Source organism: Mycobacterium sp. UM_CSW (genome assembly GCF_000455205.1).
Classification (GTDB): Bacteria; Actinomycetota; Actinomycetes; order Mycobacteriales; family Mycobacteriaceae; genus Mycobacterium.
On record NZ_AUWQ01000011.1, the window covers coordinates 1 to 115,343 of the forward strand.

101 protein-coding genes, 1 tRNA gene and 2 pseudogenes (1 of these 104 running past the window's edge) are annotated in these 115,343 nt (G+C 68.4%); 42 read left to right on the top strand and 62 right to left on the bottom strand.

Going from position 1 to position 115,343, the window contains the following annotated elements:
- The 11 genes from N415_RS33180 to N415_RS04330 form a co-directional block, all read right to left on the bottom strand.
- The coding region (locus N415_RS33180) for a PE family protein (protein WP_152531238.1) at positions 1-923 on the bottom strand (923 nt) is incomplete at its 3' end.
- A 608-nt stretch (positions 924-1,531) separates the two neighbouring features.
- Positions 1,532-2,947 carry a PE family protein gene (locus N415_RS04285; protein ID WP_068177520.1) on the bottom strand — a complete coding sequence of 472 codons (1,416 nt, stop codon included), beginning with the start codon at positions 2,945-2,947 and terminating at the stop codon, positions 1,532-1,534.
- 288 nt (positions 2,948-3,235) lie between these two features.
- Complete coding sequence (locus N415_RS33185; protein WP_068177713.1) at positions 3,236-4,267, bottom strand: PE family protein; 1,032 nt, start codon at positions 4,265-4,267, stop codon at positions 3,236-3,238.
- Between the two features lie 355 nt (positions 4,268-4,622).
- Complete coding sequence (locus tag N415_RS04295) at positions 4,623-6,149, bottom strand: PE family protein (RefSeq protein ID WP_081665069.1); 1,527 nt, start codon at positions 6,147-6,149, stop codon at positions 4,623-4,625.
- 345 nt (positions 6,150-6,494) lie between these two features.
- Positions 6,495-8,045: a PE family protein gene (locus tag N415_RS33190; RefSeq protein ID WP_068177522.1), complete on the bottom strand. Its 1,551-nt coding sequence runs from the start codon at positions 8,043-8,045 to the stop codon at positions 6,495-6,497.
- Positions 8,046-8,325: 280 nt separating this feature from the next.
- Positions 8,326-9,717 carry a PE family protein gene (locus tag N415_RS04305; protein ID WP_068177523.1) on the bottom strand — a complete coding sequence of 464 codons (1,392 nt, stop codon included), beginning with the start codon at positions 9,715-9,717 and terminating at the stop codon, positions 8,326-8,328.
- A 137-nt stretch (positions 9,718-9,854) separates the two neighbouring features.
- Positions 9,855-12,341, bottom strand: coding sequence for a phenylalanine--tRNA ligase subunit beta (pheT, locus tag N415_RS04310; RefSeq protein WP_068177525.1), 2,487 nt, complete (start codon positions 12,339-12,341; stop codon positions 9,855-9,857).
- Entirely contained in the window at positions 12,341-13,384 is a 1,044-nt protein-coding gene (pheS, locus tag N415_RS04315; RefSeq protein ID WP_068177527.1) for a phenylalanine--tRNA ligase subunit alpha, read from the bottom strand. The genes pheT and pheS overlap by 1 nt, the downstream gene beginning before the upstream one ends.
- A 124-nt stretch (positions 13,385-13,508) precedes the next feature.
- Positions 13,509-14,315, bottom strand: coding sequence for a rhomboid-like protein (locus tag N415_RS04320; RefSeq protein WP_068177715.1), 807 nt, complete (start codon positions 14,313-14,315; stop codon positions 13,509-13,511).
- An 18-nt stretch (positions 14,316-14,333) separates the two neighbouring features.
- Complete coding sequence (locus N415_RS04325; protein WP_239645448.1) at positions 14,334-15,185, bottom strand: adenylate/guanylate cyclase domain-containing protein; 852 nt, start codon at positions 15,183-15,185, stop codon at positions 14,334-14,336.
- Positions 15,186-15,375: 190 nt separating this feature from the next.
- Positions 15,376-16,278 carry a PE family protein gene (locus N415_RS04330; protein ID WP_068177529.1) on the bottom strand — a complete coding sequence of 301 codons (903 nt, stop codon included), beginning with the start codon at positions 16,276-16,278 and terminating at the stop codon, positions 15,376-15,378.
- 244 nt (positions 16,279-16,522) lie between these two features.
- Between N415_RS04330 and N415_RS04335 the strand changes: the two genes are divergently transcribed.
- The gene (locus N415_RS04335) at positions 16,523-17,581 is read left to right on the top strand and encodes an oxygenase MpaB family protein (protein WP_068177531.1); all 1,059 of its coding nucleotides are present in this window, start codon (positions 16,523-16,525) and stop codon (positions 17,579-17,581) included.
- Positions 17,582-17,594: 13 nt separating this feature from the next.
- On the opposite strand, the gene N415_RS04340 is transcribed toward N415_RS04335, so the two are convergent.
- The 5 genes from N415_RS04340 to infC all read right to left on the bottom strand — a co-directional run bounded on the left by N415_RS04340 (position 17,595) and on the right by infC (position 20,581).
- Positions 17,595-18,284 (bottom strand): PE family protein, encoded by a 690-nt coding sequence (locus tag N415_RS04340; RefSeq protein ID WP_239645445.1) that lies wholly within the window; start codon positions 18,282-18,284, stop codon positions 17,595-17,597.
- Positions 18,285-18,455: 171 nt separating this feature from the next.
- A complete protein-coding gene (locus N415_RS04345) occupies positions 18,456-19,241 on the bottom strand; it encodes an RNA methyltransferase (protein ID WP_068177539.1) in 786 nt (261 codons plus the stop codon).
- Between the two features lie 9 nt (positions 19,242-19,250).
- Complete coding sequence (rplT, locus tag N415_RS04350; protein WP_068111278.1) at positions 19,251-19,646, bottom strand: 50S ribosomal protein L20; 396 nt, start codon at positions 19,644-19,646, stop codon at positions 19,251-19,253.
- 58 nt (positions 19,647-19,704) lie between these two features.
- A complete protein-coding gene (gene rpmI / locus N415_RS04355) occupies positions 19,705-19,899 on the bottom strand; it encodes a 50S ribosomal protein L35 (protein WP_067012098.1) in 195 nt (64 codons plus the stop codon).
- A gap of 73 nt (positions 19,900-19,972) precedes the next feature.
- Positions 19,973-20,581 (bottom strand): translation initiation factor IF-3, encoded by a 609-nt coding sequence (infC, locus tag N415_RS04360; protein WP_081665070.1) that lies wholly within the window; start codon positions 20,579-20,581, stop codon positions 19,973-19,975.
- Between the two features lie 405 nt (positions 20,582-20,986).
- On the opposite strand from infC, the gene lysX reads away from it, so the two are divergent.
- Positions 20,987-24,322, top strand: a complete 3,336-nt coding sequence (lysX, locus tag N415_RS04365; protein WP_161630271.1) for a bifunctional lysylphosphatidylglycerol synthetase/lysine--tRNA ligase LysX — start codon at positions 20,987-20,989, stop codon at positions 24,320-24,322.
- An 80-nt stretch (positions 24,323-24,402) separates the two neighbouring features.
- Positions 24,403-25,875: an alpha/beta hydrolase-fold protein gene (locus tag N415_RS04370; RefSeq protein ID WP_193376402.1), complete on the top strand. Its 1,473-nt coding sequence runs from the start codon at positions 24,403-24,405 to the stop codon at positions 25,873-25,875.
- On the opposite strand, the gene N415_RS04375 is transcribed toward N415_RS04370, so the two are convergent.
- Positions 25,856-26,560, bottom strand: a complete 705-nt coding sequence (locus N415_RS04375; RefSeq protein WP_068177540.1) for a dienelactone hydrolase family protein — start codon at positions 26,558-26,560, stop codon at positions 25,856-25,858. The two genes, N415_RS04370 and N415_RS04375, sit on opposite strands and share 20 nt — an antisense overlap.
- Positions 26,561-26,689: 129 nt before the next feature.
- Between N415_RS04375 and N415_RS04380 the strand changes: the two genes are divergently transcribed.
- Positions 26,690-27,355 (top strand): TetR/AcrR family transcriptional regulator, encoded by a 666-nt coding sequence (locus N415_RS04380; RefSeq protein WP_068177541.1) that lies wholly within the window; start codon positions 26,690-26,692, stop codon positions 27,353-27,355.
- Positions 27,356-27,416: 61 nt separating this feature from the next.
- The gene (locus N415_RS04385) at positions 27,417-29,546 is read left to right on the top strand and encodes an Rv1355c family protein (protein ID WP_068177542.1); all 2,130 of its coding nucleotides are present in this window, start codon (positions 27,417-27,419) and stop codon (positions 29,544-29,546) included.
- 5 nt (positions 29,547-29,551) lie between these two features.
- Here the strand turns inward: N415_RS04385 and N415_RS04390 are convergent, their stop codons facing one another.
- Entirely contained in the window at positions 29,552-30,379 is an 828-nt protein-coding gene (locus tag N415_RS04390; protein WP_239645446.1) for a class I SAM-dependent methyltransferase, read from the bottom strand.
- A 250-nt stretch (positions 30,380-30,629) separates the two neighbouring features.
- On the opposite strand from N415_RS04390, the gene N415_RS04395 reads away from it, so the two are divergent.
- Both N415_RS04395 and N415_RS04400 read left to right on the top strand, forming a co-directional pair.
- Entirely contained in the window at positions 30,630-32,000 is a 1,371-nt protein-coding gene (locus N415_RS04395) for a cytochrome P450 (protein ID WP_068177544.1), read from the top strand.
- Between the two features lie 514 nt (positions 32,001-32,514).
- Positions 32,515-34,422: a bifunctional diguanylate cyclase/phosphodiesterase gene (locus N415_RS04400; RefSeq protein WP_068177546.1), complete on the top strand. Its 1,908-nt coding sequence runs from the start codon at positions 32,515-32,517 to the stop codon at positions 34,420-34,422.
- Positions 34,423-34,429: 7 nt separating this feature from the next.
- Here the strand turns inward: N415_RS04400 and N415_RS04405 are convergent, their stop codons facing one another.
- Together N415_RS04405 and N415_RS04410 are read right to left on the bottom strand one after the other, a co-directional pair.
- Complete coding sequence (locus N415_RS04405; protein ID WP_068177548.1) at positions 34,430-35,029, bottom strand: class I SAM-dependent methyltransferase; 600 nt, start codon at positions 35,027-35,029, stop codon at positions 34,430-34,432.
- Between the two features lie 221 nt (positions 35,030-35,250).
- Entirely contained in the window at positions 35,251-35,967 is a 717-nt protein-coding gene (locus N415_RS04410; RefSeq protein ID WP_068177552.1) for a hypothetical protein, read from the bottom strand.
- Positions 35,968-36,580: 613 nt separating this feature from the next.
- On the opposite strand from N415_RS04410, the gene N415_RS04415 reads away from it, so the two are divergent.
- From N415_RS04415 to N415_RS04425, 3 genes are read left to right on the top strand one after another with little or no spacing between them, the layout of a single operon-like run.
- Complete coding sequence (locus N415_RS04415) at positions 36,581-37,009, top strand: DUF6653 family protein (protein WP_239645447.1); 429 nt, start codon at positions 36,581-36,583, stop codon at positions 37,007-37,009.
- 9 nt (positions 37,010-37,018) lie between these two features.
- A complete protein-coding gene (locus N415_RS04420) occupies positions 37,019-37,258 on the top strand; it encodes a hypothetical protein (protein ID WP_068177553.1) in 240 nt (79 codons plus the stop codon).
- Position 37,259: 1 nt separating this feature from the next.
- Positions 37,260-38,450, top strand: a complete 1,191-nt coding sequence (locus N415_RS04425) for a winged helix DNA-binding domain-containing protein (RefSeq protein WP_068177554.1) — start codon at positions 37,260-37,262, stop codon at positions 38,448-38,450.
- Between the two features lie 61 nt (positions 38,451-38,511).
- On the opposite strand, the gene uvrA is transcribed toward N415_RS04425, so the two are convergent.
- Positions 38,512-41,424 carry an excinuclease ABC subunit UvrA gene (gene uvrA / locus N415_RS04430; protein WP_068128833.1) on the bottom strand — a complete coding sequence of 971 codons (2,913 nt, stop codon included), beginning with the start codon at positions 41,422-41,424 and terminating at the stop codon, positions 38,512-38,514.
- A gap of 119 nt (positions 41,425-41,543) precedes the next feature.
- On the opposite strand from uvrA, the gene N415_RS04435 reads away from it, so the two are divergent.
- Positions 41,544-42,230 carry an MBL fold metallo-hydrolase gene (locus N415_RS04435; RefSeq protein ID WP_068177556.1) on the top strand — a complete coding sequence of 229 codons (687 nt, stop codon included), beginning with the start codon at positions 41,544-41,546 and terminating at the stop codon, positions 42,228-42,230.
- A 120-nt stretch (positions 42,231-42,350) separates the two neighbouring features.
- Here the strand turns inward: N415_RS04435 and N415_RS04440 are convergent, their stop codons facing one another.
- Entirely contained in the window at positions 42,351-42,791 is a 441-nt protein-coding gene (locus N415_RS04440; RefSeq protein ID WP_068177558.1) for a universal stress protein, read from the bottom strand.
- Positions 42,792-43,098: 307 nt separating this feature from the next.
- Between N415_RS04440 and N415_RS04445 the strand changes: the two genes are divergently transcribed.
- The gene (locus N415_RS04445; protein WP_068177567.1) at positions 43,099-44,682 is read left to right on the top strand and encodes a hypothetical protein; all 1,584 of its coding nucleotides are present in this window, start codon (positions 43,099-43,101) and stop codon (positions 44,680-44,682) included.
- Positions 44,683-44,721: 39 nt separating this feature from the next.
- Positions 44,722-45,441, top strand: a complete 720-nt coding sequence (locus tag N415_RS04450; protein WP_068177568.1) for an MgtC/SapB family protein — start codon at positions 44,722-44,724, stop codon at positions 45,439-45,441.
- 2 nt (positions 45,442-45,443) lie between these two features.
- Here N415_RS04450 and N415_RS04455 read toward each other — a convergent pair whose 3' ends face one another.
- From N415_RS04455 to N415_RS04465, 3 genes are all read right to left on the bottom strand, one after another.
- Positions 45,444-46,844, bottom strand: coding sequence for an MFS transporter (locus tag N415_RS04455; protein ID WP_068177569.1), 1,401 nt, complete (start codon positions 46,842-46,844; stop codon positions 45,444-45,446).
- Entirely contained in the window at positions 46,841-49,009 is a 2,169-nt protein-coding gene (gene uvrB / locus N415_RS04460) for an excinuclease ABC subunit UvrB (RefSeq protein WP_068177570.1), read from the bottom strand. Before uvrB ends, N415_RS04455 begins: the two co-directional genes overlap by 4 nt.
- Positions 49,010-49,211: 202 nt before the next feature.
- A complete protein-coding gene (locus tag N415_RS04465; RefSeq protein WP_068177572.1) occupies positions 49,212-51,254 on the bottom strand; it encodes a serine/threonine-protein kinase in 2,043 nt (680 codons plus the stop codon).
- A 176-nt stretch (positions 51,255-51,430) separates the two neighbouring features.
- Between N415_RS04465 and N415_RS04470 the strand changes: the two genes are divergently transcribed.
- A complete protein-coding gene (locus N415_RS04470; RefSeq protein WP_081665062.1) occupies positions 51,431-54,106 on the top strand; it encodes an ATP-binding cassette domain-containing protein in 2,676 nt (891 codons plus the stop codon).
- Positions 54,107-54,118: 12 nt separating this feature from the next.
- On the opposite strand, the gene N415_RS04475 is transcribed toward N415_RS04470, so the two are convergent.
- Positions 54,119-54,865, bottom strand: coding sequence for an SDR family oxidoreductase (locus N415_RS04475; RefSeq protein ID WP_068177573.1), 747 nt, complete (start codon positions 54,863-54,865; stop codon positions 54,119-54,121).
- Positions 54,866-55,006: 141 nt separating this feature from the next.
- Between N415_RS04475 and N415_RS04480 the strand changes: the two genes are divergently transcribed.
- The 6 genes from N415_RS04480 to N415_RS04505 are packed head-to-tail and all read left to right on the top strand — an operon-like array spanning position 55,007 to position 59,001.
- Positions 55,007-55,447 carry a DUF402 domain-containing protein gene (locus N415_RS04480; protein ID WP_068177574.1) on the top strand — a complete coding sequence of 147 codons (441 nt, stop codon included), beginning with the start codon at positions 55,007-55,009 and terminating at the stop codon, positions 55,445-55,447.
- A 37-nt stretch (positions 55,448-55,484) separates the two neighbouring features.
- Entirely contained in the window at positions 55,485-55,922 is a 438-nt protein-coding gene (locus N415_RS04485) for a hypothetical protein (RefSeq protein ID WP_081665074.1), read from the top strand.
- Positions 55,919-56,917, top strand: coding sequence for a non-homologous end-joining DNA ligase (ligD, locus tag N415_RS04490; RefSeq protein WP_068177579.1), 999 nt, complete (start codon positions 55,919-55,921; stop codon positions 56,915-56,917). The genes N415_RS04485 and ligD (N415_RS04490) overlap by 4 nt, the downstream gene beginning before the upstream one ends.
- On the top strand, positions 56,914-57,801 hold the full coding sequence (gene ligD / locus N415_RS04495) for a non-homologous end-joining DNA ligase (RefSeq protein ID WP_081665063.1): 888 nt from the start codon (positions 56,914-56,916) through the stop codon (positions 57,799-57,801). The genes ligD (N415_RS04490) and ligD (N415_RS04495) overlap by 4 nt, the downstream gene beginning before the upstream one ends.
- Positions 57,794-58,573, top strand: a complete 780-nt coding sequence (locus tag N415_RS04500) for a DNA-formamidopyrimidine glycosylase family protein (RefSeq protein ID WP_068177581.1) — start codon at positions 57,794-57,796, stop codon at positions 58,571-58,573. The genes ligD (N415_RS04495) and N415_RS04500 overlap by 8 nt, the downstream gene beginning before the upstream one ends.
- 11 nt (positions 58,574-58,584) lie before the next feature.
- A complete protein-coding gene (locus tag N415_RS04505; protein WP_068128808.1) occupies positions 58,585-59,001 on the top strand; it encodes a hypothetical protein in 417 nt (138 codons plus the stop codon).
- A 151-nt stretch (positions 59,002-59,152) separates the two neighbouring features.
- Here N415_RS04505 and coaE read toward each other — a convergent pair whose 3' ends face one another.
- The 4 genes from coaE to N415_RS04525 all read right to left on the bottom strand — a co-directional run bounded on the left by coaE (position 59,153) and on the right by N415_RS04525 (position 65,087).
- Positions 59,153-60,367, bottom strand: coding sequence for a dephospho-CoA kinase (gene coaE / locus N415_RS04510; RefSeq protein WP_068177583.1), 1,215 nt, complete (start codon positions 60,365-60,367; stop codon positions 59,153-59,155).
- 12 nt (positions 60,368-60,379) lie between these two features.
- On the bottom strand, positions 60,380-61,825 hold the full coding sequence (rpsA, locus tag N415_RS04515; protein ID WP_068107161.1) for a 30S ribosomal protein S1: 1,446 nt from the start codon (positions 61,823-61,825) through the stop codon (positions 60,380-60,382).
- Positions 61,826-62,028: 203 nt separating this feature from the next.
- The gene (gene polA, locus N415_RS04520; RefSeq protein WP_068177585.1) at positions 62,029-64,788 is read right to left on the bottom strand and encodes a DNA polymerase I; all 2,760 of its coding nucleotides are present in this window, start codon (positions 64,786-64,788) and stop codon (positions 62,029-62,031) included.
- An 11-nt stretch (positions 64,789-64,799) separates the two neighbouring features.
- Complete coding sequence (locus N415_RS04525; protein WP_068177587.1) at positions 64,800-65,087, bottom strand: antibiotic biosynthesis monooxygenase; 288 nt, start codon at positions 65,085-65,087, stop codon at positions 64,800-64,802.
- Positions 65,088-65,218: 131 nt separating this feature from the next.
- Between N415_RS04525 and N415_RS04530 the strand changes: the two genes are divergently transcribed.
- Positions 65,219-65,662, top strand: coding sequence for a Zn-ribbon domain-containing OB-fold protein (locus N415_RS04530; protein WP_068177589.1), 444 nt, complete (start codon positions 65,219-65,221; stop codon positions 65,660-65,662).
- Positions 65,659-66,858, top strand: coding sequence for a lipid-transfer protein (locus N415_RS04535; protein WP_068177743.1), 1,200 nt, complete (start codon positions 65,659-65,661; stop codon positions 66,856-66,858). The genes N415_RS04530 and N415_RS04535 overlap by 4 nt, the downstream gene beginning before the upstream one ends.
- Before the next feature lie 193 nt (positions 66,859-67,051).
- On the opposite strand, the gene N415_RS04540 is transcribed toward N415_RS04535, so the two are convergent.
- Positions 67,052-67,681: an ANTAR domain-containing response regulator gene (locus tag N415_RS04540; protein WP_161630272.1), complete on the bottom strand. Its 630-nt coding sequence runs from the start codon at positions 67,679-67,681 to the stop codon at positions 67,052-67,054.
- A gap of 94 nt (positions 67,682-67,775) precedes the next feature.
- Here N415_RS04540 and N415_RS04545 point away from each other — a divergent pair.
- From N415_RS04545 to cydC, 8 genes and pseudogenes are all read left to right on the top strand, one after another.
- Positions 67,776-67,849, top strand: a tRNA-Leu gene (locus N415_RS04545).
- A 10-nt stretch (positions 67,850-67,859) separates the two neighbouring features.
- On the top strand, positions 67,860-68,372 hold the full coding sequence (locus N415_RS04550) for a DUF488 domain-containing protein (RefSeq protein ID WP_068177592.1): 513 nt from the start codon (positions 67,860-67,862) through the stop codon (positions 68,370-68,372).
- A gap of 25 nt (positions 68,373-68,397) precedes the next feature.
- Positions 68,398-69,726, top strand: coding sequence for an adenylate/guanylate cyclase domain-containing protein (locus N415_RS04555; RefSeq protein WP_068177593.1), 1,329 nt, complete (start codon positions 68,398-68,400; stop codon positions 69,724-69,726).
- 30 nt (positions 69,727-69,756) lie between these two features.
- Positions 69,757-70,368 carry an HdeD family acid-resistance protein gene (locus tag N415_RS04560; RefSeq protein ID WP_152531240.1) on the top strand — a complete coding sequence of 204 codons (612 nt, stop codon included), beginning with the start codon at positions 69,757-69,759 and terminating at the stop codon, positions 70,366-70,368.
- 43 nt (positions 70,369-70,411) lie between these two features.
- Complete coding sequence (locus N415_RS04565) at positions 70,412-71,878, top strand: cytochrome ubiquinol oxidase subunit I (protein WP_068177598.1); 1,467 nt, start codon at positions 70,412-70,414, stop codon at positions 71,876-71,878.
- Positions 71,879-71,889: 11 nt separating this feature from the next.
- Positions 71,890-72,930 (top strand): cytochrome d ubiquinol oxidase subunit II, encoded by a 1,041-nt coding sequence (gene cydB, locus N415_RS04570; protein ID WP_068177600.1) that lies wholly within the window; start codon positions 71,890-71,892, stop codon positions 72,928-72,930.
- A 56-nt stretch (positions 72,931-72,986) separates the two neighbouring features.
- The gene (gene cydD / locus N415_RS04575) at positions 72,987-74,600 is read left to right on the top strand and encodes a thiol reductant ABC exporter subunit CydD (RefSeq protein ID WP_068177601.1); all 1,614 of its coding nucleotides are present in this window, start codon (positions 72,987-72,989) and stop codon (positions 74,598-74,600) included.
- Positions 74,587-76,334: pseudogene (cydC, locus tag N415_RS04580) on the top strand (thiol reductant ABC exporter subunit CydC). Before cydD ends, cydC begins: the two are co-directional and overlap by 14 nt.
- Here cydC and N415_RS32520 read toward each other — a convergent pair.
- From N415_RS32520 to N415_RS04635, 11 genes and pseudogenes are all read right to left on the bottom strand, one after another.
- Positions 76,301-77,242 (bottom strand): annotated as a pseudogene (locus tag N415_RS32520) (phosphatidylglycerol lysyltransferase domain-containing protein); the annotation flags it as partial. The pseudogenes cydC and N415_RS32520 sit on opposite strands and share 34 nt — an antisense overlap.
- 512 nt (positions 77,243-77,754) lie before the next feature.
- Positions 77,755-78,636: an acyl-CoA thioesterase II gene (locus N415_RS04590; RefSeq protein ID WP_152531241.1), complete on the bottom strand. Its 882-nt coding sequence runs from the start codon at positions 78,634-78,636 to the stop codon at positions 77,755-77,757.
- An 11-nt stretch (positions 78,637-78,647) separates the two neighbouring features.
- Positions 78,648-80,066 (bottom strand): pyruvate kinase, encoded by a 1,419-nt coding sequence (pyk, locus tag N415_RS04595; protein ID WP_068177610.1) that lies wholly within the window; start codon positions 80,064-80,066, stop codon positions 78,648-78,650.
- Between the two features lie 63 nt (positions 80,067-80,129).
- Positions 80,130-80,558 carry a DUF2752 domain-containing protein gene (locus N415_RS04600; protein WP_152531242.1) on the bottom strand — a complete coding sequence of 143 codons (429 nt, stop codon included), beginning with the start codon at positions 80,556-80,558 and terminating at the stop codon, positions 80,130-80,132.
- Complete coding sequence (locus tag N415_RS04605) at positions 80,548-80,949, bottom strand: TM2 domain-containing protein (protein ID WP_068177612.1); 402 nt, start codon at positions 80,947-80,949, stop codon at positions 80,548-80,550. Before N415_RS04605 ends, N415_RS04600 begins: the two co-directional genes overlap by 11 nt.
- A gap of 49 nt (positions 80,950-80,998) precedes the next feature.
- The gene (gene lgt / locus N415_RS04610) at positions 80,999-82,849 is read right to left on the bottom strand and encodes a prolipoprotein diacylglyceryl transferase (RefSeq protein WP_068177613.1); all 1,851 of its coding nucleotides are present in this window, start codon (positions 82,847-82,849) and stop codon (positions 80,999-81,001) included.
- Positions 82,846-83,661 (bottom strand): tryptophan synthase subunit alpha, encoded by an 816-nt coding sequence (gene trpA, locus N415_RS04615; protein WP_068177615.1) that lies wholly within the window; start codon positions 83,659-83,661, stop codon positions 82,846-82,848. Before trpA ends, lgt begins: the two co-directional genes overlap by 4 nt.
- Positions 83,658-84,923 (bottom strand): tryptophan synthase subunit beta, encoded by a 1,266-nt coding sequence (trpB, locus tag N415_RS04620; RefSeq protein ID WP_193376403.1) that lies wholly within the window; start codon positions 84,921-84,923, stop codon positions 83,658-83,660. The genes trpA and trpB overlap by 4 nt, the downstream gene beginning before the upstream one ends.
- Positions 84,924-84,956: 33 nt before the next feature.
- Positions 84,957-85,775: an indole-3-glycerol phosphate synthase TrpC gene (gene trpC, locus N415_RS04625; RefSeq protein WP_068103923.1), complete on the bottom strand. Its 819-nt coding sequence runs from the start codon at positions 85,773-85,775 to the stop codon at positions 84,957-84,959.
- A 99-nt stretch (positions 85,776-85,874) separates the two neighbouring features.
- Complete coding sequence (locus N415_RS04630; RefSeq protein WP_068177623.1) at positions 85,875-86,534, bottom strand: TIGR02234 family membrane protein; 660 nt, start codon at positions 86,532-86,534, stop codon at positions 85,875-85,877.
- Positions 86,527-88,065: an anthranilate synthase component I gene (locus N415_RS04635; protein WP_068177625.1), complete on the bottom strand. Its 1,539-nt coding sequence runs from the start codon at positions 88,063-88,065 to the stop codon at positions 86,527-86,529. The genes N415_RS04630 and N415_RS04635 overlap by 8 nt, the downstream gene beginning before the upstream one ends.
- 112 nt (positions 88,066-88,177) lie before the next feature.
- On the opposite strand from N415_RS04635, the gene N415_RS04640 reads away from it, so the two are divergent.
- Positions 88,178-88,642 (top strand): peroxiredoxin, encoded by a 465-nt coding sequence (locus N415_RS04640; RefSeq protein WP_068177757.1) that lies wholly within the window; start codon positions 88,178-88,180, stop codon positions 88,640-88,642.
- A gap of 82 nt (positions 88,643-88,724) precedes the next feature.
- Here N415_RS04640 and N415_RS04645 read toward each other — a convergent pair whose 3' ends face one another.
- From N415_RS04645 to N415_RS04655, 3 genes are all read right to left on the bottom strand, one after another.
- Positions 88,725-89,828, bottom strand: coding sequence for an ionic transporter y4hA (locus N415_RS04645; protein WP_068177632.1), 1,104 nt, complete (start codon positions 89,826-89,828; stop codon positions 88,725-88,727).
- A 64-nt stretch (positions 89,829-89,892) separates the two neighbouring features.
- On the bottom strand, positions 89,893-90,717 hold the full coding sequence (locus tag N415_RS04650) for an SAM-dependent methyltransferase (RefSeq protein WP_068177633.1): 825 nt from the start codon (positions 90,715-90,717) through the stop codon (positions 89,893-89,895).
- A gap of 7 nt (positions 90,718-90,724) precedes the next feature.
- On the bottom strand, positions 90,725-91,579 hold the full coding sequence (locus N415_RS04655; RefSeq protein WP_068177758.1) for a helix-turn-helix domain-containing protein: 855 nt from the start codon (positions 91,577-91,579) through the stop codon (positions 90,725-90,727).
- Positions 91,580-91,638: 59 nt separating this feature from the next.
- Here N415_RS04655 and N415_RS04660 point away from each other — a divergent pair, with 59 nt between their 5' ends.
- Entirely contained in the window at positions 91,639-93,165 is a 1,527-nt protein-coding gene (locus N415_RS04660; protein ID WP_068177634.1) for a serine/threonine-protein kinase, read from the top strand.
- Here N415_RS04660 and hisI read toward each other — a convergent pair.
- From hisI to N415_RS30440, 9 genes are all read right to left on the bottom strand, one after another.
- Positions 93,162-93,509, bottom strand: a complete 348-nt coding sequence (gene hisI, locus N415_RS04665; RefSeq protein WP_068177641.1) for a phosphoribosyl-AMP cyclohydrolase — start codon at positions 93,507-93,509, stop codon at positions 93,162-93,164. The two genes, N415_RS04660 and hisI, sit on opposite strands and share 4 nt — an antisense overlap.
- Positions 93,506-94,291, bottom strand: a complete 786-nt coding sequence (gene hisF / locus N415_RS04670) for an imidazole glycerol phosphate synthase subunit HisF (RefSeq protein WP_068177643.1) — start codon at positions 94,289-94,291, stop codon at positions 93,506-93,508. The genes hisI and hisF overlap by 4 nt, the downstream gene beginning before the upstream one ends.
- A gap of 1 nt (position 94,292) precedes the next feature.
- Complete coding sequence (locus N415_RS04675) at positions 94,293-95,105, bottom strand: inositol monophosphatase (protein ID WP_068177646.1); 813 nt, start codon at positions 95,103-95,105, stop codon at positions 94,293-94,295.
- Between the two features lie 4 nt (positions 95,106-95,109).
- Positions 95,110-95,841: a bifunctional 1-(5-phosphoribosyl)-5-((5-phosphoribosylamino)methylideneamino)imidazole-4-carboxamide isomerase/phosphoribosylanthranilate isomerase PriA gene (gene priA / locus N415_RS04680; protein ID WP_068177656.1), complete on the bottom strand. Its 732-nt coding sequence runs from the start codon at positions 95,839-95,841 to the stop codon at positions 95,110-95,112.
- A gap of 82 nt (positions 95,842-95,923) precedes the next feature.
- Complete coding sequence (gene hisH / locus N415_RS04685) at positions 95,924-96,541, bottom strand: imidazole glycerol phosphate synthase subunit HisH (RefSeq protein ID WP_068177658.1); 618 nt, start codon at positions 96,539-96,541, stop codon at positions 95,924-95,926.
- Positions 96,538-97,155: an imidazoleglycerol-phosphate dehydratase HisB gene (gene hisB / locus N415_RS04690; RefSeq protein ID WP_068177661.1), complete on the bottom strand. Its 618-nt coding sequence runs from the start codon at positions 97,153-97,155 to the stop codon at positions 96,538-96,540. Before hisB ends, hisH begins: the two co-directional genes overlap by 4 nt.
- The gene (locus N415_RS04695; RefSeq protein ID WP_068177663.1) at positions 97,152-98,288 is read right to left on the bottom strand and encodes a histidinol-phosphate transaminase; all 1,137 of its coding nucleotides are present in this window, start codon (positions 98,286-98,288) and stop codon (positions 97,152-97,154) included. Before N415_RS04695 ends, hisB begins: the two co-directional genes overlap by 4 nt.
- The gene (hisD, locus tag N415_RS04700; RefSeq protein WP_068177665.1) at positions 98,285-99,643 is read right to left on the bottom strand and encodes a histidinol dehydrogenase; all 1,359 of its coding nucleotides are present in this window, start codon (positions 99,641-99,643) and stop codon (positions 98,285-98,287) included. Before hisD ends, N415_RS04695 begins: the two co-directional genes overlap by 4 nt.
- 59 nt (positions 99,644-99,702) lie before the next feature.
- A complete protein-coding gene (locus N415_RS30440; protein ID WP_152531243.1) occupies positions 99,703-100,317 on the bottom strand; it encodes a carboxymuconolactone decarboxylase family protein in 615 nt (204 codons plus the stop codon).
- Between the two features lie 259 nt (positions 100,318-100,576).
- Here N415_RS30440 and N415_RS04710 point away from each other — a divergent pair, with 259 nt between their 5' ends.
- Positions 100,577-100,990 (top strand): nitroreductase family deazaflavin-dependent oxidoreductase, encoded by a 414-nt coding sequence (locus N415_RS04710; RefSeq protein ID WP_068177666.1) that lies wholly within the window; start codon positions 100,577-100,579, stop codon positions 100,988-100,990.
- A 114-nt stretch (positions 100,991-101,104) separates the two neighbouring features.
- Here N415_RS04710 and N415_RS04715 read toward each other — a convergent pair whose 3' ends face one another.
- On the bottom strand, positions 101,105-102,133 hold the full coding sequence (locus N415_RS04715; RefSeq protein ID WP_068177668.1) for an alcohol dehydrogenase catalytic domain-containing protein: 1,029 nt from the start codon (positions 102,131-102,133) through the stop codon (positions 101,105-101,107).
- Positions 102,134-102,173: 40 nt separating this feature from the next.
- On the opposite strand from N415_RS04715, the gene N415_RS04720 reads away from it, so the two are divergent.
- Positions 102,174-102,740: a TetR/AcrR family transcriptional regulator gene (locus N415_RS04720; protein WP_068177670.1), complete on the top strand. Its 567-nt coding sequence runs from the start codon at positions 102,174-102,176 to the stop codon at positions 102,738-102,740.
- Here N415_RS04720 and N415_RS04725 read toward each other — a convergent pair.
- Entirely contained in the window at positions 102,726-103,139 is a 414-nt protein-coding gene (locus tag N415_RS04725; RefSeq protein ID WP_068177764.1) for an SRPBCC family protein, read from the bottom strand. The two genes, N415_RS04720 and N415_RS04725, sit on opposite strands and share 15 nt — an antisense overlap.
- A gap of 91 nt (positions 103,140-103,230) precedes the next feature.
- On the opposite strand from N415_RS04725, the gene N415_RS04730 reads away from it, so the two are divergent.
- Both N415_RS04730 and N415_RS04735 read left to right on the top strand, forming a co-directional pair.
- Entirely contained in the window at positions 103,231-104,025 is a 795-nt protein-coding gene (locus N415_RS04730) for a helix-turn-helix transcriptional regulator (RefSeq protein ID WP_068177765.1), read from the top strand.
- Positions 104,026-104,329: 304 nt separating this feature from the next.
- The gene (locus N415_RS04735; protein ID WP_068177672.1) at positions 104,330-104,758 is read left to right on the top strand and encodes a hypothetical protein; all 429 of its coding nucleotides are present in this window, start codon (positions 104,330-104,332) and stop codon (positions 104,756-104,758) included.
- A gap of 20 nt (positions 104,759-104,778) precedes the next feature.
- Here N415_RS04735 and nadC read toward each other — a convergent pair whose 3' ends face one another.
- Genes nadC through nadA form a run of 3 tightly spaced genes read right to left on the bottom strand, consistent with a single transcriptional unit; the run spans position 104,779 to position 108,238 of the window.
- Positions 104,779-105,633, bottom strand: a complete 855-nt coding sequence (gene nadC, locus N415_RS04740) for a carboxylating nicotinate-nucleotide diphosphorylase (RefSeq protein ID WP_161630275.1) — start codon at positions 105,631-105,633, stop codon at positions 104,779-104,781.
- A gap of 2 nt (positions 105,634-105,635) precedes the next feature.
- Positions 105,636-107,210 (bottom strand): L-aspartate oxidase, encoded by a 1,575-nt coding sequence (locus N415_RS04745; RefSeq protein ID WP_068177684.1) that lies wholly within the window; start codon positions 107,208-107,210, stop codon positions 105,636-105,638.
- A complete protein-coding gene (gene nadA, locus N415_RS04750) occupies positions 107,207-108,238 on the bottom strand; it encodes a quinolinate synthase NadA (protein ID WP_152531245.1) in 1,032 nt (343 codons plus the stop codon). Before nadA ends, N415_RS04745 begins: the two co-directional genes overlap by 4 nt.
- Positions 108,239-108,302: 64 nt before the next feature.
- Between nadA and N415_RS04755 the strand changes: the two genes are divergently transcribed.
- Together N415_RS04755 and N415_RS04760 are read left to right on the top strand one after the other, a co-directional pair.
- On the top strand, positions 108,303-109,010 hold the full coding sequence (locus N415_RS04755) for an NUDIX domain-containing protein (RefSeq protein WP_068177688.1): 708 nt from the start codon (positions 108,303-108,305) through the stop codon (positions 109,008-109,010).
- A gap of 156 nt (positions 109,011-109,166) precedes the next feature.
- A complete protein-coding gene (locus N415_RS04760) occupies positions 109,167-110,507 on the top strand; it encodes a lipase family protein (RefSeq protein ID WP_068177689.1) in 1,341 nt (446 codons plus the stop codon).
- 144 nt (positions 110,508-110,651) lie between these two features.
- Here N415_RS04760 and N415_RS04765 read toward each other — a convergent pair whose 3' ends face one another.
- The 3 genes from N415_RS04765 to bioB are packed head-to-tail and all read right to left on the bottom strand — an operon-like array spanning position 110,652 to position 112,589.
- Positions 110,652-111,311, bottom strand: a complete 660-nt coding sequence (locus tag N415_RS04765; RefSeq protein WP_068177690.1) for a DUF2567 domain-containing protein — start codon at positions 111,309-111,311, stop codon at positions 110,652-110,654.
- Complete coding sequence (locus tag N415_RS04770; protein WP_068177691.1) at positions 111,308-111,535, bottom strand: hypothetical protein; 228 nt, start codon at positions 111,533-111,535, stop codon at positions 111,308-111,310. The genes N415_RS04765 and N415_RS04770 overlap by 4 nt, the downstream gene beginning before the upstream one ends.
- A 13-nt stretch (positions 111,536-111,548) precedes the next feature.
- The gene (gene bioB, locus N415_RS04775; protein ID WP_068103885.1) at positions 111,549-112,589 is read right to left on the bottom strand and encodes a biotin synthase BioB; all 1,041 of its coding nucleotides are present in this window, start codon (positions 112,587-112,589) and stop codon (positions 111,549-111,551) included.
- A gap of 141 nt (positions 112,590-112,730) precedes the next feature.
- Between bioB and N415_RS04780 the strand changes: the two genes are divergently transcribed.
- The 4 genes from N415_RS04780 to N415_RS04795 all read left to right on the top strand — a co-directional run.
- Positions 112,731-112,922: a hypothetical protein gene (locus N415_RS04780; protein ID WP_068177692.1), complete on the top strand. Its 192-nt coding sequence runs from the start codon at positions 112,731-112,733 to the stop codon at positions 112,920-112,922.
- Positions 112,923-113,000: 78 nt separating this feature from the next.
- Positions 113,001-114,839: a hypothetical protein gene (locus tag N415_RS04785; RefSeq protein ID WP_068177693.1), complete on the top strand. Its 1,839-nt coding sequence runs from the start codon at positions 113,001-113,003 to the stop codon at positions 114,837-114,839.
- Positions 114,840-114,843: 4 nt separating this feature from the next.
- A complete protein-coding gene (locus N415_RS04790; protein ID WP_068177694.1) occupies positions 114,844-115,206 on the top strand; it encodes a hypothetical protein in 363 nt (120 codons plus the stop codon).
- Positions 115,203-115,343: the start of a hypothetical protein gene (locus N415_RS04795; RefSeq protein WP_068177696.1), read on the top strand. 1,224 nt of this gene lie beyond the right edge of the window; 141 of the gene's 1,365 nt are visible here — the first part of the coding sequence; its start codon is at positions 115,203-115,205; the stop codon falls past the right edge of the window. Before N415_RS04790 ends, N415_RS04795 begins: the two co-directional genes overlap by 4 nt.

Consider the following 115,343-nt stretch of genomic DNA (forward strand, 5'->3'; position numbering starts at 1 on the left):
CCCGGCAACGACAGGTTGATCGGCGGCAGCGTCAACGCCCCGGACAACACCGCATTCAACGCCGCGTTGATGTCCGCACCCAGGTTCGGGATCGTCAGCGCGGGCAGACCCGGCAGCGACGCAAAGAAGTTCGCCGCCAGCGTCTCACCGGTCTGAAGCGCCCCGTTGAGACTCGCCCCGAGGTTGCCGGCCAAATTGCCCAGTCCGTTAATTCCAGCGGCGAGGTTGGCGGCCAAGCCATTTAGGCTGCCACCCAGGCTGGCCGACAAGGCCGCGTTGAGGTCAAGAGCGAAGTTGGCGTTCAGCAGCGCTTGAAGCGCGGCGTTGGCCTGAGCAATGAGCGGACCACCCATGGCCGACAGGGCCGCGCCCGCATTTTCAAGGGCGACCCCGGCCTGGACGATGGCGTTGCCGGTTTGGACCAGCCCGTTGCCGAGACCCGACAGGAACAGGCCACCGGTCTGGAAAGCGATTCCGCTGAGCCCGGCGCCGAGGAGCGTTTCGATGGTGCCGCCAAGCGAGGCTCCCAGGCTGCTGGTCAAGCCGGCCGACAGTGACCCGCTAATCGCGGCACCCAAACCGGATATCGCGCCGCCGATCTCGGCGGCCAGGTTCCCGCCGCCCGAGAGCACCGCGGCGCTGTTGGCGACCTCCGCTGCCGCATACGCGGCCGCCCCCCCGCCCAACGTGTTGACGAACGCGTTGTGGAACGCCGCCGCCTGGGCGCTCAGCGCTTGGTACTCCTGCCCGAAGTTGCCGAAAAGCGCGGCGATGGCGGCCGATACCTCGTCGCCCGCCGCTGGCGCCAAGCTGGTGGTCGGGGCGACTATCGCCTGGGTGACCTCATCCAGGGACGCGCGAATACCCGCAAGATCTTGGGCTGCCACCTCGACGAGATCGGGAACTGCAACGACGAAAGACATGTTCATCTCCCCACGCGAATGAACGACATATACGTTTGTAAGCCCGAATTATCGAGGCAAGGCGAGCGTAATGGTGTGCCACACAAGCACATTCGAAAATGATTGTTTTCAACCGAGTCTGGCGCGCGTATTTACGATTCGGCGCGACCCGAATGCCCCCGTTGTTTGGTCCGAACGAGACTCAGCATACCGTAGGCGCGGCGGTCGCGATACTTAAGGTACAAAGCCCTTGCTATTGAACAAATTTCAGTCCGTTGGGCCTCCCTCGTCGTTGCATTTGGGCTGCAGGTGACCACGTTTGGCATGTGGCGAATAAGGAGGTTTCCGGACTGTGCGTGTTTTAAACATCGCAACGTAATTTTATCCATTATTGGTATTCGCGTACCGGAAACAAGTGAATGACAAGCTGTTTCCGCAACCGCTCGTCGCGACGACTGGCTGAACGCAGGCACGCGAATTATCCGTTCGAGCGGTTAGGACCCGCGAGAGCCCCAGCAGGGGTAAGCCGGGCTGCCGCATGTCACGGTAGACCAAATTGGTATCCGCGTACCGAAAAGTCAGGATTGACAAGGACTTTCCGTCGACGCCCGTCCTGGGACCCACCCGAACTAGAAGGTTGGGAGAGTTATTGAGATCAGCGGCGGAGGCGACGCGGGCGCGCCGACAGCCTGGGCGAGCTGTTGCGGCAGGTAATTCACCAGGAAGGGCAGCAACCCGCTGAAGGGTGTGCTGCCGGCCCCGATGCTGACGTCGATCGGAGGCAGAACAGAGTTGTCGAGAAGCGTGACCGTCGCCGTCACCGGGTAGTAGCCGGGCGCATGAAGTATTCCGTCGAGCGGGAAGTCGGCGACCACGGTGACGTTGGCGATGCTCCCGATGGCGGGCCCAGTGAGACTGGATAGGTTGAGCGCGTAAGGATATGTCGCCTGCCCGTTGAGGAAGCCGTTGACGATGAAGGCGGGTGCATCGACGAGTGCCGCGAATGCCGCGGGGGCGTTGCCGGTCTGCACGGCCGTCGCGAACGTTCCCGCGCTGTAGGCGGCCGCATCGATCGTGGCGGCGGGCGGGCCCATCAGGCTGGCCGCGAACACCAACGGCAGCCCGACGGCGTTGTCCAGTGTCACGTCGGTGGGGATCGTGAGCGACTGCACCACCAGTGATGACGTGACGCCGGTATTGGTCAGCGTCCCAACGACATTGGCGACGTTCTGGGCGATATGACCGGGTATGGCCGCCACGGGCTGGAAGTCGCCGGTCTGCAGTGCTGTCGCAATAGTCTGGCCGTAGCTCATCTGGTTGGCGACGACCTGACGCAGGAACGGAAATGGATCGGCCAACCAACCACCCACCAGGCTCTGCAGGTTGTTCGCCGTGTTGTAGACGAGCGCTTCGTATGGTCCCGCGATGCCGGTGAAGTAGGGGCCGGAGCTAGCTTGGATGTTGATCAGCCCGGGAAGTACCGAATTGGCTACGCCGGTAAGGGGATTCGCCAGGCCAGCCAGCGTCGTCGGCAACCCGGGAAGCGCGCTCGTCAGCAGGGTGCCCAGGTTGTTTCCAAGCGAGCCCAGGTTTCCCAGGGGGCCCAAGACGCCCCCGAGCGAGCCCAAACCGTCAAGAAGCGAGCCGCTCGGGGACCCGCTCCCGAGGATCCCACCAAGCAGCCCGGCTGCGCTGACGGCCTGGGCAGCGCCGGCCCCTACCTCGGCGGGCCTGGTGACCACGTTCGCCACAGCCTGTTCGGCGTTGGCGAGCTCGGCTCCGGCATAGGCGCCCGCGCTCTTGGTCAACAATCTGACGAACTCGGCATGAAACGCCTGGGACTGGGCGCTGAGCGCTTGAAATTCCTGCCCGACCTTGGCGAACATCGCGGAGACGACGGCCGATGTCTCGTCCGCCGCGGCGGGCACTATCGCCGTCGTGGGGCCCGCAACGAGTCCCGTCACTTCGACCAACGAGGCCCGAATACCCGCCAAATCCTCTGCCGCCGCCTCAACTGCCTCCGGCGCCGCGATTACAAACGACATGTCCTGCCACCTCGATTCACCGGCAGCGACTACCCGGTGAACGCCGAAGTAAACACGAGTTGAATAGCAAGTTTTGATTTGCTCGGGGAAACCGAGGATTGATTCGAATCTCTCGGTCGGCTCAGGCGGGTGACCGCTGGAGCGCGGCGTCAACGCAACTCGGAATGTCCGAAACTATCCCCGCGACAACATAATCCGGGAACCGAGCTTCGATCTTGGGGTGGCGATCTTGACGACGACGAGCACGCCACGCGCGAAGCGCTCTACAGGCGCCAGCAGGCGCGTCAATTAACCGCCGAAGGAGGACGCAAGCAGTTGGGGCGTGTAGTCCAGGAGGGCGGGAACGATTCCGCCGACGGGCGGGCCGCTGACGCTGATCGAAGTCCCGAGGAGCGATGCCGTCGTCGTAAACGGTTGCACGGGCACGAGGAGCCCGGAGAACGGAACGTCGGCCGTCAGGCCAGGCGCCAGCATTACAGGTAGCGTCTGCTCGCCGTTGAGGAAAGCGTTGGCGATGTTGGCGGGGGCGTCGACGAACGCGGTGAACGCCGCCAGTGGGTTGCCCGTGCCAACGGCCTCGAGAAACGCTGCGCCGCTTAGTGATGCCGCGAGGCCGGCGTTGACCGGCGCGCCCAATGCGTCAAAAGCCAGCAACTCCGGGAGTCCCAGGCCGACGGCAAACGATGGCGGATTAACGGACGTCACGGTCAGCGAGGCGGGAACGATCAGGTCGCGGAAAAGGTTGGCGGAGCCCAGCGCGAACTGCCCGCCCGTGCCCAGGACGGGCAGCGGGTTGCCGGTCTGCAACGCCCCGAGGATCAGCTGCGGGTTGGTGTAGGTGCTCATCGCCTTGAACACGGCGGGCGCAGTGACCGTGGTCCAGGTGTTGCCAATGCCCTGCAGGTTGGCAGCCGTGTTCGCGGCAAGGGTTTCGTACGGGCCCGCGATTCCGAGCGCGTCGCTGGTCGCCGCGGCCGCACCTCCTCCGATCAGCCCCTGCGCCGGAGCGTTCACTGCGCTCGCCAGGGCCTGCTCCGCATTCGCCGCTTCCGTGCTGAGGTAAGCCTCCGCGCCGGCGTTCATCAGGTTGACGAACTGGGCGTGAAACGCCTGAGCTTGCGCGTTGATGGCTTGGTACTCCTGGCCGATGCTGTCGAACAGCGCCGCGACTGCGCCCGACACCTCATCCTGGGCCGCAGCCACCACCCCGGTCGTCGGGCCGGCGGCGGCGGCGCTCGCCTCGATGAGCGCTGATCGGATTCCGGCCAGGTTCTGGGCCGCCGCCTGCACCAATTCCGGCTGCGCAATGACAAACGACATCGCCGTCTCCCATCGGCTCATCAGGAGGATCACCGGATGGTGACCAAGATGAACATGAGGTTAAAGGGACCACTGTGCGAGCGGAGGAAATTGCGCATTTTCGTGGCACCTGTGGCATCACGATTTCGCCACGAAGCGCCCACCCGCGCCGAGCGGCGCCTATCCAGCGGGGGTGATCGCCAGGGCGAGTTGCTGGGGCGCGTAGACCAGCAGTCCGGTCCCCCATCGCTTCATCCGACGGTCGCCCGAGGGCCATCGAGATGAACGTGGGCTTAGTCGCGCCCCAGTCACCACGCCGAGAAGCGGCGGTTTTAGTGCGGCTATACCGCCGAAAGGCCGGCTCGCGACGGCGACGTCAGGGGGTGATGACCGCCGCGAGTTGCGACCCGAAGCTCAGCAGGCCCGGGATGAGGCCACCGATTTGAGTGCCCGGAAGCGGGCCACCACCCCCGCCAAGCTGAATGGGGCTGAGCGGAGTGAGGAGCCCACCCAAGGGAACCTCGGCCACCGAGTTGAGGGTCAAGAGCGGCTGGCCGGCAACCGTCACCGTGACGGGCAGCGTCGGCAGGCTGATGAACGTTTGGCCATTCAGGAAGCCGTTCGCAACGGCGCCCGGGGTACCGATCAGCGCGGCCGCCGCCCCCAACGGGTCGCCCGTCTGCACCGCCGTGACGAACGCGAGCGCACTGGAATTCAGCGCGCTCAAGGCGTTGGCCGGCGCGCCGATCGCGTCCAGGAGGAACTGCAAGGGCAAGCCGAAGGTGATGCCGAGGTCCGCGGGATTGAACGTCGCCCCGAAGTTGGTGAGCGTCTCGACCACGTTGGCGAAGTTCTGCGCCATCTGCGCGGGGATGGACCCCGGGGGGAACAGGTTGGCGACGTTCTGCGCCATCTGTCCGGGGATGGCGAGGATCGGTGCGAGGTCTCCCAGCGGTCCGAGCGGTGTGACCGGAAGGAGCGTCGCGGTGGGCGACCCGAGCTGGCCGATGTCGAAACTGAGGGGCTGGAAACCGGGCAGCACAACGTTTTCCAAGCCCTGCGCGACGGCGGTCACCGCGCCCTGGATGTCGCCGCCGGCGAGGGCCTGACCTGCCGCCTGGAAGCTGGCAGGCAAGCCGTTCAGCCCGGTGACGAGGTCGGTGCCGGCATTCTGCAGCCCCGTGACGACGGTCTGGGCGTAGCCGATCTGGTTGGTGACCAATTGCTGCAGCAGCGCACCGGGGTTCAGCGTCGACAGGCCCTGGATGCCGGTCTGGACGGCCGCCGGCAAGCTGGCCAGCTCGGCGGGCAGGTTTTGGATACCGGTCACGATCGACGAACCGATCGTTTGCGCGTAGCCGATCTGGTTGTTGGCGAGCTGGTGCAGGAACGGGAACGGGTTGGCGGTGAAGGTGCTTCCGATCGCCTGCAGGTTGGTGACCGTGTTCGAGACCAGCGCCTGGTACGGCGCGGCCACGGCAGCGCCGAACGAGTTGAGGCCGGTGATCGCCGCGGAGGCGCCACCCGTGGGGAGCGAACCCAGACCGATGGGCGAGCTGGCGATCGCGTTCGAAATCGCTTGCGCGCCAGACTGAATCTCGCCACCGACGACCTGGGCGGCGTTGGCGGCCTCTGCACTCGCGTAGGCGCCCGCCCCCGCGTTCATCAAGGAGACGAACTGCTGATGAAAGGCCTGCGCCTGGGCGGTCAGCGCCTGAAATTCCTGGCCGAAGTTGCCGAACATCGATGCGATCGCGACCGATACCTCGTCCTGAGCGGCCGTGGCGATCCCGGTAGTGCGACCGGCCGCCGACGCCGCGGCCTCCGCAAGCGACGAACGAATACCGGCGAGATCCTGGGCCGCGCTCTGCACCAGGTCCGGCGTTGCGATCACAAACGACATCTCCACCCTCTCCTCGGGCACTAGCAGGATGACCGGTGGTCATCCGATATTCAGTACGAGACCAACGAGGACCCCGCGCCGGCGCGGCGCGAAACCCACGTGAGTCATTCGCTGCCGGTTACCGGCCGGGAACTTACCCGGCAGTAACCCTTGACAGACACGAGCCTAATAAGCCCCCGGCCGCAACGAAAAAGACAATTTGCGTTTTCACAGCTTTCGCTACGGTTTGCGATGTTTTCGGGGTGACGCACCAAATCCGCAGCTCGAGAGGCCCGTCGGACGCGACGAAGGGCGGGACGCCGGCCAACTCCGACGCCCCGCCCCTCAACAAATGGTGACGGCCGATCAGGTAGCGGCGATGTCCGCCGCCAGCTGGGCGGGGAAGCTAAGCAGCCCGGGAATCAGCCCACCGATCGGGGTTCCCCCTGTGAGTTCGAGCTGCAACGGGAATCCATCCAGATCAACCAAGACCTCGGGGGTAGTGAGCGGAGCGAGAATCCCGCCGAGAGTCAAGTAGGTCGTTGAGGGGAGGGAAAGGCCGAGCAGCGAGACGGTCGCCGGGGGCAACGTCACGACAGTGGTGCCGTTGAGGAAGGCGTTGGCGACGACGGCCGGGGCGTCCAGGAAGGTGGCGGCGAACGCCGACGCGTTCCCGGCCTGCGCCGCGCCGACCAGCGCCGCGCCGGTCGAGTTGAGCGCGCTGAGCGCATTCGCTGGCCCGCCGATCCCGTCCAAGATCAGCTGCAGCGGGATCCCAAAGCTCAGCTCGGCCGTGTTCGAGATGGTCAGCGTCGTCCCCAGGTTGGTGAATGCGCTGATCAGATTCGTCGCGTGCTGCGCAATTTGCGCCGGAACGCTTCCGGCGGGGAACAGATTGGCGACGTTCTGCGCCATCTGTCCGGGAATGGCCACGATGGGCGCCAAGTCCCCCAACGGACCTATCGGCACGATATCGGTAACGAGCGTCGATCCATCCGACCCAACCTGAACGCCGTTGAAGCCCGGGAGGAAGGCGTTGATGAGGGCTTGGTTGATGGCGCCGTATGCGCCACCGTTGTCCCCGGCGAGGAGATCCTGGGCGGCCGTCTGGAAGCCCCCCGGCAGGGCTTGGATTCCGGTGACGAGATCATGGGCGGCGCTTTGCAGACCCGTGACGACGGTCTGCGCGTAGCCGATCTGGTTGCTGATCAGCTGCTGTAGCACTGCACCCGGATTGACCGTCGAAAGGCCTTGCAGCGCAGTCTGAATCGTCGCCGGCAAGTTCGCCAACGTGGCGGGCAGGTTTTGAATTCCGGTCGCGATCGTCTGGCCGTAGAAGATCTGGTTATTGACGAGTTGGTGCAGGAAAGGGAACGGATTGCTCACCACCGTGTTGCCGATGGCCTGCAGGTTGGTGACGGTATTCGAGACCAGCGCCTGGTAGGGCGCGGCCACCGTGGCGCCGAACGATCCGATTCCGCTCATCAGCGCGGACGCCCCGCCCGTCGGGAGCGAACCCAAACCAATCGGCGAGCTGGCGATCGCGTTCGAAATCGCTTGCGCGCCAGACTGAATCTCCCCGGCGACCCCACCGAGGCCCTGCTCGATCCCGCCGCCCAGCACCGTCTGCGCGGCGTTCGCGGCCTCGGTGCTGGCGTAGGCACCCGCGCCGGCATTCATCAATGACACGAACTGCTGATGAAAGGCGTGCGCCTGCGCGCTGACCGCCTGGAATTGCTCGCCGAAGTTGCCGAACATCGATGCGATCGCAAGCGAAACCTCGTCCTGGGCCGCGGTCACGATCCCGGTCGTGGGAGCCGCCGCGGTCGCTGCCGCCTCGACCAGGGACGAACGGATACCCGCCAAATCGGTGGCCGCGCTCTGGACCAAATCCGGCGTTGCGATCACAAATGACATATCCACCCTCTCCTCGGCCACTGGACGATGACCAGTGGTCACCCACATGGACACAGCCGAATAAGGCCTCGCGCACGGACGTGCGCGAGGCCCCCCTCGACTGTTCTTGCTGTCGCTTACCGAGCAGTAAACTTACCCACGGGTAAGCAAGACAGACGTGAGTCTAATAAGGCGTCGCCTTTTGTCAATACGCGCGCACGGATTTCCCGAAAATGGTTACGCTTGCGAACCGTTTCGGACGCGGTGCGCCCAAACACCGCAGCTCAGGGTAGCCGCGCGGTTATCCGAGCGGCGGTGCGCCGATCGCCTGCGCGAGGGTTTCGGGAAGGAAGACCAGCAGGCCTGGGAGGATCCCCCCGAAGGCTGTGCCGCTCAGCGTGATGGATCCCGGCCCCAGCGCCGGGATGCTGAGCGAGGCGAACTGCAGGGGCGTGAGGACCCCGCCGACCGGGATCGCGGTGATCGTCTCGATACCGCCGGGACCGCCGAGCAGGGAAGGCAGCGGCAGTGCTGCCTGGCCGTTGAGGAAGCCGTTGGCGATGACGGCGGGGGCATCGATCACTGCGGCGACCGCCCCCAGCCCGTCGCCGGTTTGCACCGCGCCGATGAACGCGCTCGCACTCGATCCGACCGCCTGCAGCGTGGTGATCGGCGGGCCCAGCGCGTCAAGCGCGAGCACCACCGGCAACCCGATGTGCAGGTTTCCGGTGTTGAGATCCAGCGTCTGGGACACATCCGTCAGCGTCGTGAACAGATTGGTCGCGTGCTGCGCCACCGTTGCCGGAATCGTCCCGGCCGGAAGCAGATTCGTGAAGTTCTGCGCCATCTGCGCGGGGATGCCAAGGACGGGTAGCAGGTCCCCCAACGCGCCGCCGGGCACGATATCAAGGAGCCCGGTGACGGGGTCCATGGTGACGTTGAGGTCGGTGAAGACGGGGGCCAAAAAGGCGCCGCCGACTTGCAGCAGCCCTCCGGTGACGTCACCGGACATGATGGTTTGAAGACCGGTCTGCAGGTTCACCGGCAGCGCGGTCAAACCGGCCACGAAATCGTTGCCGGCGTTCTGCAGCGAGGTGGCGATCAACTGGGCGTAGCCGATTTGTTGGTTGACGAGCTGCTGCGCGAGGGACACCGGGTTGATCGCCGAGAGCGCCGAGATGTTCGCCGGCAGATTGGCCAGCTCGGCGGGCAGGTTCGCCACCGCGCTCTGGAATCCCGTCGCGACGGTCTGGCCATACCCGAGTTGGTTGCTGAGGAACTGGTTCAGGAGCGGCGCGGGGTTCACGCTGACGGCGCTGCCGAGGCTTTGCAGGTTGTTCGCCGTGTTCGCGACCAACGCCTGATAAGGGGCCGCGACGGTGGCACCGAAGTCCAGCAGGACTTGCTCGACGTTGGCCGCCTCCGCACTCGCATAGGCGCCCGCTCCGGCGTTCATCAACGAGACGAACTCCGAGTGAAAGGCCTTGGCCTGTGCGCTCATCGCCTGGAATTCCTGCCCGGCGTTCCCGAACATCGCGGCGATCGCGACCGACACCTCGTCGCCGGCGGCGGCGGCGATCTCGGTGGTGGGACCCGTCGCGGTCGCGGTGGCCTCGGCCAGCGACGATCCAACACCCGCCAACTGTTCTGCGGCTCCCTGTAGCAGCTCCGGCGCCACGCTCACAAACGACATACCGATCCCCTCGACTGTTTGCCCGATCACCAGTTCTTACTTGCAAGTAAGAACTTTTCGGCGTCGGCCGACGAAGACCATCGGCCAAATGGCGTAGAAAACCGCGCGAGGGGGTCGTAGATCCGCGGGCGCCGGTCTCAGGCGCGCAGTTCGGCGCCGACCACCTCGGCGGCGCGTCGCACGGCGGCGTCGCGGGCCGCGCTCGCGTCGTCCTCGGTCAGCGTGCGATCCGGCGCCCGGAAGCGCAGGGCGAAGGTCAGGGATTTGCGGTCCTCGCCGATCTGCGGACCGGTGAACACGTCGAACAGCTGCAGGTCTTCGAGCAGTTCGCCGGCCCCCTCGCGAACGGCGTCCGCCACCGCCTGGGCGGGCACGTGCGCGGCCACCACCAGGCTGACGTCCTGGAACACGGCGGGAAACGGCGACACCCGCGGCGCCGGCAGCACGTCGACGATGGGGATCGCGTCGAGGTTCAGCTCCATCGCGCAGGTGCCCTTGGGCAGCGCGGAGCGCTCGATCACGGCGGGATGTAGCTGCCCCGCATAACCCACGCACGTCTCCTCGACGAGCACCTCGGCGCACCGGCCCGGATGCCACGGCAGGTGCTGGGCCGCCCGCAAGCGAACGTCAATCCCACTGGCGCGGGCCACGATTCGCACCGCCTCGAACGCGTCCGCGGCTTCCACCCGGCGGCCGGGGCCCCAGGGGCCGCGCGGTTCACGCAGGCCGGTCAGCACCGCGGCGACGTGCTGCGGTTGTCGCGGCAGGGATGCGTCCAGCATCGCGATCTCGGCGTCGGTGGGCCGACGGTCGACCGGGATGAGCTCGACGCCGCGGGTCTCGTCGGTCGGCTGAACAACCTGCGCCAGGGCGAACAGCGCGGCGTCGACGATGCCGCGAGATACGTTGCGTCCCAAGGCTTCCAGCAGCGCCGGCAGCAGCGTGGTGGCCAGCGCCGGGCGGTCGGCTTCCAGCGGGTTGAGCACATGGGTGGTCGCGCGCCGCGGGTCGTCGGCGGGCAGGCCCCACAGGTCGAAGATGCCGGCGGGCAAGAACGGCGTCGGCAGGATCTCCACGTAACCGGATTGGGCCAGCGACTTGCCGATCGCGCGGCGCCGCTTCTGCGCCGCGGTGAGGCCCCGCCCCGAGGGCGCCGCCGGCAGCACCGACGGAATGACTTCCAGCCCCTCCAGCCGCATGACCTCCTCGACGAGGTCGGCGGGCTGCAACAGGTCAGGGCGCCAACTCGGCGGCGTCACGATCAGGATGTCGTCGTTTTCGGCCACCGCCGCGCCGATCTGGGTGAGGCGCCGGGCCGTCGTGCCCGGGCCGTAGGCCACCCCGGCTATGCGGTCCGGCAGGCCGACGCTGATCCGGATCGGTGGGAGCGACCAGTCCTCGCGCGGCGGATCGCCCCGCCAATCGGTCAGCGTCGGCGACACCGCTCCCCCGGCGATCTCGGCGAGCAGCGCAGCGCACCGGTCCAGGGCGGCGACCGAGATGGCCGGGTCGACGGAGCGCTCGTAACGGCGGGCCGCCTCGCTGGGCAGGTGGAGCCGTCGTTGGGTGCGCGACACCCCGGCCGGGTCCCACACGGCCGCCTCCAGCAGCACGTCGGTGGAGTCGTCGCGCACCTCGGTGGTGGCCGCGCCCATGACGCCGCCGATCGCCGCGGTCGCCTTGTCGTCGACAATGAGAACGTCGGCCGGATCGAGCCGCCGCTCGATGTCGTCCAGCGTGACGACGGTCTCGCCGGGCCGGGCGAACCGCACCGCGAGGCCCCCGGTGATGCGATTGCGGTCGTGCGCGTGCATGGGGTGGCCGAGCTCGAGCATCACGTAGTTGGTGACGTCCACCGCGGGCGACGTCGCGCGGATGCCGGCCAGCAGCAGCCGGCGCTGCAGCCACCACGGCGACACGGCGGTCGGGTCGATCCCGGTGACCGGGCGCAGGGCGAACCGGCGCACGCCCGTCTCCGGGTCCACCGTGAGCGGCCACGCCTCCCCCTCGACCGGCAGCGGTTTGATGTCGGCCGGGTCGACGAAGTTGAGGTCGTAGGCGCACGCGATCTCGCGCGCCACCCCCCGCACCGACATGCAGTAGCCGCGGTCGGGAGTGATCGCCAGGTGGAAAACGACGTCGTCGAGGCCGAGCACATCGGCGCCCGAGGCGCCCGGCGCGGCGGTTTCGGGTGGCAGCACCAGGATCCCGGAATGGTCTGCGCCCATGCCGAGTTCGGCGGCCGAGCAGATCATGCCGTCGGAGCTGCGGCCGTAGGTCTTGCGAGCCGTGATGGCAAAGCCGCCCGGCAGCGTGGTGCCGGGCAACGCCACCACCACCAGATCGCCGACCGCGAAGTTGGTTGCCCCGCAGACGATCTCGCGTGGCTTGTCCTCGCCGACGTCCACCAGGCAGGCGCGGATGGGCTTCTTGAACTCGGTGAGCTCTTCGATGGAGGTGACGCGCCCGACCGTCAGCGGGCCGTCGACCGGGCCCAGGGTGACGACCTCTTCGACCTCGTGGCCGATGCGCACCAGGGTCTGCTCGATGTCGGCGGGCGTCGCGTCCCAGCCCGGGGCGCCGGCCGTCACGACCTCGCGGAGCCAGCTCAAGGGGACGCGCATCAGGCACCCACCCCGAACGGCAGCGAAAACCGGACGTCGCCCTCGACCATGTCACGCATGTCCGGGATCCCGTTGCGGAATTGCAGGGTGCGTTCCAGGCCCATGCCGAACGCGAAGCCGGAGTAGACGTCGGGGTCAATTCCGGCGGCGCGCAACACGTTTGGATGCACCATTCCGCAGCCACCCCACTCCACCCAGTCCGCGCCGCCCTTCTTGTTGGCGAACCACACGTCGACCTCGGCGGACGGTTCGGTGAACGGGAAGAAGTGCGGCCGGATCCGGGTGCGCGCGGTGGGCCCGAACTCGGCGCGCGCGAACGCGTCCAGCGTCCCGCGCAGGTGCGCCATCGACAGGCCGCGGTCCACCGCCAGGCCCTCGACCTGGTGGAAGACAGGCGTGTGGGTGGCGTCGAGCTCGTCGGTGCGGAACGTGCGGCCGATCGAGATGATGTAGACGGGCAGCTCCCGTTCCAAGAGCGTGCGGACCTGGACCGGCGACGTGTGGGTGCGCAGCAGCTGGCGGGAATCCTCGGGCGCGACGTAGAAGGTGTCCTGTTCGCTGCGGGCGGGGTGGTCGGCCGGGAAATTCAGGGCGTCGAAGTTGAACTGCTCGGTTTCGACCTCGGGTCCCTCGGCCAGCTCCCATCCCATCGCGATGAAGGTATCGGCGATGTGCTCGGCCAAGATCGTGATCGGGTGCCGGGCACCGGGTGGCTGTCGGGTCGACGGCAACGTGACGTCGATGCCCTCGGCGACCAGGACCGCGGCGTCGCGCTCGGCTCGCAGTTCCGCCAGCCGTTCGTCGTAGCTGCGTTGGACCTCGCCGCGCGCGGTGTTGACGCGCTTGCCCGCGTCGGCGCGCTCGTCCTTGGGGACGCCGCCCAGCGCCTGGCGCGCCAGCGCCAGCGGCGAGCGGTCCCCGAGGTGCTCGGTCTTGACCCGCGCCAGCGCGTCCAGATCGTCGGCGCCCGCGATGGCGTGGCGGGCGGCCGAGACCGCCTCGGCCAACGCTTCCGGCGACAGGTCGACGGGTTGATCGCCCACGCGACGGCACTCTCCTTGCTGACGAGGCTGTTGAACGCGCCGGCATGCGCCCAGCGCAAGTGCCGATCATAGGTGATTCGGTGCGCGACGCTCGGTGCGTGCCGGGCCGTTGGCCGGCGGGTGATTAGCCGGTTGCGACCGGCTGCGGAGCGGCGTCAACCGGCAGAACCGGCACCACACCGCGTCCGGTGACGAATCGATAGGCCTTGTGGGCCGCCAGCGCGCCCAGCACCCCGAACACCGGCGCAGCGGCCATCGTGCCCCAGTGGTGCGCCAGGATCAGGAAACCAAAGCCCGAGGACGCCGCAAGCATCACGAGCCGCGTCGGCGTCCAGTGGATCGGCTGCCGGAACCGGGCGGACACCAGCACGCCCAGCACCACGGCCGCGGTGTGGCCCGCGTCGGTGAAATCGCCGCCGATGATCGCCGAGGCCAGGCCCGCCGCGACCCACCAACCGACCCATGCCGCGCGCCACCGCGCGGGGATCACCGCCGTCATCGCTCCGAGCACCGCCAGGGCGCCGTAGCTCATCCCGACATCGCTGGCCCGGGTGATCGACACCGGCATCCAGCCGAACTCGACTGCGGCGGCGAGGGCGGCGGCCACCAGCAGGGTGGCGCCGATGTGGCCAACCAGGAACGCCACCACCAGCCGGATGGTGCGCAGGTGCAGCTCGGCGAGCGCGAGCAGGCAGGTCAGGAAGGGCAACCAGAAGTACAGCGGTCCGGCGTCGACGACCAGCGCGCTGCCCAACAGAGTCCCCACGTGGCCGTGGGCCAGGTTGTGCAGGTTGGTGCTGGCTCGCTGGACGAGCACGTCATGCGCGTGCGGGCCGAGCGCGATGAGCGCGCAGCTGATGGCGAGCAGCGCCGCCACATACCCCACGGTGAACCGAACCCGGGCAAGCCGGGAGAAGATGCCCCCAATCATTGCCATCCATTATGTGGGCTAATTTGTTTCGGAAGTGTGATCAAAGGCTGTTAACTCCTTAAGAGTCTTGAGGCGATATATCCCCAGGTCAGCGGGGACGCCGGCGGGCTTACCCGCGAATACGGGCTTACGTGCACGCTTGGCGACGATGCCCAACGCGTCCAGCTCGGTCTGCGGTATCTGGTCTAACGTCGAGCTCGACACCATGATTCCACCTTTGGTGGCGCGTTCCATAACTCGAGCGGCGACGTTCACATCGACGCCGAGCCAGTCCGCGGCCATCCGCTGCGGCCGGCCGGTGTGGATCCCCACCCGCATCCGTGGCGTGTAACCCGCCACCTCAACCGATTTCAGCGCCTCGTTCGCGGCCAGCGATGCCCGCAAGGCGACCGTCGGATCGCGGAACACGGCCATGAGCCCGTCGCCCATTCGCTTGACGATGTGGCCCCCAGCGTCAAGCAACGGCGGCTCGACCGCCCGTGCCACCCGTCGCAGCAGGGTGAGCGCCGCCTCGTCGCCCGCTTGCAGCGACCATGTCGAGAAGCCGACCAGGTCGGTGAAGACCAGGGTGACCTCGGGGTTTGCCGGTCGTCGGGAAACGGTCTCGGTCAGCGCCTGCCACACCTGCAACACACCGAGGCTGAGCTCGCGCGACGCCGCGTCTCGATCGCCCAGCAAACGGTCGGCGGCGCGGGCCGCGGCCCGGGGGCCGCCGTCGCCGGCGGTGGACAACGGGTCGCCGAATTCCGGATCTCCCGGCAACAGCCGTCGCGCCCGTCGCAGAAACGACACCACACCTGGGCTGTGATTCGTGGAGTGCAGCCAGCGCGCAGGAGACCGCCGCTCCGAAGCCGGGGGCGCCGTCGCCACCGCTTCGCGATCGGTCTTCAGATCGGTCTCCGAGGCCTCGCCCGGGTCCGGATCGCGCGGCGCGAGTTCCACTTGGCCAGGTTAGGTGCTGTCAGGAGAAGCGGGCAATGACGGTCACCGCTGTGTGTCACATCTCGCAGGGAACGTCGGTCTGGCGATTCCACCGTCGCCACCCCGAGAGGCACTGAGGTTAGACGGCGCTCATGATGCCGGCGAGGAGGCCACCGAACTCAGTGCCGCTCAACGGGAAGGAAGTCACCGTCCCGTCAGTCGAGGTGAGGCTGAACGTAACGGGCTGGAGCGGGGCTAACAGCCCTCCGAAGGGAATGGTCACCGACCCCGTCGAATATCCCGAACCCGACGGCGCCGCCTGGGTGATCGTCACGGATTGCTGGCCGTAGAGGAACCCGCTGCCGACGTTCGCGGGAGCGGTGACGAGTGCGGTAAGGGCGGCCACCGGGTTCCCGGTCTGAACCGCGCCGACAAATGCCGCGCCGCTGGCGTTGAGCGCGGCTACCCCGTTGATCGGCGCGCCTACCGCATCAACGGCCAGCGCGAGCGGCGCGCCCACCTGGAGGGTTCCTGAGGTAATGGTGACTCCCAGTAGCGATCCTTCCCCATACAGCGTCAGCACCACCGGACCGAGCGGGGTGAGCGTATTGATGATGGGAATGGCGATCTCTACCCCGACCAAACCGCTGAGCAGGCCCGTGCCGCTGGATTCCAGGGCGCCGGTCAGGGCGCCCAAGCCGCCGCCAGTGGACAACGCCTCGATGGGTCCATTCACCGCGTTCAGCAAGGTCTGCTGGGCGTTCGCGGCCTCGGTGCCGACATACATGCCGGCGGTGGTGGTCAAGGCGCCCACGAACCGGTCATAGAAGGCCCGCGATTCAGCGCTGAGCGCCTGAAATTCCTGGCCAACGTCGCCGAACAGTCCCGCGATCGCAATCGACAGCTCGTCCTGAGCCGCGGGCGCGATCACGGTGGTGGGGCCAGCCGCCACCGCGCTGGCGGAGTCCAGCACCAAGCCGATGCCCTCCAGGTCCCCGGCCGCCGCCGAGACGATATCCGGCACCACGCTGAGAAAAGACATAGTCGGTCCCCCTTGGACTCGCGACCGCGGTCACGAAATCGAGCACTGAGTGTACTGGCGCGGGGCCGACGCTGGCCTCACCTCCGGTCGACAGGCGACCACGTACCCAAACGCGCACCTCGGCAAACGTCCGTATCACGACGCCGCCACGCCGGCGCGGAAACTGCGTAACAACGGCGCCGCCGGCCTGCCAAATCGTAGACAACGTGCGTTGTCAAAGTTATCGTGAGCCCAGGAGGCCGAGATGACTGCCATACCAACGACATCCGCGGATCCCCTCGGACCCGACTCGCTCACCTGGAAGTACTTCGGTGACCTCCGCACCGGAATGATGGGCGTCTGGATCGGCGCGATCCAGAACATGTATCCGGAACTGGGTGCGGGCGTCGAGGAGCATTCCATCCTGTTGCGCGAGCCGCTGCAGCGAGTGGCGCGCTCGGTCTATCCGATCATGGGCGTGGTCTACGACGGCGACCGTGCGGCCCAGACCGGTCAGCAAATCAAGAGCTATCACCGCACCATCAAGGGCGTCGACGGCGCGGGGCGCCGCTACCACGCGCTCAACCCCGAGACGTTCTATTGGGCGCACGCCACGTTTTTCATGCTCATCATCAAGGTGGCCGAGTACTTCTGCGGGGGCCTGACCGAAGCCGAGAAGCGACAGCTCTTCGACGAGCACGTGCAGTGGTACCGCATGTACGGCATGAGCATGCGACCGGTGCCTCGATCGTGGGAAGAGTTTCTGGAGTACTGGGATCGGGTGTGTCGCGAGGAGCTGGAAATCAATCAGGCGACGCTGGACATCTTCAAGATCCGCATTCCCAAGCCCAAGTTCGTGCTGATGCCGACGCCGATCTGGGACCAGTTGTTCAGGCCGCTGGTGGCCGGTCAGCGCTGGATCGCGACGGGACTGTTCGAGCCGGCGGTGCGCGAGAAGGCGGGCATGCACTGGACGCCGGGCGACGAGGTGCTGCTGCGGGTGTTCGGGAAGCTCGTCGAGTTGGCCTTCCTGGCCGTTCCCGACGAGATCCGGCTGCACCCGCGCGCGCTGGCCGCCTATCGCCGCGCCGAGGGCCGGCTACCTACCGACGCGCCGCTGGTGGAGGCGCCGGCGTTCATGGCACCGCCGCGCGACCGCCGCGGGCTGCCGATGCACTACTTTCCGCCGCGATCGCGTTTCGCCCCCCGTACGCCGCTCGAGCCCGCCAAGTTCCTGATGGAGCGCGCGGGATCGTTCGTGCACGGCACGCTCTCGCTGACCGGGTTGCGACCCGCGCGGGGCCGGCGGCCCAGGGCGGCCTGAGCAGGCCGGGCGGCTACTGGATCGAAGCGTTGGGAAGCAGGCCGCCGAAGTAGGTCCCCGGGAACGAAAGCTGCAGATGGCTGATGTCGACGGTCACCCCGGTGATCGAGATCGCGGGCAATAACGTCCCGGTCACCGATGTCCCGTAGGAAAAATACGGAAGGGCTTGGCCCACGGATAAGAAGAACTGCCCGTTGGGGGCGACGCCTTCGGTCCCGGCGGCCGACAGCAACGGCACGGCACCGAATGGGGTGTTCAGGGCGACGCTGCCATTCGCGATACCCAGCACTCCGCCGGTGCCGAAGGAAACGGCCGTCGCATTCAGCGAGATGCCGAAGGGACCGACGTTGAAGGTCTGGTTGAGACCGGGGAGGGTGACAGCCGCCGGCAGAGCCGCGGCCGGCGCGTTCCCGACGCCCGCCAACGTTTGCTGAGCGTTGGTCAGTTCGGTGCTCGCATATTGGGCCGCGGCGCCACTGAGCCCGTTCACGAACTCCTCGTGAAAAGCCGACGCCTGCGCATTTATGGCTTGAAATTGCTGCGCGTGCGAACCAAGCAGCGCCGTGATTGCGGCCGACACCTCGTCGGCGGCGGGAGCAGCGACCGAGGTGGTCTGGCTCGCCGCCGCCGCGCTCGCTTCACGCAGCTCAGAACCCAAATTCTGTAAGTTTCCGCTTGCCGCCGCCACGATGTCGGGCGTCACGTTCAGCAATGACATTGTCGTGCCTCCCTGCCGTCGAGACTGTCGCTACGCAGACCGCCGGACTAGCGACGAGACGCAAAGCCTAGCAGGCCGCGAGCACCGGAAAGTGTTATTGGCAAACTTTTCGCAACCAATCCCCGGATGCCAACGGCACAGTTTGCTGGAAGTGACTTAAAGGCGGTCGAGCGCCCGGGCGCTCTGGTACAGGCAGATGGCCGCCGCGGCGGCCACGTTGAGGCTTTCGGCGCCGCCTGCCATCGGGATGCGTACGCGGCGGTCCGCCGCCGCCGCGAGCTCGGCCGACAAGCCGTGTGATTCGGCTCCGAACAGCCAGGCCGTCGGCGCGGCGAGGTCCGCCTCGTCGAGCCGGGTCTCGCCGTCCACCGTCGTGGCCAGCACTTGCAACCCGGCGGCGCGCAACGCGGCGACCGCGCCGACGGCGTCGGGCGCGGAGACGACCGGGATCGAGAAGATGCTGCCGGCCGACGCGCGCAGGCACTTGCCGTTGTACGGGTCGACGCTGTGCCCGCCGAGCACTACCGCCCCCGCGCCCATCGCGTCGGCGATGCGAATCAGGGTGCCCGCGTTGCCCGGCTCACCGATCTCGACGGGAACAGCGACCAGCCGCGGCGAATCCGTCAGCGCGTCCTCGAGCGAGCTCACCGGCATGTCGCAAACCGCCACCAGCCCCGTCGGGGTGACCGTGTCGGACAACGCCTTTGCGGCGCGCTCCGTGACCAGGTGGACCGGGCATTGCTGCTCGGCAAGCAGCCCCGCGTGCTGCTGCGCGGCGAGTTCGGTGACGAACACGTCACGGACCAGCCCGCGTGCGGCCGCGGCCCCGACCAGGTTCGGCCCCTCGGCGAGGAACCGTCCCGCCCGGCGACGCCCGACATGCCGATGCAATTTGACCGCCGCGGCCACCCTGGCCGAGCGTTCGGTGAGCGGTGCCGGCATCGCCGGCAGTTAGGCGGCCTCTCCGGAATCCGAGGGGGCGTTGACATCCTCGGGCAGCGCCGCCCGGGCGACGTCGACCAGCGCGGTGAACGCAGCCGGATCGGTGATCGCGATGTCGGCGAGGTTCTTGCGGTCCACCTCGACGCCGGCGGCCTTCAGGCCCTGGATCAGGCGGTTGTAGGTGATGTCGTTGGCGCGTGCAGCCGCGTTGATCCGCGAGATCCACAACTTGCGGAACTCGCCCTTACGCGCACGACGGTCGCGGTAGGCGTAGTTCAGCGAATGCAGCTGCTGCTCTTTGGCTTTGCGATAGAGCCGGGACCGCTGGCCGCGATAGCCCTTCGAGGCCTTTAAGACGCTGCGCCTCTTCTTCTGGGCGTTGACCGCCCGCTTCACGCGTGCCATGGATGTTCCTACTCTCGTTCTGGCAGTAAATGGTTCTAAATGGTCGGGTGCCGGCTGACTAGCCGTTGAGCAGCTTGTTGACGCGCTTGGTGTCGTTGGCCGACACCGTGGTGCGGCCGTCCAGCCGTCGGGTCCGGGTCGACGGCTTGTGCTCCAGCAGGTGCCGGCGGTTGGCTTTCTGTCGCAGGATCTTCCCGGTGCCGGTGCGCCGGAACCGCTTCGACGACCCGCTGTGGGTCTTGGCCTTGGGCATGTTTCCTCTACTTTCAGTACTTTTCAGTACTTCTCAGCACCTTCGGTACTGGCTGGTACTCGTTCGTGTCAGGTCAGTTGGGCGACGGGGTGGCGTCGGCTCCCGCATCGGTGTCCGGTGCCGCGCCTCCCCCCGGTGCTTCTGGGTGGCGCGCCCGCGCGCGGGTCTTGGCGCCGCGGTGCGGTGCCAGCACCATCGTCATGTTGCGGCCGTCCTGCTTGGCGGACGTTTCGACGAATCCGTAGTCGGCGACGTCCGCGCCCAGGCGCTGCAGCAATCGGTAGCCCAGCTCGGGCCGCGACTGCTCACGTCCGCGAAACATGATGGTGACCTTGACCTTCGATCCCGCCTCCAGGAAGCGGATTACGTGACCCTTCTTGGTCTCGTAATCGTGATCGTCGATTTTCGGTCGCAGCTTTTGCTCTTTGACGACGGTCTGCTGCTGGTTCCGGCGGGATTCGCGCGCCTTTTGCGCCGCCTCGTATTTGAACTTGCCGTAATCCATGATCTTGCAGACCGGAGGTCTGGCGTTCGGGGCAACTTCGACGAGGTCGAGATCGGCGTCCGCGGCGACGCGCAGTGCGTCCTCGATGCGCACTATGCCTACCTGCTCTCCCCCGGGTCCGATCAGTCGAACTTCAGGTACGCGGATGCGCTCGTTGACGCGGGTCTCAGTGCTGATGGGGCCTCCCTTGTTGGGCTTCTTCTCCTTGTGGCGGCCGCAGCGGTGGAAAACCACACCATCAGCAAAAAGGCCCTGCACAAGCAGGGCCCAATGCCGACCGATCGCCGCTGGAAGTGCTCCAGCCGCCCGCGCTGCACGCGGAACAGGCATTCACGATGCCTGTGACCGGACCGCTGAACCTTGAGAAAACTCGTGGCCAACGGTGGGAGTGGGACTCCACTTAACTGTCCCCGGCGTTCACCGGGATGGTCGCAATCGATAGTTTAGCAGCCATGACGCGTCTTCCTGCACGTCTGCGGCCGGACGGGCATCCGGCGCGCGTCGCATCCCGACCAATTGCTGCCCGCCTCCCTTGGCGCTTCGCCAGGATTTTCACGGCTTGACGGCATATCCTCGCGGTCTGTGACTCTCGCTACGTCCCGCTTCGGCCCGCGTTCGGGCAGCCAGCCGAACTCCCGGTATCGCTGGGTACCGGCGGCGGCGGGCTGGACCGTCGGCGTCATCGCCACGGTGTCCCTGATCGCGAGCGTGTCGCCGCTGATCCGGTGGCTGATCAAGGTCCCACGGGAGTTCATCAACGACTACCTGTTCAACTTCCCCGACACCAGCATCGCGTGGTCGTTCGTGCTGGCCCTGCTGGCCGCCGCCCTTACGGCACGCAAACGCATCGCCTGGGTGTTGCTGCTCGGCAACATGGTCCTGGCCGCCGCTTTGAACGCCGCCGACATCGCCGCGGGCGACAACACGGCGGCCGAGTCGTTCGGGGAGAACCTCGGCTTCGCCGTGCACATCGTCGCGATCGTGCTGCTGGTCCTGTCCTATCGGCAGTTCTGGGCCAAGGTGCGCAAGGCCGCGCTGTTCAAGGCGGCCGCGGTCCTGGTCACCGGGCTCGTAATCGGAATCCTGGCGTCCTGGGGCTTGGTCGAGATGTGGCCGGGCACCCTGGCGCCCGATTCGCGCTTTTGGTACGTCGTCAACCGGGTGGTCGGGTTCTCCATCGTCGATCCCGACGCGTTCACCGGCCGGCCGCACGTTCTGCTCAACGCGATCTTCGGGTTGTTCGGAGCGCTCGCGCTGATCGCGGCGACGATCGTGCTGTTCCAGTCCCAGCGTGCCGACAACGCGCTGACGGGCGAGGACGAGTCCGCGATCCGCGGGCTGCTCGAGCTCTACGGCAAACAGGACTCCCTCGGATATTTCGCCACCCGCCGCGACAAGTCGGTGGTGTTCGCCCCGAGCGGCCGGGCGGCCATCACCTACCGGGTCGAGATCGGGGTCTGTTTGGCCAGCGGTGACCCGATCGGTGACCCGAGGGCGTGGCCGCAGGCGATCGACGCGTGGTTGGGGTTATGCCAGACCTACGGCTGGGCGCCGGGTGTGATGGGCGCCAGTTCGCAAGGGGCCCAGGCGTTCCGGGAGGCCGGGCTCAACGCCCTCGAGCTGGGCGACGAGGCGATCCTGCGGACGTCCGACTACAAGCTGTCCGGCCCCGACATGCGCGGGGTGCGCCAGGCGGTGACCCGGGCGCGCAGGGCGGGGCTGACGGTACGCATCCGGCGACACCGCGACATCTCCGCCGACGAGATGGCCGAAACGATCTCGCGCGCCGACGCGTGGCGCGACACCCAAACCGAGCGTGGCTTTTCGATGGCGCTGGGCCGGCTCGGCGACCCGGCCGACGGCGACTGCCTGCTGGTCGAAGCCATCGATCGCGAGGGTCGGGTGGTCGCGATGCTGTCGCTGGTCCCGTGGGGAAGCACCGGCGTCTCCCTGGACCTCATGCGGCGTTCCCCGCAATCCCCCAACGGCACCATCGAACTCATGGTCAGCGAGCTCGCGCTGAACGCCGAAGCCCTTGGCATCATTCGCATTTCACTGAACTTTGCGATGTTCCGCTCGGCGTTCGAACAGGGCGCCCAGCTCGGCGCCGGGCCCATCGCCCGGTTGTGGCGCGGGTTCCTGTTGTTCTTTTCGCGGTGGTGGCAGCTCGAGACGCTGTACCGCTCGAACATGAAGTACCAGCCCGAGTGGGTTCCCCGGTACGCGTGTTACGAAGACGCCCGGCTGATTCCGCGGGTCGGCGTTGCCTCGGTGATCGCGGAGGGTTTCCTCGTCCTGCCGTTCAGCCGGCGGGAGAAGGTGCACACCGGGCACCATCCCGCGGTACCGGCCAGGCTGGCGGAGTCCGGGCTGCTGCATCACGACGGGTCGACGCCCGACGTGAGCGGCCTGCAACGCGGGGTCAAGGCGGCCGAGGCCGAGGAGTCGAGGTTGCGCCTGCCCGAGCAGGTACGGGTGCGCCTGGCCAAGCTGAAGATATTGCAGCGCAACGGGGTTGACGCCTACCCGGTGGGGTGCCCGCCCAGCCACTCGATCGCCGCCGCGTTGGACGCCGACGATCAGGAGGACGTGTCGGTGGCCGGCCGCATCCTGCGGATCCGCGACTACGGCGGCGTGCTGTTCGCCCAGGTGCGCGACTGGTCGGGCGAAATGCAAGTGCTGCTGGACAATTCGCATCTCGGACGCGGCCGTACCGCCGATTTCACCGCGGCCATCGATCTCGGTGATCTGGTCGAGATGTCCGGGCACATGGGCTTTTCCAAAAAGGGGACCCGCTCGTTGATCGTGCGCGACTGGCGGATGATCGGTAAGTGCCTGCGCCCGTTGCCGAATAAGTGGAAGGGGCTGACCGATCCCGAGGCGCGGGTGCGGACCCGCTACGTCGACCTGGCGGTCAACCCGGAGTCGCGCGAGCTGATCAGGGCCCGCAGCGAGGTGTTGCGCTCGGTTCGGGAAACCCTGTTCGCCAAGGGGTTCATCGAGGTCGAGACGCCGATCCTGCAGCAGATCCACGGCGGGGCCACCGCCCGGCCGTTCGTCACCCACATCAACACCTACGACATGGACCTGTTCCTGCGCATCGCGCCGGAGCTGTATCTGAAGCGGCTGTGCGTCGGCGGCGTGGAGCGGGTGTTCGAGCTGGGCCGGGCGTTCCGCAACGAGGGCGTCGACTTCAGCCACAACCCGGAGTTCACGCTGCTGGAGGCCTACCAGGCGCACGCGGATTACAAGGTGTGGATCGACGGCTGCCGGGAGCTCATTCAGAACGCCGCGCAGGCCGCCAACGGCGAGCAGACCGTGCTGCGTCCCCGGGCGGGGAGCGACGGCCGCCTCGAACCGGTCGACATCTCCGGCACATGGGCGGTGAAGACCGTGTACGGCGCGGTATCGGAGGCGCTGGGCGAGCACATCGATCCCGACACCTCACTGGCCGCCCTGCGCAGGATGTCCGACGCCCTGCACATTCCGTATCGGGCGCATTGGGATTCCGGCGCGGTGGTGCTGGAGCTCTACGAGCACCTGGTGGAGGACAGGACCGAGCAACCGACGTTCTACATCGACTTCCCCAGCTCAGTGTCTCCGCTGACCCGGCCGCACCGCAGTCAGCGCGGTGTTGCCGAGCGGTGGGACCTGGTGGCGTGGGGCGTCGAGCTGGGGACCGCCTACAGCGAGCTGACCGACCCGGTGGAGCAGCGGCGCCGCCTGCAGGAGCAGTCGCTGTTGGCCGCCGGCGGGGATCCCGAAGCGATGGAGCTCGACGAGGACTTCCTGCAAGCCATGGAGTACGCGATGCCACCCACCGGCGGACTCGGTATGGGCATCGATCGGCTCGTCATGCTCATAACCGGCCGCAGCATCCGCGAAACCCTGCCGTTCCCGCTGGCCAAGCCGCATTAGCCCCGGCCTGCCACTGCCAGCGGACACACCGGGACCATCCGGTCAAAATGTTCCGGGAGTGTTAACGATGGCTCACACTGATGCACGTGACCGCCCCGACGCCCCTCGCCACGGCGCAGCTGGCCGGTAATTTCACCTCCCTGATGCACGGGTGGATACCCGCGACGATCCAGATCGGCACCGCCTTCGTGCTGGCGCTGGCCGTGGGCTGGCGGTCGCGACGATGGCGGGCGGTGTGGCTGCCGCTGGCCGGCGCCGCCGGGGGCGCCACGGCCTACCTGACGCACTGGTACGTCGTCGACCGCGGCCTGTCCGACGAGCCGGCACCGTCGGCGCTGTGGGTGTGGGTCGCGTTGGCCGGCGTGGCCGCGGCAGTGCTGGTGGTGGGCTGGCGCAGCGCGCCGCCGTGGCGGCGCGGCGTGACGCTGCTTGCCGTGCCGTCGTGCTTGCTCTGCGCGGCGCTGGTGCTCAACGCGTGGGTCGGCTACTTTCCGACCGTGCAGGCGGCATGGAGCCAACTCACCTCCGGTCCCCTGCCCGATCAAACGGACCCGGCCACCGTCAGCGCGCTGGCCGCCAAGCGGACCCGCCCACCGCACGGCAGCGTGGTGCCGGTGGTGATCCCTTCGGATGCATCGCATTTCAAGCACCGCGGGGAACTCGTGTACCTGCCGCCCGAGTGGTTTACCAGCAGCCCGCCGCCGGCCCTGCCGACGGTGATGATGATCGGCGGACAGTTCAACACCCCCGCGGATTGGACGCGGGCGGGCAGCGCGGTCAGGACGATCGACGACTTCGCGGCCGCTCATGACGGCAAGGCGCCGGTGTTGGTGTTCGTCGACGCCGGAGGGGCCTTCAACAACGACACGGAATGCGTGAACGGCGTGCGCGGCAACGCCGCCGATCATCTGACCAAAGACGTTGTCCCTTACATGGTTTCGAAGTTCGGCGTGAGCGGCGACCGGTCCAACTGGGGCATCACCGGCTGGTCGATGGGCGGGACGTGCGCCGTTGATCTGGCCGTGATGCACCCCGAGACGTTCAGCGCGTTCGTCGACATCGCGGGTGACTTCTTCCCGAATGCCGGCAACAGGTCTCAGACCATCGCCCGGCTGTTCGGCGGAAATGCCGAAGCCTGGGCCGCTTTCGACCCGACCACCGTGATCACCCGGCACGGCAGCTACCGCGACCTGGCCGGCTGGTTCGCGATCTCGTCGGACGGCCCGCCGACGCCGCGCGAGGACGTGGCCGTAACCGACTCCGGCGCAATGCGTCTCGCCGCGGCCAACCCGGGTAACCAGACCGCGGCCGCCTACTCGCTGTGCGCACTCGGCCGCGCCAACGGCATAGATTGCGCAGTCGTGCCCCAGCCGGGCAGGCACGACTGGCCGTTCGCCGGCCGGGCCTTCGCCGCCGCGCTGCCGTGGCTGGCCGGCCGGCTGGGCACCCCGGAGGCCCCACGCACGGCCCTGCCCCCCGCTTCCCCGCCCCCGCCGTCGCCCACCCGGGTAGTGGTTCCGGCTCAACGTTCCGCTACCGCAGGTGTTCGTTGAAGAACGTGACGATCCGCCGCCAGGCGTCCTCCGATTCGGGTTCGGAATAAGCCATCCCGGCCAGCCCCGCAATTATGCGGATTGGCGCGGGAACACAGTGGTCGTTCATGAAGCTGTGGCCGACATTGGGATATTCCTTGACGTCACGCGGTACGTCACCCGCCGCCAATACGGCCTCGAGCCTTGCCGCGGTGCCGCGCCGCACGATGGGGTCGTTCGCGCCGAAGCTCGCGACCACCGGGCACGACTCGCCCAGCGCTTCCACGTCGCCAGGCAGCAGCCCGTAGTTCGGCGCTGCCGCGTCGAACACGCCGTGGGGGGCCAGTTGCATAACGAACCCCGCGCCGATGCAAAACCCGACGAGCCCGACCTTGCCGGAGCACCGCTCGTCGGCGACGAGGTGATCGCGGGCGGCAACCAGGTCGTCGTGGGCGGGGCCGCGGCCGGTCACATGGGCGCGGATGGTGCTCAGCATGCACCTGATCTTGGGACCGCGGCCGTAGAGCACCGGAGCCAGCGCCAGATACCCGCTGCGGGCCAAGCGGTCCGAGATCTGCCGCAAGTTCGCGGTCATGCCGAGTACGTCCTGAACGACCACCACACCGGGCCATGGCCCCGGGCCCTCGGGGACGGCGAGATAGCCGGGCAGGTGGCCGTCGGCGACCGAATAAGTGATATCACCCATGGCTCGGTGTTCCCCCAAATACCGTGTCGACCGTCGACCGTTTCCGCGGCGCGCATAGCCGTGACGATACGAAGATATGGTAATCCGATACCGCCATATCGTGACGCCGTGCCGGTGTATTGTCCGGCCGTGGAGCCTCCCCGGTTGTTTCCCTACGACCCGCCGCCTGCGCCCGAACCGTCGGCCAAAGAGCGGATTCGTGACGCCGCGCTGAGCTGTTTTGCCGTTCGCGGCATTGCTGCCACACCGCTGCGTGCGGTCGCCGAGACCGCGGAGGTTTCGATTGGGCTGGTGCAGCACCACTTCCACACCAAGGCCGCGTTAACCGCTGCCGTCGACCAGTACGTGCTCCAGGTGGTGGGTGAGGCATTGGAACCCTCAGCGCCGCTCGAACCGGAGTCCGACGCGCTCGAGGAAGCCGGCAACCGCCTGATCGCACTGATGGTCCGACGTCCCGACGTCATGACCTACCTGGGGCGCGCGCTCGCCGAGGGCGGCGCACTGGGGTCGGTGATCTTCACCGGGTTGGCGGCGATCAGCGCGGGGCAGGGTAACCAATTCGGGCAACACGGCAACCTTCGATCCGACCTCGATCCGGATTGGGGGGTGCTCAACCCGCTCATCCTGCGGATCGGCGCCATCATTCTGCAGCCGTACATCGAGATCTACCTCGGCGAGCCGTTCTTCACCGAGCCGCAGCTGCGACGCTGGGATACCGCCGTCACCAGCCTGATACGGCGGGGCCAATTCGCCGAGGAAGCGGAGACCCCGGGCAGCGACGCCATCGCTTGGTGAGCGGCCAAGCGATGGCGGTTAGGCACCCGTGTCGCCGGTCGGGTGCTATACACGAAACACCATGGACGAGCCCGAGGTAACCGCGCACAGCGCGCAAGTTCTCGACCCCGACGAGCCCGACGACGCACTGACGTTGGAGCGGCTACGCGCCGATCCCCTCGTCGAGGTTGTCGACCGGCTCGATGCGCAACTGGCCAATCTGCGCAGCCTTCGGCCGGCACCGGATTCGGAGCTCCTCGGCGAGCCGAGCCGGTGGGCTTACTACCCCTGGCGGCGGACCGTCGTCGCGGTGCTGGGCCCGAAGGGGTTTCGGACGCTACGACTTGATCGCAACAGAAACAACATCACCATTCGAGAACAGGCCCGGCTCCATTCGCTGACCATCGGCGTCGCCGGCCTGAGCGTCGGCCATGTCATCGCTCACACGCTGGCGCTACAGGGACTATGTGGCAGGATTCGGCTGGCAGATTTCGATCATTTGGAACTGTCAAATCTGAATCGGGTGCCGGCCACCGTGTTCGATCTTGGGTTGAACAAGGCGCATGTGGCGGCACGCCGGATCGCCGAGCTTGATCCCTACCTCGCGGTGGACGTGTTCGACGCGGGACTCACCGCGAACAACCTCGACGCGTTCCTGGATGGACTCGACCTCGTTGTCGAGGAATGCGATTCGCTCGACATCAAGGTTGGCCTGCGCATGGCAGCGCGCGACCGGCGTCTCCCCGTGCTGATGGCAACAAGCGATCGCGGCAGGGTCGACGTTGAACGCTTCGATCAAGACCCTGACCGTCCAATCCTGCACGGGCTGCTGGGCGACCTGGACATCGAGCTGCTGCCGGGCATGAGCATCCGGGAAAAAATTCCTTACATGCTCCGTTACGACGAAGCCGATCGGGTATCGCCCCGCACTGCCGCATCACTTCTCGAGATCGACCGATCGGTCTCGACCTGGCCTCAGCTGGCATCCGACGTCATCGTCGGCGCTTCGGCCCTAGCCGAAGCCGTACGCAGAATCGGGCTGGGCGAAGAACTGAGATCGGGTCGATGCCGCATCGACATGGGCTGGGAACTCGATCAACTCGACGAAGTCGAGCCGGCCCACCGTCGCCCCGAGCCCGACGACGGACATGGCAGCGACGCAGCCCCTTCGATGGTCAGCGATCCTATTGTCGCTGCCGCGCTGCGCGCCCCCTCGGGCGGAAACAGCCAGCCATGGCGTATCGACGCAAACCCGACCAAACTAACCATAAGCGTTGCGCCGGAACATACTTCAACCATGGACGTGGGGTTCCGCGGCAGCGCTGTCGCATTGGGCGCAGCCCTTTACAACGTCAGGATCGCCGCCGCCGCCCGCGGGGTGCTCGGGCCGGTGAGCGTCTCCGAAGACGTAGCCGGCTCTCCCCTACAGGCCGGGATCGACTTCGGAAACGGTAACGACCCCGCCCTCGCCGACCTTTACGAACCGATGCTCGCACGCGAGACCAATCGCCATCGCGGAACGCGTCAACCACTCGACGACCAGACGATCAAGTTGCTCTCGACCGCGGCAGAGCGGGAGGGCGCGCGTCTGCACCTGCTCACCGAGCGGGACGACCTTTCGCGGGCCGCAACGGTTTTCGGTGCAGCCGACCGAATCCGGTACTTGACACCGCAGCTGCACAAAGAGATGTTTTCGGAACTGCGCTGGCCCGGTGACCCTGATCCCGACGTCGGTATCGAGGTGCTCAGCCTCGAACTCGACGACAGCGACTTGGCACTATTTGATGTCGTCCGGCGTCCCGACGTGATGGCTTGCCTTGCGGACTGGAACGCCGGCAGCGCGCTGGGCGACGGCATGCGCGACCAAGTCCTCGACAGCTCGGCACTGGCGGTGATCACCGTGACCGGGGAGCGTCTTACCGACTACGCCCGCGGTGGATCAGCCGTCGAGGCGGTATGGATCCTCGCGCAGCGCGAGGGCCTCGCCGTCCGGCCGTTGTCGCCGGTCTTCTTGCACGCTCGAAACGCTGACGATCTCCACGAGTTATCCGCCGACTTTGCCAGCGAATTGCAGCAATTGCAAAGCGATTTCGTCCGCCTTACCGCGACCGGTCCCGAGGAATCGATCGTGCTGGTCTTGCGGTTGACCACCGCACCACCTGCGTCGCGACCGAGTCGCCGCAGTCTGAGCCGACTCCGTTCCCGGCGGTAGCCGACTCAGAACGGCTTTGCGGTGAATCCCCAGCGCAACAAGGCCGACTCGCGGCGGGCCGCCCCGCGTAACCGGGCATCATGCGTGCCGGTCAGAGCGTTCGGTTTGCCGCGCGCACCGAACATCCAGTACGCCTGCAGATAGGGCAACGGTGTCGAATGACCGCAGTGCATTCCTTGCAGTCCAGCCGCGGCAAGCTCTTTCGAGAGCTCGGCGATGGTGAACGCCGCCGCCTCGCTTGCGATTGCGTCTTTTCGCAAGACAGCCGGCGAGTCGGGGTCTGCGATCGCGAGCATGTTGGGGGCGGCTGTCGGGTCCCGTAGGCGCTGGAAATCGGAGATCCATACCGCGGCCCCGCTGTCGCTTTGGATAGCAGCGATCTGTCCGAGTGCACCGCGCAAAGAGACGAAATCCGGCAGCTGATGCAGCGTCCACATGCAGGAGATCGCGTCCCACGGAGCCGTTGAAATCCGTCCTGGCAGCGCGGTGATGTCCTCGCGCAGCAGTTCGACACGTTCGCCTAGACCTTCAGCGTCGAACAGCTCGCGCGCCGTGGACAGCATGTTGGGGGCCAGATCGACGGCGGTCGCCCGGACATCGGGCCGTCGGCGCAGGACGGCGCTGAGCGCACGGCCCGAGCCGACGCCGAGATCCAACAGCGCGCCGCCTGGTGGAAGGAGCGCATCGAGCGCACGGGCGCAGAAGTCGTATATCGCGACTATCCCTGGGTTGGACGCGCCGCCGGTGTGGAACTGGGCGACGGATTCCGGATCGTCCACCACCATTGGCTCGGGAATGCGCTCGCGCCCCGCGGGATGGAAGCGCTCGCGCAAAACGACGCCGGGTACCCGCCACATCGGCCGAATTCTCTTCACCCTCAACCTCTCATGGAGTCCGCGTCATCGATTTCGAGCCGCACTGTCATACATGATTATGAACTCGACACATGTTCTCCACTGGCCGCACGTGGTCTTTCGATCTTCGGAAAAGACGTTAAGGACTTGCCCGGTCACCCGGGATCGGTAAGCTTTGCCTGCGCGGTCCTTTGATCGAGATAGGAAACGTTGTCCGCGGGAGGTAGGCGTGGTTCAGACCCTTGCGAGTGACGGACTCAAATCTTTACCGCTGCCGCCGGTGAATCCCATGCCCTATCGGCAGCGTCTTGCGGCGGTGCGGGAATTCAGCACGGGTACCGAACGGCTGCGTGATGCCGGCGGGCGAGTGTCCTTTTTCAGGTTAGGTCCGCGATGGCTGATGCCGCCGATTGTGTTGGCAACATCTCCGGAGGCTATTCGCGACATCCTCAGCACCAAAGATGATTCCGTCGACAAGACGACCCCGGTCTTCGAGCAGGTGCGCCACATCATCGGGGCCAGCCTTACTGATCTTCCCTTCGAGCCGTGGAAGTCACGTCGGCGCACCCTGCAGCCGGTGTTCACCAAGCAGCGTGTGAACGAGTTCGGCGGCCACATGGAGCAGGCAGCACAGTCCGTGAGCCAGGGGTGGCGCGAGGATGCCGTGATCGATTTGGACGCCGAGTGCCGCACGATCACGCTGCGCGCGCTTGGCCGGTCGGTGCTCGGGCTCGACCTGGAACAACGCGCCGACGAGGTTGTTGAGCCGCTGCGGGTGGCGTTGGCCTACGCGGTCAGGCGCGCGACGAGCCCGCTACGCGCCCCGCGCTGGTTGCCCACTCCCGCGCGTCAGCGCGCGCGAGCGGCAAGCGCGAAACTTCATGCCCTGACGCAGGAGATTTTGCGCGACTGTCGCGCCGATCCGACGCGAGTCGCACCACTGGTCCACGCTCTCATCGCCGCCGAGGATCCAGAGACCGGAAAACGATTGACTGATGAAGAGATTTGCGACGAACTGGTCATGTTTCTCTTCGCCGGCCACGACACCACAACCACGGCGTTGACGTATGCATTGTGGGCGCTGGGACACCACCCCGACTGTCAGGACCGCGTCGCGGCAGAAGTCGCGGCACTGCCGGATCGGCCGCTGACGTCCGACGACATGCCGCGGCTGGGCTATACGGTCCAGGTCATCCGGGAATCGCTTCGCCTGTGCCCCCCGGCGCCCACTGGTACACGTATGGCGTGCCGGGACGTGGAGGTCGGCGGTTACCGCGTGCCGAAGGGCACCATGCTCGTTGTCGGGAGGATGGCCGTACAGCGCGACCCGCAACTCTGGGAGGACCCGCTCCGATTCGATCCCGACCGGTTCAGCCCTGAGAACTTCAAGGCGCTCAACCGTTGGCAATATGTGCCATTTGGCGGCGGACCGCGCTCGTGCATTGGCGACCATTTCGCCATGCTCGAAGTGACCCTCGCCTTGGCGACGCTCATCCGCGGGTTCGAAATCCGCTCTCTCGACGACGAATTTCCGCTTGCATTGCACTTCACGATGATTGCCGGTGGTCCGATTCCTGCCCGTGTTCGACCGCGTCGCTAGCGGTATCCGGCGCCAAGGCGTATCGACGGCTTGGGAACAACGATAGGGCGCGGCCACACCTGATCACCGACAAAAACGCTATCGCCTGTGCAGCAACGATTCTGGCCCGAGCACTCCGCAGCCGCGACGGTGGCACACATGCACGGCTGCGGCGCTGCCCTGGACCTGACACGATCTCCGAGCTGCGCCGCCGGAAATCAAGCCCGTCGGCGCGAGACAGTGGGCGCCGCCCAAATGTCACGGTCCACCTGGCACAACAGCCGTAGCAGAGCGCTCGGTCGGTAATACACATATGTTGAACAGTCCGCGCCGGCTGTAATGGCTGTCACCGAGCAGCAGCGTGGAATCAGGCGACCGGGGTGCGGCGACCGTCCCATCGGGGCGATCTGGCCCGGCTGCCTGCGGTAAACCGGGTCGGGGCGCGCATGGATCTGCCAGTGTGATTCCACACAGACGCGTGACGCGGCAAACAAAAACTGCCTCCGCGCACTAGTAACAGCTACGGTAAGGGCAAATGTCGGGCACCTTGGACTACTTGGTCACTGCGGCCGCCGCCGAGTTGATGGCGGCCACCGCGGCTGACTCGGCCGCAGTCAGCGAACGAGTGCTCGGCAACCTGGTTCGCGACTTGGGCGTCGATTTCAGCTTCCTGCGACACAACGACCACACCATCCGCGCCACGATCCTCATCGCCGAATTCCCGCCCCGCAATGCCGACCCGGACCCGATTGGCATAGTGCATTTCGCCGACGCCGACTCGATCTTCGCTCGGGCCGAACACCTCAAGGCGCCAGACGTGATGCGGCCCCGGCCGGACAACGCCGACTATCAACACAACATTGAAGAGGGCACCGGTGCTCCTACCGTCTCCCTCGCCGCCGTTCCGCTGCTATCCGGCGACGTCACCACCGGCACGCTAGCCTTCGGCAAGCTCGGAGACCGCGAATGGCTACCGGAAGAACTCAACGCCCTGCAAGCCATCGCCGCGCTGTTCGCCCAGCTGCAGGGCCGCACCGTCGCAGAAGAACGACTCCACTATCTCGCCGAACACGATGACCTCACCGGCCTGCTCAACCGCAGGGCGCTGATCGAGTACCTGGACCAGCGGCTGGCCGCGGGGCAGCCCGGTCCGGTCTCGGTGGTGTTCATCGCCTTGGACCGCTTCAAGGTCATCAACGACCACCTGGGTCAAAACGCCGGCGACCGGTTCATCGAGGCCTTCGCCCAACTGGTGCGCGAGGCCACGGACATTCCGGCGGCCATCGCCCGTTTCGGCGGTGACGAGTTCGTCGTCGTACCCACGACACCAATGGACATCGAGGCCGCCGAAGTGTTTGCCCAATCGCTGCACGACCTCGTCCACAAGCAGGTCGTGATCGACGATGAGCTGCTCACCCGTACGGTCAGCATTGGCGTCACGTCGGCTCTACCCGGGCAGGACAGCACCTCGGACGTGCTGCGCCGGGTCGACCAGGCCCTCCGGTCGGCGAAAAGTTCCGGCGGCGACAGGGTCGTCACTTTCAGCCCGGAAATGTTGAGAACGAACATGATCCGCAACGACATCGAACTGCACCTGGAAGGGATGGTCGACAGCCGTACTGGCGCCATGGTGCTCCATTACCTTCCGGAGTTCGACATGCGAACCGGTGAGATCCTCGGCACCGAGGCGCTAATCCGTTGGCAACACCCCACTCTCGGACTGTTGATGCCCGATTCGTTCATCCAGGTGGTCGAATCGATCAACCTGGGCGCCAAACTCGGCCGTCTCGTAATGCGTGCGGCGTGTGCGCAGTTCGGGCTTTGGCAGTCACGCGACGTCGGGCGCGGTGCGGTGTTGCGCATCAACGTATCGCCCGTGCAGCTCGTCACCGATGGCATCGTCGACACGGTCGCGACCACACTCAACGAGTTCGGCCTCGACCCGCAGACGGTATGCCTGGAGATCACCGAAAGCGTGGTGGTCCAAGACATCGATGCCACACGCAAGACGCTCTTCAGATTGAAGGAGATCGGGGTACAGATCGCCATCGATGACTTCGGCACCGGCTACAGCGTGCTGACGTATCTGAAATCGCTGCCCGTCGACACGCTCAAGATCGACAAGGGGTTTGTCCGTAATCTCGACACCAACGCCGGCGACCTGGCGATCGTGCGCTCCACAATGGCCCTGGCCGATGCCTTCGGACTGAACGCCGTCGCCGAAGGCGTCGAAACCGTAGCCGCGGCCAAGACATTGCTCGGCCTGGGCTGCTACCGGGCGCAAGGCTTTCTGCTCTCCCGCCCGCTGGACAGCGCCGCGATGGAGGCGCTGCTCGCCAAACGCGTCGTGCCGATGGACTTCTCCGACGGCGCGGCCACTGCACCGGATAAGGGCTCCGCCACCGAGAACGTAGTTGAGATCCGCGGCAAGCAGAACTCTTGATCGGCGCTTACGCGCGCCGCTGAAACAGGTAGTAGCGCGACGGGTTCTTGTGGTCAAGCTCTCGTTCATCGCCCGCGGAGACCAGCGTCCAGCCCGGGGTAAATCGGCGCTCTATTTCGGCATGGTCGATGCCTGGCACACCGATCCTGCGGCCGGGAGGAAACGCGGCGATGTAGAGCCACGCGTCGGGCGCCGCCACAGCAGAGACTTCCCGGACGTAGGCGTCACGATCGGCGCCACTCATGTTGTGGATGCAGGCGTTGTCGACGATCAACTGAAAGCCCGCACCGATTCCGGCCCGACTCAATTGCGTCACGTCGGCGCGCACAAAGTTGACCGAAACATCGGCGGCGCGAGCTTTGGCGCGGGCCTTGTCGAGCGGCTTGGCCACATAGTCGACCGCAGTTACCTGCCAACCGTGCTGGGCGAGGTAAATCGCGCAGTCTCCGGTACCGCATCCGACATCGAGGGCCGATCCCGTGGACAGTCCGGCTTCGCCCGACGTTCCTTCGACCAGGTCTCGTAGACCCTGCCCGATCGGATGGCCCTCCCAGGGTGTGAAGCCGATGCGGTAGAAAATCCGAAAGCGAGTGTGTCGCGAGGCCATACACGCAATGATCGCATTCGCGGCGAGCAGCCGCTCTCCGGCCCGGTAATCGCCACGCCTGACCGCCCTTTCGACGATCTCGAGGTCATTACCGGCAACGGTTCGTCGAATTCTGTGTAGCACCAACGAAAATAGATGCGCCGCGCCGTCGCCGTAGTCCCAACGTTGCCGCCAATGAGATCACCGTCGACGAGGACGTTCAGGCTGCGGCCCGATCTCTCCTAAGCCGAAATGCGACCGAGAATTTCGGCGTTGTGGGCGCACATCAGCTTGAATTGTTCGGGTTCGGCGTGCGTCGCGATGGTTCGGCGGTCCCACCACATCACTTTGGTGCGGTAGTCCTCGGTGGGATAGGCGGCCGCCGGTATGCCAGAGGCCACGACGCCGCCGGAGGATGCCCACTGCTCCAACACGTGAGCCGCTGCGGTGGCCATGATGAACTGGACATCCAGCATCGTCATCACCGGCAGTGCGTTACGCGCCAGCACCCGGGACAGCACCCGGCTGCTGTAATCCTGGGAATTGGTCCAAGCGCTTTTGACTTCGACAACGCCGAAGGGGATGCGGTTGGCGATCATATGGCTCAGCACGGCACGTCCCGGATTGCCGGCCCACTCGTCGAGCGCGTGGGACTGCTCGGGTGCGCGCAGGGGACCCACGAGGCGGTGACCGCCGACCACCCGGCCGTTTGGGTCGACCACGGCGAAGAACAGCGTCGTGTCGGCGCCATCCCGAATCGCGTCGAGATCGAGCACCCACTCCAAGCCGTGACGACGGTAGCTGCGGACCGCGCCGTCCAGGTATTGCTCCCATAGGTCGGGCTCCGCCTGTGGCGTGGCCGCGGAGACCCAGCATCCTGTCGCCAGATCGCGCCAGCCTGTCCCGCCTTCCAACCACGGGCCGTGAATCGCCTGACCAGTGAGCTGAGCCGCTTCCATTGGTATCCCTTCGCTTGTTAACCATGACGGCCCGACTATTTCGTCGGCGCGCTTTGAATTATTTCTCAAAATGTGTGCACGATAAATAACCGACAGTATTTATTCTGTTGAGATCGTTTGTTGTGGCCAAACCGTTAGCGTTACCGATGAGTAATCGGCAACGAGCCGAAAGTTTGCGGTCGCTGATGCAGTATGGCCCCCTGTTAGTGGAAGCGGTAGTCACTCCGCCGGCCCCGTCCGGGTCGGCCCCGGCATTGGCCGCCGACCCGGGTCGGTCCGCAGGCTGTCATGACCTTCACTTACCGCAGCCAGGGCCGTTCCCACTCAGATGATTCAACCGGACCGCCCTGGCGGCTCTACCTGTGGATTTCCTGTGCCGCGGCCGCCGGAGCGGCGCAGGTTTGCTAGCGCGGCCCGAGGTAATGGAGCGCGTTTTCCGACAACTTTCTTGCGTTTCCGGCGATTTCACGCGCACAGGCATGACGGCGACGAAGAAGCAAAATTCCACAGGCAAAGCGATTTTGCGGGATGATGTTTGGCAACTGATCGCTTTTAGTCAGGCCGCGTCAGGTGGCTCTTCGCGGACCCCGGCCATGGGGGCAGACTCGACGTCGTGACCAGCAAGCTAACCCTGGCGCGCCTCCGGCGAGCCATATTCGCGCGCCACTGCAACCCGTGGAGCGCCTGGACTCGCTGGGCGACCACGCCGCTGACGCTCGTGCCCGTCTGGACTCGGCGATGGAGACACGCGGCGTGGGTCGCGGTGTGGTTCGCCGTCAACCCGGTCGTCTTCGGCAAGCCGGCGCACGAACGGGCCTGGTCGACGCGTGCGATGCTGGGCGAGGAACTGTGGATCAGCCGTCGGCCCCGGGACGCGGCGATGCTCGTCAGCGCCCTGACGTCCGCGTCCGCGGTGAGTGCCGTCGCCGCCGCCCGCCGCCATCGACTGGGACCGGCCGTGATCGCCACCGCGGTGCAGATGGCCCTGACGCTGGTGTATTGGCAGCAGATGGTGCGCTATCTGGGCCGCGAGGCGCAGTAGCGTGGCGGCATGCCCGACGAAACGACCATCCCCGAACCCGACCCCGGGTACGACAGCGCCGGTGTACCGACTTTCGAAGCCGTCCGCGAGAAAATCGAGAACCGGTACGCGACGGCAGAGGGCGCGGCGGAACTCGACGCGGACACGGCCGAGGGCCGCTCGGTAGAGGAGCAATACGAAGAGCGCCAGCGCGCCGCCGCCGAGCGGCTGGCGCAGATCCGGGAGTCGATGCGCCCCGACGAGCATTGAGGTGCGTGCGTTCACGATCAGTGAGCGACGTAACCGCTTGGCGCGCAGGCATTTTCTGGCGACGGGCGACACATTGCCGATCACCCGGGTGATCGCCGGGCTGCTCGGCCTGCACGCGAGCGATCCCGCCACCCCCTACCTGTCGCTGTGGGCGCGGTTGCCGGGCTTCGCGACCGTCGATCTCGAGGAGCAGCTGTACCGGAAGCGCTCTGCGGTCAGGCATTTGGCGATGCGCCGCACGCTGTGGCTGGTGCGCAGCGAGGACCTGACGACGATTCAGTCGGCCGCCAGCGACCGGGTCGCCGACAACGAGCGTCGGCGGCTGGCCGCCGACGTGCGCAAGGCCGGTGTGGCCGCCGACGGCGACCGCTGGCTCGACCTGGCCGGCGCCGCGGTGGTGCGCCACCTCGCCGCCAACGGGCCCGCCAGCAGCACCGAATTGCGGGCGGCGCTCCCGGAGCTGGCCGGGACGTACAACCCGGCCCCCGGGAAGCGTTGGGGCGGCGAGGTTCCGCTCGGCCCCCGGGTGCTGACCGTGCTGTCGGCGCGGGGCGAGATCGTGCGCGGGCCAAACGACGGCGCCTGGACCACGTCGCGGCCGCGTTGGGCCACCACAGCGCACTGGCTGGGCGAGCTGGGCGAGCCGCCCCCGGACCGCGAGACCCGGGCGGAGTTGACGCGGCGCTGGCTGGCAACCTTCGGGCCGGCAACCGTCACCGACGTCAAGTGGTGGTTCGGCACCACGCTGACGGCGGCGCGCCAGGCCCTGGCCGACGTCGGCGCGGTGGAGGTCGAGCTGCACGACAGCGGCGCCGGCTGGGCCCTGCCCGACGACCTCGACCCCGAAGCCGACGCGCCGCCGTGGTGCGCGCTGCTGCCGGGCCTGGACGTCACGACAATGGGCTGGTTTCAGCGCGATTGGTACCTCGGCGAGCACCGCGCCCAAGTTTTCGACACCAACGGCAACGCCGGCCCGACGGCGTGGTGGAACGGGCGCGTGGTGGGCGGCTGGTACCAGGACGATGGCGCCCGCGTCCGGCTGCAGCTCCTCGAGGACCCCGGCCGCGACGGGCGGCGTGCCCTGCAGCGCCGCGCCGACGAACTGACCTCGTGGCTGGACGGCGTGCGGATCAGCCCGCGTTTCCCGTCGCCGCTGTCGAAAGCCGGTGCCGCCGCTCTCCGCGAAACTTAAATGGCTGCGGCGTTTTTCGGCGCGTCGTGTGCGACGTTTAAGTGTCGCGGGCGAAGCCGGCTCAGGCGGTGACCTTGCGGCGCCCGTTTGACCGCCGCGCGGGCGCGGGGCTGCCCACGACGTCGGCCAGGAACTTGCCCGTGTAGCTTTCCGGCACCGCGGCGATGTCCTCCGGGGTCCCTTCGGCGACAACGGTTCCGCCCTCGGCGCCACCTTCGGGTCCCATGTCGACGATCCAGTCGGACGTCTTGATGACGTCCAGGTTGTGTTCGATGACGATGACCGTATTGCCCTTGTCCACAAGGCCGTTGATGACGCTCAACAGTTTGCGGATGTCGTCGAAATGCAGCCCGGTGGTGGGCTCGTCGAGGATGTAGATGGTCCGACCGGTCGACCGCTTCTGCAATTCCGCGGCCAGCTTGACCCGCTGCGCCTCACCGCCGGACAGCGTCGGCGCGGGCTGGCCGAGCCGGACGTAGCCCAGCCCGACGTCGACGAGCGTGCGCAGATACCGGTGGATGCCGCTGATCGGCTCGAAGAACTCCGCCGCCTCCTCGATCGACATGTCGAGCACCTCGGAGATCGTCTTGCCCTTGTAGTGCACTTCCAGCGTTTCCCGGTTGTACCGGGCGCCGTGGCAGACCTCGCACGGCACGTACACGTCGGGCAGGAAGTTCATCTCGATCTTGATGGTGCCGTCGCCGGTGCACGCCTCGCAGCGACCGCCCTTGACGTTGAACGAGAATCGGCCGGGCTGATAGCCGCGGACCTTCGCCTCGGTGGTGGCCGCGAACAGGGTGCGGATCTTGTCGAACACCCCGGTGTAGGTCGCCGGGTTGGACCGCGGCGTGCGGCCGATCGGCGACTGGTCGACGCGCACCAGCTTGTCCAGGTGGTCCAGCCCGGTCACCCGGGTATGACGGCCGGGGACTTGCCGGGCGCCGTTGAGCCGGTTGGCCAGCACCGCGGCCAGGATGTCGTTCACCAGTGTCGATTTGCCCGAGCCCGACACCCCCGTCACCGCGGTCAACACGCCGAGCGGGAAGGACACGTCGATGCCGCGCAGGTTGTGCTCCCGCGCGCCGACGACGGTGAGCTTGCGCTTGTGGTTGACGGGCCGCCGGATGGCGGGGATCTCGATCCGCTCCTTGCCGGACAGGTAGGCGCCGGTGATCGAGTCCTTGTTCGCCAGCAGCTCGGCATAGGTTCCGCTGTGCACGATCTGGCCGCCGTGCTCGCCGGCCCTCGGGCCGATGTCGACGATCCAGTCGGCGTGCGCGATGGTGTCCTCGTCGTGTTCGACGACGATCAGCGTGTTGCCCAAATCCCTTAGGCGGGTGAGGGTTTCGATGAGCCGGCGGTTGTCGCGCTGGTGCAGGCCGATGGACGGCTCGTCGAGCACGTACAGCACGCCGACCAGACCGGACCCGATCTGGGTCGCCAGCCGGATGCGTTGCGCCTCACCGCCGGACAGCGTAGCCGCGGCGCGCGACAGCGACAGATAGTCCAGCCCGACGTCGAGCAAAAACCCCAGCCGCGACTGGATCTCCTTGAGCACCTGCCCGGCGATCGCCTGTTCGCGCGCCCCGAGGGTGAGCGCGTTCAGGAAGTCCGAGCAATCCGAGATCGACAGCTCGGACACTTCGGCGATGGACTTCTTAGCCGGCCGGCCCTTGAAATCCCCAGCGAGCGTGACGGCCAGGATCTCCGGCTTGAGCCGGGTGCCCTCGCACACCGGGCAGGGCACGTCGCGCATGAAGCCCTCGTAGCGCTCCTTCATCTGCTCGGATTCCGTCTGCGCCATCTTGCGCTGCAGGAACGCCAGCACGCCCTCGAAGTCGGCGTAGTAGGAGCGGGTGCGCCCGTACCGGTTGCGGTACCGCACGTGCACCTGGTGGTCGGACCCCTCGAGGATCGCCTTGCGGGCCTTGGCCGGAAGCCTGCGCCATGGCGTGTCGACGTCGAATCCCAGCTCCTCGCCGAGCCCGGCCATCATCCGGGTGAAGTACTCCGCGGTGTGGCCCGTCGACCAGGGCGCCACCGCACCCTCGGCCAGCGTCCGTTCGGGGTCGGGCACCACCAGGTCGGGGTCGACCTCCTTGCGGATGCCCAGGCCGGTGCATTCGGGGCAGGCGCCGTAGGGCGAGTTGAACGAGAACGACCGCGGTTCCAGGTCGTCGACCGCCAGCGCGTGCCCGTTGGGGCAGGCCAGCTTCTCGGAGAACCGCTGTTCGCGGTTGTGCGCGTCGTGCTCGTGGTCGACGAACTCGAGCACCACGATGCCGTCGGCCAGGTTCAGCGCGGTCTCCACCGAGTCGGTGAGCCGCTGCTTGGCGCTGGCCTTGACGGTCAGCCGGTCGACCACCACCTCGATGTCGTGCTTCTCCTGCTTCTTCAGCTTCGGTGGATCCGTCAGCGAATGCACCACGCCGTCGACCCGCACCCGGCTGTAGCCCTGCGCGTTGAGCTTCTCGAACAGGTCGGCGAACTCGCCCTTGCGGGTGCGCACCACGGGCGCGAGCACCTGGAACCGGGTGCCCTCCGGCATCACCAGCACCTGGTCGACGATTTGCTGGGGCGTCTGCCGGGCGATGCGCTCGCCGCAAACCGGGCAGTGCGGTGTGCCCGCGCGGGCGTAGAGCAGCCGCAGGTAGTCGTAGACCTCGGTGATGGTTCCGACGGTCGACCGCGGGTTGCGGTTGGTGGACTTCTGGTCGATCGACACCGCCGGGGACAGGCCCTCGATGAAGTCGACGTCCGGCTTGTCCATCTGGCCCAGAAACTGGCGGGCGTACGCCGACAGCGACTCCACGTAGCGGCGCTGGCCCTCGGCGAAGATGGTGTCGAACGCCAGCGACGACTTGCCCGATCCGGACAGCCCGGTGAACACGATCAACGAGTCGCGCGGCAGGTCGAGGTCGACGCCGCGCAGGTTGTGCTCGCGGGCGCCTTTGACGATCAGGCGGTCAGCCACGCTGCCTTCTTTCAGGAACTATCAACGAATGTCTGATGCTGTAGCCGTTGATGCGCACGGCGCATTCCATGCTATGTGCCCATACCGACAAGCGATCGATGACCAGTAACGTGGCCGCTATGACCGTCTCGGTTGAGCCAAGCGACAACTACACCGGACACGTCGACCCTGGTACCGCGGCCCGCCGGACCCTACCCGGCGCCACGATTCTAAAGGCGTCGGTCGGCCCAATGGACAACAACGCGTATCTAGTCACGTGTTCCGCGACCGGGGAAACCCTGCTGATCGACGCGGCCAACGACGCCGACGTGCTGATCGACCTGATCCGCCGGTACGCGCCGAAGTTGTCGCTGATCGTGACCAGCCACCAGCACTTCGATCACTGGCAGGCGCTCGAGGCCGTCGCGAAGGCCACCGGCGCCCCGACCGCCGCGAACGAGATCGACGCCGAGCCGCTACCGGTCAAGCCCGACCGTTTGCTGGCCGGCGGCGACACCGTCCGGATCGGCGAGCTCAGTTTCGACGTCATCCACCTGCGCGGGCACACTCCGGGCTCGGTCGCGCTGGCCCTCGATGGGCCCGCGACCGGCGGGGTGACGCAATTGTTCACCGGCGACTGCCTGTTCCCCGGCGGTGTCGGCAAGACCTGGCAGCCCGGAGATTTCGCCCAGCTGCTCGACGACGTCACGACGAGGGTGTTCGACGTTTACGACGACTCCACCGTCATCTACCCCGGCCACGGGGACGACACCGTGTTGGGCGCCGAGCGCCCGCACCTGGCCGAATGGCGCGAGCGCGGCTGGTGAGCCGTTCGTCGGTGAGTGTGTGCTGACGGCTTTCCGTGAGCGCTGACGGCGGGGTTTCGGCGATTTTTCCGCCCTGGGCCCACACTAAAAGCCCTGAATACACACCCAAACGCCGCGCCGCTACGTGGTGTGCACGATCAGCACGTCGACCTTGGCCCGGCGCGAGACGTTGGCCGGCACCGATCCCAGCAGGCGTCCCGCGATCGTGCTCAGGCCGACGTTGCCGACGACCAGCAGGTCGGCTTTTTCGTCCTCGGCGAGCTTGACCAACGCGTCGACCGGGGCGCCGACGATCGACCGGTCTTCCACGTTCCTGGCGCCCGCGTTGTGCGCCCGCTCCTTGGCGTCCTGGAGGATCGCGTAAATCGGCGCGGTCCCGGACACCTTGTAGCTCTCGTCCCGCAGTGCGTCGGCGGCTCGGGTGTCTTCGTGTTGGGGCAGGTACGCCGACGCGATGATCAGCTTTGCGTCGTCCCCCGCGATCTGCGCCGCCCGGTCCACCGCGCGAAACGACGAATCCGAGCCGTCGGTCCCGACCACCACGGTTCGATAGGCACTCATTTACCCTCCCAGTTTCGGTTGGTCAGCCAACCCAAGACAGTATCGCGTTTGCCGGACGGAAAGGAGAAACAGTTCCGACCGAGCGCGGCGTGGCGCTACAGCCATTTACCGTGGCCGCGCGGCACCGGCGGCGTATTTGCCCCGCGGTTAACGGGCCGGTTGAACAGGGCTAACGCCGAAAGCCTTGCACGGCCCCGGTTTTGGTGAACCGCGGGCGCCCGTCGTAATTGTGAACAAGCACCCTACCCTCCCCCACCAGGCTCGTCGCGAGCCAGTTCACTTCGTGCCCCTTACAGTGACAAGCATCATGGCCATGTCCACCGCTGAGCAGTGCGCCTCCGACGCCCCGGACGTCGCTGACGAGGCGGCGCCGGCGCGCCCGCGCGGCAGGTTGCTCGATCCGTGGGTGATCGCCGTGTTCGCCGCCGTCGTCAGCGCCGCCTGGGCCTGCAGGCCGTCGTTGTGGTTCGACGAGGGAGCCACCATCTCGGCGTCGGCCAGCAGGACTTTGCCCGAGCTGTGGAAGCTGCTGGGCCACATCGACGCCGTTCACGGGCTGTATTACCTGCTCATGCACGGTTGGTTCGCGATATTTCCGCCGACGGAGTTCTGGTCGCGGGCGCCGAGCGCGCTTGCGGTCGGGGCCGCAGCCGCGGGCGTCACGGTGTTCACCAGGCGGTTCGTCCCCGGGCGTACCACGGCGCTGTGCGCGGGTGCGATCTTCGCCATTCTGCCGCGCACCACCTGGGCGGGAATGGAAGCGCGCTCGTATGCCTTCGCGGCCGCCGCGGCCATCTGGCTGACCGTGTTGCTCGTCGCCGCCGTAAGGCGCAACCGGCCGAGGTTGTGGGTGGCCTACGCGCTGGCGTTGATGCTGTCGATCCTGCTCAGCCTCAACCTGGTCCTGTTGGTGCTGGTGTACGCGGTCATGGTGCCGCTGCTGGCGCCGAAGGAAGCCCGCAGGTCGCGGGTCATCCGGTGGGCGGCCAGCTCGGCCGTCGCCGTCGGCGCCATGACGCCGTTCCTCGTCTTCGCCCACGGCCAGGTGTACCAGGTCAACTGGATCTTTCCCGTCAGCTGGCACTACGCCTTCGACATCAGCCTGCGGCAGTACTTCGACCACAGCGTCCCGTTCGCGATCCTCACGGCGGTGCTCCTCGTCGCGGCGATCGTGGCGTGGCGGAGGGGCGCGCGTGGTCCGGGCGGCGACCTGCGCGTGCTCCTCGTCATCTGCGCGGTGTGGATCGTGCTGCCCACCGCGCTCGTGGTCATCTACTCGGCCGTCGTCGAACCGATCTACTTTCCCCGCTACCTGATCCTCACCACGCCCGCGGTGGCCGTCGTCATGGCCGTCTGCATCGTCACGCTGGCCCGCAAACCGTTGCTCGTCGCGGCGGTGGTCCTGGCGTTTGCCGCCGCGGCGGTGCCGAATTACCTGTTCATCCAGCGCTGGCCGTACGCCAAGGAGGGCTGGGATTACAGCCAGGTGGCCGACCTGATCAGCTCCCACGCGGCGCCCGGGGATTGCCTGATGGTGGACAACACCGTCCCCTGGCGGCCCGGGCCGATCCGGGCCCTGCTGGCCACCCGGCCGGCGGCCTTCCGCTCGCTGATCGACGTGGAACGCGGCGCCTACGGGCCGAAGGTCGGCTGGCTGTGGGACGGTCACGTCGCCGTGTGGCTGACGACGGCCAAGATCAACAAGTGCCCGGCCATCTGGACCATCACCAACAGGGACGGCTCGCTGCCGGATCACCAAGCCGGACAGTCGTTGCCGCCGGGAACCGCCTTCGGCCGCTCCCCGGCGTTCCGCTTCCCGAGCTACCTCGGGTTCCGCATTGTCGAGCGTTGGCAGTTCCACTACTCGCAGGTCGTGAAGTCGACGCGGTGACGGGGGCGTAGAAGCGCCGTTCGTGGGTAGTTGACGGAGATGCAGATTCTGCTGGCCAACCCGCTGCTCGGCGGTGACGTGCAGGGCGCGCGTCACGTGATCGAGCTGTTGGCCGCCTTCGGCCTGACGGCGCTCATTGGCCTGGAGCGCACGGTTCAGGGCAAGAGCGCGGGCCTGCGGACCCAGACCATCGTCGGCACGTCGTCGGCATTGATCATGCTCGTCAGCAAATTCGGCTTCTTCGACATCGTGCACGAAGGGACCGTCGCGCTCGACCCGTCCCGCGTCGCGGCCCAAATCGTCTCGGGTGTGGGCTTTTTGGGCGCCGGAATCATCATCACGCGACGCGGCGCGGTGCACGGACTCACGACGGCGGCGGCGGTGTGGGAGTCGGCCGCGATCGGCATGGCGGTGGGCGCCGGCCTGTTGCTGCTGGCCATCGCGGTCGTGGCGCTGCACTTCGTCAGCGCGCTCGCGTTCAGCGCGGTCGAGCGCCAGCTCACCGCCCGGCTGCGCGGGACCCGCCGGCTGACCATCATCTACGAAAACGGCCGTGGCGTGCTGCGGGAGCTGCTGCGGATCTGCGGGCAGCGCGAGTGGCAGCTCACCGAGCTCGACGCCGACGCCCACGACATCGATGACGGCGAGGTCAGGGTGACGATGACTCTGTCGGGCGCCAAGATGGGCAGCGCCTCCGAGGTTTTCGCCGAGGTCGACGGGGTGGTTGCCATCCTCCGCGGCGGCGAAGAACCCGACTGAGTTCAGCGACTGCCGCGGACTGCGCGGTACGACGCCACGACACCGGCCCCCGTCAACGCGGTGAACACGGCGAACAGCCAGCGGGCCGCCGTCGCGTCGCCGCCGCCCTGGGCCGTGTTGACGACGACGCCGGCCACCCCGGCCCCGAATGCCCCCGAAATGAGCTGCACGGTGTTGATCGCCGCGGCCGCCGCGACGCCTTCGGCCGGGTCGTCGACGGAATCCATTGCGCGGACGGACAAGTGGGGCCAGGCCATGCCGATCCCGATCCCGGCGACGAGCAGCCCCAGTGTCCAGGCCGCGACGGTCCCGGCCGTCGCGTTGTCGCGCTGGGTGAGCGCACCCAGCGCCAGCCCCATCGCCACCACCACCGGCGCCGCCACGATCACCCGCCCGATCGCCCGCGGGCTCTCCAGCGACGCGCTTACGATCTCGGAGACCGTCCAGCCGACCGCCAGCGCCGCGCCCAGGAATCCGGCCGCCAGCGGCGACAGGTGAGCCAACCGCTGACCGAACAGCGGCACGTAGGTGTCCACCATGGCCCCGATCATCAGCAGGCCCATCGCCAGGTAGATCCACTTCAGGGGCCCGGGCCCAAACACGCTGGGCGGCAACACCGCCGCGTGCATCCGCCAGTCGACGACCGCGAACAGCCCGACCAGCACGACGGCGGCGGCGAGCAGCCCGGCGGTCGCGGCGAGGTTGTGCGGGATCTGGGCGACGCTGACCGCCAGGGCCGCCGCGCCGATCAGCACCAGCGACCACACCGGCACCCGCAGCCGCGGTGTCTCATCGCTCGCGCCGGCGCGGCCCCCGGGCAGCGCGATCGGCACCAGCGTGGCCATCAGCGCGGTCAGAACGGCCATCGCGACGAATGCCCACCGCCACAACCCGAATTGGGCGAACAGGCCGCCCGTCGCGGGACCGACCACCGTCGCGACCCCCCACATCGCCGAAACCAGCGCAGAGGCCCGGGTCCACAGCGAGCGGGGCAGCGCCGCGTTGATGACCGCATAGCCCAGCCCGGCCAGCACGCCGCCGGCCACGCCCTGCAGGGCGCGCGCCGCGATCAGGACCTCCATGTTTGGGGCCGCCCCGCACGCCAGGCTGGAGACACCAAACACGCCCAGCCCCAACAGGAACGACGAGCGCGCCCCGATGCGCACCAGCATCGGGTTGACCATGGTCGCGGCGACCACCGACCCGACCAGGTACAGGGTGGTCACCCACGCGTAGAGGCGGCTGCCGCCGATTTCGGCGACCGTGTTCGGCAGCAGGCTGATGGTCAGGAACTCGTTGGTGGCGTACAGCGCGACGCCACCGGCCAGCACGACCGAGGTGCCCAGGTACTTCGCGCCCAGCAGCTCGCGCCAGCTGCCGGTGACGGCGTCGGTGTGCGTCACTTCAAGCCGGCGGCGTCCATCCCGCGCAGTTCCTTTTTGAGGTCGGCGATTTCGTCGCGGAACCGGGCCGCCAGCTCGAACTGCAAATCGCGGGCGGCGGCCATCATCTGCGCGGTGAGGTCCTTGATCAGGTCGGCCAGTTCGGCGCGCGGCATGTTCGACGTATCGCGACCCTCGAAGACGCCGGCGCTGACCGCGCGACCCGGCTCCCCCTGGGCACGCCGGCCGCGTGAGATGCTGCGACCGGAGCCGATTTCGACGGTGTCGCTGTCGTCGGCTTCGGCGTAGACCCGGTCGAGGATGTCGGCGATCTTCTTGCGCAGCGGCTGCGGGTCGATACCGTGGGCCTCGTTGTAGGCGATCTGCTTCGCGCGTCGCCGTTCGGTCTCGTCGATGGCCTCTTTCATCGAATCGGTCATGGTGTCGGCGTACAGGTGCACCTCGCCGGACACGTTGCGGGCGGCGCGGCCGATGGTCTGAATCAGGCTGCGCGTCGAGCGCAGGAAGCCTTCCTTGTCGGCGTCGAGGATCGCCACCAGCGACACCTCCGGCAGGTCGAGGCCCTCGCGCAGCAGGTTGATCCCGACCAGCACGTCGTAGTCGCCGAGGCGGAGCTGGCGCAGCAGCTCCACCCGGCGCAGCGTGTCGACCTCGGAGTGCAGGTAGCGCACCCGGATGCCCATTTCGAGCAGGTAGTCGGTGAGGTCCTCGGCCATCTTCTTGGTCAGCGTCGTGACCAACACCCGCTCGTCGGCGGCGGCGCGCTTGCGGATCTCCCCGATCAGGTCGTCGATCTGCCCCTTGGTCGGCTTGACCAGCACCTTCGGGTCCACCAGGCCGGTGGGGCGGATCACCTGCTCGACGAACTCGCCCCCGGTCTGGCTGAGCTCGTAGGGCCCCGGCGTGGCCGACAGGTACACCGTCTGCCCGATCCGGTCGGCGAACTCTTCCCAGGTCAGCGGCCGGTTGTCGCACGCCGACGGCAGCCGGAACCCGTACTCCACCAGGTTGCGCTTGCGCGACATGTCGCCCTCGTACATCCCGCCGATCTGCGGCACGGTGACGTGCGACTCGTCGATGACCAGCAGGAAGTCCTCCGGGAAGTAGTCGAGCAGCGTGGCCGGCGGCGAGCCCGGTCCCCGGCCGTCGATGTGCCGCGAGTAGTTCTCGATGCCCGAGCAGAACCCGACCTGACGCATCATCTCGATGTCGTAGTTGGTGCGCATCCGCAGCCGCTGGGCCTCGAGCAGCTTGCCCTGCCGCTCGAATTCGGCGAGCCGCTCGGCGAGCTCCTCCTCGATGGTGGAGATCGCGTGGGCCATCCGCTCCGGCCCGGCCACGTAGTGGGTGGCGGGGAAGATCCGCAGCGAGTCGACCTGGCGAACCACCTCGCCGGTCAGCGGGTGCAGGTAGTACAGCGCCTCGATCTCGTCGCCGAAGAACTCGATGCGGACGGCAAGCTCCTCGTAGGACGGGATGATCTCCACGGTGTCGCCGCGGACCCGGAACGAGCCTCGGGTGAAGGACAGGTCGTTGCGGGTGTACTGGACGTCGACGAGCAGCCGCAGCAGGCCGTCGCGGGGCACCTCGGTGCCGACCTGCAGTTCGACGGAGCGGTCCAGGTAGGACTGCGGCGTGCCCAGGCCGTAGATGCACGACACCGACGCGACCACCACCACGTCGCGCCGCGACAGCAGCGCCGACGTCGCGGAGTGCCGCAGCCGCTCCACGTCGTCGTTGATGGAGCTGTCCTTCTCGATGTAGGTGTCGGTCTGCGCGATGTACGCCTCCGGCTGGTAGTAGTCGTAGTACGACACGAAGTACTCGACGGCGTTGTGCGGCAACATCTCTCGCAGCTCGTTGGCCAGCTGGGCGGCCAGCGTCTTGTTGGGCGCCATCACCAGCGTGGGGCGCTGCAGCCGTTCGATGAGCCAGGCGGTGGTGGCCGACTTTCCGGTGCCGGTGGCGCCGAGCAGGACGACGTCGCGCTCCCCCGCCCGGATCCGGCGCTCCAGCTCGTCGATGGCCGCGGGCTGGTCGCCGGCCGGTGCGTGCGGGCTGACCACCTCGAAGCGGCCACCGGCGCGCACCAGCCCCTCGATGTCCTCCGCGGCCGGCCGGTATTCCGAGTGCGCGACGATTGGGTGTTCAGTGGCAAAGGCCATGGCACCAGGGTAGAGGCGGGTACCGACAAGTGTCCCGCCGCAGCAGAGAACCACCACTCGATCCAAAACTTGATAGCGCATGCGCTAGCGCGTTCCAAAGTCACCTATCGGTGCGCTGACTAAATCACCCCGCGAGCGCGCGCAAAATGCCGCGCAGCGCGGCGTGTCGGCGTACAGACACGGCCGCTCGCGGCCGAGACCGCTACGCCCCCGGACGCGTCCAGGTGCGGGTGACCGGGTCGCACTCCAGCAGGTAACCGTCACTGGACGTGGACATCGCGAACACCGAGGTGTTCGGGCGGTTGCAGGAGCTGCCGGTGGTGTGCACTCCCATCGTGATCGGCGCCTTGGCCCACGTGTTGCCCTCGCAGACGACCTGCTCGCTGTTGGTCGGGTCGTAGGCGAGCTTGTCGGCGTCGCTGCACGACCCGCCCAGGACCGGCGCCCCCGGGTGCGGCGGCGTGGTCGAGGCGCTGATCACCTGGGCGGGATCGGCCACCGGCACGGACGGCGGGGCGTCGCCGACGCGGGTGGCCACCACCGGCACCCGCACCACCGCTCCCTGCGCGCCGCACTCGTCGGACAGGGCGGTTTGCGTGACCGTGCCTCGCAGCGTGCCGTCGGATTGCGGCGCCAACGACCCGGCGACGCTTTCCTGTTGGGTCGCGCTGACCTGTCCGTTCGGCTCGGTGCAGCCGGCCCGCTCCTGCTGGAACCCGCCCTGCCAATAACCACCGATGAACCGCAGCGAGTAGGTGTGACCGCCGTCGACGGTGCTGGCCACCTGGTGGTTGGTGTCGTCGAGCTGGGTTCCGGTCGCCGCGCACCCGTTGGCGGTGCACACCGAGCGGAACGCCCACCAGCTGGCGGCCGGGCCGTCGTGGCGGATCGGGATGCCGTTGGTGGTCTGCTTGCTGCGGTCGTAGGTCAGCTTGTAGGTGCCGTTGAGCACCGGCCCCCCGGGCCGCCCCGGCGCCGCGCTCGGCGCCGGCACGGAGGGGCGGGACGCGAGCGCGGGCACATTGGGCGTCGGGCTCTCCGGCTGAAACGAGTACAGCGTCGACCAGGTTGCCGCGATGGCGATCAGCACCGCGCACAGCAACGCGGTCGCCCACCGGGCCCGGGACGAGAACCGGTGATACAACCGCCGCCGCGGCGACGCCTCACCCGCCTGGTCGCCGGCCCGCTCCTCGGAAACCCGCTCGTCGACGGCGGCGGCGAACACGCGGCACCGCTCGAAGCGGTCCTCGGGGCGCTTGGCCAGGGCCATGAGGAACACGTCGTCGAGGTAGGCCAAGTCGGGGCGGTAGTCGCTGAGCCGCGGCGGATCCTCGTGCAGGTGCTGGCTGATCACCGCGACCGGGTTGGAGTGCTGGAACGGCGGCGCACCGGTGAGCAGATGAAATGCCGTGGCCGCCAACGCATACTGGTCCGCGCGGCCGTCGATGTTGGACCCGGTCAGCTGTTCCGGGGCGGCGTAAGCCACCGTCCCCACCGCGACGTTGGTCTCGGTGATGCCGCTGATGTTGGCGAGGTGGCGCGCTACACCGAAGTCCGCCAACAGGATTCGGCGTTCCCCCTCCTCGGGATGGGTGAGCAGGATGTTGGCGGGCTTGACGTCGCGGTGCAGCAGCCCGCGGTCGTGCGCATAATCCAGCGCCCCCGCGACCGCCTGCAGGATCGCGCACACCTCGTCGATGGGCATCCCGTCGGGATAGCGCTCCTTGACCAGCCGGGCCGCGTCGGTGCCCTCGACGTAGTCCATGGAAATCCAGAGCTGACCGTCGAATTCGCCGCGGTCGTGGACGCCGACGATGTGCGGGTGCCAGAGCGTCGCCGCCAGGTCGGCCTCACGGTTGAACCGCTCGCGGAACTCCGGGTCGGCGGTGACCGCTTCGGCGAGCACCTTGATCACGTCGCGCCGCGGCAGCCGGGGATGCAGCGCCAGGTAGACCTCGGCCATGCCGCCGGCGCCGAGCTGCCGCAGGATCGTGTAGCCGGCGAACGCTGCACCGCTGCTCAGCGCGAGGCGCGATGCGCTGGCCTCGGGGCGGGACTCCACGGCCGGGGGCTCGGCGTTCGGGGTCGAGGTGACGGGCGGAATGCGGCGAAACAGGTGCGCGACGGTTGCCGAGGGACCCGAATTGAAGCCCGCGCGCAGGGCCTCACGCGCCAGGCGCGGGTTGCTCAGCAGCCGTCTCCCGGCGTCGATCCGCCGGGTCGTGCCCTTGTGTTCGTCCGTCAATCGCTGCCCCCTCGTCGCTGTGCTTGCACTCCCCTCACGTCCGAATGATGCCGGATCTCGGTGGGCGATTGGTCTCAGGAAGCTATGAGCACCCTATGAGTGGCCGAATCGAAATAAAGCCAAATCACAGGCGAGTCCCATGGAGAGCACTCAAACCGCGGACCGATACTTGAGTAGTGAATCGACCCGCCCCGCCTGTCCTGACAATCCGGCACGACGGGTCCCAACGCTCGTTCGCGGCCGGCCACGAGGTCGTCGTCGGGCGTGACGCGAACGCGGACTTGCGGATTCCCGATCCCCGGATCTCCCGCGCGCACCTGATCGTGCGGTTCGACCAGGGCCGCTGGCTGGCGATCGACAACGGCTCGCTGAACGGCACCTATGTCAACGGCTACCGGATGCCGGTCATCGACATCCACGACGGCCAGAGCATCAACGTCGGCAACCCGCAGGGACCGCGGCTGACATTCGCGGTCGGACCGCAGCAGGGCCACGCCAGCGGACCGCCCCCACGCAGGCTGACGCGGGACTCGGGGCCGCCCACCGTGGCCTGGTCTGCGCTGCCGGAGCGGACGAACCCGACGGCGCCGCCCGTCCCCCGTCGGGGCCAGACCGGCAGCCAGCCCAGGCAGACCGCGCCGCCGCGTCCGATGCCGGCCCAGGGCCCGCCCCGGCAGCCACCCAGGCCACCGGGGCCACCGAGGCCACCGCAGCCGCGGCAGGCGCCGCCGCCCAGGCCACCCGACCGGACGCCACCCGACCAGGTGACCACCGTCAACGCCGAGCCGGCGCTCCAGCCGGACGCGCGACCGCCCGCCGAGTCGACCGTGATCGACGCCAGGACGGCCGACGTCTCCAACCTGGCGACGAGGTTCGTGAAGTTGCTCTCGCCGCGCCTGTCGGCGGCCGCGGGCACGGCCGGCGCCAAGACGATCGGTCGCGCGGCCGAGAGCGACATCGTCGTCTACGACGTCCTCGCCTCGCGTCATCACGCCACGCTGCTGCACACCCCGCTCGGGACCGAGATCCGCGACAACAGCATCAACGGCACCTTCGTCAACGGCACTCGGGTCGGGTCGGCGATCCTGACCGACGGCGACGTCGTCACCATCGGCAACGTCGACCTGGTGTTCCGGGGCGACACCCTAGTCGAGGGCGGCGCCGCCGCGGCACGCACCGGCGGCCTCGAGGTGCGCAACGTCCGCTACGTCGTCGACAGCGGCAAGCAGCTGCTCGACGACATCTCGCTGACCGCCCGCCCGGGCACGCTGACCGCCGTGATCGGGGGGTCGGGCGCCGGCAAGAGCACGCTGGCCCGGCTGATCGCCGGCTACACCAGCCCCACCTCGGGCTCGGTGAGCTTCGAGGGCCACGACATCCACGCCGAGTACGCGTCGTTGCGCAGCAGGATCGGCATGGTTCCTCAGGACGACGTGGTGCACCGCCAGCTGACGGTCAACCAGGCGCTGGGCTACGCCGCCGAACTGCGGCTGCCGCCCGACACCAGCAAGGCCGACCGCGCCAAGGTGGTCGCCCAGGTGCTCGAGGAGCTCGACCTCACCAAGCACGCCGACACCCGCGTCGACAAGCTGTCGGGCGGTCAGCGCAAACGGGCCTCGGTCGCGCTGGAACTCCTGACCGGGCCGTCGCTACTGATCCTCGACGAGCCGACGTCGGGCCTCGACCCGGCGCTGGACCACCAGGTCATGACGATGCTGCGCCAGCTGGCCGACGCCGGTCGCGTGGTGATCGTGGTGACGCACATGCTGTCCTACCTGGACATCTGCGACCAGCTCCTGCTGGTGGCCCCGGGCGGCAAGACGGCCTACTTCGGCCCGCCCGACCAGATCGGCGACGCGATGGGCACCACCAACTGGGCCAAGATCTTCACCAAGGTGGGCGCCGACCCCGAGGAGGCCAACCGGCGGTTCCAGGAGCGGGCCGAGGCCCAGCGGCGGCCCCAGAAACTGCTGCCCACCCGGACCGACGAGCCCGGCGACCTGGGCGCGCCGGTGCACACCAGCGTGCGGCGCCAGATTTCCACGGTCGCGCGCCGGCAGGTGCGGCTGGTCGTCGCCGACCGCGCCTATTTCGTCTTCCTGGCGTTGTTGCCGTTCATCCTGGGATCGCTGTCGCTGACGGTGCCGGGCAACCACGGGTTCCAGGTGCCGGGCCCGAATGCCGGGACACCCGACGAAGCCGCGCAGATCCTGGCCCTGCTGCTGCCGGCCGCGGCGTTCATGGGCACCGCGCTGACGATCCGCGACCTGGTCGGCGAGCGCGCCATCTTCCAGCGCGAGCAGGCGGTCGGGCTGTCGACCACGGCCTATCTGCTCGCGAAGACGGCGGTGTTCTGTGGGTTCGCGATCCTGCAGTCGGCGATCGTCACCGCGATCGTGGTGATCGGCAAGAGCGCCCCGACTCGCGGCGCCGTTCTGCTCGGCCACTCGACCGCCGGGGCGACCGTCGAGCTGTTCCTGACCGTGGCGGGGACGTGCGTCGCCTCGGCCATCCTCGGGCTGGCCATCTCGTCGCTGGTGCGCTCCAGCGAGCAGATCATGCCGCTATTCGTGGTCACGGTGATGGCGCAGCTCGTGCTGTGCGGCGGCATGGTCCCGGTGACAGGCCGGCTCGGCCTCGACCAGCTGTCGTTCGCGATGCCCGCGCGCTGGGGCTACGCCGCCGCGGCCTCCACTGTCGATCTGCGGCACCTGGTGCCCGACACGCTGCTCTCCCAGGACCGGTTCTGGGAGCACACCTCGAAGGTCTGGCTGATCGACATAGGCATGCTGGCCGCACTGTCGGTGATCTACGGCGGCTTCGTGCGGTGGAAAATCCGACTGAAGCGTTAGTCCGAGCCGACCCTAGATCTGCTCCGCGCCGCCGTCGACGAACAACTCGCTGCCGGTCATGAAACTGCTTTCGTCCGACGCGAGGAAAAGCACCGCCGCGGCGACTTCTTCGGGCCTGCCCGGGCGGCCCATCGGGACCTTGGCTGCCTCGGCTTCTCGTAGCTCCTGCTCGCGTCCGGCCGGCGCCAATCCCAACAGCCCCGGCGTCTCGACCGGTCCGGGAACGATCGTGTTGACCCGAATCCCGCGGCCCACGAGTTCGGCGGCCCAGGTCCGCCCGAAAGAGCGGATCGCCGCTTTCGTCGCCGCGTACACGCTGAACGCCGGGGTGCCGTTGTAGGCGGCGGTCGAGCCGGTCAGCACGATCGACGAGCCGCGGTTGAGCAGCGGCAGCATGGCTTGCACGGTGAACAACGTGCCGCCCACGTTGGTCATGAAGCTGGAGGTGAAGTGTTCGACGGAAATGTCGCCCAGTGCCGCGAATTCTCCGCCGCCAGCGTTGGCGAAGAGCACGTCGAGGCCGCCCCCGCGGGATGCGATGGCCTCGGCGACCGCCGCCACGTCGTCGAGGTTGCCCACGTCGGCGCGGATGCCGGTCGCCCGGTCACCGATCGACGCCACCGCGGCGTCGATGGTGTCCTGACTGCGACCGGTCAGGAAGACATGGGCGCCCGCGTCCGCCAGCCGCTGCGCGGTCGCCAACCCGATCCCCGAATTCCCGCCGGTGACGAGAGCTGTCTTTCCGCTGAGGTCGCTCACAGTGCCCCTTCCGCTTGGCCGTACTCATTCGACATGGTGCTGCCTCCCAACGGCCCCAACAACTAGAGTGGGTCAATCCATCCCCCGAAGCGCGAGACGTTCGACCTGGTCACCCGCACCAACACCGATCCGAAGGGCATCGTGCGGGCCGTCGACGAGTACGTCCTGCACGCGTGGGGGCTCTACCTCGCCCGCCCCACCCCGGGCCGCCCGCAGTTCCACTACCTCGAATCCTGGCTGCTGCCGTCGTTGGGCTTGCGCGCCACCGTCTTTCACTTCAACCCGGGGCACGAACGCGACCAGGACTACTACCTCGACGTGGGCGAATACACGCCGGGCGTGGACGTGTGGCGTTCGGAAGACCACTACCTCGACATCGTCGTCCGGACCGGCTCCGGCGCCGAGCTGGCCGACGTCGACGAGCTGCTGGACGCCGTGCGCCACGGCCTGCTGACGCCGGAGGTGGCCGAACGGGCCGTGCGGCGCGCCGTGGTCGCCATCGACGGCCTGGCCCGCAACGGCTACGACCTTTCCCGCTGGCTGGCCACCCGTGGCATGGAGTTGACCTGGCGTGATGCATAGCTCGTTTCCTCACGTGACCCACGGGTATCACTTGGGGATGCGTTTGATCGACCACCGACGCAAACGCCGGCCCGGCCAGGACCCGCGTTTCGTCGTCGAGCGGCAGAGGCCGGCCAGCGACCACTACTACCTTCGCCTCGAGATCGATGGCGTGCTGGTCTCCTGGGCGATCCCCGACCACAGCCGGATTGCCGGCCGCACCGAGGACCTCCCGCTCGAAGCCGCCGAGCGCGACGTCGACGGCGACGGTGGCACCTATGTCAACGCGACGCCCTACGACATGGGCGAATGCCTTGAGCGCGGCCATCTTTCGTTCTTTCTGTGCGGCGAGTGGGTGCGCGGCTGGTACACGCTGACCCGCATCCGGGACGGCGATCACGAGACGTGGCTGCTGATCAGGCGCAAAGACGACGAGGACGCCGACACGCTGCGTCAGCCGGCGCTGACCGGCCATTCACTGGACGACGTGTCGTGACCGACGTCGCCGCCCTGCCCGCACCGGTGCGCGCGGCGCTGCACGACGAACCGGTGCCCGACTGGCGACCTCCCACGCTGGCCACGCTGACCGACCGGCGGTTCTCCGATCCGCAGTGGATATTCGAGCGCAAATTCGACGGGATGCGCTGCCTTGGCTTTCGCGACGGTGACCGGGTGCGGCTGCTGTCGCGAAATCGGCAGCCGCTCAACGGAACCTATCCCGAGCTCGTCGACGCGCTGGGCGCCCAGCGCACCACGCGGTTCGTGGTGGACGGCGAGGTGGTGGCGTTCGCCGGCCGACGCACCAGCTTCGAACGGTTGCAGGGCCGGCTGGGCATTACCGACCCCGAGGTGGCCCGCGCGTCACCGGTCCGCGTCTTCTACTACCTGTTCGACCTGCTGCACGTCGACGGCAAGTCGACCACCGATGTGCCGCAGCTGTGGCGAAAGAAACTGCTGCGCAAGGCGATTGACTTCGGTGATCCGCTGAGGTTCGCGGTGCATCGGGTCGAGGACGGGATCGGCGCCTACGAGGCGGCATGTAAACGCGGCGACGAGGGCGTGATCGCCAAGCGGACCGACGCCACGTACGAAGGCGGCCGGTCGAAGAACTGGCTGAAGTTCAAATGCGTTCGCGACCAGGAATTCGTCGTCGGCGGCTACACCAGCCCGAAGGGCAGCCGCATCGAGTTGGGGGCGCTGCTGCTCGGCTACCACGACGGTCGCGACCTGGTCTACGCCGGCAAGGTGGGAACCGGGTTCGACGAACCCACGCTCCGGAGCCTGCACGAGCGGCTGTCCCCCCTCGAGCAGGACGAGCCACCGTTCACTCGGGGCCTGGTGCGCGAGAACGGCGCCCACTGGGTGCGCCCCGAGCTGGTGGCCCAGATCGGGTTCGCCGAGTGGACCCGCGACGGCAAGCTGCGTCACCCGCGATACCAGGGGCTGCGCACCGACAAGGACGCGTCCGACGTGGTGCGGGAGACGCGGTGACGCCGCGCGTCGAGGTCACCCACCCGGACCGGGTGATGTTCCCCAAGGACGGCATCACCAAGGGCGAGCTGGTCGACTACTACGGCGAGGTGGCCGACGCGATGCTGCCGCACCTGCGGGACCGGGCGCTCACCGTGCAGCGGTTCCCACGAGGCATCGGCGAACAAGGTTGGGTGCAACAGGATTTCGCGGATTCGTTGCCCGACTGGATGGGCCGGGTGGAGGTCGGCAAAGAGGGCGGCACCGTGGTGCATCCCGTGGCGGAGCGCCCCGAGGCGCTGCGCTGGCTGGCCAACCAGAACTGCGTCACGCTGCACGTGTGGCAGTCGCGGCGGGACCGGCTGCACAAGCCCGACCGGCTGGTGTTCGACCTCGACCCCTCCGACAGCGACTTCGCGGTGGTGCGGGCGACGGCCCACGCGGCGGCCGGGGTCCTGGACGACCTCGGACTGGCGCGCTATGTGCAGACCACCGGGTCGCGCGGGTTGCACGTGGTGGTGCCGCTGCGTCCCGACACCGATTTCGACACCGTGCGCGAATTCGCCCGCGAGGTCGCCGAGGTGGTGGTGGCCGACGACCCCGCGCATCGCACCCTGGAAGCCCGCAAGGACAACCGCGGCGACCGCGTGTACCTCGACATCATGCGAAACGCCTACGCGCAGACGGCGGTTGCACCGTATTCGGTGCGGGCCCGGGCGGGCGCGCCGGTGGCGACCCCGCTGGAGTGGGACGAGCTGGACATGCGGGGCCTGCGGGCGGACCGATTCACCATCCGCGATCTCCCCAAACGGCTTGCCGGGCAGGGCGATCCGTGGGCCGGCATGTACCGGCACGCTCGCTCGCTGAAGGGTCCCGCGCAGCGGGTGGCCAAGCTTCGTGCCTGAACTGCCCGACGTGGAGGGCTTTCGGCGCGAGCTGGCCGACGCGCTGCCCGGCCGGCGGATCCGGGGCGTGCAGGTCCGCGATCCGGGCATCCTGCGAAACACCACCGCCGACGCGCTCGGCCGTCGGCTCGACGGCCGCCGCTTCGATCGCCCACGCCGGCACGGCAAGTGGCTGATGCTGCCGACGGACGGCCCGACGCTGCTGGTGCACAGCGGGATGACCGGGCATCCGTACTACGCCGCCGACGGCGCCGAGCGCGAGCCATACGAGCGGCTGGTGATCGCGCTGGATCGCGGCGAACTGCGCTATGTCGACCTGCGCAAGCTGCGCGGGGTGTGGCTGGCCGACGACGACGAGGACGTCGTGCACGTGACGGGCCCGCAGGGCCCCGACGCGCTGGGCCTCGGCCTGCCGGCGTTCCGCGAGGCGCTGCGCGGCCGGTCCGGGCGGCTGAAGCCGACGCTGATGGACCAGGCGGTGATCGCGGGCCTCGGCAACCTGCTCACCGACGAGATCTGCTGGCGGGCCCGGATCGCGCCGGCCCGCCCCATCCCACAACTCGAGGCCGACGACGTCAAGCGCCTGCACGCCGCGATGACGCAGGTGCTGCGCACGGCGGTGCCGCACGGTCGGGTGCCCGGCCTGCCGCGGTGGCTCACCCGGGTTCGCGACGACCCCGACCCGTCCTGTCCACGCTGCGGCACCCGCCTCGCGCGGGCAAAGGTCGCCGGACGGACGTCGTTGTGGTGCCCGCGCTGTCAGGCCGGGTAATCTCGGCTGCTATGAGCCCCAGCAACCACCGATGGATGGCAATCACTGCCTTGACCGTCATCGCGGCCGGGTCCCAGCTAAGCCCGGCAACCGCGCGAGCGGACTTGCACAACATCACCTACCGCGCCCGGATCGACGCGCTGACCACCGGCAGTCAGGCCATTTTCGTGATCAATGGCAACCGGGCGAACAGCACCAACCTTCCGTCGATGCCGGGCAACGTGTTCGAGGCCAACACGGTGTTGCCCGATCCGCAGCAGGCCGGAATGCAGATCGTGCTGCATTTCCCCTACTCGGCGAATGTGCACTGCGAGATCGACGTGGACGACAACGTTTTCACGCAGCTCGATCAGTTCGTCAGACCAACGCCCGGTAATTCCGATCCCAAGAACGGCATGCTGCAGTGCGGCGCGCCCATACCCGCCTAACCGCGGGAATTACATCCGCCACACAAGCCTCTCCGCCGAACCATTGCCCGTTGTGTCCACCTCGTAGCGACAAGCGGATTAGTCGCTATGAGGTGGACATGACGCGTACCACCTCCCCCGGAGGCGCGTGGGGCTGTTGTGAAAGTTGGCGCTAGGGCTGCCATCCGGTTGAGTCGGCCCACTTCCAGGCCCGCCGGTAGGCCTCGGCAAACCATGGTTCCTTGGCGTCGACATAGCGCGAGATGTCACCGCCCGCGGCCTGTTCGGCCTTGAGCTTGACGGCCAGGTAGTCGGCGCGGGCGCCGACGTCGGCCCGCAGCCAGGCTACGAACAACAGGGCGAATTGCTGTCCCGGCCAGCCTTCCACCCTGACGTGCACATTGGTTGGCCGGCCGGGGTCAGCGGAGGCGTGAATCCGCTTGTGCCACAGGCCGGGATCGTCGCTGTGGTCGTAGCGCTCGACGGTGCTGCGCGCGTCGGTCCGGGCGGTGTCCTCGGTGATGTGCTCCAAGCGCGGGTAGCCGGCCGCCAACAACGGTTCGGCGAGTTCGTCGGCGACCGCGAGCGATTCGACGGTGATCTGCATGTCGATCACGTCCTTGGCGTCCAAGGCGGGCAGCGCGGTGGAGCCGATGTGGTCGACGCGAATTGCCCGGTGGCCGCACGCGGTCTGCAGCCGACCCGCGATCCGCCGCGCCTGGTCCGGCCAGCTCGGGTCGGCCGGCACGAGACGCACGGGCGCCTTTGCGATCTGGCGCGCGCTCAGGTTGTGGGCGAACGGCAGGATGCGGTCGTTCCAGACGTCGCGGGCCCGCTGCGCCAGCTCCTCCGGGCTGCCCGAGTTGTCCAGCCAGACATCGGCGACGGCGCGGCGCTGCTCGTCGTCGGCCTGCGCGGCGATCCGCGCGCGGGCGTCGTCCTCGGGCATGCCGCGTTGGTCGACCAGCCGTCGCACCCGCACCTCGACGTCGGCGTGCACGACCACGACGAGCGGGAACAGCGGCGCCATCCCCGACTCCACCAACAGCGGAATGTCCTCGACGACAACCGAATCCGCGGGCACCGACGCGATGATCTCGGAACGCCGCTTGCCCACCAGCGGATGCACGATCCCGTTGAGCTTCTGGCGCGCCTCGTCGTCACGAAAGGCCTTGGCGGCCAACGCGGGACGATCGAGCGACCCGTCGGGCGACAGGATGTCGTCGCCGAACGCCTCGACGAGCGCCTTCAGGCCCTCGGTGCCCGGCTCGACCACCTCGCGCGCGATGACGTCCCCGTCGACGATGACGGCACCGCACTTCGCAAAGGTCGACGAGACTGCCGACTTGCCGGCGCCGATGCCACCGGTCAACCCGATGCGCAGCATCCCTGAACGCCGCTAGGCGTTGCCGGCGAGCTTTTCCCGCAGGGCCGCCAACTGGGCGTCGCTGGCGAGCGATCCACCCGCCGCCTTCTCCGACGACGCGCCGTTGCCCGGCGCCGAGTCGCCGGCGGTGTGGGCGGCCGACTCGGCCGCGGCGAACTTCTCCATCTGCGCGGTGTGCATCTTGTGCCGGCGCTCCGCCTCGGCGTAGCGCGCCTCCCATTCGTTGCGCTGCGCGTCGAACCCCTCGAGCCATTCGTTGGTCTCGGAGTCGAAGCCCTCGGGGAAGATGTAGTTGCCCTGCTCGTCGTAGCTGTCGGCCATGCCGTACTTCGCCGGGTCGAATTCCTCGGTGTAGTCCTCGTTGGCCTGCTTGAGCGACAACGAGATTCGGCGGCGCTCCAGGTCGATGTCGATGACCTTGACCATCGCGTCGTCGCCGACGGCGACCACCTGGTCGGGCACCTCGACGTGCCGCTCGGCCAGCTCGGAGATGTGCACCAGGCCCTCGATGCCCTCCTCGACGCGGACGAACGCGCCGAACGGAACCAGCTTGGTGACCTTGCCGGGCACGATCTGGCCGATGGCGTGCGTGCGGGCGAAGTGGCGCCACGGGTCTTCCTGGGTCGCCTTGAGCGACAACGAAACCCGCTCGCGGTCCATGTCGACGTCGAGCACCTCGACGGTGACCTCGTCGCCGACCTGCACCACCTCGGACGGGTGGTCGATGTGCTTCCAGGACAGCTCGGAGACGTGCACCAGGCCGTCCACCCCACCGAGGTCGACGAACGCGCCGAAGTTGACGATGGACGAGACCACACCCTTGCGGATGCTGCCCTTCTGCAGCTGGTTGAGGAACTCGCTGCGCACCTCGGACTGGGTCTGCTCGAGCCAGGCCCGGCGGGACAGCACCACGTTGTTGCGGTTCTTGTCCAGCTCGATGATCTTGGCCTCGATCTCCTTGCCGATGTACGGCTGCAGGTCGCGGACGCGGCGCATCTCGACGAGCGAGGCGGGCAGGAAGCCGCGCAATCCGATGTCGAGGATCAGGCCGCCCTTGACGACCTCGATGACGGTGCCCTTGACGGCCTCGTCCTTCTCCTTGAGCGCCTCGATGGTGCCCCAGGCGCGCTCGTACTGTGCGCGCTTCTTGGACAGGATCAGCCGGCCCTCTTTGTCCTCTTTGGTGAGAACCAGGGCTTCGACCTCATCGCCGACGGAAACGACCTCGTTGGGGTCGACGTCGTGCTTGATGGAGAGCTCGCGGGCGGGGATGACCCCTTCGGTCTTGTAGCCGATGTCGAGGAGCACCTCGTCCCGGTCAACTTTGACGATCGTGCCCTCGACGATGTCGCCATCGTTGAAGTACTTGATCGTTTTGTCTATTGCGGCGAGAAAATCCTCGCTCGAGCCAATGTCGTTGACGGCTACTTGCGGCGAGGTGACGGCGGGACTCGGCATGTTGTTGGGTTGCTCCGGACAGGTTGGGTCGTAGGGACAAAATGGATTTACCTGTTGAGGCTACTCGACAGGGCACTAGCTGGACAAACTCGGCCGCCACCAAGGCGACGCAAATGTAACGCCACGGCGAATTTTCGGCCGAATTTTCGCCCTCAACGTTACACCGGGCGGGCCTTAGTGCGCGGCCGTGTCCGATCGCCGCGCTAGTGCGCGGCCGCATCCCAGCTGCGGCCGTAGCCGACCGAGACCTCGAGCGGGACGTCGAGCGGGTAGGCGCCGCCCATCTTCTCGCGCGCCAGCGCCTCAAGGACCTCTCGCTCACCAGGCGCGACTTCGAACAACAGTTCGTCGTGCACCTGCAGCAGCATCCGGGAAGCCAGCCCGGCCTGCTTGATGGCCTTGTCGACCTCGATCATGGCGACCTTGATGATGTCGGCCGCGCTGCCCTGGATGGGCGCGTTGAGCGCGGCCCGCTCGGCGGCCTCCCGGACCTGGCGATTGCTGCTGTCCAGCTCGGGCAGGTAGCGGCGGCGGCCCAGCACCGTGGAGGTGTAGCCGTCCTTACGCGCCTGCTCCACGACGTCCATCAGGTAGTCACGCACGCCTCCGAACCGGGCGAAGTAGGCGTCCATCTGGTCCTTGGCTTCCTCGGTGGAGATCTTCAATTGCTGCGACAGCCCGTAGGCGCTCAAGCCGTAGGCCAGCCCGTACGACATCGCCTTGACCCGCCGGCGCAGCTCGGCGGTGACCTCCTCGATCGGCACGCCGAACGCTCGGGATGCGACGAACGAGTGCAGGTCCTCCCCGGTGTTGAACGCCTCGATCAGGCCTTCGTCCCGCGACAGGTGCGCCATGATCCGCATCTCGATCTGGCTGTAGTCCGCCGTCATCAGCTCGGCATAGCCCTTGCCGACGACGAACCCGTCCCGGATCTGCCGGCCTTCCTCGGTGCGGATCGGGATGTTCTGCAGGTTGGGCTCCGTCGACGACAGCCGGCCGGTCGCCGCGATGGTCTGGTTAAACGTGGTGTGGATGCGCCCGTCGGCGGCGACCGAGTTCAGCAGCCCGTCGACGGTGACCTTGAGCCGGGTGACGTCGCGGTGGGCCAGCAGGTGCTGCAGGAACGGGTGCCCGGTCTTGTCGAACAGCGACTGCAGGGCGTCGGCGTCGGTGGTGTAGCCCGTCTTGGTCCGCTTGGTCTTCGGCATCCCGAGCTCGTCGAACAGCACCACCTGCAACTGCTTGGGCGAGCCCAGGTTGATCTGCTTGCCGATCACGGCGTCGGCCGCCTCGGCGGCGTCGCGGATCTGGTCGGCGAACTGGCTCTGCAGCTCGCCCAGCAGGCGCAGATCGACGGCGATGCCGGCACTTTCCATTTCGGCCAGCACGTGCTGCACCGGCAGCTCCATCTCGCCCAGCAGCGCGGTGGAGTCGATGCGATCCAGCTCGGCGTCCAGCGCGTCGGCGAGGTCGACGACGGCCCGGGCCCGCAGGATCAAGGTCGCGACGGCCTGCTCGTCCACCCCCTCCATGTCGTCGAGCAACGAAAGCTGTTGCTGCTCAGGGGTTTCCGCGCGCAGTTCGCGGCGCAGGTAGCGCAGCGACAGGTCGTCGAGGGTGAAGCTGCGCTGCCCGGGGCGCACCAGGTAGGCGGCCAGCGCGGTGTCGGAGGTGACGCCGTTCAACGTCCAGCCGCGGCCCGCCAGGTCGTGGATGGCGAGCTTGGCCTCGTGCAGCGCTTTGGGTTTCGAGGGGTCGGCCAGCCAGGCCGCCAGCGCGGCGTCGTCGTCGGGGGTCAGCGTCGCGGTGTCGATGTAGGCGCCGTCGCCGTCGGCGGCGGCGATGCCCAGCCCGGTGGCGTCCCCGCCGTGCGGCAGGTGGGTGCCCGCGACGGCCAGCCCCGCCCGGCGCCCGTCGCCGGCGTGCGCGGCCAGCCATTGCCCGACGGTGCCGGGCTCGAGCGCGTCGCCGCGCACGTCGAAGCCCTCGTCGACCTCGGGCTCGACGGCGACCAGGGTCTCGAACAGCCGGTCGCGCAGCACCCGGAACTCCAGGTCGTCGAACAGCCGGTGGATCTGGTCGCGGTCCCAGGGCTGCAGCCGCAGCGTGTCCGGGGTTTGGGCCAGCGGCACGTCTTTGACGAGATCGGTGAGCTCGCGGTTGCGGATGACGCTGGCCAAGTTGGCGCGCAGCGCGTCGCCCACCTTGCCGCGGACCGAGTCGACGTTGTCGACCAGCGCCTGCAGGGAGCCGTATTCGGCGATCCACTTCGAGGCGGTCTTCTCCCCCACCCCGGGAATGCCGGGCAGGTTGTCGCTGGGATCACCGCGCAGCGCCGCGAAGTCGGGGTACTGCCGCGGGGTCAGCCCGTACTTTTCCACGACGGCCTCGGGCGTGAAGCGGGTCAGTTCGCTGACGCCCTTGCGCGGATACAGCACCGTGACGTCGTCACTGACGAGTTGCAGGGAGTCGCGATCACCGCTGACCACCAGCACGCGGTAGCCCTCGTTCTCGGCCTGGGTGGCCAGCGTCGCGATGAGGTCGTCGGCCTCGAATCCCGGCTCCGAGAGCACCGTGATGCCCAGCGCGTTGAGCACTTCCTTGGTGATGTCGATCTGGCCGTGGAATTCGTCCGGCGTCGACGATCGGTTGGCCTTGTACTCGGGGTATCGCTCGGAGCGGAAAGTCTGCCGCGACACGTCGAACGCCGCGGCGATGTGCGTCGGCGCCTCGTCGCGCAGCAGGTTGATCAGCATGGCGGTGAAGCCGTAGACCGCGTTCGTGGTCAGCCCGCCGCGGGTCTTGAAGTTCTCGGCCGGCAGCGCGTAGAACGCCCGGAACGCCAGCGAATTGCCGTCCAGCAGCATCAGAGTCGGCTTGATTTGGTCCTCGGTGGCGAGGGCTGCGGAATCTGCCTTGTCGCCGGCGGTCCTTGCTGGGCTCACGGCCCTAACTCTAGGCATCCCTCATGACATCAAGTCAGCGGCCGCTCGGCGCCCACGTCGTACTCGGAAACCGACGCGCGAACGATCGAACCCTGTTGTTCATCGCTGGGCCCGGCGCCGCGGAATGCATCGACGGCCGCCCGCGACTCCCAGCGTTCGAAGATGTCGATGCGACTCGGATCGAGCAGGTCGGCGCTGATCGCGAAGTCGAGGCAGCCCGGGGTTCGGCGGGCTTGCTGCACCACTGCCCTACATCCGGTCAGATAACTGTCTCGCCGAAGTGGCTCCACGACAAGGTAACCCGCGACGATCACCATTTGACGCTCCTTTCGTTGCATCAAAGCTCTGCCCGATTTGACCGTCGACACCCGCCAAAGTCATCGGTGCAACGCCGCGGCGGAACTGCAACACGTTTCAGTTTTGTATTGGGGCTGGGTAGTCTGGCCGGGTGCCCGAGGTCACCAGCCAACAACCCGCGATCGACGGATGGTTCGCCACCGACGACGCCGGTAATGCCCATTTGATCGGCAGCAAGTGCCCCGAGTGCGGCACGTATGTCTTCCCGCCGCGCGAGAACAACTGCCCCAACCCGGCGTGCGCCAGCGACACGCTGGAGCCGGTCGCGTTGTCGACCCGGGGGACGCTGTGGAGCTATACCGAGAACCGGTATCCGCCGCCGGCGCCCTACCCCGCCCCGGACCCCTTCGAGCCGTTCGCCATCGCGGCGGTGGAGCTGGCCGAGGAGGGGCTGATCGTGCTGGGCAAGGTCGTCGAGGGCACGCTGGCCGAGGATTTGAAGGTCGGCATGGAGATGGAGCTGACCACGATGCCGTTGTACACCGACGACGACGGCGTGCAGCGCCTCGTCCATGCGTGGAGGATCTCGTCATGAGCCCTGAACCGCTGTACATCCTCGGCGCCGGCATGCACCCCTGGGGAAAGTGGGGCCGCGACTTCACCGAATACGGCGTGGTCGCGGCGCGCGCCGCCCTGGCCGAGGCCGGCCTGGACTGGCGGCAGATCCAGCTCGTCGCCGGGGCAGACACCATCCGCAACGGCTATCCGGGTTTCATCGCCGGGTCGACGTTCGCGCAGAAGCTGGGCTGGAATGGGGTCCCTGTCAGCTCCAGCTACGCCGCGTGCGCCAGCGGTTCGCAGGCGCTGCAAAGCGCCCGGGCGCAGATCCTGGCCGGCTTCTGCGACGTCGCGCTGGTGATCGGCGCCGACACCACCCCGAAGGGCGCCTTCGCCCCCGTCGGCGGCGAGCGCAAGAACGACCCGGACTGGCAGCGGTTCCACCTCATCGGGGCGATGAACCCGGTCTACTTCGCGCTGCTCGCCCGGCGCCGGATGGACCTCTACGGCGCCACGCCCGAGGACTTCGCACAGGTCAAGGTGAAGAACTCCCGGCACGGCCTGCAGAACCCAAATGCCCGCTACCGCAAGGAATCCTCGGTCGACGACGTGTTTGCCAGCCCCGTGGTGGCCGACCCGCTGCGGCAGCTCGACATCTGCGCCACGTCCGACGGCGCCGCCGCGCTGATCGTGGCCAGCGCCGAATTCGCCCGCAAGCACCTCGGCTCGCTCGACGGCGTCCCGTCGGTGCGCGCGGTCAGCACCGTGACGCCTCGCTACCCGCAGCACCTGCCCGAATTGCCCGATATCGCAACGGATTCCACCGCGGCGGTGCCCGCGCCGGAGCGGGTGTTCAAGGACCAGATCCTCGACGCCGCGTACGCCGAGGCGGGCATCGGACCCGAAGACGTCAGCCTGGCCGAGGTCTATGACCTGTCCACCGCGCTGGAGCTCGACTGGTACGAACACCTGGGCCTGTGCGCCAAGGGCGAGGCCGAGGCGCTGCTGCGCAGCGGCGCCACCACCATCGGCGGCAAGGTCCCGGTCAACCCGTCCGGCGGGCTGGCGTGCTTCGGGGAGGCCATTCCCGCCCAGGCGATCGCGCAGGTCTGCGAGTTGACCTGGCAGCTGCGCGGCCAGGCCACCGGCCGGCAGGTGGAGGGCGCGACCGTCGGCGTCACGGCCAACCAGGGCCTGTTCGGCCACGGCTCGTCGGTGATCGTCGCCCGCTAGTTCGGTCCGTTTGCGCCGAGACTGCAACAAGAGCGTCGAATCCGCCCAAATTCGCGATCTGAGCGCAGTCTCGGCGCGGTTGGCCGTCGCGTGTGAACTGACGGTTTTCGGTGTGTACTCAGGGCGGGATTTGAGCGGTTTTATCGCCCTGGATACCCACGCAAAGCCGTCACCGCACACTCAAGGCGCGGCGCTACTCCGAAGCGGCGTCCTTCTTCTCGTCGCCCAGGGTCTCGAGCACCACCTCGGCTACCCGCTTCATGGTGGTCCGCCGGTCCATGGCCGCGCGCTGGATCCACTTGAACGCCTCGGGCTCGGTCATGCCCTGCTTGGTCTGCAGCAGGCCCTTGGCGCGCTCGACGAGCTTGCGGGTCTCCAGCCGGTCGGACAGCGTCGCCACTTCGCGTTCCAGCTCGGTGATCTCGGCGAACCGGCTGACCGCCAATTCGATGGCCGGGATCAGGTCGCTGATCGTGAACGGCTTAACCAGGTAGGCCATCGCGCCGGCGTCGCGGGCGCGCTCCACCAGGTCGCGCTGGCTGAACGCGGTCAGCACCACGATCGGCGCGATGCGCTTACTGGCTATCTCCGAGGCCGCGTCGATGCCGTCGCGGCGTGGCATCTTCACGTCCATGATCACCAGGTCGGGCTTATGCCGCTCGGCCAGCTCGACGGCCTCCTGGCCGTCGCCCGCCTCGCCGACGATCTCGTAGCCCTCCTCTCGGAGCATCTCGGCCAGGTCCAGCCGGATGAGCGCTTCGTCTTCCGCGATCAGGACCCGGCGCGGCACAGCGGCGTCGGTGTCGGTCTTGGGGCCTGTCATGACGGACATTGTGTCGTGCACCCCCGCCACCAGCGAACTCGGGGGCGGTGAGAACAGATCGGCGCACCGATCCTCTATGGTGGGAGGCTGCCCAGCCCTCGTATCCCAACTGGCAGAGGAAACGGACTCAAAACCCGTCCAGTGTGGGTTCGAATCCCACCGAGGGCACTCCTCTCAAATGCTGTACACCATCGGCCACGGCGCCAAAACCGCCGACGAACTGACCGCAGCGCTTCTCAGGCACGCCATCACGCTGCTGGTCGACGTGCGCAGTTTCCCGGGCTCGCGGCGCAACCCCGACGTGTCCAAGGACGCGATGCCGGGCTGGCTGAACGCCGCTGGGATCGCCTATCGCCACGAACCGGATCTCGGTGGGCGACGCAAGCCGCCGGCCACCCGGCTACCGCGCGACCAGTGGTGGGAGAACCCGGCGTTCGCCAACTACGCAGCGCATACCCGCACGCCGGAGTTCCGGGCGGCATACCAGCGGTTGCTGCACGACGCCGAGGCCGGCGACGTGGCCATCATGTGCGGCGAGCCGACCTGGTGGCGCTGTCACCGGCGCATAATCGCCGACCTGGCCACCCGCGACGGGCACCCGGTGCGGCACATCATGCCCAACGGCTCGCTGGCGCCACACCCGCTATCGGACTGGCTCATCGCCGATGTTGACCGGGCACCCGACAAATGACGAGGTCGACGGTTAGGCTTTGAGCGTGGGCGCGAAGAAATGCGGAGCCCCACCCCGGTCAGAAGGCTCGTCGAACAGCCCGGACTGCGTCGCCGCGGTGCGGGCGCAGACGCGCGACCGCAATCAGCACTACGCCGCCAGCGCCGCGCGCCGGGGCCGGATCCTCATGATCACCTCGTGGCTGGCCGTGATGGTCAGCGTCAGCTTCGTGCTGGTGCAGATCGCGACCGATTCCTGGACCTGGCAGGTCAGCTCGATCAACATCGCCGGCGCCATGATCTTCGCGATGGTGCCTTGGCTGCAGCGATTCGGGGAACTGGTTGCGCCGCTTACCTTTATCGGCGCCGCCTACGTCTCCATCTTCGCCAGCTGCCTGGACGTCGGCACGGGTTCCGGATCACAGTTCTTCTTCCTGGTCGGCGCCTGCATCGTGGTGCTGCTGCTGGGGATCGAACGCATCGTGTTGGCGTCGGCGCTGGCGGCCATCGCCGCCGGCCTGATCATCGCGGTGGAATTCCTGGTCCCGCGCAACACCGGCTTGCAGCCGGCATGGGCGACGTCGACGGGCTTCGTCGTCACCGCCGTCTCCAGCGTCGTGATGGTGGTCGTGACGGTGTGGTTCGCGCTGCGCGACACCGCCCGCGCCGAGGCGGTCATGGAAGCCCAGTACGAACGCTCCGAGACGCTGCTGGAAAACATGTTGCCCGCCAGCATCGCCGAGCGCCTCAAGGAACCCGACCGCAGCGTCATCGCCGACAAGTACGACGACGCCTCGGTGCTGTTCGCCGACATCGTCGGGTTTACCGAGCGCGCCAGCAGCACGCCGCCCGCCGACCTGGTGCGTTTCCTCGACCGCCTCTACGGCGCGTTCGACGCCCTCGTCGACAAGCACGGCCTGGAGAAGATCAAAGTCAGCGGCGACTCGTACATGGTGGTCAGCGGCGTGCCGCGGTCACGGCCGGACCATTCCCGTGCCCTGGCGGATTTCGCGCTCGACATGGCCAATGTCGCAGCGGCACTGAGGGATCCGCACGGTGAGCCGATTCCACTGCGGGTGGGCATGGCCTGCGGGCCGGTGGTCGCCGGTGTCGTCGGCTCGCGCCGGTTCTTCTACGACGTGTGGGGCGACGCGGTCAACGTCGCCTCCCGGATGGAATCCACCGACTCGGTGGGCCGCATCCAGGTGCCCGAGGCGATGTACGAGCGCCTCAAAGACGAGTTCGTGCTGCAGGAGCGAGGCAGCATCGAGGTCAAGGGCAAGGGCCCGATGCGGACTTGGTATCTGATCGGGCGCAAGGCAACCGAGGAGCCCACTGACCTGTCCGCCGAGGAACCGCGCACCGCGCGCGTCTGAGCCGAAAGTCCCTATCCCCCGGTCCGCGGTTTGTGCCAGACTTCGGCCATGCAAACCACGCCTGGAACCGTCCCTGTCCCAAGCTTGTTGCCGCACTTGTGGAAATCCACGCTGGTCTCCGGAATCCTGTCGATCATCGTCGGCGCCGTGATCCTGGCCTGGCCCGGAATCTCCATTCTCGCTGCCGCGGTCGCGTTCGGCATCTATCTGTTGATCACCGGCGCAGCGCAGGTCGTTTTCGCGTTCAGCCTGCACGTCTCGGCGGGAAGCCGGATCTTGTTGTTCATCAGCGGCGCGGCGTCACTCATCCTGGCGGTCTTGGCATTTCGTCATTTCGGTCAGGGATACGCAGTCCTGTTGCTGGCCATCTGGATTGGCATCGGGTTCATCTTCCGCGGGGTGGCCACGACGGTCTCGGCAATCAGCGATCCGGTGCTACCGGGGCGGGCCTGGTCGATCTTCATCGGCGTGATCAGCCTGCTCGCCGGAATCGTCGTCCTGGCGTCGCCGTTCGACTCGATCGTCACCCTGGCGATCGTGGTCGGCGTCTGGTTCGTGGTAATCGGCGTTTTCGAGATCGTGTCGTCATTCGGCATCCGCAAGGCTTCCAAAGAACTGGGGCGTGGCGCCAGCGCCACATAACTACTACACTGCGTCGTAGATACCCGCAGTAGGGAGATGACAGATGAATGTCGTCGATATTTCGCGGTGGCAGTTCGGTATCACCACCGTGTACCACTTCATCTTCGTGCCGCTCACCATCGGCTTGGCTCCCCTGCTAGCCGTCATGCAGACGGTGTGGGTGGCAACCGGCAACACCGCCTGGTACCGGCTGACCAAGTTCTTCGGCAAGCTGTTCCTGATCAACTTCGCCATCGGCGTAGCCACCGGCATCGTCCAGGAATTTCAGTTCGGGATGAACTGGAGCGAGTACTCGCGCTTCGTCGGCGACATCTTCGGCGCCCCGCTTGCGATGGAGGGTCTGTTCGCCTTCTTCTTCGAATCCACCTTCATCGGGTTGTGGATCTTCGGCTGGAGCCGGCTGCCGCGGCTGCTACACCTGGCCTGCATCTGGATCGTCGCGATCAGTGTCAACGTGTCCGCGTTCTTCATCATCGTGGCGAACTCGTTCATGCAGCACCCGGTCGGCGCGCACTACAACCCGACGACGCACCGCGCCGAGCTGAACAGCATCTTCGCGCTGCTGTCCAATAACACCGCGCTGGCAGCGTTTTCGCACACGGTGACAGGGGCGCTGCTAACCGCCGGAACTTTCGTCGCCGCCGTCAGCGCGTGGTGGCTGATCCGTTCGCGCAATCCGGCATCCGCCCTTTCCGAAGCCGACGCCCGCAACGTGTTTCGCCCCGCGGCCATCCTGGGCTGCTGGGTGGTGCTGCTCGCCGCAGTCGGGCTGTTCTTCACCGGGGACCGCCAGGGCAAGCTGATGTTCGTTCAGCAGCCGATGAAGATGGCGTCTGCGGAATCGTTGTGCAGCACCGAATCCGATCCGAACTTCTCGATCCTGACCGTCGGCACCCACAACAACTGCGACAGCATCACCCGCGTGATCGAGGTGCCGTACGTGTTGCCGTTCCTGGCCGAGGGCAAGACCAGCGGTGTCACGTTGCAAGGTGTGCGCAACATCCAGCAGGACTTCGAGCACCGATTCGGGCCGAACGATTACCGGCCCAACCTTTTCGTCACATATTGGTCATTCCGCGCGATGATCGGATTCCTCGCCATTCCGGTGCTGTTCGCGCTCGCGACGTTGTGGTTCACCCGCGGCGACCGGGCGCCCAACCAGCGCTGGTTCTCGTGGTTTGCGCTGCTGACCATTCCAACGCCGTTCCTGGCCAACATCTCCGGGTGGGTGTTCACCGAAATGGGCCGCCAGCCCTGGATCGTCGTCCCGAACCCGACCGGCGATCAACAGGTGAGGTTCACCGTTCACGAAGCCGTCTCCAACCACGCTCCCGGAATGGTGGTCACATCCCTGGTGACCTTCACGCTGGTCTACGCGGTGCTCGCGGTCATCTGGTTCTACCTGCTCAGGCGCTACGTCGCTGCGGGCCCACAGGAACACGACGCCGAACCGGCACCGCCCCAAGCGCCCAGCGAGGACGACGTGGCGCCACTTTCGTTCGCGTACTAAGGAGCTGACCGGTGGCATTGCAACAGTTGTGGTTCGGCATCATCGGGATGCTGTTCCTCGGTTTCTTCATCCTTGAGGGCTTCGACTTCGGCGTGGGCATGCTGATGGAACCGTTCGCCCGCTTCGGCGTTGGCGACCCGGAGCTACATCGCCGCACGGCGCTCAACACCATCGGGCCGGTGTGGGACGGCAACGAGGTCTGGCTGATCACGGCCGGCGCGGCGATGTTCGCCGCCTTTCCCGGCTGGTATGCCACCGTGTTCTCCACGCTGTACCTGCCGCTGCTGGCGATCCTGTTCGGCATGATCGTGCGCTCCGTGTCGATCGAATGGCGCGGCAAGATCGACGACACGAAATGGCGCCGCTGGGCCGATTTCGGGATCGCCGCCGGGTCGTGGCTGCCCGCCATCCTGTGGGGCGTTGCCTTCGCCATCCTGGTCCGCGGGCTGCCGGTGGACGCAGCCGGCCAGGTCAACCCGTCGATCACCGATGTGCTCAACCCTTACACGCTGCTGGGCGGCCTGGCCACCGCCGGGCTGTTCCTGCAGTACGGCGCGGTGTTCGTCGGGTTGAAGACCTCGGGCACCATCCGGGACGAAGCGCACCGGTTCGCGGTGTGGTTGTCGTTGCCGGCCACGGGACTGGTTGCGGCCTTTGGGCTTTGGACGCAGCTGGCGCACGGCAAGGGCTGGACCTGGATCGTGCTGGGGGTCGCGGTCGTCGCCCAGCTGGCGGCCGTGCTGCTGGTGTGGCGGCGCGCGTCGGAGGGCTGGGCCTTCGCCAGTACCGCCCTGGTGGTGGCGGCCGTGGTGATTCTGTTGTTCGGCTCGTTGTACCCGAACCTGGTGCCCTCGACGCTGAACAGCCAGTGGAGCGTGACGATCTACAACGCCTCGTCGACCCCCTACACCCTGAAGATCATGACCTGGGTGACGGCGATCATGGCTCCGCTGACGGTCGTATACCAGGCATGGACGTATTGGGTGTTCCGGCAACGGATCTCGTCCGAGCGGATACCGGCCCCCGTCGGCCTGGCGAGGCGTGCGTCCTGAGCGCAACCGCATCACGAGCGCCGCTGGACCCGCGGCTGTGGCGGGCGTCGACCGCGTTGCGGCGCTACCTGGTCGCCGCGGTGGCTTGCGGGGTGGTGATCTCCGGCTGCGCGATCGGCTCGGCGATCGTCCTGGCCGGCGTCGTGGCCCGCGTCGTCGGCGATCACCCGGCACGTGGCTTGCGCGCCTGGCTGGGTCCCCTGTCAATCCTGTTGGCGCTGTGGGTCCTTCGCACGGTGACGCACTGGCTGCAGGCCCGATTGGGGCAGCGCGGGGCCGGCGCGGTCATCGCCGACCTCAACGGGCAGGTGCTGGCCGCAGTGACCGCCCGGCAACCGGCAGAACTCGCCGCGCAGCGCGATGCCGCCGCCGTCGTGGTGACGCGCGGCCTCGACGGGTTGCGGCCCTACTTCACCGGATACCTGCCCACCTTGCTGCTCGCCGCGATCTTGACCCCGGCGACCGTCGCCGTGATCGCGCTCTACGACCCGAAATCGATGGTGATCGTGGTGATCACCCTGCCGCTGATACCGGTCTTCATGGTGCTGATCGGGCTCGCGACCGCCGACCGATCGGCCGCGGCGCTGGAGGCCATGACGACCCTGCAGGCCCGGCTGCTGGACCTGATCGCCGGCATCCCGACGCTGCGCGCGCTGGGCCGGGGCCGCGGCCCGGAACACCGGATCGCCGAACTGGCTGCCGCCCACCGACGTTCGGCGATGGCGACACTGCGGATCGCCTTCCTGTCGGCGCTGGTGCTCGAATTGCTGGCCACACTCGGTGTGGCCCTGATCGCGGTCGGCATCGGCCTTCGCCTGCTGTTCGGCGAGATGACCCTGACCACCGGCCTGACCGTGCTGCTGCTGGCGCCCGACGTCTACTGGCCACTTCGACGCATCGGCGTGGAATTCCATGCCGCGCAGGAGGGCAGGACCGCCGCCGACAAGGCGTTCGCCCTCATCGGCGAGCCCGCCGACACGACGGTGCGAAGCCAGACGGTGGGCGCCCGGGGCAAGCAGATCCGCATCGAGGACCTCAGCGTGCTGGGCCGCGACGGCCACGCGCCCCGCGACCTGACCGCGGTGCTCGAGCCCGGTGCGGTCACGGTGCTGACCGGGCACAACGGCGCCGGCAAGAGCACCACGCTGCAGGTGGTCGCCGGCCTCACCGCGCCGTCCGCCGGCCGGATCACCGTGGCCGGGGTCGACGTCGCCGACCTGGACCGCGCCGCGTGGTGGCGACAGCTATCTTGGCTGCCGCAGCGGCCGGTCCTCGTCCCGGGCACCGTGCGGGAGAACCTGAACCTGCTGGGAATGCTCGACGACCTCGACGAGGCCTGCGCCGCATCGGGTTTCGATGCGGTGCTGGCCGACCTGCCCGACGGGATGGATAGCGTGCTCGGCCGCGGCGGCGTCGGGTTGTCGCTGGGCCAGCGCCAACGGCTCGGCCTGGCCCGGGCGCTCGGCTCGGGGGCCCCCGTGCTGCTGCTCGACGAGCCGACCGCGCACCTGGACGCGCGCACCGAACGGCTTGTGCTGCGGGCAATCGTCGAGCGCGCGCGCTCCGGTGCGACGGTGGTGGTCGTCGGGCACCGCGAACCCGTCGTCGCCATCGGTGACCGGGTCGTCGAGGTGGCCGCCGACGCGGAGGTCCGCCATGCCGCGGTCTGATCTCCTCCTCGCCACCGCCGGCCTGTTGCGCCCGCGGGTGCCGCGAATGCTCGCGGCCGTCGGGCTGGGCGTGCTGTCACTGGGCAGCGCCCTTGCGCTGGCGGGGGTTTCGGCCTGGCTGATCACGCGGGCCTGGCAGATGCCGCCCGTGGTGGACCTGTCGGTTGCCGTCGTGGCCGTGCGCACGTTCGCGATCTCGCGGGGCGTGCTGCACTACTGCGAGCGGCTGGCCACCCACGACACCGCGCTGCGGGCGGCCGGGACTGCGCGGGCGCAGATCTATCACCGGCTCGCACGTGGCCCCGCGGCGGCCGCCGTCCGGCTGCACAGCGGTGAGCTGGTGGCCAGGGTGGGCTCCGACGTCGACGAGCTGGCCAACGTGCTGGTGCGCGCGGTGGTGCCGATTTCCGTCGCCGCGGTGCTCGCGCTGGCGGCGACGGCGGTCGTCGCGGCCATCTCGCTGCCGGCCGCGGCGGTGCTGGCGGCGTGCCTGCTGATCGCCGGCTACGTTGCGCCACGGCTAGCGGGCAAGGCCGCCGCGACGCAGGAAGAGGTTGCCCGCCAACACCATTCCGACCGTGATACGTCGGCGATGGTCGCCCTCGAACACGCCCCGGAGCTGCGCGTCGCGGGCGCCCTGCCCGGCGTCATCGCCGATGCGCAACGCCGCCACCGCGCCTGGGCCGACGCCCTCGACGCCGCGGCGCGACCGGCGGCCATCGCCGAGGCGATGCCTACGGCGGCGATCGGGGCCAGCGTGCTGGGCGCGGTGGTGGCCGGGATCGGGTTGGCGCACACGGTCGCGCCCACCACGTTGGCCGTCCTGATGTTGTTGCCGCTGTCCGCGTTCGAGGCGACGACGGCGCTGCCGACCGCCGCCGTCCAGCTGACCCGGTCGCGGATCGCGGCACGCCGCCTGCTCGACCTGGCTCCCCCGGACCAACCCAAGGATGGCGGCGAGCCGGTGCCCGCCCGCACCGGCGCCCTGGAAGCCGATGTCAGTTACGGCCACCCGAACGCGGTCCGGCTCACCCGGGTGGAGCTCGGGCTGCCGCCGGGCGCCCGGCTGGCCGTCACGGGCCCCAGTGGTTCGGGCAAGACGACGTTGCTGATGACGCTGGCCGGGCTGCTCCCCCCGCTCGACGGGCGAGTGCTGCTGGGCGGCACCGACATCGCCCGCTTCGACGAAGACGAATTGCACAGGGCGGTGAGCTTTTTCGCCGAGGACGCGCACGTCTTCGCCACTACCGTCCGGGACAACCTGCTGGTCGCCCGCGGGGACTGCCGCGACGAGGAACTGACCGCGGCGCTCGAGGCGGTCGGCCTCGGCGGCTGGCTCGCCGGGCTGCCCGACGGCCTGTCCACTGTGTTGACCGGTGGCGCGCAGGCGCTTTCGGCCGGTCAGCGCCGACGGCTGTTGTTGGCCCGCGCCATGATCTCACCCGCCCGGATCGTGTTGCTCGACGAGCCCACCGAGCACCTCGACGCGGCCGACGCCGAACGGGTCCTGCGAGATCTGTTGGGCCCGAATGGCCTCATGTCCGCCGACCGGACGGTGGTGGTGGCTACTCACCACTTGCCCAACGGGATTGGCTGTCGCGAGCTGTCACTTACAGGTGTCGCCGGCGCGGCGTGAACTCCAGCGTCAACAACACGAACACCAACTGGACCAGCTGGGTCATCGAGATCACCGCGTACCGCCGCGCGTCCATCGCGTGGAACTTGCGCACGTAGCGGTACAGCGATTCGAGCGCGATCAGCGGGTCGAGCACGTGGATCAACCGGTAGAATACCCGCTGCACCCGGCCGCGGTCCTTGTCTTCGAAGATTTCCGGGAATGCCGCGAACGACAGCGATACGCGTTGCGCGCCAGCTTCTTTCGCAGCCATGATCATGTCGACGCTGAGCCGTTCGTCGATGCCGTTGGGGGCCCCGCGGCGACGCCACGGCACATCGAGGCTGACGTCGCTGCCGCCGCCGGCGGTCGCGTACCGATGGAAGCCCTGCACCCGCCCCGATGCGTCGCGGGCGATGATCAGCTGTATCCCGGGGAACCGGCCCTCCAGCACGCCATCGAGGTTCATGTAGAAGCCGCGGTCGGCGTGGGCCCCGCTGGGTGACGCGCGCACCACGTCGGTCAGCTCGGCGAGCAGCTTGTCGTCGAGCTCCTGCTCGGCCACGATCTCGGTGGTAATGCCGCAGTTGTGGGTGCGCTTCACGGCCTGCCGCAGATTGCGGAACTTGCGTCCCACCATCTCGAAACTCGCCACGTCGACGACGACGTCGCGGCCGATCGGTATGGCGCGCAACTTCCGTCCAATGACCACGGGGTCGCGCCACAGGTCGAGTCGCCGCTCGCTGCAACCCACCACCGCGATCCGCCAACCGTGGGCGTGGCACATAGCGGCGAAGTCGGCGACCAACTCGGGGAACTTCTTCTCGTTCCCGACGGGGTCCCCGCCGACCGCCGCGTATCCCAGCCGGGTCCGGTACGCGAGCGCGGCGGTGCCGTCCGCGGTGAAGTGGTAGCACTTGCCCGTCTGCATGGCGAACGGTGCCAGCGGGTCGTCGGCGCTGGCATTGATCAGCCCCCAAATGCGGGGCAGGTCTTCGGGTCGCGGGTGCGCCGTCGTCGGCCACATCAGCGCAACCCCGGAGCCGACGATCAGCAGGTCTCCGAGCAGGTCGAAGGACAGCACGTGTGCGCCGAGGCCCGCCACCACGAAAATCGCGGCGACGACGGCATGCACGGCCGTCACCGGACGACCCAGGAAGATCCCGCGTGCGATGAACGCCACCGCGCCCAGAACCGTCAGCGACCAGCCCAGTCGGTCGGCGTAATGCCAGTACGGCTGTTCGTGATGCCGGGCCAATATGACGATCAGCCAGCCCGCGGCGCAGAGCAGGGCCAACGCCCCGATCCAGCGGGCCGCCAGCGAATCGACGTGGACGACAACGCGTTCCCGCGCGCGCGACTTGGCCGCGACGTCGACCGGTCCGTCCACTGTCACCTCCCGATGCGAAAGTCCAGCTCGGGCGGCTTGTTTCCACCCCTCGCACCGAATACCCGGCTGATTGGAACTTACGCCCGATCGCGGCCCTGGTGGGCGTAAATCTGGCCGTTTTCCTGCGGGTATGCCGTACTGTGACCTGTCTATCGTCCGGAGGCCGGGAAATATAACAGCACGCCCTCCTGCACCACCGTGGCGACGACCTGCCCGGAGCGGTCGAAGAAATGGCCGGTGCCGAGCCCGCGGGAATCCGCGGCCACCGGCGAGGACGTCGAGTACAGCACCCAGTTGTTGAAATCGACCTGTCGGTGGAACCACACCGAATGGTTGGCGGACGCCGCGAAGATGCGGTCAAAGCCCCAGGACAGCCCGTGCGTGGTGATGGCCGAGTCCAGCACCGTGGTGTCCGAGGAGAACAACATGGTCGCGGTGTGCAGCACCGGGTCGTCGGGCAACGCACCCAGCGCCTTCATCCAGACTCTGTTGTGCGGCAGCCGCTCGCCCTTGTCGCGCATAACCCACGAGGGATCGTTGGTGAAGCGCCATTCGATCGGCTGCAGGGCATTGACGAAGTGCGGCACGATCTTTTCGTAGCCGCGCAACAGCTCGGCGAGCGACGGCTGCGCGTGCGGCGAGGCGACCTGCGGCGGGTCGACGCCGTGCTCGAGGCCGGGGCCGCCCGACATGTAGGAGATCAGCGCCGTGGACAGCAGGATCCCGTCCTGCACGGCGTCGACGCGCCGGTTGGCGAAGCGCCGCTCGTCGCGCAGGCGGGTCACGTGGAATTCGATGTCCTTCGTGATGTCGCCGCCGTTGATGAAGTGCACCGAGAGCGCGCTGGGCGGCAGGTCGTCCAGAGCCAGCGTGCGGCTGCTGGCGACGAACGACTGCGCCATGAGCTGGCCGCCGAACGTGCGCATCGGGTTCTTGCTGGGATGGGAGCCGACGAACTGATTTTCGGAGATGCAGTTCAGATCGAGCAGGGCTAGCAGTTCCTCGAAATCGTTGCCAGCCGGCACGGGCACTCCTCAGCTCCTTAGACGTCGTCCTCCCCGATCCGGTGCACATGGATCAGGTTGGTCGAGCCTACTGTGCCCGGCGGCGCGCCGGCGACGATGACCACCAGGTCGCCGCGCTTGTAGCGACCGAGCTCGAGCAGCGACTTGTCGACCTGGCGGATCATGCCGTCGGTCGAGGTCATCATCGGGACGATGAACGTCTCGGTACCCCAGGTCATCGCGAGTTGGCTGCGCACCTCGGGCCACGCGGTGAAGGCGAGCAGCGGCAGCGGGGTGTGCAGCCGCGCCAACCGCTTCACGGTGTCGCCGGATTGGGTGAATGCGACAAGCGCCTTGGCGTCCAGGCGCTCGCCGATGTCGCGGGCGGCGTAGGAGATCACTCCCCGCTTGGTGCGCGGCACGTGCGCCAACGGCGGGGCGGCGGTGGAATTCTCCTCCACCGCGCAGATGATGCGCGCCATCGTGCGGACCGCCGCCAGCGGATACTTGCCCACCGACGTCTCGCCGGACAGCATCACTGCGTCGGTGCCGTCGAGCACGGCGTTGGCGACGTCGGACGCCTCGGCGCGGGTGGGGCGCGAGCTTTCGATCATCGAGTCCAGCATCTGGGTCGCCACGATGACGGGTTTGGCGTTCTCCCTGGCGATCTGGATGGCCCGCTTCTGCACCAGCGGCACCTCTTCCAGCGGCAGCTCGACGCCCAGGTCGCCGCGGGCCACCATGATGGCGTCGAAGGCCAGCACGATGGCTTCCAGGTTGTCGACGGCCTCGGGCTTCTCCAGCTTGGCGATCACCGGTACCCGCCGCCCGATCTGATCCATTACCTCGTGCACCAGTTCGACGTCGGACGGCGAGCGCACGAACGACAGCGCGACCAGGTCGACGCCCAGGTTCAGCGCGAACGTCAGATCCTCGATGTCCTTCTCGGACAAGGCGGGGGCGGAGACGTTCATGCCGGGCAGCGAGATGCCCTTGTTATTGCTGACCGGGCCGCCCTCGACGACGGTGCAGACGACGTCGTCGCCGTCAATGGCGTCGACGACGAGGCCCACCTTGCCGTCGTCGATCAGGACGCGGTCACCGACCTTGGCGTCCTGGGCCAACTTCTTGTAGGTGGTCGAGACCCGGTCGTGGGTGCCTTCGCAGTCCGCGACGGTGATCCGGACCGTTTCCCCGTCGGCCCAGAACGTCGATCCCGTCGCGAAGCGCCCGAGCCTGATCTTCGGGCCCTGCAGGTCGGCGAGCACGCCGACCGCGCGCCCGGTGGTGTCCGAGGCGGCCCGTACGCGGTCGTAGGCAGCCTTGTGGTCGGCGTAATCGCCGTGGCTGAAGTTCATTCGGGCGACGTCCATTCCGGCCTCCACCAGCGCCAGAATCATCTCGTCCGAGTTGGTTGCAGGGCCAAGGGTGCAGACGATCTTCCCGCGTCTACTCACGGCGACCCAGCATAGTCGTGCTAGGCGATCGCAGCCCGAGTTAACCGACTCGACGGACTGCGGCTACCCGCTGAGGACGGTCGGCACCAACGGGAAACCCGGAAGATTGCGCAGTACCGTCCAGGCGATCGCCGCGACCACGACGGTCACCACCGCCGGCATCGGCAGGACCGACCGGCCGTTGCGGCGGCGAAGCAGGATCCATCCGGCCAGCATCGGGATACCGAACAGCAGGAAGACGTTGTCGTTGATGGTGGCCATCAGGTCACCGTGCAGCAGGTCGTGCGTCATGCGCAGGCCACCGCAGAGGGGGCAATTCCAGCCGGTGAGCCACTTGAACGGGCACAGCGGATACACCGAATTCACGTTGTGTGGGTCGACCAGGCCGACATAGCCGAGCGCGCCGGCCAGCAACACCCCGGTGCCCGCCGCGACGGCGGTCCGGTGACGGTGCGTGGTCTCCGGCACGCCCGATGAGGAATCAGGTGCCATCGCGCAGCGGGCGTCCCTGTGAGTCGGGGACGTTGCCGGTCAACATCAGAATCGCGTCGACGATCGGCCAGATCAGTCCGATTCCACAGGTGAGCCAGCCCACCAGCAGCTGTGCGACGCCGATCCCGATGTCACCGATGTAGAAGCGCCCGATGCCGCCGACGCCGATCAGGCTGAGCAGCTGCAGCAGGCCCGCGACGGTTTTTGATTTGTCCGAAAACGGTTGCCCGGTCACCGGATGCCGGCCATAGGGCGCCGACGGGTCGTAGTAAGGGCCAGCCGCGGGATATTGCGGGTACTGCGGCGGATATCCGGGCTGATATCCCGGCTGCTGCGGCGGCGGGCCCGACGGGGTGGCGTCGTTCGCGCCGTTCCGAGGCCGGTCAGTCACGTTTTCAGCATGCCAGATCCGGTGCCCGCCCGCCGAAGAGTTTTGGCTATTAGCCGCGGCGTCGGGTCCTCAGCCGGAAGTTCAGCCGCCGCCGGGTTGAACCGGTGTCATCGGCGGGGGTTTCGTCGGCGTCCGTCGCGGGCTCGGCCTGCTGCTCCTCGGCCGCAGGTTCGTCCGGCTCGGGCGACTCCGAATCACCTTGCGGCTCTTCGACTTCGGGCTCGTCGGCCTCCGATTCCTCGGCTTCCGGTTCCTCCTCGGCCTCGGGTTCCGCGGATTCACTTTCGACGGCCTCCGGTTCGAGCTCTTCAGCCTCGGGCTCCTCGACTTCGGCGTCCGCGGCCTCGGTCGCGACGGCCTCATCCTCCGCATCCTCCGCGGCCTCGGGCTCCGCGGATTCACTTTCGACCGCCTCCGCCACGGCGGCCTCCGCGTCCGCGACCTCTGCCTCGTCGGCCTCTTCGACCTCGGCCTCCGCGGTCTCAGTCTCCGGGGTTTCGGGCTCTTCGGTCTCGGCTTCTTCGGTTTCGGCTTCGGCGGTTTCGGGCTCTTCGGTCGCGGCCTCTTCGGCCCCGACTTCTTCGGCTTCTGCCTCGGCCTCTTCCGTCTCGGCTTCTTCGGCTTCCGGCTCAGCGACTTCGGTCTCGGCGACCTCGGCCTCTGCAGTTTCGGGCTCTTCGGTCTCGACCTCTTCGGCTTCCGGCTCAGCGACTTCGGCTTCCGCGACCTCTTCCTCAGCGACTTCGGTCTCCGCGACTTCGGCCTCAACGGTTCCCGGCTCTTCGACCGTCGGCTCGGCGGTCTCCGCTTTCACGGTCTCGGCCTCGGCGGCTTCTGCCTCGTCGGCCTCCAGTGGACCCGACCGCCTCCGCGGTATCAGCCGTTTCGTCGCCTTCCCCGCCGCAAGGACCGCGGCCACTCCGGCCGCCGGCAATACCCGCAAGCCGGTGATCGGCTCGAGTTCGGGCTCGGCTTCCGGCTCGCGCTCAGGCTTGGGTGCCGGCTTGGGCTGTGGCGCTTCCTCGGCGCCGTGATCGGTGCCGTGCAGGGTCGCGGGGTCTTCGCGGCCCTTGGGCGCCAGGATGATGTAGACGACGGCCCCGATGAACACGAAAGTTGCTGTGAAGACGTTGATCCGGATCCCGGCGATCTGCGTGGCCGTGTCATTGCGCAGCAGTTCGACGCCGAAGCGCCCGACGCAGTAGGCGGCGACGTAGAGCGCGAAGAGCCGCCCATGGCCGAAGTTGAACCGCCGATCGATGTAGATCAATGCGACGAAAACCAGCAGGTTCCAAAGCAATTCGTACAGGAACGTGGGTTGTACGACGAGCGCGACCTGACCCGTCGAGACGCCGTCGAGCGAATGCGGGTCGACGTATCCGGAAGGGTCACGCCGGTAGAAGATCTCCAAACCCCACGGCAGGGTGGTGTCCCGGCCGTAGAGCTCCTGGTTGAAGTAGTTTCCCAGCCGGCCGATCGCCTGCGCCAAGATGATTCCCGGCGCTATCGCGTCGCCGAAGGCCGGCAACGGAATTCCATGACGCCGGCAGCCTATCCACGCGCCAACGGCGCCGAGGGCCACCGCACCCCAGATGCCCAGGCCGCCGTCCCAAATGCGCAGCGCCGCCATGGAACCGGCGCCACCCGGACCCCAATAGGTCCGCCAGTCGGTGGCCAGGTGATAGAGCCTGCCGCCCACCAAGCCGAACGGCACTGCCCACAGCGCGATGTCATAGATCACGCCGCGCTGACCGCCGCGCGCCTCCCAGCGCCGGTCGCCGATCATCAGCGCCGCCACGATGCCGGCGATGATGAACAGGGCATAGGCCCGAATGGGCACCGGCCCCAGGTGCCACACGCCCTGCGGCGGGCTGGGGATGTAGGCGAGCAGATGCGTCACGACGCGGCCACCCTGAGCCGCACACCGGCGGCCAGTTCTGCCGTCAGCGCGCGCAGCGCGGGCAATCCGCCGTCGCCCAGCGCCGACACCAACGCGGACCCGACGATCACCCCGTCGGCGTAGCTGCCGATCTGCGCGGCCTGCTCCCGCGAGCGGACCCCGAGGCCGACGCCGACGGGGATGTCGGACACCTCTTTGACCCGGCGCACCAATTCGGGCGCCGCCTGCGACACCGCGTCACGCGCGCCCGTCACCCCCATGGTCGAAGCGGCGTAGACGAATCCCCGCGACGCCTCGACCGTCGTGACCAACCGCTGCGGGGTCGAGGACGGCGCCACCAGGAAGATGCGGTCCAACCGATGCTCTTCGGACGCCGCCAGCCACTGCCCGGCTTCGTCGGGAATGAGGTCGGGGGTGATCAGGCCGTGCCCGCCCGCCGCGGCCAGGTCGCGCGCGAAGGCGTCAACGCCGTAGCGCAGCACCGGGTTCCAGTACGTCATCACCACCGCGCGCCCGCCTGCCGCGCTGATCGCCTCGACGGCGGCCAGCGTGTCGCGGACCCGCACTCCCCCGTGCAGCGCCGCCTCGGTGGCCCGGGCGATAGTGGGGCCGTCCATGCCCGGATCCGAATACGGCACGCCGACTTCGATGATGTCGCAACCGGATTCGACGAGAGCGATCATCGCTTCCCGCGAAGTGGCCACGTCGGGATAACCGGTGGGCAGATAACCGATGAGCGCCGCGCGATTGTCCTTAAGGCAGGCATCGAAGGTCGGCCCCAGCCGGCTTGCTTGGCTCTGTTCGACAGTCACTTGTCGCCGGACCCCAACAGGCCGAACCACTTCGCGGCCGTCTCGACGTCCTTGTCGCCGCGCCCCGACAGGTTCACGACGATGACCGCACCCTTGCCCAGCTCGGCGCCGAGCTGCACGGCGCCGGCCACCGCGTGCGCGGATTCGATGGCCGGGATGATGCCCTCGGTGCGGCACAGCAGCCCGAACGCGTCCATCGCCTCGGCGTCGGTGATGGGCCGGTATTCGGCGCGTCCGGTTTCCCGCAGCCACGCGTGTTCGGGGCCCACGCCCGGGTAGTCCAGACCGGCTGAGATGGAATGGGATTCGATGGTCTGGCCGTCCTCGTCCTGCAACAGGTACGAGTACGACCCCTGGAATGCCCCCGGGGAACCGCCGGTGAACGTCGCCGCGTGCCGGCCGGTCTCGACGCCGTCCCCGGCCGCCTCGAACCCGATCAGCCGCACGTTCGGATCGTCGATGAAGGCGTGGAAGATCCCGATGGCGTTGGATCCGCCGCCGATGCACGCGGTGACCGCGTCGGGCAACCGGCCGGCCTGCGCCTGGATCTGAGCGCGGGCCTCCAGGCCGATGACGCGCTGAAAGTCGCGCACCATGGTCGGGAACGGGTGTGGGCCCGCCGCGGTGCCGAAGCAGTAGTAGGTGTTGTCGGCGTTGGTGACCCAGTCGCGGAACGCCTCGTTGATGGCGTCCTTGAGCGTTTGCGAGCCGCTGTCGACGGAGACGACCTCGGTACCCAGCAGCCGCATCCGCGCCACGTTGAGCGCCTGGCGCGCGGTGTCCACGGCGCCCATGTAGACCACGCACTCGAGCCCGAGCAATGCGCACGCGGTGGCGGTGGCCACGCCGTGCTGGCCGGCCCCCGTCTCGGCGATGACCCGGGTCTTGCCCATCCTCTTGGCCAGTAGAGCCTGGCCCAGCACATTGTTGATCTTGTGAGAACCGGTGTGGTTCAAGTCTTCTCGCTTGAGGAAGATCCGCGCCGAACCGGCGTGCTCGGACAGCCTGGTGGCCTCGTACAGCGGCGAGGGCCGGCCCGCGTAGTTGGCCTGCAGGTCGTCGAGGGTGTCCAGGAAGTCGGGGTTGACGCGTTCCTTTTCGTAGGCGGCGGTGACTTCCTCGATCACCGCCATCAGCGCCTCGGCGACGTAGCGGCCGCCGTACACGCCGAAATGACCACCCGGATCGGGATCGTGACGGGTGGGTTCGGCGATGGCCGCACTCGAAAGCGGAAGCTCCGGGCGGGACAGGTCTACCATCACCAATTCTCGACGCGGGGACGGCTCATCGGCGTCCTAGCGAGATGGTTTCGGGCAGGACGGGTGGGTGCCCGCGGTGACCAGATCGGCAACCGCCGCGCGGGGGTCACCGGCTTTGACCAGTCCTTCACCGACCAGCACGGCGTCGGCGCCGGCGCCGGCGTAGGCCAGCAGGTCCCCGGTGCCGCGGACGCCGGATTCGGCGATCCTGATCACGTTGCTGGGCAGCCCCGGAGCGATGCGCGCGAAGCAATCCCGGTCCACGTTCAGCGTGGTGAGATCGCGCGCGTTCACGCCGATCACGTTGGCCCCCGCCTTCAAAGCCCGGTCGGCCTCTTCCTCGGTGTGCACCTCGACGAGCGCGGTCATACCGAGCGACTCGGTGCGGTCGAGCATCGACACCAGCGCCGACTGCTCCAGCGCGGCGACGATGAGCAACAGCATGTCCGCACCGTGCGCGCGCGCCTCGTGTATCTGATAGGGCTGCACCACAAAGTCTTTGCGCAGGACGGGAATTGAGACCGCGGCGCGCACCGCGTCGAGGTCGTCGAGCGAGCCGTTGAAACGCCGTTCCTCGGTCAGGACGCTGATGATGCGGGCGCCACCGTCTTCGTAGGCCCGGGCCAGCTTGGCCGGATCGGCAATCGGCGCTAGTGAACCCGCGGACGGGCTGGCGCGCTTGACCTCGGCGATGACGCCGATACCGGGCTCGCGCAACGCTGCCATGACGTCCAAGGGTGGGGGCGCCGCGGCGGCGGCCGCTTTGATCTCGCTCAGGCTGACAACGGCTTCGCGCGCGGCAACGTCGGCTCGGACTCCCTCGAGGATGGAGTCAAGCACGGATGCCGGACTCATGCCTGTCGTTCCCTTCCCACTGCCATCCCACTGTCACTCGGTTACTCAGCCGATTTCGATGACGTCAATGAAGGGTAGCGACCGTCGCCTCACGGCTCATCACCGACCCTCGCTGTCTGACCCACCGGCCCGATCGGTCGGGTCGTGTCCCTCGTCAAGCGCATCCCAAATCATCCGCTCCGACATCTCCGGCTGCTGCTGCCCCTCCAGCATCGCCCCGCGATCGGTTTCGCGTAGCGCATTCGAACGGCGGGTCGCGGGCGCCGCGTATTTCGTTGCGCTTTCCCGCGGCAGCCCACCGGACCGCATCAACAAGACGGCCGCGATCAGCGTGCACACGGCCGCGGCCACCGCGACCCCGGAGCCGACGTACCGCCGTTCGCTCCCGACCAGGAACATCAGCGGGACATGCGCCAGTTCGGCGCCGCGCGCGGCCACCTCCGGAAGCACCCACAGGCTGATCCCCAGATAGCCGACCGCCAGGCTGGCCGCGGCCAGCAGCACGGCCAGGATCCGCAGGGGCAAGCCGCGCACCCCGAGCGCCGCGACGGCGGTGGCCAGCATCAGCAGCGCCAACGGCAGCAGCGCCGTCGACCAGGAGCCGCCGGACAACGTCACCTGCTTCGGGGGGCCCAGCCCGTCGAACGAGCGGATCACCACCCACGGCAGCCGCGACGCCACCCACAGCGCGACCGCGGCCACCACCAGCAGCAGTTGGGCGACGACGATCGGGAGCCGGGACCGGCGGGAATCAGCCATCGCGGCCCGGCGGCGGCGCGGTCAGCGTCTCCGCGGCCGCGATCGCGTTGAGCACCGCCCGCGCCTTGTTGGAGGCCTCGGTGTACTCGTAGGGGCCGTTGGAATCGGCCACCACCCCGCCCCCGGCCTGAACGTAGGCGGTGCCGTCGCGCATCAGCGCGGTGCGGATGGCGATCGCGAAGTCGGCGTTGCCCGCGAAGTCGAGGTACCCGACCACGCCGCCGTAGAGGCCGCGGCGGGTCTTCTCCACCTCCTCGATGAGCTCCATCGCCCGCACCTTGGGCGCGCCCGAGAGCGTGCCGGCCGGGAAGCAGGCCGTCACCGCGTCCAGCGCGGTGCGGCCCTCGCCGAGCATCCCGGTCACCGTCGACACCAGGTGCATGACGTGGCTGTAGCGCTCGATGTGGCTGTAGTCGTCGACGCGGACGGTGCCAGGGGTGCAGACCCGGCCGAGGTCGTTGCGGCCCAGGTCGACGAGCATCAGGTGCTCGGCGCGTTCCTTGTCGTCGGCCAGCAGTTCCTTTTCCAGCAGCTGATCCTCTTCGTCGGTGTCCCCGCGCCAGCGGGTCCCGGCAATGGGGTGCGTGGTGGCCCAGCCGTCGGCGACGGTGACCAGCGCCTCCGGGCTGGACCCGACGATCGAAAAGTCCGTTGCCCCAGCGCTATTGGGCACGTGCACCAGGTACATGTAGGGGCTCGGGTTGGTGGCCCGCAGCATCCGGTACACGTCGATGGGGTCGACGTCGGTGTCCATCTCGAAGCGCTGCGAGGGCACCACCTGGAACGCCTCGCCCGCCGCGATCTGGTCGACGAGGTAGTCGACTATCTTGCCGTATTCCTCGACGGTGCGCTGCGAGCGGTGCCGCGGTTCGGGCCGAGCGAACGTGGCGACGGTCGACGGCAGCGGCTGGCCCAGCGCGGCGGTCATCACGTCGAGGCGAGCCACCGCGTCGTCGTAGGCCTCGTCGACGCGCTCGTCGGTGCCGTTCCAGTTCACGGCGTTGGCGATCAGCGTGATGGTGCCCTCGTGGTGGTCCACGGCCGCCAGGTCGGTGGCCAGGAGCAGCAGCATGTCGGGCAGGTGCAGGTCGTCGACGGCCAGTTCGGGCAGGCGCTCCAGTCGTCGCACCAGGTCGTAGGCGAAAAAGCCGACCATGCCGCCCGACAGCGGCGGCAACCCGGGCATGGCGGCGGTGGCCAGCAGCTCGAGGGTGGCACGCAGCGCCCGCAGCGGGTCGCCGCCCGTCGGCGCGTCCTGCGGCACCGCGCCCAGCCACACCGCTTCGCCGTCGCGCACGGTCAGCGCCGACGGCGCCCCGGCCCCGATGAAGGACCACCGCGACCAGGATCGCCCGTTTTCCGCGGACTCCAGCAAAAACGTGCCGGGCCGGTTGTCGGCGAGCTTGCGGTAGGCCGACAGCGGAGTTTCGCTGTCGGCCAAGACCTTGCGGGTCACCGGGACCACACGGTGCTCCGCGGCGAGGTGGCGGAACTCCTCCCGTGAGGTGCCGGAGGCGAGGTGGGCGTGCACCGACCCATCTTCCCAGACGTGCGTCGGCGGCCCGCGAGCGTAACGTGGCTGCGATTTCAGGGCCCGCTTTTCGCACTGCCGTTACGCTCGCGGCACGCGTAGCGTGACGCGCATGAAACCTGGTGACACCGTGGCCGACTTCGAGCTCCCCGACCAGACGGGAACGCCGCGCAAGCTGAGCGCCCTGCTTGCCGACGGCCCCGTGGTGCTGTTCTTCTACCCCGCCGCGATGACGCCCGGCTGCACCAAGGAGGCCTGCCACTTCCGCGACCTGGCCTCGGAATTCGCCGCCGTCGGCGCCAACCGGGTCGGCATCAGCGCCGACCCCGTCGAGAAGCAGGCCAAGTTCGCCGACCTGCGCAAGTTCGACTACCCGCTGCTGTCGGACACCGAGGGCACCGTCGCCGCGCAGTTCGGCGTCAAGCGCGGCCTGCTCGGCAAGCTGATGCCGGTCAAGCGCACGACGTTCGTCATCGACACAGACCGCACGGTGCTCGACGTGATCGCCAGCGAATTCAGCATGGACACCCACGCCGACAAGGCGCTGGAGACGCTGCGGGCACGGTCCTCGGCGTAGCTCGATTCCCCTCGCGAACAGACGCAAAATCGCCCTAAATCGTGTCGTTTTGGGCGATTTTGTGTCTTCTCGCGGTGCTTAATCAGGGGATGATCGCCAAAAACACGTAGGCGGCGAGCAGCACCAGGTGCACTTCGCCCTGCAGCCGGGTGGCGCGGCCGGGCACCACGGTCAGCATGCTGATCACCACGGTCAGGGCCAGCAGCACCAACTGAGTGGGCGCCAGGCCGAGCACCAGCGGCCCCTTCAGCCAGATGCTCGCCAGCGCGATGGCGGGGATCGTGAGCCCGATGCTGGCCATCGCGGAGCCGTAGGCCAGATTGAGGCTGGTCTGGATCCGCCCGCGCCGGGCCGCGCGCACCGCCGCGAGCGTCTCGGGCAGCAGCACCAGCATCGCGATCACCACGCCGACGAACGACTGGGGGAACCCGGCCGCCGTCACCAGGCGTTCGACGGCCGGCGACTCCTGTTCGGCCAGGCCCACCACAGCCACCAGCGCGACGAGCAGCAACACCAGGCTGACCAGCGCCGCACGCGCGCTCGGCGGGTCGGCGTGGTTCTCGTCCTCCTCGAAAAGCCGCTTCTGGCCCTTCTGCGCGACCGGCAGGAAGAAGTCGCGATGCCGGACGGTCTGGGTGAACACGAACAGCAGGTACAGCAGGAGCGAGATCACCGCCGTGAAGATGAGCTGGCCCGGCGAGAACTCCTTGCCGGGATGGCTGATGGTGAACGCGGGCAGCGCGAGGCTCAGCGTCGCCAATGTCGTCAGCGTGGCCAAGGCGGCTCCGCTGCCCTCGGCGTTGAACAACGTCACGCCGTAGCGCCGGGAACCCCACGACAGCGACAAACCCGCGATCCCGTTGGTGGTGATCATGAACGCGGCGAACGCGGTGTCCCGGGCGAGCGTGGCCGCCTCGTTGCCGCCCGACGCCATCAACTCGACGATCAGGGCCACCTCGATGATCGTCACCGCGCCCGCGAGCACCAGCGACCCGAACGGCTCGCCGACGCGGGCCGCGACCACCTCGGCGTGCTGGACGGCCGCCAGCACGGCACCGATCAACAGCACGGCCTGTAGCACGATCAGCACCGGCCCGAGGTGCTCGCCCCAGGTGGCGGTCAGCACGAAGACGGCGATCACCGGCACCGCTGTGGTCCAAGAGGCCCAGGACAGCCATTTGCGCATCGCCCGCCATTCTCGCCGATGACACGCACCGGCGCCCGACGGGTGCGCCCGCGTCAGACCGGGTTCATGACTTGGTCGCCACCACGAAGTAGCCGCGCGGCACCCCGGGCACGTCCATCGGGACGACGGGGTGCTCCCAGCGGTGCCACCGACTCCCGGGTTCGGCCACGTCGGTGACCACGGTGGTCCAGCCGCGGCCCTCGACGAGGGCGCCGGGCGCGTCGGTGCCGAACACCCAAGGCGCGCCGAGCCGCCGCATGAATTCCTGCGTCGAGGCCAGGAACGGCGCCTCCAACAGCGTCTGGCCGATCACGTTGTAGAGCAACACGTGTCCCGGGGCCGACAGCGCGTCGATGCGCGCGAAAAGGGTGTCGACGGCCGGCGCCTCGATGTACTGCAGCAGTCCTTCCACCAGCCACGCCGTCTTTGCCGACGACGAATATCCTTGGCGAACAAGCGCTTCCGGCCAATCGTCGGACAGGTCGATGCCGACCGCGACGCGGCGGCACCCGGGTGTAGCACCGGCCAGTCGCTCGTCCTTGGTCGCGATCACCTGCGGCTGGTCCACCTCGTACACCGTCGCGCCGGGACGCCACTGCAGGCGGTATGCGCGGGCGTCCATGCCGGCGGCCAGGATCACCACCTGCGACGCGCCGTCGCGCTGGGCGTCAAGCAGCGCCTCGTCGAAAAAGCGTGTGCGAATGGCGATCTCCGCCGGCGACTGTCCGGTCGCCGCGACGGCGTCGGCCAGCAACCGTCGGCCGTCGTCACCGGCCAGCCGTTCGGCGAACGGGTCGGTGAAGAGCGGCTCGTCGCGCCCTGCTTCCTCGGCGCGCACCGCCGCTGCGAGCAATCCGGTGGCCGCTACCGCTTGTCTGGTGTTGTCCATGTCCCGATCATGACGCCGCCGGCGCGGGCGGTATTGGATTTTTGTGCCGCATGACGGGGACGTGGCTGGGCAACACGAGCGACTGCCGACCGTATTGTGTCGGCGTCATCGCGGTGAACGAGCGGAACTCGCGAACGAAGTGCGCCTGATCGAAATAGCCGGTGTCCGCGGCGATGCGCGCACCGCAGGCCGTGCCCGCCCCGAGCTGGCGCAGCGCCGCCTGCAGGCGGCGCACCCGCGCGTAGGCCTTCGGCGCCAACCCGACCTCGGCCCGGAACAACGCGATCATCCGCTTGGTCGACAGACCCGTCCGGCGACGCAGGTCCGCCATCCGGACGGACGGGTTGGCCTCGACGGCCGCCAGCGCTGCGGCGACGCCGGGCTCGCGGCGCACGGAGAACCGGGCCCGCGACAGCAAGAAGTCTTCGAGGATGCCGAACCGGGCGGCGACCGACGGGGCGGCGATCAACCGCTCGTGCAGCTCGCGACCGCCGTGCCCCCAGATGTCGTCGAGGCCCACGGCGACGTCCTGCAGGTCGCCGAGCGGGATCCCGAGAAACGGAAACGCGCCCCCGGGCCAGAAGTGAACGGCCATGGCGGGCTCGTCGGCCGCGATGTCGGTGATGTACGCCGCGCGGTGCGCGCCGGTCACAACCGCGGGCGGAACGCTCAGACGGGTGCGGCCGTCGGCGCCGTAAAAGTCCAGGCGCTGTCGCCGCCCGACGTCGAAGACGATGGTCACCGCGCCGCGGGGCAACGCCCGGCTTCGGTAGGTGGGCCCGCGGTGTCGCCAATGACCGAAGAACTCGACGTGCTCGGCCAGGGGCTGCGCGGGCCGGTACAGCGCGGGTCGGGCCGACACCATGGGCAGCTCCTTGCGATTACGGCTTTGCGTGTCCGCTGGCTCAGTACCATGCTCACATGCCAGAAAGCGGTGCCCGCAGCGCAGGCCTGACCGAGGGGCAGGTTTTCGCCGGGTACACGATCATTCGGCGTCTGGGGACCGGCGGCATGGGCCAGGTGTATCTGGCGCAGCACCCACGGCTGCCGCGCCGCGACGCCCTGAAGATCCTGCCCAGCGAGCTGACCGCGAACGACGAATTCCGCCAGCGCTTCAACCGCGAGGCCGACCTTGCGGCCAGCCTGTACAACGAGCACATCGTCGGCATCCACGACCGCGGGGAATACGACGGGCAGCTGTGGATCTCGATGGACTACGTGGAGGGAACCGACGCGGCGAAGCTGCTGCGGACTCAGTACCCGTCCGGGATGCCGAAAGCCGATGTGGTCGAGATCATTTCGGCCGTCGCCGACGCGCTCGACTACGCCCACTCGCGCGGGCTGCTGCATCGCGACGTCAAGCCGGCCAACATCCTGCTGACCGACGCAAGCCCGCGACGGCGAGTTCTGCTCGCCGACTTCGGGATTGCCCGCGAGCTCGGCGACATCAGCGGCCTGACCGCGACCAACATGTTGGTGGGCACCACCGCGTACTGCGCGCCCGAGCAGCTGCAGGGCCTCGACGTGGACGGGCGGGCCGACCAATACGCGCTGGGCTGCACCGCGTTCGACCTGCTGGCCGGGTCCGCCCCGTTTCGCCACTCCAACCCGGCGGTGGTCATCACCCAGCACCTGTCCGCACCGCCGCCGAACATCAGCGAGCGCAGGCCCGAGCTGGCCGACCTCGACGGCGCCATCGCCAAGGCCCTGGCGAAGAAACCCGAAGACCGCTACCCGACGTGCGCCGACTTCGCCGCGGCGCTGGGCGGCCAGGTCGCCACCGCCGCGTCAGAAGTGACCGCCGGCCCGACCACGGTCATTGCGGCGCCGACCGCGGTGATCCCAAAGCCGAAGAGCGCGCCGCCGCCCGTGCCCAAGGCGCGCGGCGGGCGGGGACCGGTCGTGGCGATCGCCGCCCTCGTCGCAATCGCGGTGGTCGCCGGCGGCGCCTACTTCGGGGTCCGCGCCCTGGGCACCCGAAGCCACCGGCACAACCCCGCCGCGTCGTCGGCGTCGGTCGCGCCGTCGCCGTCCGGCAACGCCGCTACAACCCCGGCGCCGATCCAGCTCTCCGGACAGATCACCGATCAGTCGGGCGTGCTGGGCCCGCTCGAGTACGACGCGGTGAACCGGGCGCTCACCAACCTGTACAACGGGCGCGGCACCCGACTGTGGGTGGTGTACGTGCCGAGCTTCGGCGGCCTCAAGCCGTTCAAGTGGGCCGAAAACGTCATGGTCGCAAACCATTTCACCGATAGCGATGCCATCCTGGCGGTGGCCACCGGCGAAACCGCGTTTTCCTTCCGGGTGCCCAACGCGGCGCTCACCGGAAAGGCCATCGACTTGGAGATGATCCGCCGTGATCGCATCGCGCCGGCCGTGTTCCGCCACGAATGGGCGCGCGCCGCGATCGCCGCGGCCACCGGGTTGGACGTCGCGCCGAGCTAGGTTTCAGGCCCCAGCAGCTGGTCGGCGTCGAAGCAACTGTGATCGCCGGTGTGGCAGGCGGCGCCGACCTGGTCGACGGTCAGCAGCACGGTGTCGCCGTCGCAGTCCAGGCGCACCGAGTGGACGTGCTGGGTGCGGCCCGAGGTCGCCCCCTTGATCCACTGTTCGCCGCGGGATCGCGAATAGTACGTGGCCTCACGGGTTTCCAGGGTACGGGCCAGCGCGTCGTCGTCCATCCAGGCGACCATGAGCACGTCGCCGCTGCCGCGCTCCTGTACGACGGCGGTGACGAGCCCTTCGGCGTTGCGCTTCAGCCGCGCGGCGATGTTCGGGTCGAGCGTCATCGGACCGTGATCTGTTCTGCCGCCATCGCGGCCTTCACCTGCCCGATGGTCAACTCGCGGAAGTGAAAGACGCTGGCCGCCAAGACCGCATCCGCACCGGCGGCGACGGCGGGCGCGAAGTGCTCCACCGCCCCCGCGCCCCCGCTGGCGATCACCGGCACCGTGACCGCCGCGCGGACCGCGCGCAGCATCGGCAGGTCGAAGCCCGCCTTGGTGCCGTCGGCGTCCATCGAGTTGAGCAGGATCTCCCCCACCCCGAGTTCGGCGCCGCGGGCCGCCCATTCGACGGCGTCGATGCCGGTGCCCCGCCGCCCGCCGTGGGTGGTGACCTCCCAGCCCGACGGCGTCGGCGCCGATCCGGCGGGCACCTTGCGGGCGTCGACGGACAACACGATGCACTGGGAGCCGAATTGGGTTGCCATTTCGGCGAGCAGGTCGGGCCGCGCGATCGCGGCGGTGTTGACGGAGACCTTGTCGGCGCCCGCGCGCAACAGGGTGTCGACGTCGGCCACGGTGCGCACCCCGCCGCCGACCGTGAGCGGGATGAACACCTGCTCGGCTGTGCGGCGCACCACGTCGAGCATGGTCGCCCTGCCCGACGACGACGCCGTCACGTCCAGGAAGGTCAGCTCGTCGGCGCCCTCGGTGTCGTAGGCCGCGGCCAGCTCGACCGGATCGCCGGCGTCGCGGAGGTTTTCGAAGTTGACGCCCTTGACCACCCGCCCGGCGTCGACGTCCAGGCAGGGGATCACCCGCACGGCAAGGCCGGTATCCGCGTACATCTCAGTAGTCCTCCGGATCGCCGACGGCACGCAGGATCTCGAGGACCTCGCCGTGCGCCCCGGGCGCCGCGGCCAGCACCGAGTCCGACTTGGGCGTCCACGGCTTGCCGGCCAGGTCGGTGACGATGCCACCCGCGGACCTCACCTGCGCCACCCCGGCGGCGTGATCCCACACGTGTCCGCCGAAACTTATTGCGGCGCCGAGTATTCCGTCGGCGACGTAGACGAGGTCGATGCCGGTGGAACCGTGCATGCGCAGCCGCGACGAGACCCGGCTCAGGTTCTCCAGCAGGGCAATCCGGTAGCGCCCCGGGAACCGGCCGCGCGAGTCGGCGCTGAACGTTCCGACCGCGAGGAGGTTGTCGGCGAGCTGCGTGGTTTCCAGGGACGGTTGCGGCGCACCGTTTTTGACCAGCGGGCCGCCCGCGATGGCGGTGTAGCGCTCGCCGACGAACGGCAGCCAGGTCAGGCCCGCGACCGGCTCGCCGTCGTGCAGCAGGGCCAGCAGGATCGCGGCCATCGGCGACCCGGCGGCGTAATTGAACGTGCCGTCGACGGGATCCAGCACCCACACCCACGGCGAGTCCACGTCGGTGCCGCCGAATTCCTCGCCGTGCACGCCGATCCCAGTGGTGGCCTGCAGCGCGGTGACGACCTGCCGCTCGATCGCGAGGTCGATCTCGGTGGCGAAGTCGTTGCCCTTCTTGGCAACCGCCGAATCGGCGCGGTGGCCCTCCAGGAAGCGCGGCACCGCGGCGTCGAGGATGACGGTCGCCTTGTCGACCAAGGGCGACACCATCGCGTTGAGGTCCATGTGGCTAGGCCCTCACCGCGGCCAGGGCCTGCGGCAGGGTGAACCGCCCGGCGTACAGCGCCTTGCCCACGATGGCGCCCTCGACCCCTCGGTCGGTGAGTGTGGTGATGGCGCGCAGGTCGTCCAGGCTCGACACGCCGCCCGACGCGATCACCGGGGCCTTGGTGCGGTCGGCCACGGCGCCCAGCAGCTCCAGGTTGGGGCCGCCCAGGGTTCCGTCCTTGGTGACGTCGGTGACGACGTACCGCGAACACCCTTGGCCGTCAAGGCGTTCCAGCACTTCCCAGAGGTCGCCGCCGTCGGTCTCCCAGCCGCGTCCGCGCAGCCGATGCCGGCCGTCAACGATCTGCACGTCGAGCCCGACGGCCACCTTGTCACCGTGTTCGTCGATCGCCCGCGCGCACCATTGCGGGTTCTCCAAAGCGGCCGTGCCGAGGTTGACCCGCGCGCAACCGGTGGCCAGCGCGGCGGCCAGCGAGTCGTCGTCGCGGATCCCGCCGGACAGTTCCACCTGCACGTCGAGCTTGCCCACCACCTCGGCGAGCAGCTCACGGTTGGAGCCGCGGCCGAACGCGGCGTCCAGGTCGACCAGATGGATCCACTCGGCGCCGTCGCGCTGCCAGCCCAGCGCGGCGTCCAGCGCCGAGCCGTACTCGGTTTCGCTGCCGGCTTTGCCTTGCACCAGGCGCACGGCCCGGCCCTCGACCACGTCGACGGCCGGTAACAGAATCAGCACAGTCCCTCCCGCGCGTCGAAAGTGCAACTGGCGACGCCTCTTCTCGGCGTTTGCGTCGGCAGTTGCACTTTCGCGACGTTGTTCACAGTCCCTCAACCCAATTGCTCAGCACGGCCGCTCCGGCGTCGCCACTCTTCTCCGGGTGGAATTGAGTGGCGGACAGGGGCCCGTCCTCGACCGCGGCCAGGAACGGCACCTGGTGCGTCGCCCACGTCAACAACGCCGCGTCCGAACCCTCCCAGCGCTGCGCGGCGTAGGAGTGCACGAAGTAGAACCGATCCAGGGCGTCCAGCCCCTTGAACAGCACGCTGCCGGGCGCGGCGTTGACCACGTTCCAGCCCATGTGCGGGATCACCGGGGCGTCCAGCCGCGTGACGGACCCCGGCCACTGGCCGCAGCCCCTGGTCTCGACCCCGAATTCCACCCCGCGGGCGAACAGGATCTGCATGCCCACACATACGCCCAGCACGGGGCGCCCGGCGGCCACCCGCTCGGCGATGATGCGATCTCCCCCGACCTTCCGCAGGCCCGTCATGCACGCCTCGAAGGCGCCGACCCCCGGCACCACCAGCCCGTCGGCGGCCGCCGCGGCGCCCGCGTCGGCGGTCACCTCGACCGACGCGCCGACCCGCTGCAGCGCGCGTTGCGCCGACCGCAGGTTGCCCGAGCCGTAGTCGAGCACCACGATTGATTTCGTCACAGAACACCTTTGGTGGACGGCACACCCGACACCCGGGAATCGAGCTCGACCGCCTGACGCAGCGCGCGGGCCACCGCCTTGTACTCGGCTTCGGTGATGTGGTGCGGGTCGCGGCCGTACAGGACGCGCACGTGCAGCGCGATGCGGGCGTTGGAGGCCAGCGTCTCGAACACGTGCCGGTTGACGACGGTGTGATACGGCACCGAGCTGCCGGTGATCGTGGTGTGCTGCAGGTGATCCGGCTCGCCGGTGTGGACGCAGTAGGGACGCCCGGACACGTCGACCGCGGCGTGGGCCAGCGCCTCGTCCATCGGGATGAAGGCGTCCCCGAAGCGCCGGATGCCCTTCTTGTCGCCCAGCGCCTGCCCGAGCGCCTGACCCAGCGCGATGGCGGTGTCCTCGATGGTGTGGTGGCCCTCGATCTCGGTGTCGCCCTTGGTGCGCACGGTCAGGTCGAAGCTGGCGTGGCTGCCCAGCGCCGTGAGCATGTGGTCGTAGAACGGCACCCCGGTGTCGACGTCGACCTGTCCGGTGCCGTCGAGGTCGAGCTCGACGACGATGTCGGATTCCTTGGTGCGCCGTTCGATTCGCGCGCGGCGTGCTTCGGTGGTCACGGGGCTCCTACTGAGGTGGCTGGGGCCAGTTCGGTGGCCGCGATCTGGGCGCTGGCCCGCAGGAAGGCGTCGTTCTCCTCGGCCAGGCCCGTCGTGGCGCGCAGGTAGCCGGGGATGCCGACGTCGCGGATCAGCACGCCGGCGTCCAGGTAGCGCTGCCAGGTGGCCGGCGCGTCGGCGAATTCCCCGAACAGCACGAAGTTCGCATCGCTGGGGATCACCCGAAAACCCATGCCGCTCAATGCGGTCGTGACGCGTTCCCGTTCGGCGATCAGGGTGGCGACGCTGCCCAGGGTGTCGTCGGCGTGCCGCAGCGCGGCGCGGGCCGCGGCCTGGGTGACCGACGACAGGTGATACGGCAGCCGCACCAGCAGCATCGCGTCGATCATCGCCGGCGTGGCGATCAGGTAGCCGAGCCGGCCGCCAGCGAACGCGAACGCCTTGCTCATGGTGCGGGTGACGACGAGCTTGGTCGGATACTCCTGGACCAACGCCACCGCGCTGGGCTGCGAGGAGAATTCGCCGTAGGCCTCGTCGAGGATCAGGATGCCCGGCACCACTTCGAGCAGCCGCCGTAGGTCGCCCAGCGAAACGCTTTGCCCGGACGGGTTATTCGGGCTGGCGACGAAGACGACGTCGGGTTGGCGTTCGGTGACGGCGGCGACGGCCGCGTCCGCGTCGAGGCTGAAGTCATCGGCACGCGCCGCCTCGAGCCACTCGGTGCGGGTGCCGTCGGCGATGATCGGGTGCATCGAGTAGGACGGGACGAACCCGATCGCGCTGCGCCCCGGCCCGCCGAACGCCTGCAGCAGCTGCTGCAGGATTTCGTTGGAACCGTTTGCGGCCCAGAGGTTTTCGACGTCGAGCGGGGTCCCGGTCTGGGCGGTGAGGTAGGCGGCCAGGTCGCGGCGCAGGGCCACCGCGTCGCGGTCGGGGTAGCGGTGCAGGTCGACCGCGGCCTCGCGCACCGACCGCACCACGTCGTCCACCAGCGCCTTGGTGGGCGGGTGCGGGTTCTCGTTGGTGTTCAGGCGCACCGGAACCGCCAATTGCGGTGCCCCGTACGGCGATTTGCCGCGCAGGTCGTCGCGCAGCGGCAGGTCGTCCAGCGTGGGGTTTTTGCGTTCGGTCATCGCTCAAACCTCCGCCGGACCGCCTCGCCGTGCGACGGAAGGTCCTCGGCCTCGGCCAGCGCGACCACATGTCCGGAGACGTCTTTCAGCGCCGCCTCGGTGTAGTCGACGACGTGGATGCCGCGCAGGAACGTCTGCACCGACAGGCCGCTGGAGTGGCGGGCGCTGCCGCCGGTGGGCAGCACGTGGTTGGACCCGGCGCAGTAGTCGCCGAGGCTCACCGGGGCGTACGGGCCGACGAAAATGGCTCCGGCCGAACGGATCCGGCCCGCGACCGCTGCCGCGTCGGCCGTCTGGATCTCCAGGTGTTCGGCCGCGTAGGCGTTGACCACCTCGACGCCGGCGTCCAGGTCGTCGACCAGGATGATCGCGGACTGGGGGCCGCTTAGCGCAGCCGTCACCCGTTCCCGGTGCACCGTCGTTTGCAGCTGGGCGGCCAGCTCGCTGTCGGTGGCGGCGGCCAGGCTCTCGCTGGGGGTCACCAGCACGCTGCCCGCCATCTCGTCGTGCTCGGCCTGGCTGATCAGGTCGGCGGCCACGTGCGCGGGGTCGGCGGTGTGGTCGGCGAGGATGGCGATCTCGGTCGGCCCCGCCTCGGCGTCGATGCCCACCCGGGAGCGGCACAGCCGCTTGGCGGCGGTGACGTAGATGTTGCCGGGGCCGGTGATCATGTCGACCGGCGCGAGCTCCGAGCCGTCGGTGTCGCTGCCGCCGTAGGCCAACAGCGCGACCGCCTGGGCGCCGCCGACGGCCCACACCTCGTCGACGCCGAGCAGCCGGGCCGCGGCCAGGATCGTCGGGTGGGGCAGGCCATGGAACTGGCCTTGCGAGGCGGCCTGCGGCGGGCTGGCCACCACCAGCGAGCCGACTCCGGCGGCCTGCGCCGGAACCACGTTCATCACCACGCTGGACGGGTACACCGCGTTGCCGCCGGGCACGTAGAGCCCGACGCGCTCGACGGGAACCCACCGCTCGGTGACCGTCGCGCCGGGGCCGAGCGTGGTCGTGACGTCGGCGCGGCGCTGGTCGGCGTGCACGGCGCGGGTGCGCTCGATCATCACCCGCAGCGCCTCGGCCACCGCGGGGGCCAGGTCGGCCAGCGCCTGGTCGAGCGCCGCGGCGGGCACCCGGACGGCCGCCGACCGCACCCCGTCGAACGCCTCGCCGTATTCCAGCGCCGCCTCGGCCCCGCCCTCCGCGACCGCCTCCACGATGGGCCGCACTGTGGGCAGCACGCTGTCCACGTCGGCGCCGCCGCGCGGGAGCGCCGCCCGCAGCCGGGCGGCCGTCAGCTGCGCGCCGCGCAGGTCAATGCGGGCGATCGGCGACGGTTGGGTGGAGGTCACGTTCTCCATTGTCCCTGATGGGAGCAACCGCATTTGCTCTCGGGGTTCGGGACCGCGCGAATCGGCGTTCAGCTGCCGAACGCGTTGCTTCCCATGACCAGTGCCGCGGTCCCGCCGTACAGATATCCCACCTCGACCGCCTCGGTGACCTCCGGTTCGGTGGCGCCCGCCGCCCGGGCGTTGTCGGCCAGCATCCGGACACCATCCGGGTGCGCAGCGATGGCATCGGTGACCATGCCGATGAGCAGCTTGTACTTGGCGGGGATCGCGCCGTCCTTCAGGATTCGCTCACGCATGGCCAGGTAAGAGTCGGCGAACTGGGGATCGCGACGCTCGATCACCGACAGCCACGGCGGTTTGGGAGGGCCGGCCTGCGGTGGCGGATCCGCGACGGGCGCGCCGGGCTGGATGCAGCCACCCGGCGCTGCCGGGGCACCGCCGGCGTCGCCGCACACATCGGCCCGGACGGGTGAGGCGGTTTGGATCAGCATGGCTGCGCCGACCATCATGGCCGCCGCCCACAGGATCAGGTAAATCCGCAGCGTCCGGGCCCGCGGGGCGTCGGCGCCAACGGATCGTCGGATCTCGACCGCCTCGGCGATCTCTGCTTCCGAGGCGCCGGCCGCGCGAGCTTCGGCGGCGAATGCCCTCACACCGTCGGGACGCGCGGCGGCCATGGCCATGAGAAATCTGTACTTTGCCGGGATAGCGCCTACTTTCGGCATGGACTCGCACGCGTTGGTCATAGGCAAACCGTACGCCCGCAACCTCACCGACGGCAAAACGAAATCCCTTGTGCGGCTTGGCTTATTGCGGTGGGGCAACGACGAAGCGTCATCACGCAAGTCCCAGATCAGCTCGCGTCGATACCGGACCGGTACAGTGCCGGTGAAAGGCCGGGTAAGACCGGTTAGGGCCCGCAGAGTTGCTCAAGGAGCCGTCATGTCCACAAAGAATCACCCGAACAACGCCCCCGGCGTCCCGATGGTGTTCCCGGTCTGGTTCGAGCGCTTTCAGATCAAGTACTTCAACCCGGCGGTGAAGCCGATCGCGCGTTTTCTGCCCGGGACCGCGACCATCAAGCACCGCGGCCGCACCTCGGGCAAGCAGTACGAGACCATCATCACGCCCTACCGCAAGGGCAACTTGCTCGCGATCGCGCTGGCCCACGGCAAGACGAACTGGGTCAAGAACGTGCTGGCCGCCGGCGAGGCCGACGTCGAGTACGGCCGCAACCGCGTGGTGCACATCACCAACCCGCGGATCCTGCCCGCCGGTTCCGACGGCGAGGGCCTGCCCCGGATGGTCCGCGCGCAGCTGGGCCGGGTCGGGGTGTTCGTCGCCGACATCGCCTGACGCTTCGGGGCATTGCGTGTGAACTGACGGCTTTTCGCGTGTACTGGCGGCGGGATTTCGTCGATTTTCCCGCCCTACACTCACACGCAAAGCCCCAGGTTCACACCCAACGCCCTAGGCCCGCGTGAAGACCGTTTTACCCGTCATCGCCGGCCAGGCCGACGGGGCGTCTTCCCAGGCAACAACGCGGTCGACGGCCGGGGACAGGTCCAGGCCACCGGCGAGCAGTTCGAGCACGCGTGGGATGACCGTGCGCGCGCTGACGCGTCCGGTGATGAACCGCACGCCGCGGGTGTACATCGGCAACAGCGGCATCTCGACCTTGTATTCGGGGTAGATCCCCGTGTCGGTGCACACGCCGTCCGGCCAGGTCGCGCGCAGCGTCGCCGATAGCGACGCGGCGTCGCCGGTGGTGTGCACGGTGACCGGGTACGAGCCCCAAGACTTGTCGGGTTTGGTGACGTCGTGGACCGCCGCGCCGAGCTTCTCGGCGGCGGCCAGCCGCTGCGGGTCGGTGTCGACGTAGTCGACGTGAGCGCCCAGCGCCACGCCGAAGGCGGCCGCATACAACCCGATCGAAAGTCGCCCTAGCACCAGGACCCGGCGATCGGCCGGATCGAGCGCGCTCAGTTCGTCGGCGAACGGCCCGACGGTGCGCCAGCCGTCGGGAATGTTGTCCGACAGGGACGCGATGGAGACGGGGTCGACCGGGTCGGGAAAAGGGATCAGCATCGCGTCGGCGTAGGGCACCAGCACCAGATCCGACATGAACCCGCCGCCGTCCAGCCCGGCGATCGGCGCCATCCCATACATCGCCATAAGTGGCCCCGAGCCGCACGAACCCGTCATGCCGCGACGGCATTCGCGGCACGTCCCGCAGCTGATCTGAAAAGGCACCACCACCTGGTCGCCCACCCGAACGCCTTTGACGTCGTCACCGACCGCCACTACCTCGGCCAACCCCTCGTGGCCGACCGCGTACGCCGGCGGCAACGGCAGCCTGCCTTGGCAGACCGCGACGTCGAGGTCGCAACACGCCACCGCCAGCGGCCGGACCAGCGCCTGCTCTGGCGCGGCGAGCTGCGGTTCGGGCACCTCGCGCCACGCGTATAGCCCAGTCTCTTCGTAGGTCAGCTGCCTCATCCCTGCATTCTTGAGTGATCATTCAAGTAAAGTCAATAGCATGCCGAGACCGGATCGCAGCCGCCCCGCGCTGATCGACAAGGCCGCCACCCTGTTTCGCCGCCAGGGCTACGCGGCGACCGGGCTCAACCAGATCCTCGACGAGGCCGGCGTCAAGCCCGGTTCGCTGTATCACCACTTTCCGCAGGGCAAGCAACAGTTGGCGGCGGCGGTCGTCGAGACGCAGGGAAGCGGCATCGAGCACCTGCTGCGCCGGTTGCTGGCAACGGGCCGGCCGGTGGCCGACATCGTCGATCGGTGGATCGACCTGCTGGCCGCGGGCTTGGCGGGCGATCGGCGCGACGGCTGCCCCATCGAACCGATCGCCACCGAGTCCGTGCACGCGAGCCCGCTGGTGCGCGAGGCGTCGGCACGCGCCTTCGCAGGATGGTGCGCGGCGCTCGAGGAGCGGCTGCGCTCCGACGGGTGGGGTGCGGCGGAGGCGAAACAGGTTGGGCTGGCGGTGATTTCACTGATCGAGGGGGCACTGATCCTGTCCCGGATCTCCGGCGACGCGGGCGCGCTCGAGGCGGCCAAGCCCGCGGCGCGCACGCTACTGCGCGGCTAGCTCGCCTTCGAGGCTGGCCTTGATCGCCTGGGCGGCGTGCTCCATCGCGGCGTGCAGCCGACCCGCGAGCTCGTCCGGCAGAACGTCCCTGGTCCAGATGAAGCGGCACCGGCGCGCGCCGTCGGGCACGATCTGCATCGCGGTGTTGTCGTGTTCGGGTCGCGCCGTGTCGCCGATGAGCGAGTAGACGATGCGGCGCGCGGATTCGTCTCGCGCGATGAGCCGTTCCCGGGCGACATTGCCGTTCGCGAACGTCACCACGCGAACGTCGCCGTCGGCCTGCGCCGACACCACGTAACCGCGCGCCATGCCAACCGGGCCGTCGGCCCAGTCCCCGATCACTTGCCATACGCGGTCGGCGTCGACGTCGATTTGGAACTCGGTGCGTATTGATGCCATGAAGGCAGCTTCGCGTCCGGATGCCGCGCGGTCTTGAACATCCTTGCGGCCGGCTGTCACCCTGCGGCGCTAGCCTGGCGGCGTGCTGTCGATGGTCACCCTCGCCGCCCGGCCCCACTTCAGCCTGCAGGCCTGGACATGCCGTCCCGACGGCTCGAGCTGGTCGGCGATTGAGCGCCCGATCGACGGACGGCTGGTCTTGGTCAGGTCCGGCCGGTTTCAGCGGCGAGGCTCAGACGGGCCGGTCAATCTCGATCCGACGGTCGGCTACGTCGGCGGCCCTGGCGAGGAAGACCAATTCGCACATCCCCACGGCGGTGACGTGTGCACCTCGGTGCGGCTGAACGCGGCGTCGTGGCGGCGGCTGGTCGGCGATGCCGGTCGACTGCGACACTCGACCTTCTACGTCGACGCTCGGCTGGAGCTCGCGCACCGGCGTTTGTTGGCCGGCGGCGAAATCGACTATCAGCTCGCCGAGAACGTCGTCGCGCTCATAGCCAGGGCGGTACGAGCGGTAACCGACCGACACACGCCGCTGGCGGATCGGCCGGGTCCCGCCGACGCACTTCTCGTGCGGCGAGCGCGCGCGGCCATCCACGACGACGACCCGGCGGCGTGCGGCCTGTTCCCGCTGGCGGAGCTGCTGGGCACGTCGCCATACCGGTTGAGTAGGGCGTTCCCGCGCGAGCTGGGCGTATCGCTCACTCGGTATCGCAACCGCGTCCGGGTGAGCCGGGCGCTCGACCGGCTCGAGCGCGGTGAGTCGACGCTGGCCACCGTCGCCGCTGAACTCGGATTCGCCGACCAGGCGCACTTCACCCGCGTTGTTCGCCAACATGTGGCCCAGACCCCGGCGGCGATCCGCCGCGAGCTGTCTCCGCATTGAGTGTGCGCTGACGGCTTTCGGTGTGAAGGGAGGGCTCACACGCAAGCGGAAGTCCTACAAGTCCAGGCCGATAAGGACGCTAGCCGCCTGCGCCGCAACGGTCTGAGATCCAGTGGTCGCATGTGTCAGACCGCTGATGAAGCGCACACCACGGAACGCCGACGCGACGCGGTCTCGCAAGCCGAGAACCGATGATCGCCATGCCCCAGCCGGACCAAGGACTTAGGGCCCTACGCCCACGCGCCGGTGCAGCGCAACAATTGCAGCTGCACATCAATCAGCCTCAGGCAGAAGGGATCTTGCAATGGCTGACAACGACCTGACCACTCAATTCGAAAAGCTCTCCGCCGCGGTCAAGGAGGCGAACGAAAAGGTACGCGCCGCGGGGCAGCAGGCCCGAGAACAGGTCCAGGCCGACGCGGCTCGCGCGCGCGACCGGGCATCCAAGGCCGCCGACCACCTACAGGACCGAGCCGACGCCGCCCACGACGAGGCATCCAAGCACTGGCAGGAGCTGGCCGGCAATTGGAAGCACCACGTCGACAAGATTCGCAATGACATGGCGGAAAAGAGGGCCGCGCACGAAGCCAAAGAGATGGACGTCTATGCCAACATGGCCATCAGCTATGCGCTTGACGCGATCGATTTCGCGGAGTCCGCTGTTTACGAAGCGGAATATGCAGTGCTCGACGCGCTTTCGGCCCGTTCGGCGGCCGACGCCATGGCCACCTGAGGGCGACGAGCGGGCGAGGACTACATGTCCAGGCCGATGTCGAGCACGCGCACCGAGTGGGTCAGCGCGCCGACGGCCAGGTAGTCCACGCCGGTCGCGGCGTAGGTCGCCGCGTTCTCCAGGCTGAGTCCCCCGGACGATTCGAGCAGCACTGCGGGTGCCCGGGCGTCGCGGCGCTGTACGGCGGTCTGCGTCTGCCACACCGGGAAGTTGTCCAGCAGGATCAGCTCGGGCTTTTCCGGCAGCACCTCGTCGAGCTGCTCGAGCGAATCCACCTCGACCTCGCAGGGCAGGTCGGGGGCCGCTTCGCGCACCGCGCGCAGCGCCTCGACCACCGATCCGGCGGCGGCGACGTGGTTGTCCTTGATCAGGGCCGCGTCGCCGAGCCCCAGGCGGTGGTTGACGCCGCCGCCGACGCGAACCGCGTATTTCTGCAGCGCCCGCAGGCCGGGCAGGGTCTTGCGGGTGTCGCGGACCTTGGCCTTGGTGCCGTGCACCGCGTCGACCCAGGCCGCGGTGGCGGTGGCGATTCCGGACAGGTGGCAGATGAGGTTCAGCGCGGTCCGCTCCGCGGTCAGCAGGCCGCGGGTCTGCGCCCGGACCGTCAGCAGCGGCTCGCCCGGCCGCAGCCGGGCGCCGTCGTCGACGCGATCGAGCACCTGATAGCCGCCCGCGCCGAGGACCTCGTCGAGGACCAGCAACGCGACGTCCACCCCGGCGATCACGCCCGGCTCGCGGGGCACCATCGAGGCGGTGGCCACCGCCGCGGCCGGGACCGTGGCCTGCGTGGTGACGTCGGGCCCGTAGCGCAGATCCTCCTGCAGAGCGCGCCGGATCAGGTCCCGGGCGGTGTCGAGTTCGCCGTCGGACAGCATCGTCACCCCACCGCCGCCAGCGCCTCCACCAGCACCGAGTTCTGGTCGTCGGCCAGCCGGAGCACGCTGCTGCGGGCTTGTTCGGGCGCCGCGTCCGGGTACTCCGCGCGGTGGTGACACCCGCGGCTTTCGGTGCGCGCCAGGGCGCCCGCGGTCACCGCCCGGGCGGCCAGCGTCAACGCGATGTCCTCGAAGTCGCGCCGGCCGGTGATGTCGCGGATGGGCGCCCCGGATAGCTTGTCGGACAACCGGTTCAGCCCGGCGGCGTCGCGCACCACCGAGGCGTCGCGGCTCATGGCCCGGTGCAGGTCGCCGCGCGATGCGGCGGTGTGGGCGACGAGTTCGGGCGCGAGCGCGCGGGTCGGCCCGGCCGCCGACGCGTGCGCGGCCGCGGCCCTGCCGGCGCGACCGCCCACCACCAGCCCCTCGAGCAAGCTGTTGGACGCCAAGCGGTTTGCGCCGTGCATCCCGGTGCGGGCCACCTCGCCGGCGGCGAACAGCCCGGGCAACTCGGTCTGCCCGTGCACGTCGGTGACGACGCCGCCGCAGCTGTAGTGCGCGCCGGGGACGACCGGAATGGGTTGGCGGACGGGGTCGATCCCGGCCTCCCGGCACGCGGCGGTGACGGTCGGGAACCGCGCCTCGAAGCCCGCGATGCAGCGCGCGTCGAGGAAGACGCACGGGTCGCCGGTCTCCCGCAGCCGCGCGTCGATGGCCGCCGCGACGACGTCACGGGGAGCCAGGTCGCCCATCGGGTGAACGCCGGCGGTGACCGAATTGCCTTGGGAATCAAGCAGTATCGCACCCTCGCCGCGGATCGCCTCGGTGACCAGCGGACGGCGCCCGCCGCCACCTCCGAAAAGCATCGTCGGGTGGAACTGGATGAACTCGAGATCGCTGACCGGCACCCCGGCCCACAGCGCCAGCGCGATGCCGTCTCCGGTGGAGCCGTCGGGATTGGTGGTCGCCCCGTACAGGTGCCCGAGCCCGCCGGACGCGAGGATCACCGAGGGCGCGCTGATGACGCCGTAGCCGTCCGGGTTGCCCGCCCACACGCCGGTCACCGCGGCCCCGTCGTGCAGCACCCGCAGGGCCACGTGGCCGGTGCGGATGTCGAGCGTGGCCGCCGCGTGGTCGAGCGCGCGCTGGACCTCGGCGCCGGTGGCGTCGCCGCCGGCGTGCACGATGCGCCGCCGCGAGTGTCCGCCCTCGCGCGTCACGTCCCACCGGCCGGGCACGGCCTCGTCGAATCGCGCTCCGTCACCGACCAATTCGGACACGGCGCGGTAGCCGTCGGCGACGATCGAGCAGACGGCGTCGGGGTCGCACAGGCCGGCACCGGCGGCCAAGGTGTCGGCGACGTGGGCCTCGACCGAGTCGTCGTTGCCCGGCAACACCACCGCGATGCCGCCCTGCGCGTAGTGCGTCGCGGTCACCCCGCGCGCATCGTGCGCCTTGGACAGCACCACAACGCTGCGGCCGGCGCGATGCGCGGCCAGCGCCGCGGCCAAACCCGCTACGCCGGTTCCGATTACAACGACATCGGCGGAATGGGTCCAATCCGGACGGGTGATCATTCGCCGCCGCCCGGCTGCCCGATCTCGATCATTCGCTGCACGCTGCGCCGGCCCGCCGCGGCGATCTCGGGGTCGACGTGGACTTCGTCGGCCCCCTCGACCAGGCAGCGCAGCAGCGCGGCCGGGGTGATCATCTTCATGTACTTGCAGGAGGCCCGGTCGTTGACGGCGCGGAAGTCGACTTGCGGTGCGGCGCGGCGCAATTGGTGCAACATGCCGACCTCGGTGGCGACCAGGACCTTGCGCGCCTTCGTCTCGTGGGCGGCATCGAGCATGCCGCCGGTGGACAGGATCTTCACCCGCTCCGCCGGGAACGCGCCCTCGCCGGCGAGGTACAAAGCCGAAGTGGCGCAGCCACATTCGGGGTGCACATAGAGTTCGGCGTCGGGGTTTGCGCGCGCCTGCTCGGAGAGCTCGTCGCCGTTGATGCCGGCGTGCACGTGGCATTCGCCGGCCCACACGTGCAGGTTCTTACGCCCCGTCACGCGCCGAACGTGGGCGCCGAGGAATTGGTCCGGGCAGAACAGCACCTCGCGGTCGGGGTCGATGGACTCGACGACGTCGACCGCGTTGGACGACGTGCAGCAGATGTCCGTCAGCGCCTTCACCGCGGCGGTGGTGTTGACGTAGGAGACGACGACGGCACCGGGGTGCTCGTCCTTCCAGGCGCGCAGTTCGTCGGGGGTGATGGAATCGGCCAGCGAGCAGCCGGCCCGCTGGTCCGGAATGAGCACGGTCTTGTCCGGGCTGAGGATCTTGGCGGTCTCGGCCATGAAGTGCACACCGCAGAACACGATGGTGTCCTCGGGCGCATCGGCGGCGATCCGCGACAGCGCCAGCGAATCGCCCACGTGGTCGGCGACGTCCTGGATGGCGGGCAGCTGGTAGTTGTGCGCGAGCAGCGTGGCGCCGCGCAGCGTGGCCAGCCGGCGAACCTCGGCGGCCCACTGCTCGTCTCCGTCCAGGCCGGTGTATCCGGCGGGGGTGTCGGTGATGCGGGCACTCAGGTCGTCCGCGAGGGTGTCCATGCCAATCGAAACCGTCACAGCGGTTCCTTTCGTCCCGGGAGGTTTTCGACTTACAATCGAAAACATGGGCCATACTAGCACTGAACACGAGGTGCTTGCCGTCGTGTTCCAGGTTCGTCAGGTAACGGCGGCCCCCCGTAGACAGAAACCCCAGTTGAACGTCCTGTTATGGCAACGCGCCCGGGAACCGCAGAAGGGCGCCTGGTCGCTGCCGGGCGGCCGGCTGCGCACCGACGAGGACATGACCACCTCGGTTCGCCGCCAGCTGGCCGAGAAGGTCGACCTACGAGAGCTGGCTCACTTGGAGCAGCTCGCTGTGTTTTCCGACCCACACCGGGTCCCCGGTGCCCGGGTGATCGCCTCGACGTTCCTGGGCCTGGTGCCCTCCCCCGCCACCCCGGAACTGCCCCCGGACACCCGCTGGCATCCGGTGGATTCGCTGCCGCCCATGGCGTTCGACCACGGCCCGATGGTGGCCCACGCCCAAACCAGGCTGGCCGCCAAGATGTCCTACACCAACATCGGATTCGCTTTAGCCCCAAGGGAATTCGCGCTGTCCGCGTTGCGCGATATCTACGGCGCCGCGCTGGGCTACCAGGTCGACGCGACGAACCTGCAGCGCGTGCTGGTCCGGCGCGGGGTCATCAGCCAGACCGGCACCATCGCGCAGTCCGGCCGCAGCGGCGGACGGCCGGCGGCGCTTTATCACTTCACCGACTCCCAGCTAAGGGTCACCGACGAATTCGCCGCGTTCCGGCCGCCCGGCGTTTAACGCCCCGCCCGCCGCGACACGCCGGTACATTGGGCAGAACACCTTTCGCCCGTGAGCTGGGGGGACCACGAGAACTGGCTCACAACGCGGCGATTACGTTTTGGTCACCGTCCGTTCATGCGCGAGAATGCCGGATGGCCAAGGAGGGATCTGCGAATGGTTGAGCTCGGCAATCTCGCGGGAACGCGTGGCGCTCAGTGGATCGGACGGCCGCACCACGAGGACCTGCAGCGCAAGGTCCGGCCGCTGCTGCCCTCGGACGACCCGTTCTACCAGCCGCCGCCCGGCTACCAGCACGCCGAGCCCGGCACGGTGCTGCGCTCGCGCGACGTCGAGCTGGCGTTTTTAGGTCTGGTGCCCCAGCCCGTCAAGGCCGTCCAGCTGCTGTACCGCACGATGGACATGAATGGCCAGCCCGAGGCGACGGCGACCACCGTGATCGTCCCGGCTCAGCTGGCTCCGGGGCAGAGCTGCCCGGTGTTGTCGTACCAGTGCGCGATCGACGCGATGACGTCGCGTTGCTTTCCGTCCTACGCGCTGAGGCGCCGGGCCAAGGCCCTCGGGTCGCTCAGCCAGTTCGAGTTCTTGCTGATCACCGCCGCCGTCGCCGAGGGCTGGGCCGTGTCGGTGCCCGACCACGAGGGCATCCACGGTTCGTGGGGCGCGCCGTACGAGCCCGGTTACCGCGTGCTGGACGGCATCCGCGCCGCGCTGAGCTCGGAACGGCTCGGGCTGTCACCGTCGGCGCCGATCGGGCTGTGGGGCTACTCCGGCGGTGGCCTGGCCAGCGCGTGGGCCGCGGAGATGTGCGGCGATTACGCCCCGGAACTGGACATCGTCGGCGCGGTGCTGGGCTCGCCCGTCGGCGACCTCGGCCACACGTTTCGCCGGCTCAACGGGAGCTTCCTCGCCGGCCTGCCCGCGCTGGTGGTGGCGGCGCTGGCCAAGATCTACCCCGACCTGGACCGGATCATCAAGGAGCACACCAACGAGGAGGGTCGCGCCCTGCTCGACTCGCTGCACGACATGACGACCGTGGAGGCCGTCCTGAGGATGGCCGGCAAGAACATGGGCGACTATCTCGACGAGCCGCTCGAAGAGATCCTGTCGACCCCCGAGGTCACCTACGTCTTCGACAGCATCAAGCTGGGTGCGGCGGTGCCGACGCCGCCGGTGCTGATCGTGCAGGCGGTGCACGACTACCTGATCGACGTGCACGACATCGACGAGCTCGCCGACGCCTATTCGGCCGGCGGCGCCCGGGTCACCTACCACCGGGACGCGTTCAACGAACACATCTGCCTGCACCCGCTGTCCGCGCCGATGACCCTGCGCTGGCTCACCGACCGGTTCGCCGGCCGGCCGCTGACCGAGCACCTGATCCGCACCACGTGGCCGACGATGTTCAACCCGATGACCTACGTCGGCATGGCGCGACTGGTCAAGATCGCGGCCAAGGTCATCACCGGCCGAAAGATCCCGCACCGTCCGCTCTAAGGTCCCTGGACGTCGCGATCGGCACCCGCGTGTTGAGTGTGTGTCCTGGGCTTTGCGCGTGAATCCACGGCGGAAAAATCGCCCAGATCTCGCCGTGGGTTCACACCGAAAGCCGTGAATTCACACTCGACACGGCTGCGACGCCTACGAGACGGCGGCCTCCGGGGCCTCGGGCTCCATCGGCAGCGCGCCGGAAGGCCGACCGGCCACCGGAAGACCACCCAGGTCGTCGCGGGCGTCGGCCGCCGCGAGAAGCGCGCACACCAGCGCGGCGATCCCCGCGGGCCAGGCCAGCGTCACCGCCACCTGCGGCAGGTGGAGGGCGAAGAACACCGGCGGCGCCTGGGTGACATAGGCGACCGGCGGGGTGCCCGAGACCGCGACCGCATCGAAGTTCAGCGCGCCGTAGCGCAGCCGAACCAGCAGCGCACCCGTCCCCGCAGCCACCGCCGCGGCGACCAGCATGCCGAGCGACAACCCCAGAACCATCGCGGGCCCGCGGTGCTCGCGCCGCTGCCACACCAGCACCGCGCCCACCACCGCCAGCGCCGTCAACAGGCCCAGCAGCATGGCTGGCGCGATGAAGAAGTGCTCGGACTCGGTGCCCAGATAGTCGTGGACCCGCTCGCCGGCCCGCGTGATCGCCACGACCGCGCGAATCGGTGGCGCGATCCAGGCCCACAGCGCGCCGATCGCGACACCGGTCGCGGTCACCCCCAGCACCGCGACGAGGACCGCGCGCGCCCGCGCCTTGCGGGGCACGCCCGCGGGTTCGAAGGGCGCGGGTTCGGCGTGCTCGGTCACCGCTGTGCCTCCATGTCCGCAGAGTCGACCTCGCCGTGCCGCGAGCACCGCGCCCGCCAGCCGTCGGGCCGCACCTGGACCACCATGCGGCGTCCGCATTGGGCGCAGAACCGGGGCGGCTCGAGGCCCAGCTCGGCGGCCGTCGGCACGGCCGTGCCGCCCTGCTCCCCGGTGTAGACGTTGTAGACGCCGGCGCTGACCGGGGCGCCCAATTCCCGAACCACGGTCTCCAGTCTCTTACAGGCTGGCGTTGAGCGCCTTGATCGGCATCTGCAAATCCTGCAGCAGTTCCAGATCCGCCTCGGCGGGGCGCCCGAGCGTGGTCAGGTAGTTCCCGACGATCACCGCGTTGATGCCGCCTAGGATGCCCTGCTTGGCGCCGAGATCACCCAGCGTGATCTCGCGCCCGCCGGCAAAGCGCAGCATCGTGCGCGGCAACGCCAGCCGGAAGGCGGCGACCGACTTCAATGCCTCGCTGACCGGCAGCACTTCCAGGTCGCCGAACGGGGTGCCCGGCCGCGGGTTCAGGAAGTTCAGTGGCACCTCGTCGGGCCCGAGCTCGGCCAGGTCGGCCGCGAACTCCGCGCGCTGCTCCAGGGTTTCGCCCATGCCGAGGATGCCGCCGCAGCACACCTCCATGCCGGCGTCGCGCACCATCGACAGCGTCTCCCAGCGCTCTTCCCAGGTGTGGGTCGTCACGACGTTGGGGAAGAACGAGCGGGCCGTCTCCAGGTTGTGGTTGTAGCGGTGCACGCCCATCGCCGAGAGCTGCTCCACCTGCTCGGCGCTCAGCATCCCCAGCGAGCAGGCGATGTTGATCTCGACCTCGTCGCGGATCGCCTCGATGCCGGCCGCGACCTGCGCCATCAACCTCTCGTCGGGGCCGCGGACCGCGGCCACGATGCAGAACTCGGTGGCGCCCGACTTGGCCGTCTGCTTCGCCGCCTCGACCAGGCTGGGGATGTCGAGCCGCGCGCTGCGCACCGGCGACGAGAACAGCCCGGACTGGGAGCAGAAGTGGCAATCCTCCGGGCACCCGCCGGTCTTGAGGCTGATGATGCCCTCGACCTCGACCTCGGGGCCGCACCAGCGCATCCGCACCTCGTGGGCCAACGCCAGCAGCTCCTCGAGCCGATCGTCGGGCAGCTGCAGCACCCGCAGCACCTGGTCGCGGGTCAGGCCCTCGCCGCCGTCGAGCACCTGCCGGCGGGCCACCGCGAGGATGTCGTCGTTCGAGTCGTCGGCGTCGGTCGTCGGCCGAGTTGCCGCTTGAGTCACCAGGTACTCCCCTGCATCTTTTTGCGTGCGCGCGCACCCGCACCTGCCATTCGTGATGGCAGCCTGAACAAATCGGTTCAAAGTAGGGTAACGGCCTCCGAGGGAGGGGACAGACGGGGTCCGCCGGGGTATGTCTGATCAATGACTGTTTGGGAGGCCCAGGCGCACGTCGAGTACCTGGCCCACCACATGCTGCTGCTGGCGATCCCCGCCTTCCTGCCGGCGATCGTGGTGGTCGGCGTCATCCTGTACGTCGCGCTGAGAGACCGCCGCAACGGCGGCGACGCTGGTGTGAACCAGCAAAGCGACGCCGCCGACAAAAAGCGTGATTGACGGGCCCTGGATCGGGGCATTCCGGTTCCTGCGAGCTGCATCACAGCTCGCCAGGCTGCGGTGCAGGAGGGTTTGACGATGAAATCGGCGGAACTCACTTTTGTGGCCGAGGCGCCGGCGCGCGGCGCCGGCCTCAACCAGGTGATCGGACTGTCGATCGCCGCCGTGGTGATCGGCGCGGCCATGCTGTGGATCGGTTATGCGCACCGCACCCACCGCATCGAGTGGTTGACCCGCATCGCCGACAAGATGGGCGAAAAGTTCCACCGCCCCAACTGGGTGGCCCTACCGGTCCTGATCTTCACCACGTTCATCATCTGCGCCCTGTTCGGGTTCATCTGGGACGTCAGCTGGCACATCGGCAACGGCCGCGACCCCGGCCCGCTGGCGAACCCGGCGCACTACTTCATCATCATCGGCCTGTTCGGGATCTTTGTCGCGGGCATGTTGGCGATCGTGCTGCCGTTCGACCGGCCCGGCCCGGCGGCGGTGCGCATCACGCGTAACTGGTATGCGCCGGTCGGCGGGATTTTGATGGCGGGCTGCGGGTTGTACGCGATGATCGGGTTTCCGCTCGACGACATTTGGCACCGCATCTTCGGGCAAGACGTAACCCTTTGGGGCCCAACGCATTTGATGATGATCGGCGGAGCTTGCTTTTCCCTTTTCTCGGTGCTGATCCTGGAGCGCGAGGGCGAGGCCCACGAGGGCGCGGAGGTCTTCCACGGCCCGTTCATCACATTCCTGCGCTACCTGTCCTTCGGCGGTCTGTTCATCGGGCTGTCCGTCTATCAGATCGAATTCGACTTCGGCGTCCCGCAATTCCGGCTGGTATTCCAGCCGATGCTGATCGCCGCGGCGTCCGCGCTGGCGGCGGTTGCCGCCCGGCTGACCATGGGGCGCGGCGGCGCGGTAATCGGGGCCTTGTTCGCCGTCGCGCTGCGGGGCCTGGTCGCGTTGCTGGTCGGGCCCATCCTGGGCGCGCCGATCAACTGGTTCCCGCTCTATGTGGGTCCGGCGCTGGTCGTCGAGCTGGTGGCGCTGACACCACTCCTCAAGCGCCCCATCGCTTTTGGTGCCGTCTCCGGCCTCGGCGTGGCGACCGTCGGGCTGTGGCTGGAGTCGCTGTGGATCGGCGCGGTGTACCACTACCCGTGGCCGACGAGGATGTGGGGCGAGGCGCTGGCGATGTCGGTGCCCGTGGCCGTGCTGACCGGGGTGTGCGGAGCGATGTTCGGGATGGTGCTCACCGGACAGCGGCTGCCGGGGCGCCGGGTCGGCATCGCCGCGGTGGTGTTGACGGTGTTGGTGATCGGCGCCGCGGTGGCCAACGGTTTGCACATCTTGGTCCCGAGCCACAACACCGCCACCGTCACGCTGACCGACCAGCCCAGCCAACCGGGGCGGCGGATGGTCTCGGCGGACGTGCAGCTCACCCCGCCGTTCGTCAGCGACCATCCGGAGTGGCTGACGATCCTGTCCTGGCAGGGCCGCATGGAGAACAACCGCGGCCTGATGATCGACCGACTGGAGAAGGTCGGTCCGGGGCACTACCGGTCGACCCAGCCGGTCCCCGTGTGGGGCGAGTGGAAGACGCTGCTGCGGGTGCAGGACGGCCGCACGATGACGGCCGTGCCGATCTGGGAGCCCGCGGACGACGCCATTCCGGCACCCGAGGTTCCCGCGCTGGCGCAAAGCGTGCGGCCGTTCGTCCTGGAGGTCACGATCCTGCAGCGCGAACGCGACCAGAGCGCGCCGGCCTGGTTGTTCACCGCGGGCGGCATCGTGGTGCTGATCCTGACCCTGATGGTGATCAGCGCGCTGACGTGGGGCGCCGGCCGGCTGAACAACAGCGAGAAATCGCCGGAGCCGGTCGAGGAAAAGCAGCCCGTGCCGGGCGCTCCCAGGGCGGCCTAGCTCGATGACGGTTCGCCGTGCCCTCGTCACCGCGTGGGCGGCCGCGCTGACGTGCGGGCTCGTCGCCTGCGGCGGTTCGCAGCCCCAGTCGCCCGCCGCGGCCCCCGTCGTGGACGTCACCATCGCCAAGGGCCAGGTCACCCCGACCAACGCCACGCTGCAGGCCAAGGTGCACCAGCAAATCACCCTGCGGGTCACCAGCGACGCGCCCGACGAGTTACACGTGCACTCGACGCCCGACCACAAGTTCCCGGTCGCGGCCGCGGCCGGCCAAACCTTCCAGTTCAGCGTTGACGTCCCGGGAAACGTCGAGGTCGAACTGCATCACCTGGACCGCACGATCGCGACGATCCAAGTCCAGCCGTGAGCGCCGCCGGCGCGACGACGGTGCTCGCGCACGGCCTGGGCGGCTCAGGCGACCTCCCGGTGCCGTACCTGTACGCGATGGTCGGGGCGGCGTGGGCCCTGACGTTCACGTTCGCGCTGGTCGCGTTCGCGTGGCGG

Excerpts from the sequence above, each read along its gene's own strand:
- N415_RS04405 (WP_068177548.1), bottom strand. The coding sequence starts at position 35,029 with ATGGCCTCGCGACACACTCGCTTTCGGATTTTCTACCGCATCGGCTTC.
- N415_RS04345 (WP_068177539.1), bottom strand. The coding sequence starts at position 19,241 with ATGCCGGCACCGCTCACCGAACGCTCGGCCAGGGTGGCCGCGGCGGTC.
- N415_RS04755 (WP_068177688.1), top strand. The coding sequence starts at position 108,303 with ATGGGCCATACTAGCACTGAACACGAGGTGCTTGCCGTCGTGTTCCAG.
- N415_RS04525 (WP_068177587.1), bottom strand. The coding sequence starts at position 65,087 with ATGGTGATCGTCGCGGGTTACCTTGTCGTGGAGCCACTTCGGCGAGAC.
- N415_RS04330 (WP_068177529.1), bottom strand. The coding sequence starts at position 16,278 with ATGTCTTTTCTCAGCGTGGTGCCGGATATCGTCTCGGCGGCGGCCGGG.
- N415_RS04295 (WP_081665069.1), bottom strand. The coding sequence starts at position 6,149 with ATGTCGTTTGTGATCGCAACGCCGGACCTGGTGCAGAGCGCGGCCCAG.
- N415_RS04630 (WP_068177623.1), bottom strand. The coding sequence starts at position 86,534 with ATGGCTGATTCCCGCCGGTCCCGGCTCCCGATCGTCGTCGCCCAACTG.
- N415_RS04305 (WP_068177523.1), bottom strand. The coding sequence starts at position 9,717 with ATGTCGTTTGTGAGCGTGGCGCCGGAGCTGCTACAGGGAGCCGCAGAA.
- pheT (WP_068177525.1), bottom strand. The coding sequence starts at position 12,341 with ATGCGCGTCCCCTTGAGCTGGCTCCGCGAGGTCGTGACGGCCGGCGCC.
- N415_RS04710 (WP_068177666.1), top strand. The coding sequence starts at position 100,577 with ATGTCCACAAAGAATCACCCGAACAACGCCCCCGGCGTCCCGATGGTG.
- rpmI (WP_067012098.1), bottom strand. The coding sequence starts at position 19,899 with ATGCCCAAGGCCAAGACCCACAGCGGGTCGTCGAAGCGGTTCCGGCGC.
- rpsA (WP_068107161.1), bottom strand. The coding sequence starts at position 61,825 with ATGCCGAGTCCCGCCGTCACCTCGCCGCAAGTAGCCGTCAACGACATT.
- N415_RS04505 (WP_068128808.1), top strand. The coding sequence starts at position 58,585 with ATGAGCCCCAGCAACCACCGATGGATGGCAATCACTGCCTTGACCGTC.
- N415_RS04645 (WP_068177632.1), bottom strand. The coding sequence starts at position 89,828 with ATGCGCAAATGGCTGTCCTGGGCCTCTTGGACCACAGCGGTGCCGGTG.
- N415_RS04285 (WP_068177520.1), bottom strand. The coding sequence starts at position 2,947 with ATGTCGTTTGTAATCGCGGCGCCGGAGGCAGTTGAGGCGGCGGCAGAG.
- N415_RS04650 (WP_068177633.1), bottom strand. The coding sequence starts at position 90,717 with ATGGACAACACCAGACAAGCGGTAGCGGCCACCGGATTGCTCGCAGCG.
- hisI (WP_068177641.1), bottom strand. The coding sequence starts at position 93,509 with ATGACGCTCGACCCGAACATCGCCGCGCGGCTGAAGCGCAACGCCGAA.
- N415_RS04660 (WP_068177634.1), top strand. The coding sequence starts at position 91,639 with ATGCCAGAAAGCGGTGCCCGCAGCGCAGGCCTGACCGAGGGGCAGGTT.
- N415_RS04535 (WP_068177743.1), top strand. The coding sequence starts at position 65,659 with ATGAGCCCTGAACCGCTGTACATCCTCGGCGCCGGCATGCACCCCTGG.
- N415_RS33185 (WP_068177713.1), bottom strand. The coding sequence starts at position 4,267 with ATGTCGTTTGTCATTGCGCAGCCGGAATTGGTGCAGGCGGCGGCCCAG.
- N415_RS04445 (WP_068177567.1), top strand. The coding sequence starts at position 43,099 with ATGGCCATGTCCACCGCTGAGCAGTGCGCCTCCGACGCCCCGGACGTC.
- N415_RS04790 (WP_068177694.1), top strand. The coding sequence starts at position 114,844 with ATGACGGTTCGCCGTGCCCTCGTCACCGCGTGGGCGGCCGCGCTGACG.
- N415_RS04370 (WP_193376402.1), top strand. The coding sequence starts at position 24,403 with ATGCACGTGACCGCCCCGACGCCCCTCGCCACGGCGCAGCTGGCCGGT.
- N415_RS04375 (WP_068177540.1), bottom strand. The coding sequence starts at position 26,560 with ATGGGTGATATCACTTATTCGGTCGCCGACGGCCACCTGCCCGGCTAT.
- N415_RS04440 (WP_068177558.1), bottom strand. The coding sequence starts at position 42,791 with ATGAGTGCCTATCGAACCGTGGTGGTCGGGACCGACGGCTCGGATTCG.
- N415_RS04715 (WP_068177668.1), bottom strand. The coding sequence starts at position 102,133 with ATGAGGCAGCTGACCTACGAAGAGACTGGGCTATACGCGTGGCGCGAG.
- N415_RS04485 (WP_081665074.1), top strand. The coding sequence starts at position 55,485 with ATGCGTTTGATCGACCACCGACGCAAACGCCGGCCCGGCCAGGACCCG.
- N415_RS04320 (WP_068177715.1), bottom strand. The coding sequence starts at position 14,315 with ATGATTGGGGGCATCTTCTCCCGGCTTGCCCGGGTTCGGTTCACCGTG.
- N415_RS04785 (WP_068177693.1), top strand. The coding sequence starts at position 113,001 with ATGAAATCGGCGGAACTCACTTTTGTGGCCGAGGCGCCGGCGCGCGGC.
- N415_RS04780 (WP_068177692.1), top strand. The coding sequence starts at position 112,731 with ATGACTGTTTGGGAGGCCCAGGCGCACGTCGAGTACCTGGCCCACCAC.
- N415_RS04540 (WP_161630272.1), bottom strand. The coding sequence starts at position 67,681 with ATGACAGGCCCCAAGACCGACACCGACGCCGCTGTGCCGCGCCGGGTC.
- N415_RS04410 (WP_068177552.1), bottom strand. The coding sequence starts at position 35,967 with ATGGAAGCGGCTCAGCTCACTGGTCAGGCGATTCACGGCCCGTGGTTG.
- N415_RS04450 (WP_068177568.1), top strand. The coding sequence starts at position 44,722 with ATGCAGATTCTGCTGGCCAACCCGCTGCTCGGCGGTGACGTGCAGGGC.
- N415_RS04760 (WP_068177689.1), top strand. The coding sequence starts at position 109,167 with ATGGTTGAGCTCGGCAATCTCGCGGGAACGCGTGGCGCTCAGTGGATC.
- coaE (WP_068177583.1), bottom strand. The coding sequence starts at position 60,367 with ATGCTGCGCATCGGGTTGACCGGTGGCATCGGCGCCGGCAAGTCGGCA.
- uvrB (WP_068177570.1), bottom strand. The coding sequence starts at position 49,009 with ATGGCCTTTGCCACTGAACACCCAATCGTCGCGCACTCGGAATACCGG.
- N415_RS04720 (WP_068177670.1), top strand. The coding sequence starts at position 102,174 with ATGCCGAGACCGGATCGCAGCCGCCCCGCGCTGATCGACAAGGCCGCC.
- N415_RS04400 (WP_068177546.1), top strand. The coding sequence starts at position 32,515 with ATGTCGGGCACCTTGGACTACTTGGTCACTGCGGCCGCCGCCGAGTTG.
- N415_RS04640 (WP_068177757.1), top strand. The coding sequence starts at position 88,178 with ATGAAACCTGGTGACACCGTGGCCGACTTCGAGCTCCCCGACCAGACG.
- N415_RS33190 (WP_068177522.1), bottom strand. The coding sequence starts at position 8,045 with ATGTCATTTGTGATCGCAACGCCGGATTTGGTCCAGAGCGCGGCCACC.
- N415_RS04675 (WP_068177646.1), bottom strand. The coding sequence starts at position 95,105 with ATGGACCTCAACGCGATGGTGTCGCCCTTGGTCGACAAGGCGACCGTC.
- N415_RS04725 (WP_068177764.1), bottom strand. The coding sequence starts at position 103,139 with ATGGCATCAATACGCACCGAGTTCCAAATCGACGTCGACGCCGACCGC.
- trpC (WP_068103923.1), bottom strand. The coding sequence starts at position 85,775 with ATGAGTCCGGCATCCGTGCTTGACTCCATCCTCGAGGGAGTCCGAGCC.
- N415_RS04550 (WP_068177592.1), top strand. The coding sequence starts at position 67,860 with ATGCTGTACACCATCGGCCACGGCGCCAAAACCGCCGACGAACTGACC.
- N415_RS04435 (WP_068177556.1), top strand. The coding sequence starts at position 41,544 with ATGACCGTCTCGGTTGAGCCAAGCGACAACTACACCGGACACGTCGAC.
- N415_RS04600 (WP_152531242.1), bottom strand. The coding sequence starts at position 80,558 with ATGGCACCTGATTCCTCATCGGGCGTGCCGGAGACCACGCACCGTCAC.
- nadA (WP_152531245.1), bottom strand. The coding sequence starts at position 108,238 with ATGGACACCCTCGCGGACGACCTGAGTGCCCGCATCACCGACACCCCC.
- N415_RS04420 (WP_068177553.1), top strand. The coding sequence starts at position 37,019 with ATGCCCGACGAAACGACCATCCCCGAACCCGACCCCGGGTACGACAGC.
- rplT (WP_068111278.1), bottom strand. The coding sequence starts at position 19,646 with ATGGCACGCGTGAAGCGGGCGGTCAACGCCCAGAAGAAGAGGCGCAGC.
- N415_RS04565 (WP_068177598.1), top strand. The coding sequence starts at position 70,412 with ATGAATGTCGTCGATATTTCGCGGTGGCAGTTCGGTATCACCACCGTG.
- hisF (WP_068177643.1), bottom strand. The coding sequence starts at position 94,291 with ATGTACGCGGATACCGGCCTTGCCGTGCGGGTGATCCCCTGCCTGGAC.
- nadC (WP_161630275.1), bottom strand. The coding sequence starts at position 105,633 with ATGCTGTCCGACGGCGAACTCGACACCGCCCGGGACCTGATCCGGCGC.
- N415_RS04695 (WP_068177663.1), bottom strand. The coding sequence starts at position 98,288 with ATGACCGAACGCAAAAACCCCACGCTGGACGACCTGCCGCTGCGCGAC.
- N415_RS04730 (WP_068177765.1), top strand. The coding sequence starts at position 103,231 with ATGGTCACCCTCGCCGCCCGGCCCCACTTCAGCCTGCAGGCCTGGACA.
- N415_RS04335 (WP_068177531.1), top strand. The coding sequence starts at position 16,523 with ATGACTGCCATACCAACGACATCCGCGGATCCCCTCGGACCCGACTCG.
- N415_RS04735 (WP_068177672.1), top strand. The coding sequence starts at position 104,330 with ATGGCTGACAACGACCTGACCACTCAATTCGAAAAGCTCTCCGCCGCG.
- polA (WP_068177585.1), bottom strand. The coding sequence starts at position 64,788 with ATGCCTAGAGTTAGGGCCGTGAGCCCAGCAAGGACCGCCGGCGACAAG.
- N415_RS04745 (WP_068177684.1), bottom strand. The coding sequence starts at position 107,210 with ATGATCACCCGTCCGGATTGGACCCATTCCGCCGATGTCGTTGTAATC.
- hisD (WP_068177665.1), bottom strand. The coding sequence starts at position 99,643 with ATGGAGAACGTGACCTCCACCCAACCGTCGCCGATCGCCCGCATTGAC.
- N415_RS04385 (WP_068177542.1), top strand. The coding sequence starts at position 27,417 with ATGGACGAGCCCGAGGTAACCGCGCACAGCGCGCAAGTTCTCGACCCC.
- N415_RS30440 (WP_152531243.1), bottom strand. The coding sequence starts at position 100,317 with ATGGCCATGGCCGCCGCGCGTCCCGACGGTGTGAGGGCATTCGCCGCC.